At 58.4% G+C, this 115343-nt stretch carries 99 protein-coding genes and 2 pseudogenes (1 of these 101 running past the window's edge); 52 read left to right on the top strand and 49 right to left on the bottom strand.

Features of this window, described 5'->3' with window-relative positions; all coding sequences use genetic code 11:
• Window positions 1–480: the final stretch of an acetyl ornithine aminotransferase family protein gene (locus tag NKF25_RS05415; RefSeq protein ID WP_253225683.1), read on the top strand. The gene continues 858 nt to the left of window position 1, outside the view; 480 of the gene's 1338 nt are visible here — the last part of the coding sequence; its start codon lies beyond the left edge, outside the window; the stop codon is at window positions 478–480.
• Between the two features lie 10 nt (window positions 481–490).
• Entirely contained in the window at window positions 491–1720 is a 1230-nt protein-coding gene (locus NKF25_RS05410; RefSeq protein ID WP_253225682.1) for a M20 family metallopeptidase, read from the top strand.
• Window positions 1721–1769: 49 nt separating this feature from the next.
• Here the strand turns inward: NKF25_RS05410 and NKF25_RS05405 are convergent, their stop codons facing one another.
• Entirely contained in the window at window positions 1770–2927 is a 1158-nt protein-coding gene (locus NKF25_RS05405) for an FAD-dependent oxidoreductase (protein WP_253225681.1), read from the bottom strand.
• A 363-nt stretch (window positions 2928–3290) separates the two neighbouring features.
• Between NKF25_RS05405 and NKF25_RS05400 the strand changes: the two genes are divergently transcribed.
• From NKF25_RS05400 to NKF25_RS05385, 4 genes are read left to right on the top strand one after another with little or no spacing between them, the layout of a single operon-like run.
• A complete protein-coding gene (locus NKF25_RS05400; protein ID WP_253225680.1) occupies window positions 3291–4424 on the top strand; it encodes a PotD/PotF family extracellular solute-binding protein in 1134 nt (377 codons plus the stop codon).
• A 52-nt stretch (window positions 4425–4476) separates the two neighbouring features.
• Window positions 4477–5565: an ABC transporter ATP-binding protein gene (locus NKF25_RS05395; protein WP_253225679.1), complete on the top strand. Its 1089-nt coding sequence runs from the start codon at window positions 4477–4479 to the stop codon at window positions 5563–5565.
• Window positions 5562–6587: an ABC transporter permease gene (locus NKF25_RS05390; RefSeq protein WP_253225678.1), complete on the top strand. Its 1026-nt coding sequence runs from the start codon at window positions 5562–5564 to the stop codon at window positions 6585–6587. Before NKF25_RS05395 ends, NKF25_RS05390 begins: the two co-directional genes overlap by 4 nt.
• A complete protein-coding gene (locus tag NKF25_RS05385; protein ID WP_253225677.1) occupies window positions 6584–7390 on the top strand; it encodes an ABC transporter permease in 807 nt (268 codons plus the stop codon). Before NKF25_RS05390 ends, NKF25_RS05385 begins: the two co-directional genes overlap by 4 nt.
• Before the next feature lie 648 nt (window positions 7391–8038).
• On the opposite strand, the gene NKF25_RS05380 is transcribed toward NKF25_RS05385, so the two are convergent.
• The 3 genes from NKF25_RS05380 to NKF25_RS05370 form a co-directional block, all read right to left on the bottom strand.
• A complete protein-coding gene (locus tag NKF25_RS05380) occupies window positions 8039–8482 on the bottom strand; it encodes a universal stress protein (protein ID WP_253225676.1) in 444 nt (147 codons plus the stop codon).
• A 98-nt stretch (window positions 8483–8580) separates the two neighbouring features.
• A complete protein-coding gene (locus tag NKF25_RS05375; protein ID WP_253225675.1) occupies window positions 8581–9735 on the bottom strand; it encodes a cobalamin-independent methionine synthase II family protein in 1155 nt (384 codons plus the stop codon).
• An 86-nt stretch (window positions 9736–9821) separates the two neighbouring features.
• The gene (locus tag NKF25_RS05370; RefSeq protein WP_253225674.1) at window positions 9822–11240 is read right to left on the bottom strand and encodes an amidohydrolase; all 1419 of its coding nucleotides are present in this window, start codon (window positions 11238–11240) and stop codon (window positions 9822–9824) included.
• 198 nt (window positions 11241–11438) lie between these two features.
• Between NKF25_RS05370 and epsC the strand changes: the two genes are divergently transcribed.
• Window positions 11439–12005, top strand: a complete 567-nt coding sequence (gene epsC, locus NKF25_RS05365; protein WP_253225673.1) for a serine O-acetyltransferase EpsC — start codon at window positions 11439–11441, stop codon at window positions 12003–12005.
• Window positions 12006–12090: 85 nt separating this feature from the next.
• Here epsC and NKF25_RS05360 read toward each other — a convergent pair whose 3' ends face one another.
• The 4 genes and pseudogenes from NKF25_RS05360 to NKF25_RS05350 form a co-directional block, all read right to left on the bottom strand.
• A complete protein-coding gene (locus tag NKF25_RS05360) occupies window positions 12091–13038 on the bottom strand; it encodes an isocitrate lyase/PEP mutase family protein (protein ID WP_253225672.1) in 948 nt (315 codons plus the stop codon).
• Between the two features lie 481 nt (window positions 13039–13519).
• Window positions 13520–13621, bottom strand: a pseudogene (locus NKF25_RS24425) (ArsR family transcriptional regulator); the annotation flags it as partial.
• Between the two features lie 691 nt (window positions 13622–14312).
• On the bottom strand, window positions 14313–15122 hold the full coding sequence (locus NKF25_RS05355; RefSeq protein WP_253225671.1) for an alpha/beta hydrolase: 810 nt from the start codon (window positions 15120–15122) through the stop codon (window positions 14313–14315).
• 138 nt (window positions 15123–15260) lie between these two features.
• On the bottom strand, window positions 15261–15815 hold the full coding sequence (locus NKF25_RS05350) for a MaoC/PaaZ C-terminal domain-containing protein (RefSeq protein WP_253225984.1): 555 nt from the start codon (window positions 15813–15815) through the stop codon (window positions 15261–15263).
• Window positions 15816–16095: 280 nt separating this feature from the next.
• On the opposite strand from NKF25_RS05350, the gene NKF25_RS05345 reads away from it, so the two are divergent.
• The 4 genes from NKF25_RS05345 to phaC are packed head-to-tail and all read left to right on the top strand — an operon-like array spanning window position 16096 to window position 18725.
• Complete coding sequence (locus NKF25_RS05345) at window positions 16096–16416, top strand: AbrB/MazE/SpoVT family DNA-binding domain-containing protein (protein WP_253225670.1); 321 nt, start codon at window positions 16096–16098, stop codon at window positions 16414–16416.
• Entirely contained in the window at window positions 16409–16876 is a 468-nt protein-coding gene (locus NKF25_RS05340) for a hypothetical protein (protein ID WP_253225669.1), read from the top strand. Before NKF25_RS05345 ends, NKF25_RS05340 begins: the two co-directional genes overlap by 8 nt.
• Window positions 16877–16920: 44 nt before the next feature.
• Complete coding sequence (locus NKF25_RS05335; RefSeq protein ID WP_253225668.1) at window positions 16921–17457, top strand: poly(R)-hydroxyalkanoic acid synthase subunit PhaE; 537 nt, start codon at window positions 16921–16923, stop codon at window positions 17455–17457.
• A gap of 23 nt (window positions 17458–17480) precedes the next feature.
• The gene (gene phaC, locus NKF25_RS05330; protein ID WP_253225983.1) at window positions 17481–18725 is read left to right on the top strand and encodes a class III poly(R)-hydroxyalkanoic acid synthase subunit PhaC; all 1245 of its coding nucleotides are present in this window, start codon (window positions 17481–17483) and stop codon (window positions 18723–18725) included.
• A gap of 43 nt (window positions 18726–18768) precedes the next feature.
• On the opposite strand, the gene NKF25_RS05325 is transcribed toward phaC, so the two are convergent.
• Together NKF25_RS05325 and NKF25_RS05320 are read right to left on the bottom strand one after the other, a co-directional pair.
• A complete protein-coding gene (locus NKF25_RS05325; RefSeq protein WP_253225667.1) occupies window positions 18769–19209 on the bottom strand; it encodes a universal stress protein in 441 nt (146 codons plus the stop codon).
• Window positions 19210–19351: 142 nt separating this feature from the next.
• On the bottom strand, window positions 19352–20107 hold the full coding sequence (locus NKF25_RS05320; RefSeq protein WP_253225666.1) for a beta-ketoacyl-ACP reductase: 756 nt from the start codon (window positions 20105–20107) through the stop codon (window positions 19352–19354).
• 753 nt (window positions 20108–20860) lie between these two features.
• Between NKF25_RS05320 and NKF25_RS05315 the strand changes: the two genes are divergently transcribed.
• Window positions 20861–22120 carry an aryl-sulfate sulfotransferase gene (locus tag NKF25_RS05315; protein WP_253225665.1) on the top strand — a complete coding sequence of 420 codons (1260 nt, stop codon included), beginning with the start codon at window positions 20861–20863 and terminating at the stop codon, window positions 22118–22120.
• A gap of 185 nt (window positions 22121–22305) precedes the next feature.
• Window positions 22306–22674, top strand: a complete 369-nt coding sequence (locus tag NKF25_RS05310; protein ID WP_253225664.1) for a VOC family protein — start codon at window positions 22306–22308, stop codon at window positions 22672–22674.
• 943 nt (window positions 22675–23617) lie between these two features.
• Here the strand turns inward: NKF25_RS05310 and NKF25_RS05305 are convergent.
• Together NKF25_RS05305 and NKF25_RS05300 are read right to left on the bottom strand one after the other, a co-directional pair.
• Window positions 23618–24415, bottom strand: coding sequence for an IclR family transcriptional regulator (locus NKF25_RS05305; protein ID WP_253225663.1), 798 nt, complete (start codon window positions 24413–24415; stop codon window positions 23618–23620).
• Window positions 24416–24556: 141 nt separating this feature from the next.
• The gene (locus tag NKF25_RS05300; RefSeq protein ID WP_253225662.1) at window positions 24557–25528 is read right to left on the bottom strand and encodes a D-2-hydroxyacid dehydrogenase; all 972 of its coding nucleotides are present in this window, start codon (window positions 25526–25528) and stop codon (window positions 24557–24559) included.
• 189 nt (window positions 25529–25717) lie between these two features.
• Here NKF25_RS05300 and NKF25_RS05295 point away from each other — a divergent pair, with 189 nt between their 5' ends.
• From NKF25_RS05295 to NKF25_RS05275, 5 genes are all read left to right on the top strand, one after another.
• Window positions 25718–27109 carry an ABC transporter substrate-binding protein gene (locus NKF25_RS05295; protein WP_253225661.1) on the top strand — a complete coding sequence of 464 codons (1392 nt, stop codon included), beginning with the start codon at window positions 25718–25720 and terminating at the stop codon, window positions 27107–27109.
• A gap of 25 nt (window positions 27110–27134) precedes the next feature.
• Window positions 27135–28025, top strand: a complete 891-nt coding sequence (locus NKF25_RS05290) for an ABC transporter permease subunit (RefSeq protein ID WP_253225660.1) — start codon at window positions 27135–27137, stop codon at window positions 28023–28025.
• Complete coding sequence (locus NKF25_RS05285) at window positions 28022–28855, top strand: carbohydrate ABC transporter permease (protein WP_253225659.1); 834 nt, start codon at window positions 28022–28024, stop codon at window positions 28853–28855. Before NKF25_RS05290 ends, NKF25_RS05285 begins: the two co-directional genes overlap by 4 nt.
• Before the next feature lie 26 nt (window positions 28856–28881).
• Window positions 28882–30051 (top strand): ABC transporter ATP-binding protein, encoded by a 1170-nt coding sequence (locus NKF25_RS05280; protein ID WP_253225658.1) that lies wholly within the window; start codon window positions 28882–28884, stop codon window positions 30049–30051.
• Between the two features lie 86 nt (window positions 30052–30137).
• Window positions 30138–30923, top strand: a complete 786-nt coding sequence (locus NKF25_RS05275; RefSeq protein WP_253225657.1) for an inositol monophosphatase — start codon at window positions 30138–30140, stop codon at window positions 30921–30923.
• A gap of 351 nt (window positions 30924–31274) precedes the next feature.
• Here the strand turns inward: NKF25_RS05275 and NKF25_RS05270 are convergent, their stop codons facing one another.
• From NKF25_RS05270 to NKF25_RS05255, 4 genes are all read right to left on the bottom strand, one after another.
• Window positions 31275–32339 carry a linear amide C-N hydrolase gene (locus NKF25_RS05270; protein WP_253225656.1) on the bottom strand — a complete coding sequence of 355 codons (1065 nt, stop codon included), beginning with the start codon at window positions 32337–32339 and terminating at the stop codon, window positions 31275–31277.
• A 208-nt stretch (window positions 32340–32547) separates the two neighbouring features.
• Window positions 32548–33618, bottom strand: coding sequence for a 2,3-butanediol dehydrogenase (locus tag NKF25_RS05265; RefSeq protein WP_253225655.1), 1071 nt, complete (start codon window positions 33616–33618; stop codon window positions 32548–32550).
• 268 nt (window positions 33619–33886) lie between these two features.
• On the bottom strand, window positions 33887–34210 hold the full coding sequence (locus NKF25_RS05260; RefSeq protein WP_253225654.1) for a hypothetical protein: 324 nt from the start codon (window positions 34208–34210) through the stop codon (window positions 33887–33889).
• A 477-nt stretch (window positions 34211–34687) separates the two neighbouring features.
• Entirely contained in the window at window positions 34688–34933 is a 246-nt protein-coding gene (locus NKF25_RS05255) for a PRC-barrel domain-containing protein (RefSeq protein ID WP_253225653.1), read from the bottom strand.
• Window positions 34934–36919: 1986 nt separating this feature from the next.
• On the opposite strand from NKF25_RS05255, the gene NKF25_RS05250 reads away from it, so the two are divergent.
• A complete protein-coding gene (locus NKF25_RS05250) occupies window positions 36920–37720 on the top strand; it encodes a transcriptional regulator FilR1 domain-containing protein (RefSeq protein ID WP_253225652.1) in 801 nt (266 codons plus the stop codon).
• A 119-nt stretch (window positions 37721–37839) separates the two neighbouring features.
• Window positions 37840–39075, top strand: coding sequence for a complex I NDUFA9 subunit family protein (locus tag NKF25_RS05245; protein ID WP_342766308.1), 1236 nt, complete (start codon window positions 37840–37842; stop codon window positions 39073–39075).
• A gap of 896 nt (window positions 39076–39971) precedes the next feature.
• Here NKF25_RS05245 and NKF25_RS05240 read toward each other — a convergent pair.
• Window positions 39972–41036 (bottom strand): thioredoxin domain-containing protein, encoded by a 1065-nt coding sequence (locus tag NKF25_RS05240; RefSeq protein WP_253225651.1) that lies wholly within the window; start codon window positions 41034–41036, stop codon window positions 39972–39974.
• A gap of 442 nt (window positions 41037–41478) precedes the next feature.
• Between NKF25_RS05240 and NKF25_RS05235 the strand changes: the two genes are divergently transcribed.
• Window positions 41479–42810, top strand: a complete 1332-nt coding sequence (locus NKF25_RS05235; protein ID WP_253225650.1) for a glutamine synthetase family protein — start codon at window positions 41479–41481, stop codon at window positions 42808–42810.
• Here NKF25_RS05235 and NKF25_RS05230 read toward each other — a convergent pair.
• Window positions 42807–43511, bottom strand: a complete 705-nt coding sequence (locus NKF25_RS05230; RefSeq protein ID WP_253225649.1) for a helix-turn-helix domain-containing protein — start codon at window positions 43509–43511, stop codon at window positions 42807–42809. The genes NKF25_RS05235 and NKF25_RS05230 overlap by 4 nt on opposite strands.
• 193 nt (window positions 43512–43704) lie before the next feature.
• On the opposite strand from NKF25_RS05230, the gene eat reads away from it, so the two are divergent.
• From eat to NKF25_RS05215, 3 genes are all read left to right on the top strand, one after another.
• On the top strand, window positions 43705–45237 hold the full coding sequence (gene eat / locus NKF25_RS05225) for an ethanolamine permease (protein ID WP_253225648.1): 1533 nt from the start codon (window positions 43705–43707) through the stop codon (window positions 45235–45237).
• Between the two features lie 99 nt (window positions 45238–45336).
• Window positions 45337–46776: an aldehyde dehydrogenase family protein gene (locus tag NKF25_RS05220; RefSeq protein ID WP_253225647.1), complete on the top strand. Its 1440-nt coding sequence runs from the start codon at window positions 45337–45339 to the stop codon at window positions 46774–46776.
• A gap of 229 nt (window positions 46777–47005) precedes the next feature.
• Window positions 47006–48199 carry an iron-containing alcohol dehydrogenase gene (locus NKF25_RS05215; protein ID WP_253225646.1) on the top strand — a complete coding sequence of 398 codons (1194 nt, stop codon included), beginning with the start codon at window positions 47006–47008 and terminating at the stop codon, window positions 48197–48199.
• A 58-nt stretch (window positions 48200–48257) separates the two neighbouring features.
• Here NKF25_RS05215 and NKF25_RS05210 read toward each other — a convergent pair whose 3' ends face one another.
• From NKF25_RS05210 to NKF25_RS05195, 4 genes are all read right to left on the bottom strand, one after another.
• Window positions 48258–48977, bottom strand: a complete 720-nt coding sequence (locus NKF25_RS05210) for a maleate cis-trans isomerase (RefSeq protein WP_253225645.1) — start codon at window positions 48975–48977, stop codon at window positions 48258–48260.
• Window positions 48974–50128 (bottom strand): hypothetical protein, encoded by a 1155-nt coding sequence (locus tag NKF25_RS05205; RefSeq protein WP_253225644.1) that lies wholly within the window; start codon window positions 50126–50128, stop codon window positions 48974–48976. Before NKF25_RS05205 ends, NKF25_RS05210 begins: the two co-directional genes overlap by 4 nt.
• A 501-nt stretch (window positions 50129–50629) precedes the next feature.
• Window positions 50630–50869: a hypothetical protein gene (locus tag NKF25_RS05200; RefSeq protein ID WP_253225643.1), complete on the bottom strand. Its 240-nt coding sequence runs from the start codon at window positions 50867–50869 to the stop codon at window positions 50630–50632.
• Between the two features lie 123 nt (window positions 50870–50992).
• A complete protein-coding gene (locus NKF25_RS05195; protein WP_253225642.1) occupies window positions 50993–51172 on the bottom strand; it encodes a hypothetical protein in 180 nt (59 codons plus the stop codon).
• 272 nt (window positions 51173–51444) lie between these two features.
• On the opposite strand from NKF25_RS05195, the gene NKF25_RS05190 reads away from it, so the two are divergent.
• Window positions 51445–51786, top strand: a complete 342-nt coding sequence (locus tag NKF25_RS05190; RefSeq protein ID WP_253225641.1) for a helix-turn-helix domain-containing protein — start codon at window positions 51445–51447, stop codon at window positions 51784–51786.
• 775 nt (window positions 51787–52561) lie between these two features.
• Window positions 52562–52873 (top strand): hypothetical protein, encoded by a 312-nt coding sequence (locus tag NKF25_RS05185; RefSeq protein ID WP_253225640.1) that lies wholly within the window; start codon window positions 52562–52564, stop codon window positions 52871–52873.
• A gap of 623 nt (window positions 52874–53496) precedes the next feature.
• Here NKF25_RS05185 and NKF25_RS05180 read toward each other — a convergent pair.
• The 3 genes from NKF25_RS05180 to NKF25_RS05170 form a co-directional block, all read right to left on the bottom strand.
• Window positions 53497–55080, bottom strand: coding sequence for an aldehyde dehydrogenase family protein (locus tag NKF25_RS05180; RefSeq protein WP_253225639.1), 1584 nt, complete (start codon window positions 55078–55080; stop codon window positions 53497–53499).
• A 241-nt stretch (window positions 55081–55321) separates the two neighbouring features.
• Window positions 55322–56818, bottom strand: coding sequence for a sodium/proline symporter (locus NKF25_RS05175; protein WP_253225638.1), 1497 nt, complete (start codon window positions 56816–56818; stop codon window positions 55322–55324).
• Between the two features lie 74 nt (window positions 56819–56892).
• Window positions 56893–57645, bottom strand: coding sequence for an IclR family transcriptional regulator (locus tag NKF25_RS05170; protein ID WP_253225637.1), 753 nt, complete (start codon window positions 57643–57645; stop codon window positions 56893–56895).
• A gap of 516 nt (window positions 57646–58161) precedes the next feature.
• Here NKF25_RS05170 and NKF25_RS05165 point away from each other — a divergent pair.
• Window positions 58162–58995: a proline dehydrogenase family protein gene (locus NKF25_RS05165; RefSeq protein ID WP_253225636.1), complete on the top strand. Its 834-nt coding sequence runs from the start codon at window positions 58162–58164 to the stop codon at window positions 58993–58995.
• Window positions 58996–60276: 1281 nt separating this feature from the next.
• Window positions 60277–60486, top strand: coding sequence for a hypothetical protein (locus NKF25_RS05160; protein WP_253225635.1), 210 nt, complete (start codon window positions 60277–60279; stop codon window positions 60484–60486).
• 6 nt (window positions 60487–60492) lie between these two features.
• Here NKF25_RS05160 and NKF25_RS05155 read toward each other — a convergent pair whose 3' ends face one another.
• Window positions 60493–60831, bottom strand: coding sequence for a DsrE family protein (locus NKF25_RS05155; protein ID WP_253225634.1), 339 nt, complete (start codon window positions 60829–60831; stop codon window positions 60493–60495).
• Between the two features lie 243 nt (window positions 60832–61074).
• Here NKF25_RS05155 and NKF25_RS05150 point away from each other — a divergent pair, with 243 nt between their 5' ends.
• The 6 genes from NKF25_RS05150 (at window position 61075) to NKF25_RS05125 (ending at window position 69241) form a co-directional block, all read left to right on the top strand.
• Complete coding sequence (locus tag NKF25_RS05150) at window positions 61075–62358, top strand: TIGR00341 family protein (protein WP_253225633.1); 1284 nt, start codon at window positions 61075–61077, stop codon at window positions 62356–62358.
• A 104-nt stretch (window positions 62359–62462) separates the two neighbouring features.
• Complete coding sequence (locus tag NKF25_RS05145) at window positions 62463–63062, top strand: nitroreductase family protein (RefSeq protein ID WP_253225632.1); 600 nt, start codon at window positions 62463–62465, stop codon at window positions 63060–63062.
• A 490-nt stretch (window positions 63063–63552) separates the two neighbouring features.
• Entirely contained in the window at window positions 63553–64965 is a 1413-nt protein-coding gene (locus tag NKF25_RS05140) for an esterase-like activity of phytase family protein (RefSeq protein ID WP_253225631.1), read from the top strand.
• Between the two features lie 157 nt (window positions 64966–65122).
• Complete coding sequence (locus NKF25_RS05135) at window positions 65123–66652, top strand: 2-isopropylmalate synthase (RefSeq protein ID WP_253225630.1); 1530 nt, start codon at window positions 65123–65125, stop codon at window positions 66650–66652.
• 158 nt (window positions 66653–66810) lie between these two features.
• On the top strand, window positions 66811–67797 hold the full coding sequence (locus NKF25_RS05130) for a bile acid:sodium symporter family protein (protein ID WP_253225629.1): 987 nt from the start codon (window positions 66811–66813) through the stop codon (window positions 67795–67797).
• A gap of 145 nt (window positions 67798–67942) precedes the next feature.
• Window positions 67943–69241, top strand: coding sequence for an SGNH/GDSL hydrolase family protein (locus NKF25_RS05125; protein ID WP_253225628.1), 1299 nt, complete (start codon window positions 67943–67945; stop codon window positions 69239–69241).
• Window positions 69242–69380: 139 nt separating this feature from the next.
• On the opposite strand, the gene NKF25_RS05120 is transcribed toward NKF25_RS05125, so the two are convergent.
• The 5 genes from NKF25_RS05120 to NKF25_RS05100 all read right to left on the bottom strand — a co-directional run bounded on the left by NKF25_RS05120 (window position 69381) and on the right by NKF25_RS05100 (window position 73641).
• The gene (locus NKF25_RS05120; RefSeq protein WP_253225627.1) at window positions 69381–70055 is read right to left on the bottom strand and encodes an ABC transporter permease; all 675 of its coding nucleotides are present in this window, start codon (window positions 70053–70055) and stop codon (window positions 69381–69383) included.
• A gap of 1 nt (window position 70056) precedes the next feature.
• Window positions 70057–71064 (bottom strand): ABC transporter ATP-binding protein, encoded by a 1008-nt coding sequence (locus NKF25_RS05115; protein ID WP_253225626.1) that lies wholly within the window; start codon window positions 71062–71064, stop codon window positions 70057–70059.
• Window positions 71061–71789 carry an ABC transporter permease gene (locus NKF25_RS05110; protein ID WP_253225625.1) on the bottom strand — a complete coding sequence of 243 codons (729 nt, stop codon included), beginning with the start codon at window positions 71787–71789 and terminating at the stop codon, window positions 71061–71063. The genes NKF25_RS05115 and NKF25_RS05110 overlap by 4 nt, the downstream gene beginning before the upstream one ends.
• 46 nt (window positions 71790–71835) lie before the next feature.
• Window positions 71836–72789 carry a glycine betaine ABC transporter substrate-binding protein gene (locus NKF25_RS05105; protein WP_253225624.1) on the bottom strand — a complete coding sequence of 318 codons (954 nt, stop codon included), beginning with the start codon at window positions 72787–72789 and terminating at the stop codon, window positions 71836–71838.
• A 90-nt stretch (window positions 72790–72879) separates the two neighbouring features.
• On the bottom strand, window positions 72880–73641 hold the full coding sequence (locus NKF25_RS05100; protein ID WP_253225623.1) for a carbon-nitrogen hydrolase family protein: 762 nt from the start codon (window positions 73639–73641) through the stop codon (window positions 72880–72882).
• Between the two features lie 176 nt (window positions 73642–73817).
• Here NKF25_RS05100 and NKF25_RS05095 point away from each other — a divergent pair, with 176 nt between their 5' ends.
• The 12 genes from NKF25_RS05095 to NKF25_RS05035 all read left to right on the top strand — a co-directional run bounded on the left by NKF25_RS05095 (window position 73818) and on the right by NKF25_RS05035 (window position 87908).
• The gene (locus NKF25_RS05095; RefSeq protein WP_253225622.1) at window positions 73818–74924 is read left to right on the top strand and encodes an amidohydrolase family protein; all 1107 of its coding nucleotides are present in this window, start codon (window positions 73818–73820) and stop codon (window positions 74922–74924) included.
• A 10-nt stretch (window positions 74925–74934) separates the two neighbouring features.
• Window positions 74935–75405, top strand: coding sequence for a Rieske (2Fe-2S) protein (locus NKF25_RS05090; protein WP_253225621.1), 471 nt, complete (start codon window positions 74935–74937; stop codon window positions 75403–75405).
• Window position 75406: 1 nt separating this feature from the next.
• Complete coding sequence (locus NKF25_RS05085) at window positions 75407–76726, top strand: MmgE/PrpD family protein (RefSeq protein WP_253225620.1); 1320 nt, start codon at window positions 75407–75409, stop codon at window positions 76724–76726.
• A 101-nt stretch (window positions 76727–76827) separates the two neighbouring features.
• The gene (locus NKF25_RS05080; RefSeq protein WP_253225619.1) at window positions 76828–77532 is read left to right on the top strand and encodes a helix-turn-helix domain-containing protein; all 705 of its coding nucleotides are present in this window, start codon (window positions 76828–76830) and stop codon (window positions 77530–77532) included.
• Window positions 77533–77763: 231 nt separating this feature from the next.
• Window positions 77764–78354: an SRPBCC domain-containing protein gene (locus NKF25_RS05075; RefSeq protein WP_253225618.1), complete on the top strand. Its 591-nt coding sequence runs from the start codon at window positions 77764–77766 to the stop codon at window positions 78352–78354.
• Entirely contained in the window at window positions 78351–79217 is an 867-nt protein-coding gene (locus NKF25_RS05070; RefSeq protein ID WP_253225617.1) for a xanthine dehydrogenase family protein subunit M, read from the top strand. Before NKF25_RS05075 ends, NKF25_RS05070 begins: the two co-directional genes overlap by 4 nt.
• Window position 79218: 1 nt before the next feature.
• On the top strand, window positions 79219–79926 hold the full coding sequence (locus NKF25_RS05065) for a (2Fe-2S)-binding protein (RefSeq protein WP_342766307.1): 708 nt from the start codon (window positions 79219–79221) through the stop codon (window positions 79924–79926).
• Window positions 79923–82412 carry an aerobic carbon-monoxide dehydrogenase large subunit gene (locus NKF25_RS05060; protein WP_253225616.1) on the top strand — a complete coding sequence of 830 codons (2490 nt, stop codon included), beginning with the start codon at window positions 79923–79925 and terminating at the stop codon, window positions 82410–82412. Before NKF25_RS05065 ends, NKF25_RS05060 begins: the two co-directional genes overlap by 4 nt.
• Before the next feature lie 66 nt (window positions 82413–82478).
• Window positions 82479–83636 (top strand): XdhC family protein, encoded by a 1158-nt coding sequence (locus NKF25_RS05055; protein ID WP_253225615.1) that lies wholly within the window; start codon window positions 82479–82481, stop codon window positions 83634–83636.
• A complete protein-coding gene (locus NKF25_RS24420; protein WP_342766306.1) occupies window positions 83633–85909 on the top strand; it encodes a VWA domain-containing protein in 2277 nt (758 codons plus the stop codon). Before NKF25_RS05055 ends, NKF25_RS24420 begins: the two co-directional genes overlap by 4 nt.
• Window positions 85906–86769 carry a DUF364 domain-containing protein gene (locus NKF25_RS05040; RefSeq protein WP_253225614.1) on the top strand — a complete coding sequence of 288 codons (864 nt, stop codon included), beginning with the start codon at window positions 85906–85908 and terminating at the stop codon, window positions 86767–86769. The genes NKF25_RS24420 and NKF25_RS05040 overlap by 4 nt, the downstream gene beginning before the upstream one ends.
• Window positions 86766–87908: an XdhC family protein gene (locus NKF25_RS05035; protein WP_253225613.1), complete on the top strand. Its 1143-nt coding sequence runs from the start codon at window positions 86766–86768 to the stop codon at window positions 87906–87908. Before NKF25_RS05040 ends, NKF25_RS05035 begins: the two co-directional genes overlap by 4 nt.
• A 47-nt stretch (window positions 87909–87955) precedes the next feature.
• Here the strand turns inward: NKF25_RS05035 and NKF25_RS05030 are convergent, their stop codons facing one another.
• From NKF25_RS05030 to NKF25_RS05020, 3 genes are all read right to left on the bottom strand, one after another.
• Window positions 87956–89353 (bottom strand): ATP-binding protein, encoded by a 1398-nt coding sequence (locus NKF25_RS05030; RefSeq protein WP_253225612.1) that lies wholly within the window; start codon window positions 89351–89353, stop codon window positions 87956–87958.
• A 351-nt stretch (window positions 89354–89704) separates the two neighbouring features.
• On the bottom strand, window positions 89705–90517 hold the full coding sequence (locus NKF25_RS05025; RefSeq protein WP_253225611.1) for a hypothetical protein: 813 nt from the start codon (window positions 90515–90517) through the stop codon (window positions 89705–89707).
• 101 nt (window positions 90518–90618) lie between these two features.
• The gene (locus tag NKF25_RS05020; RefSeq protein ID WP_253225610.1) at window positions 90619–91701 is read right to left on the bottom strand and encodes a hypothetical protein; all 1083 of its coding nucleotides are present in this window, start codon (window positions 91699–91701) and stop codon (window positions 90619–90621) included.
• 194 nt (window positions 91702–91895) lie between these two features.
• Between NKF25_RS05020 and NKF25_RS05015 the strand changes: the two genes are divergently transcribed.
• Window positions 91896–92201 carry a MoaD/ThiS family protein gene (locus tag NKF25_RS05015; protein ID WP_253225609.1) on the top strand — a complete coding sequence of 102 codons (306 nt, stop codon included), beginning with the start codon at window positions 91896–91898 and terminating at the stop codon, window positions 92199–92201.
• A 15-nt stretch (window positions 92202–92216) separates the two neighbouring features.
• On the opposite strand, the gene NKF25_RS05010 is transcribed toward NKF25_RS05015, so the two are convergent.
• Together NKF25_RS05010 and NKF25_RS05005 are read right to left on the bottom strand one after the other, a co-directional pair.
• Window positions 92217–93524, bottom strand: coding sequence for an acetamidase/formamidase family protein (locus NKF25_RS05010; RefSeq protein ID WP_253225608.1), 1308 nt, complete (start codon window positions 93522–93524; stop codon window positions 92217–92219).
• Window positions 93525–93659: 135 nt separating this feature from the next.
• Window positions 93660–94073, bottom strand: a complete 414-nt coding sequence (locus NKF25_RS05005; RefSeq protein WP_253225607.1) for a cupin domain-containing protein — start codon at window positions 94071–94073, stop codon at window positions 93660–93662.
• Window positions 94074–94210: 137 nt separating this feature from the next.
• Between NKF25_RS05005 and NKF25_RS05000 the strand changes: the two genes are divergently transcribed.
• Window positions 94211–95044 (top strand): phosphoenolpyruvate hydrolase family protein, encoded by an 834-nt coding sequence (locus NKF25_RS05000; RefSeq protein WP_253225606.1) that lies wholly within the window; start codon window positions 94211–94213, stop codon window positions 95042–95044.
• Window position 95045: 1 nt separating this feature from the next.
• Window positions 95046–96266 (top strand): Tm-1-like ATP-binding domain-containing protein, encoded by a 1221-nt coding sequence (locus NKF25_RS04995; RefSeq protein ID WP_253225605.1) that lies wholly within the window; start codon window positions 95046–95048, stop codon window positions 96264–96266.
• A gap of 271 nt (window positions 96267–96537) precedes the next feature.
• Here the strand turns inward: NKF25_RS04995 and gfo6 are convergent, their stop codons facing one another.
• The 5 genes from gfo6 to NKF25_RS04970 all read right to left on the bottom strand — a co-directional run bounded on the left by gfo6 (window position 96538) and on the right by NKF25_RS04970 (window position 102273).
• Window positions 96538–97608, bottom strand: coding sequence for a D-xylose 1-dehydrogenase Gfo6 (gfo6, locus tag NKF25_RS04990; RefSeq protein ID WP_253225604.1), 1071 nt, complete (start codon window positions 97606–97608; stop codon window positions 96538–96540).
• 429 nt (window positions 97609–98037) lie between these two features.
• Window positions 98038–99135 carry an ABC transporter ATP-binding protein gene (locus NKF25_RS04985; protein WP_253225603.1) on the bottom strand — a complete coding sequence of 366 codons (1098 nt, stop codon included), beginning with the start codon at window positions 99133–99135 and terminating at the stop codon, window positions 98038–98040.
• A gap of 33 nt (window positions 99136–99168) precedes the next feature.
• The gene (locus tag NKF25_RS04980; RefSeq protein ID WP_253225602.1) at window positions 99169–99999 is read right to left on the bottom strand and encodes a carbohydrate ABC transporter permease; all 831 of its coding nucleotides are present in this window, start codon (window positions 99997–99999) and stop codon (window positions 99169–99171) included.
• A gap of 1 nt (window position 100000) precedes the next feature.
• Window positions 100001–100921 (bottom strand): sugar ABC transporter permease, encoded by a 921-nt coding sequence (locus tag NKF25_RS04975; protein WP_253225601.1) that lies wholly within the window; start codon window positions 100919–100921, stop codon window positions 100001–100003.
• Window positions 100922–100932: 11 nt separating this feature from the next.
• Window positions 100933–102273: an extracellular solute-binding protein gene (locus tag NKF25_RS04970; protein ID WP_253225600.1), complete on the bottom strand. Its 1341-nt coding sequence runs from the start codon at window positions 102271–102273 to the stop codon at window positions 100933–100935.
• 315 nt (window positions 102274–102588) lie between these two features.
• On the opposite strand from NKF25_RS04970, the gene NKF25_RS04965 reads away from it, so the two are divergent.
• Complete coding sequence (locus NKF25_RS04965; RefSeq protein WP_253225599.1) at window positions 102589–103359, top strand: aldolase/citrate lyase family protein; 771 nt, start codon at window positions 102589–102591, stop codon at window positions 103357–103359.
• Between the two features lie 236 nt (window positions 103360–103595).
• Here NKF25_RS04965 and dgoD read toward each other — a convergent pair whose 3' ends face one another.
• Window positions 103596–104774, bottom strand: a complete 1179-nt coding sequence (dgoD, locus tag NKF25_RS04960; protein WP_253225598.1) for a galactonate dehydratase — start codon at window positions 104772–104774, stop codon at window positions 103596–103598.
• 178 nt (window positions 104775–104952) lie between these two features.
• On the opposite strand from dgoD, the gene NKF25_RS04955 reads away from it, so the two are divergent.
• Window positions 104953–105717 (top strand): IclR family transcriptional regulator, encoded by a 765-nt coding sequence (locus NKF25_RS04955; RefSeq protein WP_253225597.1) that lies wholly within the window; start codon window positions 104953–104955, stop codon window positions 105715–105717.
• A gap of 29 nt (window positions 105718–105746) precedes the next feature.
• Here NKF25_RS04955 and NKF25_RS04950 read toward each other — a convergent pair whose 3' ends face one another.
• The 7 genes from NKF25_RS04950 to NKF25_RS04920 all read right to left on the bottom strand — a co-directional run bounded on the left by NKF25_RS04950 (window position 105747) and on the right by NKF25_RS04920 (window position 114269).
• Entirely contained in the window at window positions 105747–107468 is a 1722-nt protein-coding gene (locus tag NKF25_RS04950; RefSeq protein WP_253225596.1) for a sugar-binding domain-containing protein, read from the bottom strand.
• 25 nt (window positions 107469–107493) lie between these two features.
• Entirely contained in the window at window positions 107494–108192 is a 699-nt protein-coding gene (locus NKF25_RS04945) for a hypothetical protein (RefSeq protein WP_253225595.1), read from the bottom strand.
• Window positions 108189–109049, bottom strand: a complete 861-nt coding sequence (locus tag NKF25_RS04940; RefSeq protein WP_253225594.1) for a carbohydrate ABC transporter permease — start codon at window positions 109047–109049, stop codon at window positions 108189–108191. Before NKF25_RS04940 ends, NKF25_RS04945 begins: the two co-directional genes overlap by 4 nt.
• Window positions 109046–109969: a sugar ABC transporter permease gene (locus NKF25_RS04935; protein WP_253225593.1), complete on the bottom strand. Its 924-nt coding sequence runs from the start codon at window positions 109967–109969 to the stop codon at window positions 109046–109048. The genes NKF25_RS04940 and NKF25_RS04935 overlap by 4 nt, the downstream gene beginning before the upstream one ends.
• Complete coding sequence (locus NKF25_RS04930; RefSeq protein WP_253225592.1) at window positions 109959–111287, bottom strand: extracellular solute-binding protein; 1329 nt, start codon at window positions 111285–111287, stop codon at window positions 109959–109961. The genes NKF25_RS04935 and NKF25_RS04930 overlap by 11 nt, the downstream gene beginning before the upstream one ends.
• Before the next feature lie 180 nt (window positions 111288–111467).
• On the bottom strand, window positions 111468–112607 hold the full coding sequence (ugpC, locus tag NKF25_RS04925; protein ID WP_253225591.1) for a sn-glycerol-3-phosphate ABC transporter ATP-binding protein UgpC: 1140 nt from the start codon (window positions 112605–112607) through the stop codon (window positions 111468–111470).
• A 162-nt stretch (window positions 112608–112769) separates the two neighbouring features.
• Window positions 112770–114269: an alpha-L-arabinofuranosidase C-terminal domain-containing protein gene (locus tag NKF25_RS04920; RefSeq protein ID WP_253225590.1), complete on the bottom strand. Its 1500-nt coding sequence runs from the start codon at window positions 114267–114269 to the stop codon at window positions 112770–112772.
• Between the two features lie 554 nt (window positions 114270–114823).
• Here NKF25_RS04920 and NKF25_RS04915 point away from each other — a divergent pair.
• Window positions 114824–115343, top strand: a pseudogene (locus tag NKF25_RS04915) (fumarylacetoacetate hydrolase); the annotation flags it as partial.

Below are 115343 nucleotides of genomic sequence, written 5' to 3'. Positions count from 1 at the left end.
ACCCTGATGGGGAAGGGCATCGCCAACGGTCTCCCGATGTCCGCGATGGTCGCCAAAGAAACGGTGATGACGTGGGGCGCGGGAACGCACGCGAGCACGTACCACGGGAATCCCGTGGCCGCTGCGGCCGCGAACGCCGTTATCGACGTCATCGACGACGAGAACCTCCTGGACAACGCGACCGAGGTCGGTGCACACCTGATGGGCGAACTCGACGCGCTCGCGGAGGAGTTCCCGCAAATAGCGGAGGTGCGCGGCCTCGGCTTGATGATCGGTGCCGAATTCGTCGACCCCGAGACGGGGAAACCCGACGGCGACCTCTCGGAAGCGGTCATGCACACCGCTTGGCGACACGGTCTGATGATCCTCCCGTGCGGCCAGAGCACGGTCAGATTCGCGCCGCCGCTTACCATCACGAAGGAACAGGCGACGGTCGGTATCGAACTCTTCGGCGAGGCGCTCGCGGAGGCGCTGGAGTAATTCTCCCGCCATGTCCTCTGATACGACATCCGAGACTTCCGCCGGTATCGTTGACGAGATAGATCCCGACGAGACGGTCGAGTTGCTCCGGGACATGGTTCGGATTCCGAGCCCGTTCTTCGAGGAAGAAGAGATCGCTGCGTACATCTACGACTGGTTGGACCAACGCGGCCTCGACCCGGAGTACCACGCCGTCTCGGAGCCAGAAATCACCGACTTCGAGGGGAACAACGTCGTCGCCCGCCTGGAAGGCACCGACCCCGACGCGCCGACGGTCCTCCTGAACGGGCATATGGACACCGTCCAGCACGTCGACGGTTGGACCGAAGATCCATGTTCGGGCCGCATCGAGGACGGTAAACTGTACGGACAGGGCGCGTGCGACATGAAAGGCGGCCTCGCTTCGCTCCTCGTCGCCTTCGAGAACCTCTCGAAGCGCAACCTCCGCGGCGACGTGATTCTCACGACCGTCGTGGACGAAGAGGGGCCGTTCGGCCTCGGAACCGACGCGACGATTCGAGACGGTCTCACCGACGACTGTGACCTCGCCGTCGTCACCGAACCCGCGCCGACCATCACCCAACAGGACATCGAGAACCCGGCCATCGTCCTCGGCGCTCGTGGCCGCTTTCTCTACGAGGTGACTGTCACCGGAACGGCCGCACACGGATCACAACCGGACATGGGGGTGAACGCTGCGCTCGACGCCGCGCGTCTCGCAACGGCCTTCGAAGGGTTGGAACTCGGCCAGCATCCGAAACTCGGTTCCGGTTCCGTCTGCCTGCTCTCCATCGAGGGTGGAGGCGAACCGCTCTCGGTCCCCAACCGCTGTGTGATGGAGATCGACCGTCACGTCGTGCCCGGCGAGACGGCCGAATCCGTCCTCGCGGACGCGGAGCAACTCGTCGCCAGCCTCGACTTGGAGAGCGACGTGGACGTTTCACTTCGGGAGACGCCGGAGCCGGATATGTACTTCCAACCCTACGTGACCGACGAGAACGACCCGCTCGTGCGACCGTTCTTCGAGAGCATCCGCACGCTGTTCGACACCGATCCCGACGTGGGCTACTTCTCCAGTATCGGTGACTTCAACCACCTCGGCGGCCGCGCCGGGATTCCGACCGTCATCGTCGGACCCAGCGGCGCGAACGTCCACGGAACGGGCGAGTACGTCCAACTGGACGGGGTAGTCGAGACCGCACAAGTCGTTTCCGACGCAGTGAGTCGGTTGGTCGAGTGAGCGGCAGGAGAGAGCAATCAGGCCGTTCAGGGTGATCACCCCACGCCACTCACTCGCGAAACACGTCGGTGAAGCCATCGAACCGCGAGAGCCGAACCGCGTCGTAGTATTCCGTCGGATTTCCGCGAAGGAGTTGTTCTGCGACGACGTGTCCGATGACCGGTGCGAGTTGGATACCGGCGGCGTTGAACCCCGTAACGTAGAAGCCGTCTACCTCGGTCCAACCGGCAATCGCGCCGCCGTCGGGTGTCAGCGAGCGCACGCCGACCCACTCGTCCGCAATGCGTGCTCCCTCGGTCCACGGAAAGTACGTCTCGACCACGCGCCGAATCTTCTCGCGGAGGTCCGCGGGAACCGCAGTCGGCGCGTCGGTGGGGTCGATGTCGCGTCCGGCCTCGTCGTAGCCGCCGGGATAGTGGCCCGCGAAGACGGTTCCGTCGGGTTGCTGGCGGAAATAGACGCCGCTCTCGGCGTGTTTGACGCTGAACGTGTCGTAGGGGACGTCTGCGGGCGGATCGAAAACGAGAATCGGGCCGAGGGTGTGTCGAATCGGGAGTTCGAGGTCGACCAATCCCGCGACGTGGGTGTTCCACGGTCCGGCCGCGGCGACGACGGCGTCGAACTCGCGGTAGTCGCCGTCGGCAACCAGACCCGTCACGGAGCCGTCATTCGCCGTCACGTCCTCGACGTTAGTACCCGTCTCGAAGGTCACGCCTCGATCTCGCGCCCGTGCGACGAACTCCGCGGCGAGTTCGGTCGCGTCGAGAAATCCGATGTTCGGACGGAAGAGTGCGCCCTCGACAGTGGATGTATCCAGTCCCGGGTGGAGGAGTTCCGCGTCGAGTTCATCGCCGGGGACAAACTCGACCGGCCCGGAAGCGTACTCGCGGGCCTCGGCTCTCAGCTCTTGGGCCTTCTCCGGTGTTGAAGCGATTCCAAGGCGGGGCGCGAGCGTGTACGACGAGTTCGCCTGCGGAGCTGCGAGGAACTCGTTGTAGAGGCGAACGCCGTACGCCTTGAGGAGACGATATTCCGGCGATTCATCGCCCCAGAGACCGCAGAACGCGCCCGAGGCGGCCGTCGTCTCGTCCGCGAGTTTGCCTTGTTCGAAGACCGTCACGTCCGCGTCGGCCGTCCCGCCAAGGTGATACGCGACGCTCGAACCGACGATTCCGCCACCGATGACTGCGATTCGTGTCGTTTGCATGGAAGTGGTCGTTACGCCGACCCGGAGGGCCGTACGTCCGTCCCATAGTCGTAAATGGGCGGCATTAACAATTATTCCGATTATCCAGAACGAGATGGGAGATTATATAGACGATGTTGTAGATACTGCAATTGAACGGCAATAATCCCCGTCTCGTCCGGGCGGCCTCGCCAGAAAGGCGGCAGGGAACCTCCGGTAAACAGTTGGGTTCTGCAAGCGATTTTTGAGCAACACTCGATTCAACACACTCCATTACTGGATGGCCAATTTTAGAATTTGGACGAAATTATGAACCTAATATTCTACTGCGCCCATCCAGGCCCAAAAATTTTAAGTAGTAGCGATGGGATGGCTCGATATAGTATGATAGAGAAACTCAACCGTCGTTCGTTCCTCAAGGCCACTGGGACGACGGCGGCGATCGGTTCTTCGGCCCTGGCAGGATGTACGGGGAACGATGGAACGACCACGAAATCCGGCAGTAACGAGATGACCGATACGCTGAAGTTCTACTCGTGGGGTGGATCGACCCAGGAGGCGCTCAACAAGCACGTCATCAAACCGTTCGAAAAGGAGTACGACGTCACGGTCAAGCAGTCGAGCTTCGGCGGCCAGGACAAGATGCTGGCCAACGTCCGGTCAAGCTCCGAGGGTGCCTACGACATCATCATGCCTTCGACATCGACCTCCTACGCGGCGGCGAAGCAGGACCTCGTCGAACCGCTTCGTCTCGACAACATCGAGACGTGGTCGAACCTCATGCCGGTGTTCAAGGACTTCATCGTCGACCCCGGAGAGAAAGTCCACACCGCGCCGCTGTACTACGGTACCATCGGAATGGCCTACAACACCGACCAGGTCGACGACTCCAACGGCGTTTCGTGGGACATGACCTTCGACCAGAAATACAAGGGCAAAGTCGCCATGGAAGGCGTTCCGTACGTCCGCGTGTTCACGACTGCACTCAAACTCGGTATGGACCCGAACAAGATGGTCGGTGACGCCGGATCCTACAAGGAGGGCGTGAAGAAGGTTTACGATGCGATGGCCGAACAGCACGACCTCGTCAAGAAGTACTGGACGAGCGGGCAGGAACTGACCTCGCTGTTCTCCAACGAAACGGCCTACGTCGGCGAGGCGTGGGGCGGTCGTATCCTCTCGCTTCAGGGAGAGGGCTACGAGAACCTGAAGTACGCCATCCCCAAGGAAGGTGCCATGGGCTGGACCGACACGTTCGCGATTGCCAAGGGCTCGAAGAACCGGTACACCGCCGAGAAGTTCATCGAGTTCGCCTACCGCGACGACGTCATCAAGAACCTCGCGCCCGAAATCGGCTATCCGCCAGCGACGAAAGTAACTTCGAGTGACATCAAGTCGCTTCCTGATTTCGACTCGTCCGGCGGTGAGGGTCTGAAATTCCAGGATATGGAGTTCAAGAACGAACACCAACAAGACTGGTCCCAGACGTTCGAACAGATCAAACTTGGGAACTACTGAGAGATCTCAGACAGTTGTTTATATTCAAATACACGATTACCCCCGATACAACATGAGCTACGTACAAATTTCCGGTGTCACGAAGTGGTTTGGTGACGTGCATGCAGTCGACGACGTCAGTTTCGAAGCCGAACGCGGTGAGTTCGTCTCTCTCCTCGGTCCGTCAGGGTGCGGCAAGACGACGACGCTCCGAATGATAGCCGGACTCGAAACGCCGACGTCGGGAACCATCGAAATCGGCGGTGAGGTGGTGACCGAACAACCCCCCTACGAGCGCGACATCGGCATGGTGTTCCAGCACTACGCGCTCTTTCCGCACAAGACCGTCGGCGAGAACGTCGGGTTCCCGCTGAAGATGCGCGGCGTCGGCAAGGAAGAACGTCGAACCCGCGTCGAAGAGGCACTCGAAATGGTCAGACTGCCGGGTATGATGGACCGGTCGCCGACCGAACTCTCCGGCGGCCAACAACAGCGCGTCGCCCTCGCGCGGGCGCTCGTGTTCGAGCCGAACGTCCTCTTGATGGACGAGCCACTCTCGGCGCTCGACCGCGTCCTTCGACAGAAGATGCGCATCGAACTGGAACGCATCCAAGAGGAGATCGGCATCACGACCATCTACGTCACCCACGACCAGATGGAGGCGTTCTCGCTGTCCGATCGGGTCATCGTCCTCGACAGCGGCGAACTGTCCCAACAGGGCAGTCCGCTCGACATCTACGAGAACCCGCAGTCCGAGTTCGTCGGCGAGTTCATCGGCCAATCGACCAAACTCGCAGGGACGATCACCGACGGAGACGACAACGTCGCACTCCGGACCGACTCCGGCTTGACGCTCGAATCGACCGAGAAAACCCTCCCGCCGAACGCGCCAGCGCTGGCCTTCCTCCGGGCGGAGAAACTCAGCATCTCGAAGGTCTCGACCGGGGCCACGAACGAACTGTCGGCGACGGTGACGACGATGAGTTATCTGGGCGAGAAGACGCTGTTCTTCTGTACGCTCTCGACCGGCGAGGAGATAACCGTCGCCGAACACGGCTTCACCGGCGTCGAAGAGTACGAGTCCGGTGACGAGGTGTTCATCACGATTCCGGCGGAGGAACTCCTCCTCGTGGACAGCAAATCCGAGGGAGAACCCGCATGAGTAGCGAGCAAGAGTCATTCGGAAACGGCGTTCAATCGGCCTCCGTCGAGACGGACGGCCTCCGCGAGTGGCCGTTCAAGATCAGGACCGCGATACTTCGATCCGGGCCCGTCACCGGCCCGTTCGAACGAATCAAAAACCGCGAGAGCATCCTCGCCAGCGTGCAGGCGGGCCTCGGCCTCGGCTGGATGGTTCTGTTCCTCTTCGCCCCGCTTCTGTATATCGTGACGCTGTCCTTCTGGCAGCGCGGCGCAGGTGGCGTCATCATCCAGCAGTTCTCGCTGAGCAACTACGAGTACATCCTGACCCAGAACGTCGATATCGCCACGCTGACGTTCGACAACCTGTATCTAACCATCCTCCGGCAGTCCCTGAAGTACGGCTTGTTCGTCACGCTGGGCGCGCTCGCCCTCGGATACGTTCCCGCGTACTTCCTCGGCCGGACCGTCTCGAAATGGAAGGCGGCGTTCCTCCTCCTCGTCGTCCTTCCCTTCTGGGTTCCGCTCATCATCCGGTACTACGCATGGATCCTCGTCCTCGGGAACAAGGGACTCCTCGTGTCGATGCTCGGGTGGGTCGGCATCGAGAGCGGTGGGTTCCTCTACTCGGACCTCGCCGTCATCTCGGGACTCACGCAGGCGTTGCTGCCGTTCATGATTCTCCCGATCTATAACAGCGTCAACGAGATAGACGACTCGCTCATCGAGAGCGCGAAGACGATGGGTGCGACGCCTCTACGGACGTTCTACGAGGTGACGCTCCCGCTGACGCTGCCGGGTATCAGCGCGGGCGTGATTCTCGTGTTCATCCTCTCGGTCGGGAGTTATATGGCACCGGCGCTGCTGGGTTCCCCGTCGAACACGATGGTCGCCAACCTCATCGAGACGACGTTTGGCCAGAACTTCGATTGGCCGCTGGCGAGCGCCATGGGCGTCGTCTACCTGCTCGTGTTGTTCACCCTCATCAGTGTGTTCAACCGGTTCGTTGGCCTCGACGACGTGATCGGAGGTGGTGCCGAATGAGGACCCGCGACGAACTCGGATGGAGCGCGATCAAGGGGACGACCGGGTTAGTGTACCTGTTCCTCCTGTTCCCGCTCCTCGCGGTCGTGATCATCTCGTTCCAACCGTCGAAGTTCCCGACGTTCCCGCCGGAGGGGTTCAGCCTCAAATGGTACCAGGCGTTCCTCAACAGTGACCGGATGCTCACGGCACTCAGGAACAGTTTCATCGTCGCGCTCGGCGCGTCGGTGTGTGCGGGCATCGTCGGCACCATAACCGCCCTCGGATTCGTCCGGCGGTCGTTCCCCAAGAAGGACATCCTGTCGAGCGTGCTGTTCCTGCCGATGATAATCAGTCCGGTCGTCATCGGCGTGGCGCTGACGGCCTTCCTCACGAAGATGGGGTTCCAGAAGAACTACCTGTTCCTCATCGCGGGCCACACGACGCTCGTGTTGCCCTATATCTTCGTCACCGTCCGAGCCCAACTCTACGGGTTCGACCAGGAGGTCGAGGAGGCGGCGATGACGCTCGGGGCGAACGAACTGGAGACGTTCTTCGAGGTGACCCTCCCGCTCATCACGCCGGGGCTCGCCGCTGGGATGCTCCTCGCGTTCGTCATCAGCTTCGGCGAGTTCACGGCGACCCAGTTCTGGGTCCAACCGTCGACCTCGACCGCGCCCATCGAGATTTACACGATGGTCCGCACCAGCATCACGCCGATGATCAACGCGATGGCCACGGTGCTGATGCTCATCACCGTGGTCGTCCCACTCACTTTGGATCTCATCCTCGGCAAGAACCTCATCCTCAAATCGGGGCTCTGAGACGTCGCCGAGAATTTCTTCACGGGTGGGGAGGAAAGCCTGCCACGTCCTCGAAGCATGGACTGGTATCAATAGGATCGATTAGAACGTCGTACGCTCGCCACCGCCAGTGACCGACTAGCCGATTATTCCGTCTTTTGCCAGCGCGGTGCAGAATGAAGTTTTGGAACTGCCGCACTCAAGTCCATTTGAGCAGCGCCGTAGAATTGCTCCCTGCCGACGGGAGTAGTAACGCGGATGATCGAGGTCTCACTCGTCGATCGGAAGATGGACAGTTTCCAGTGGTTCTCGTGTCCCCATTCACTGTGGAGTGTCGACTCGGAATCTCCGACGGACCGTGACCCCAACTCCCAACTCAACCGAGTCAGATGGGATAGATCGAACGGCACTATGCCAGGTAACGTTACACAACTGGAGGGGTTTTTCGGAGTGTCGTGGATGGCCATACCATACTACTTCGAGACCATGATTAAAAATGTAGGTATCTGCCGCTTATCTGAAATCTCGTTCCGTCCGTCTCGTTCGGTATCGGACTTCCCACTGGTGTGACGCGACGAATCCCGTGGTCGTGTCGACATCGCCATTTGGCTACCCACTTCGAAATCGGATCCGGTTACGGATACACACGCGCTGAAATCGCCCTGACCATCAGACCACGTGAACGGGGACGTCGGAAAGGCCGAGGACGCGCTTCGTCGTCGAACCGATGAGGGGTTTGTCGGGGTCCGACCGCCCCCGCCGTCCCATCACGACCAGATCGATGTCGTTTTCGTGGACGTATTCGACTACCTCGTCCTCCGGGATTCCGGATTTTACGACGGTAACACAGTCGACGCCGCTTTCTTTGGCTTGCTCTTTTACTTCGTTTACGAATTTGTGTCCCTTCTTCTCCAGTCGCTTTCGGGTCTCCTTGATATCGCTCGGGATCGCGACGAACCCCGCGTCCCCCATGTCCATCACGTAGAGCGCGTGGACGGTTCCACCGCTATCCTTCACGAGTTCCATTGCTTGTTCCGTTGCGCGTTTCGCCGCTCTGCTCCCGTCGGTCGGCACCAAAACACGCTCGTAAACCGCCCCCTCCGTTTCGTCCATACGTACTGTCTCGACCCGACAACTAATGAATAGACGCCCATTTCTTCGCGCGTTACCGCCTTCGTTGAAGGGAATGTGCTTATTAAATCACCGTCGAATCAGTGGATGCGTTCGGTCGCGATCTCGGCACCTTCGACGAGCGCCCCTAGCTTCTCCCACGCGATCTCGGGGGAGACCATTCCGAGTCCGGCCTGCGTGCCGAAACCGCAGTCAGGCGCGGCGATCAGCGGCGTCGAATCGTCGACCGCGTCGACGACCCGTTCGAGGCGGTCCGCGATCGTTTCGGGGTGGTCGATGATGTTCGTCTTCACGTCGACGACACCGGGGATCAGCGTCCAACCGTCGGGTACCGGGTGTTCGGCGAACGCACGGTACTCGTGTTGGTGGCGGGGGTTGGCCTGCTCGATGCTGAGTCCGGTGATGTCGGCCTCGTAGATTTCCGGTAGCATCTCGGCCAGATCCATATCGAGGTGGTGGGGTCCCTCGTAGCTCCCCCAACAGGTGTGGAGTCGGACCTGCTCTTCGGGGACGTTCGACAGCGCGTCGTTGAGCGCCTCGACGTGGAGGCGCGTGGCCCCCTTGATATCTTCGAGGGACTCGCCCGCGTACGCCGACGTCTGACCGACGGTGAGGAGTTCGGGGGCGTCGATTTGGAGGGTCATTCCGGTCTCGGCGACGAGTTCGTACTCCTCGGCCATCGCGTCCGCGGCGGCGAAGAGGAACTCCTCGTAGGAGTCGTAGTAGTCGTTGACGTGCGTGGCGGTGACGATACTGGGCGACGCGGAGGTCACGAACGTCCCCTCGAAATCGGCGTCGGTGGCCGCCAGCGCGTCGCGGAACCCTGCGAGTTCGGCCTCCGCCTCGTCCTGGCCCGTGTACTCGATGGGACCGGTGACGACGGGTTGCATCGAGAGGTCGATGACGTCCGTCTTGAACGTCTCGTCCGCGTACTCGGGGAACTCCTGCAGGTCCGCCCAGAGTTCCTGCTCACGCTTGCCCTCGATACCGCTGAGTCGGTCCGCGACGTACCAGTTGAACGAGACACGGGACTGCTCGCCGTTGTTGGCGATGTCGATACCGACCTCGGCCTGCCGTTCGACGATGTCGCGCGTGGCGTCCGCGACGGTCGCGTCCCACTCGTCAGCGTCGACGTCCTCGCCCTCTTGGCGTTTCTTGAGGAGGTCGAGCAGTTCCGGCGGTCGAGGGAGGCTCCCGATGTGCGTCGTACGAATTCGGTCGTCGTTCGTGGTCATTCGGTAATCATGTGGGTTATAGAATCCAAACAAAATATAACCCACGGTAGTCACAAATTCGTTCTCACGACGCTATTCGAGTTCGATCACGGCGAGGTGATATCGAACGGCGGTTCGGTCCCCGACGGGAGCGGCGTTTCGTAGCCCCGCTCGCCGGTTACCTCGTGGAACTCCTCGGTGGCCTCCGCTACGATGTCCGGGTTTTCGAGGAGTTCGTACGCGGTTCCGCCGAGAACCTTCGCGGCATAGACGGCTCCTTTCTTCCCGAAATCGCCGTTAGCCGCCGTCGCCTGCCACGTATGCCCCGGCGTCCCGACCGCCCACGTTGCGGCGCGGAATTGGCCGGTCGGGGTAATCCAACTCACGTCACCGACGTCGGTCGAACCCCCGCCGACGTTCCCCTCCGCGTGTGGCGGCACCGGGACATCGTAGATGTTCGCATCGCGTATCTCGTCCGCGTACTCCTCGGGGACGTCTTCCAGACTCCCTTCGACTTGCTCGTCGGGAACGGTTCCCTTGAGATCCGCTGCAAACGCTCGGTCTTCGTCGGAGTATCCGACCTCTCCGAGTTCCCGCATCGTTTCCCAGATGACGTCGCTCACCGTGCGATTGGGGAGGTAATCCCAACAACCGGTGACGTACTGGCGATCCACCTCCGTTTGTGTCATCATCGCCGCGCCGTCGGCGATCTCGGTCATCCAGTCGCTGATGCGCTCGACTTCGGCCCTCGTCGGGGCGCGGACGTAGTACCAAACGGTCGCCTCCGCGGGCACGACGTTGGGAGCCTCGCCGCCGTTCGTGATGACGTAGTGAATACGGGCCTTCTCCGAGACGTGTTCCCGCATGTACTCCACGCCGGTGTTGAAGAGTTCGACGGCATCGAGCGCACTCCGGCCGGATTCCGGCGACGCGGCGGCGTGAGCCGAGACCCCTTCGAACGTGAACCGAATCGAGTCCATCGCGAGCGACCGGTCGAGCGTCGGCGTACTGAGAGTCGATGGATGCCAGGTTATCGCGGCGTCGAGGTGATCGAACGCACCATCGCGGGCCATGAAGACTTTGCCCACGAGCGTCTCCTCCGCCGGACAACCGTAGAATTCGATCGTCCCGTCGACGTCACCGCGTTCGATGGCACGCTTCACCCCGATGGCCCCGCCGACACCGGCGACCCCGAAGAGGTTGTGACCACAACCGTGTCCCGGCCCACCGGGTTCGACGGGGTCGTGTTCCGCCTTCACCTTCTGTGAGAGGTCCGGCAGCGCGTCGTACTCACCGAGGATACCGATCGTCGGGTCGCCGCTTCCGTACGAGGCCCGGAACGCCGTCGGCATCTCACCGAGTCCCTCCTCGATGTCGAACCCTTCTTCCTCCAATCGGTCGATGAGAACCTGCGCGGATTTCTCCTCGTGGAGACCGAGTTCCGGCGTCTCCCAAATACGCTGGGCCATCGCTCGCAGTCGCTCCCGTTCGCGTTCTACCGCTTCGAATACGTTCGCTCTCGCCATGCCTTCGGCTCTCGTGCCGCGAGTATCAACGTTCGGCTCCCTATCAGGGTTCTCCGGTTTTCGGAGTTCGTCACCCCAAGTTCGTTCTCACGGGTATGTTCCGTGCGATCGAGTCGTGGACAAATTCCGGAAAGGAGGCATGGGAAAATCCCAGGATGGAGGTCTTTTTGTGATCCGGAGCCAATACCATGTAACGCCATGATCGACAGGCTCAAAGAGGACGTTCAAACCGCGATGCGCAAGGACCCTGCGGCACGGCACCCGCTCGAGGTCGCGCTTGCGTATCCCGGTCTCCATGCGATCTGGCTGCACCGCATCGCACACGCCGTGTGGTCCGCGGACCACTTCATCATCGCGCGGTTGATTTCCCATCTCTCCAGATTTCTCACGGGCATCGAAATTCACCCGGGTGCCTCGATCGGTCGTCGGTTCTTCATCGATCACGGGGCTGGCGTGGTAATCGGTGAAACGGCGGAAATCGGTGACGACGTCATGCTCTATCACGGGGTGACGCTCGGCGGTGATTCGATGGAACGAGAAAAGCGTCATCCGACCGTCGAGGACGGTGTCACGATCGGGACGGGTGCAACCGTGCTCGGCCCCATCACGATCGGGAAGGAAGCGAACATCGGCGCGGGGGCCGTGGTACTGAATTCGATTCCACCACACTGCACCGCGATCGGAAACCCCGCGGAACTCACGGGCGATTGTACACAGACGGTCCGTGAGTGGGAAGCGTCCCTCCGCGATGCGGACGAGTCCTAGCTCATCAGCGATCGTTTCCCGACACATAGATTTCGATTCCCTGCTACCCGATTTTGGACGCCGCTGACCGCTCCGAGGGCCGGATCTAGTCGGATTCGAGATCGTCGCCGAGCGAACCCTCGTACTTGTTCTGCTCCTCGTCGGGAAGATACTGCCGCTCCCACTCGATCACCTCCGGAAATCCGGCGAATTCGTGAAAACTACCGACAGGCTGGGCGTCGAAGTTCTCATCGATGCGTCGCATCGCTGCGACGGGGTCGTCGGCGAAGTCGCTGAAATCGGAGTAGACGTTCGCGATGGTCGATAACGTCGCGGCGATGGGGAACAACACGATGTCGAATCCCCACGATTCGAGCGACGACAGGTCGACGTACGGCGAGGTGCCGGTCTCGCCGACGAAATTGTAGACGAGGGGGCCGTCGACTTCCCGGCCGATGTATTCGAGTTCCGATTCGTCGGTGGGTCCCTCGATGAATGCGACGTCGGCACCGGCTTCGAGGAACTCGTTTGCGCGAACGACTGCTTCGTCGAGCGACCCATCACCGGTTCCTCGGGCGTCAGTTCGGGCGATGAGAACGAAGTCCGGCGCGCGGTCGTCTCGAACGTCGGCCGCGGCCGCTATCTTCCCGACGGCCTCCTCACGCGGGATGACTCGTCTCCCTTTCGTGTGGCCACAACGTTTCGGGAACGTCTGGTCTTCGAGGTGGATCGCACCGACGCCAGCTTTGATGTACTCCCGAACGGTCCGAACGACGTTCGTCGCGTTTCCGTAGCCGTTGTCGGCATCGGCCACGAGTGGAACGTCGATACGCTCCTGAATGTTCGCCGCGTTGCTGATCATCTCCGGCATCGTGATGAAACCAGCGTCGGGATAGCCGGTTTTCGATAACGAGGTTCCATACCCGGTCATGTAGATGGCGTCGAAGCCGACAGCATCCGCGACGGCGGCGGTGAGTGGATCGTGGACTCCAGGGCAGACTAGCAACCCGTCGCGATCGAGGCGCTCCCGGAGCACAGCACCGTAGTCAGTCATGGACGATCACGCGGTCGACGCTGGGGAATCGTCGTTGGGAAGTCGATGTCGTTGCAATTCGGACGTCGCCGATGTCCTCACACAGTGTTGGAGCGGTGTTCGAGTACATCGTCGGTCAGTACGACAGCACCGTACTTTGCGTTGGCGTCGAAGCGGGTGGCAGGGTGTCTGTCTTCGGCGGGAGCGTACGAAAGCCGTGCTGGCGGAATGAGATCTCGTTTCTAATCGTCGAAAAACAACCCGTAACTGATCGCCTGTCACCGACCGTGTTATTCCATTCGTTCGAACAGGTGCTGTCTGATAGCAACGGTTAAATATGATAACACACCACATGAAGTTGCGTCGTATTGGCTTGCAAAAACTACGCTCAGGACGTTCACCTGTCGTCCACGCCAAGCAGATGTCGGTCCTATCGTCTGCTTTCGACGGCTCACAATTTTCACTCCACATACCGGGTTACGGTAGTCGATCGAAACGGAGCGACGGGACGGTGGACCTGGAAAATGATCTCTGCAGCGAGGGGTGAAATGTCCAAACCGAGTGCCAGTAATTGGAGGGTCACCTCACCGCGTTCACGCACAACGGGAAGTAGGAGACGGTGAGTGCGTGTTCCAGTTCGCACCATCAATGACACATTATTGGTAAAAAGACTTTAGACCAAATTCAATGTAGCTTTGCTACCCGCTAACAATGGGAGTGAGTCGCCGATGGGTTCCGATATTACACAAGATATGCATGTAGAACTGTTCGTCCGAGTAAATCCCTCACATGGAGTAGAGCAACAAAAACAAGCAGTTATCGATCGGCTCAGGACGCTCGAACGAAAAGGAAACATCGCGAGCGTGGACGTCCATGTTTGGGGGAGAGAGATTCGGTTGAACGGTCCGCTTGAGGGAACTGACTATCATGAGTCAGTCATTAACCATGTGACCGAGTTCGAACAATGGCTCGCTGAAAACAGCGCGTCCATGGACGGCTTCTTTTCCCATCGGGACATCGATTCGAGCATTTCGGACGAGTGTTATTCAGTCATATCGCTCCCGTTTACGTGCCTTGCAGTTTATCAGGATGACGAACTACGGGATCTCTATCCACATCGTGATAGTAAGACGATCCATACGGTTCATGACTGTCTCAACCGTCTCGAAACGGAGAATTCTCGAAAGGGGACACAATAATTGTTCCTGCTTCGGTTGCCCTTCGGCTTCCCAAAAATTTTGACATGTCTATCTCTCGCTTGCAAGAAGTAGTCGATCTGTAGCTATATTGGTTGATCACAATCCAGAAATAAAATCGTCGACCTCGGAATTGAACTCTCTGGAATTATCCATATTCACTAAATGTCCCGCGTCGGGGATCTCTACATGGGAACTGTTTCGTATATTTTTCGTGATTTGGACGTTTTGCTTGCGGACTGCATAATGCTCGTGATCGCTAGTGATCACGAGCGTCGGGTTCGTTATCTGAACATTGTTTCGCAAATCACAATTGTACATCGCATCAAAAATCTTCACGAATTCGTCGGCGTGTATTCGATCAACGTCTCGTAGCACGTAGTTCCGAGTATCTTGTTCGAGTGATATCCACTGGTGCCCCTCTAAAAGTTGGAAGAATGGAAATGAAAGTTTAAAGTACAATTGTGGTCCCAGTCCATACAACATAAGGTGCCGCTGTATCTTCGGAAACAGCAATTCTTTTTGGGTGTGTGTTAGCGGGAGCGGTGGGAACGATTGAACTGTATTCGCAAGAATAATTCCCGAAACATCGTTCGGATATCGGCTTGCATACCTTTGTGCAATCATACCACCAAGTGAGAGTCCACAAAGAACGGGCATTTCGACGGAAAGATCGGTGAGCAGGCGTCGGAGATCCTCGGTGAAAAGATCGATCGAATAGGCTGATTTGGATGAGCTACCTGTCTGTCCATGCCCACGAATATCGTACGTAATAACGCGATATTCGTCCTCAAATCGTTCGATTTGGTTTCTCCACATCTTTTCGCTCAACCAACCACCATGGATGAATACGAGTGGAGAGCCCGTGCCGCGTTCCGTATAGTTCGTCGTCAAGCTTTTAGTTTCCATTCGTTGAATTCCGTAATTTCTGACCGAGTTCGATTATCTTCCTTTGACAGGAGGACAACGGTATGAGTTACTAGCGGCGGTGACCCATTTATTGATGTTCTCCAACAGCAAGCCGTAGGTTTGCGCTAATGGCCTGTCTCACTTTGATTCCTGTTCGGTGTCCGGAATATCATCGATGAGAACCGTCGATTTCCCCTTGATAATCTCCTGGTCGTCTTCGTTGTAGACGAACGTCGAAAGTGCATATCGGTTGTCGTCGAGAATATCGATCACCTCGACCACTGCTGTTAATGTTTCACCGGGTTCGACTGGCCTGAGGAACTCAAGGTCTTGCGAGAGATAAATCGTTAGACCCGGTAGACGTGCCAATGCCGCGCTGATCAATCCCGAAACAAGGGTTCCATGGACGATTCGTCCACCAAACCGGGTCTGCATCGCAAATTCATCGTCCAAGTGGAGCGGGTTCGTGTCCCCACTAGCTTGTGCAAATGCACCGATATCCGTGTCAGTGAGGGTCTTGGTAAACTCGACGGTATCTCCGATGGAGATGGCGTCCGGCTCTTCGACAGAGCGCTCAAAAGACCAAGTGGGTTGTTCGCTAAGGTTAGGTTCGTCATCAGCACTGTTTTCTCCGGTTGAGAAGCCAAAGGCAGCGAGTGAAGCCCGATTTACCTCGACGAAACTATTTAACACGTGCCCGGAAGCTTCCAGCCATGATTTGGTGATACTTCGAGTGGGGTTGAGCGAGGATTCGTTTTTGCTCATGATAAGTTACTATCCGAACTAAAGAGTACGTGGTGGAGCATATTAATAGTAATTTCGGCGTTTTCAACTCGACTGTTCGATAGAGTGGAGAAATCAGAATGTGAACAGCCACGTAAAACCCACTCGATACCATTCAATGGTTCAACTCACCACTGAGTGTCTTTCAGGGGTAGATTTTTACAGTAGGACCTCGTACTGCCGGTCGAAGATGGCGAATCAGGACGACCGAACCATGTGGCCACCCGCACTGTTCGCAGACCAACTGCAACAGGCGAGTGAGGACGTGGCAGAGCAGCAGGTAGAGATGTGGAAGCAGATGGTATCTGGAAACGCTGGCGCGAGGGATGATGAGCTCTCGAAGATCAGATCGCTCGGGAGCGAAACCGCGATTTTCAAAACTCGCGTTCAGAGTGGCGGGCGAATCAGTATCCCGGATGCCGAAAGAGAAGCGCTCGATATCGCTGAAGGAGACATCGTCCAAACGATCGTCATCCCCATGAAAAATCAATCGGAGGAAACCCATGAATAACAACCCATTCGCCCCGATGTTCGAACTGCAGCGTCAGTCGATAGAACAAGGTCAGAAGATGATCGAACAATCTATCGAAGTCCAGAATGAAGTGAACAAATCCTTCGTCAAGGCGGTTGAGAGTCAAAAATCGGCTCAAGAGAAAGGTGTTGATGCCTGGAAATCGGCCACCGAGACGTCCCTCAACGTAGCCGATTCGACGACACCAACGGACTCGACGGCGTTCACCGATATGCAAGAAACGATCGATGACCAGTTCGATGTGTTGAGCGACATTCACACCGAAATCTGGGAGTCGGTTGAACGTAATATAGAGACCGGTACGGAAGTCTCAGAGGACATGAACGAAACATTCCTTTCGTTCGTTAATGACTCCGTTGAGATGGCTATGAAGACAAGCGAACAGTTCGAAGAACAGTCCGAGACCGTCGTCGATGCGACTGACGTTGAGATCGAATAACCCCGTAACAACGTTTTTGCCACCCCACATCATAATAATAATCCATGGCGAATCCATCTGAGAATTGGAACGAGTATATGGGAGAGATGAACGAAGCGTTCCTCGAATCACTCGAACAGAACGTCGAAGCGCAAACCGCCTTCGTCGATTCTTGGATGAACGCATTCGAGAGCCAGGAATCGGACGAAATAACAAAGGACGGAATGAGAGGGTACGTTGGTGCGTATGAAGCGTGGATGAATGCCGCTCAAAAACAATTCGAGCGAATAAACGACGCACTCGAGGGCGAAGAGGTCCCAATCGATGAGTTTCGTGATATATGGCTGAAGGCGGCCAACGATGCATTCAAGGAAGTGACAACTACATCGGCATTTTCCTCGATGACTGGCGAATCCGTCGAGAACTCGATGGCATACAAACAGACTGTCGACGAAGCCACTGAACAGACACTCAGTACCTTTGGCCTTCCGACGGAAGGCGATATTCAAGAGGTCGGTGAGCGCTTACTCGAAGTGGAACGCCGTCAGCACGAAATAGAACAGAAATTGGATCGAATCCTCGAAGAGATTGAGAGTGAATGAACCCCTTTACACTCATCGCCGACATGCAGCGGCAACAGTGGGAACAAGCAGCCGACATCATGGAACGTGGCACCGCTCTCCCGGAGCAGACCGAACGGATGATGGATGTCGAAGTCGGTCAGACCCCGTGTGAGGAGGTGTACTCCGAGAACAAACTCACCCTTAATCACTACGAACCAACGACGGACGAGCAACACGACGTTCCCATCCTCATCGTTTATGCGTTGATCAACAGACCGTACATTCTAGACCTACAACCGGATCGTAGCGTGGTCAAAACGCTGCTCGACGAGGGATTCGATGTGTATCTGATCGATTGGGGCGAGCCGTCGAAACTTGATGCACACCTCACACTTCACGACTATGTGGACCGATACATCGACAATTGCGTCGATGTCGTTCGCGAACGTTCCGGTGAGGATGCGATCAATGTTCTTGGCTACTGCATGGGTGGGACGATGAGCGCGATGTATGCGTCCTTGCATCCGGAAAAAGTTAGAAATCTTGGATTGATGGCTGCTGGACTGTGCTTCGATGGAGAAGGGGGTGTTCTCGAACAGTGGGGGGACGAAGAGTATTATTCTCCGGAGGCAATCACGGAGACGGTTGGGAACGTCCCTTCGGACTTCCTCGATGTCGGATTTGCGCTCATGGATCCCGTGGATAACTTCGTCACGAAGTACGTTCGTTTGTTCGATAACATCGAAAACGACGAGATGGTCGAGAATTTCGCCCGAATGGAAAAGTGGATCGGCGATGGGATCGATGTCGCTGGGGAAACGTATTGCCAATTCATAGAAGACATCTATCAGGATAACAAATTGGCGAAGAACGAACTGTATCTGGGAGATGAGCATATCGATTTGGGCAACATCGATATGCCTGTTCTTCAGATCGTCGGGGAGTATGATCATCTGATCCCTCCAGAAGCCAGCAAGCCGTTCAATACTGTAATCGCGAGTGAGGATACCTCTATCATCGAATTCCCAACAGGACATATCGGCCTGTCCGTTTCATCTAGCTCGCATACAAAACTGTGGCCCGAAGTCAGTGAGTGGTATGCGGAGCGGTCAGTAACTCGGGCTGATCTCGAGGACGTTCCCGGAATCGGTTCAGCATATGCCGAACGATTGAACAATGCCGGTATCGACAGCCTGACGAAGCTCGCTAACGCCGATGTAAATCGCCTTGCAGAAGAAACCGATGTTTCGGAAGCAACCGTGCGTAAGTGGGTCGATGAGGCGACTCAAATAGAGGCATCCGAGTAACCTCATTTCGGAAAGTCGATTGAAGGTTCATCGGATTGCAGACTCAAACGGTGAAAACAGGAACTCCCGAGGATCTGATCACTCGTTCTGTGGTGCTTCCAACGTGGGGAGATCCGTGTGCTGAAATACCGTGTTTTCCCATCACGATCAAGTCGATATCGTTCCCATTCGCATACTTTACGATTTCCTGATGCGGAACTCCTCTGAGACATTCGGCTGTCGTTTCCAAATCCCTCTTATTGGCGTTCGAAGCGACCTGTTCGAGTAACTCGTTCCCGTTCGTTTCGATTTGTTCGAGAAACAGTTCTTCACTACTCATGGCTGGTGTCTCTCCATAGACACCTTCATCGACGACAAATAGTATGTGAAGCTTCGAATCGTATTTCTCGGACAGATCGATCGCGTGTTCCACTCCCCGTTTTGCTCCTTTGCTTCCATCAGTGGGCACGAGTATGCTTTCGTACATCGCTGTATTCTCTATCATCTCGATTGCACTTCAATTGGTGGGTACACTTGAGGATGAGGGCACTATTATTGCGTATATTTCACTTGTATGAAATAGAAATGCGAAAAAGAAATGGTCATGTCGGTGTCTTATCGCGAAATTGTGATAAGTTGCCGTCCGTCTACCACTCCATGCCGCCGTTGATACCGAGGATTTGGCCGGTCATGTACGATGACTCCTTGCTCGCCAGGAACCGAACAACGCCGGAGACGTCTTCAACTTCTGCAAACCGATTGAGTGGAATTCGGTTGCGGATCTTGTCCTGTATTTCCTCGTCGACATCTGCGAGCATGTCCGTCTTCGTGAAACCTGGTGCTACACAGTTCACAGTCGATCCCGAGTTTGCTAATTCGAGCGCAAGTGTGCGGGTAAATCCAAATATTCCGCTTTTCGTGGTTGCGTAGTTTGCCTGGCCGTAGTTTCCCTGTTGCCCAACGACGCTAGAAATGTTGATGAGCCGCCCTTGTGGCGATTCCTTGATATCATCGTAGAAGGCTTTCGTGCAATTGAAAACGCCGCCGAGATTAACATTGACGACGTGATCCCAATCTTCACGAGTCATATTCTTGAACGTTCGATCCACGGTGACTCCCGCATTATTCACTAGCACATCAGCAGGACCAAACGTATCACGGACGCGTTCTTCCATCTCGTCGACTTCCTCCCTGTTGGTTACGTCTGCCTGTATGGCGATCGCACTGTTTCCTTCGGCTTCGATCTCCTCTGTAACATCAAGCGCTTCACGTTCAGAAGATCGGTAGTTCACAACGACATTTGCACCGTGGTAACCGAGATCTATTGCGATTTCGGCTCCAATTCCGCGTGAAGCACCAGTGATGACGCACGTTTTCCCGCTCAGGTATTCCGTTTCGCTCATGTATTCTGTCATATTATGATGGTCTTGTCGATATCGTTATTTGCAAAATTCAGCGACCCTCCGACTTCCACTTGTCATCTTTGAAATTTTAACGCTTGGTTCGACTACGACTCTGTATATAAAAATTGTCCACAAATTCGTTATCTTTGAGTTTTTATATGTATGTTTCCACGGCTTTACTAAACAAACACCCCAACGCTTATAAAATATTTTGAATATATGGCTGGAGTATCCCTCTCTTAGCGGTGCCCGTCTTTCCACAGCAACGATAGACGAACGAACATCCACTTTTCGTAGAGAAGTCGAATTATCGAGCCACTCGTCACGGAGACAGCAACCGATGGTACTCGACGTCTACTCGTTTAGCGAACGGTACGGTTGGACCGAAGACAAGTATCGCGTGTCGTGGTAAATCGTCCCGTCATCCCCTCCGGAGTTCTGCAGAACGAGACGCTGAAACAGCAGGACGAGTTCCGAGATAAACGCCCCAAATGAAGAAAATCGAGGTATCAACGTTGGCGGGAAAGTATCCAGCTAAACGAAGCGGAATATCGGTTCGAATCTCGATTTTCCACGTCCCATCTCGTCTTGCTAATCCCTGTGACGTCTCCATTTTTGACAAGAGTGGAAAAGAGAAGTGGAGGAGGAATAGTCGTCACTTCCGGGAAATACTGTAAGTTGATTAATATCTAATGAGCCCGTTATCGGCAATAGATGCCAACACAGAAGTTTCGAGTTTCGATGCTTATCATCGTGGTAGTACTTCTTGCACCTGTCGTGTCGAGTGGACTGGTGTACAAGGATTTGGCGGTCACGGAGGATGCAACTCAACGAGCAAACGATATTCCGATAGAGAACGTCACGTTCGTTTCCGCCCAAGGGAAGGAGTTTCCGTCGGGACAAGCGAGATTAGTAGCGTTCGACACGGCGACGAACAAACCGATCTGGATACACAGCAAGTACGACCGATATATGGATGTGGACCCTCTCGGACCGAATCGCGTACTCTTTGTCGCACGTGATGGGAGTATGGAGAAATCCGCGTTTTCTTCCGATGTGACATTTTACGCCATCGAGATGAACTGGCGCACGGGGGCGGTGCTCAAGAAGTTCGAGATCCCTCCCGGAACACACGATATCGACTACCTCGGAAACGATCGATACGCTATCGCCGACTTGAGCGCCAAAAACCGGGTTTTCGTGTACGACCGTTCCGAAGATGAGATCGTGTGGGAGTATCGGTTTCGCAACCACTTCCCCGCGAGTGCGGGAGGCGGCCCCGGTGGATACACCCACTTGAACGACATCGACGCGGTCGACAACGGTTCCGCGTTTCTCGTCAGTCCACGGAACTTCGACCGTGTCATGCTCATCGACCGGAAGTCGAAACGCGTTCGCTGGACCTTGGGAGAGGAGGACAACTACGACATCCTCAACGAACAACACAACCCGGTTCTCCTCTCGCAGGATCCGGTCACAGTTCTCGTCGCGGATAGCGAGAACAACCGCGTCGTCGAGTACGAAAAGACGAAGAGTGGGTGGAATCAGACCTGGTCCTATGGGACGGGGTTGGATTGGCCGCGGGACGCGGATCGACTTCCGAACGGAAACACGCTCATCGTCGACAGCAACAACAACCGTGCCCTCGAAGTGACACCAGGTGGCGACGTCGTCTGGAAAGTCGAAATACCGTTCGAACCGTACGACATCGAACGACCGGTGTACGGCGACGAACCGTCGGGACCACCCATAAACGAACTCAGGAAAAACGGTACCATCGGCACGAAAGCAGTCGGACAGGATAGTCAGAGCCTAGCGAACAGAATCGATGCCACATACACATACGTCTACACTACCGCACAATGGGTTCTCCCAACCTGGATCGGTCCGCTAGAATTCAATCTCCTCATCCTCGCAGCGCTTGTCATCGGAGTCTGGGGCGCAGTCGAGGCGTTTTATTGGAGGGAGTGGACGGTAGCGAAGCGAACGAGGTTCCGACACGACGACAACTGAGGACGATTCGGTTACGAGTGGCCGAATGAAAGCTCTCGATCCAGTCATCGATCAAACTCACCGTCGTTTCCGGTGACCCCTCCGAGAATCCGACGGACCATCGGCCGTCTCCATTGGCCATGCGGTTCTCCGATTTGATTGACTCCGAGAAATACCTTTATTATCCCGGGAAAGTAGCGGAACACATGGGCATAATACACGTCTGTCTCAACGTGACGGATGCCGAGGAGTCAGTCCAGTTTTACACGGAACAGCTCGGATTCAAGGAGTCGTGGTCGTTCGAGAGCGGCGACACCGTAAACCGGTATGTCACCGACGACGATGGTGTCGAAATCCAGCTCTCGGATACGAGTGGGGTGGATGAAGTGGAGACCGGTACCGCTTGGGACCACCTGGCGCTGTCGGTGGAGAGCGTCGACGACGCGTTCGAACGAATCGATCACTTCGGGACCGTCCAAGAACCACAGGATCAACCCGCGGCGGGGGCGCGCACGGCGTTCATCGAAGACCCGGATGGCCACGTCGTGGAACTCGTCGAACCACTCGAGGAGTAACCAACCGTACGAGTGAGGTTTGCAGCGAGCAGCGATTCAGGGAGACCAAATGAAGTGAATCGTACGCGAACTCGTTACCGGTCACGGGACCCACTACTCAAAAAACCGACCTATTTTGGAAAGACTATGAATACCCGTGTGACAGAGGAATCACCGTTGTACCATCATATTATATTGTAGAATATTTGCAATACAATAGGTGATAAAAACTTGTTGTCTTGAACTCCCTTGTCGTATAAGATCGAGAAATGAGAAAACGAAAAGCTCTCTTATAGCGGTAAATATCACATCCAGCCCCAATACGGATTCCATATAATACCACCAGCATATTGATATAACGGAGAATGGTGGTAGCTGGTAGCGAGATTGTATTGTATAAATATAACAATATTAACTCGGTCCCGTGGAGACGGGAGTGTTAGTCTGAATATATTCGAAATCCATTATTTTATTCAAACACTTCATGATCACTCTGTTGAAATATTTCCTTGAGACACTGATCGTGACTAGTGATACTGGAAGGAATGGAAACCCACGATGGACTCTATCGAGAAACTTCACGATCGGTGTATACGACAACACACGCATTTGTGCACGTGAGGATATCACAGAAGCGTCCCTCATCGGAACCGGAGGTTTCTAAAACGCGTTCAAGACTATTGAATATCTAGCTCGAACAGCATACCCGAAGGAGCGGTCGATTGAATCTTTACTACGGGCTAATTTACGCTTCCATCGTTCCTACGCGTCTCAAAGCATTTATCTCATCACCGCTTTCGTGAAGAGTAGTCGGATGCCTATGATGATCTTTTGATCGGGATTACAGGCATATGTTTGTAATTCCAATTTGGTTCATTTCGATCTCGGCCTCCACAAGGCAAAATACGTTCAACACTATTGAATAGACTAACATCAATCCATTTCTCGACATCTCGTGTTGGAACTAGTAGTGAGTGTATCGGAGTTCGATAACGTTTGCCGCCTGTTTAACCGCGCTAACGAGATCTTCGAACATTTCGGATTCGTCCAGACGGCTTTTCGGACCCGAAACCGAAATCGCACTGATGACCTCGTCCGAACTCCTGTCCATGATGGGTGCCCCTATCGTAAGGACACCCTGTCGTCTTTCTTGATCCTCAACCGAGTATCCTCGGTCGCGGATTCGCTCCAACTCGGTAAACAACGTGTCTCTATCCGTTATCGTGTGTTCGTTCGCTTTTGGAAGCCCGTGCGTCTCGATTATGGATTCAACGCGAGATCGGGGAAACTCCGCCAACATCGCCTTTCCGAGCGCGGTCCAGTGCATGTGCGTATACTCCCCGATCGGAGCGTTGTCGTGAATAGCGTCCCTCCCACCTGCCTTGTAAAGTAAGATACGTTGTCCATCCTCCTCGATGCCCAGATTTGCGACTTCCCCCGTGTCCATCGCGAGCTGGTCCACTTCCAATTTCGCGACTTGGTAGAGCTTGGAACGGTTCCTGATCCGCCCACCATACTCCAGGAACCGGTAGCTGAGCGTGTAGTCGTTGTTCTCCTGGACGACGAAACCCAGCTTCCGGAACGTTTGGAGGTAAATGTGAACCGTACTCTTCGGAAGGGATAGTTCCCTTGATAGGTCCGAAACACCGGCCCGTTCGACCGTCTTCAATTGCTCCAGGATGAGAAACGCCTTTTCGACCGACCCCAGTGTGTCCGCCCCGGTATCGTTCGTCGCGTCGTCGTTCATCGGATTCTCGTTCATACCCACCATCACGCAAGAGTTCGGTTTAAACGTAATTCCTCCACGACCGTGGAATAGGGGAATCGGTGCGACCGACACTTCTTCCCGGGAGAATTGATCGTTGGCAACTGAAAGGCCACGCCGAACGGTGCCGACAGCGAGTTAGGATCGAACGACGTTCTCTAACTCCTCCCTCCCGTTCGTTTCGGCGAGTCGATTCACGTTGTTCGCTACGATCTCCGCCAACCGATCCCAGTGCTTCGGACTGTGACCCGCGTTGTGCGGAGTGATCGTGACGTTCTCGAATCGCCAGAGGGGATGGTCCGCCGGTAACGGTTCGGGATCCGTGACATCGAGTGCCGCACCGTTGATCTGGTTGTTCTGAATCGCGGATACCAACGCATCAGTGTCGATTATCTGTCCTCGACCGACGTTGACCACCCTCGCGTTTGGTGGTAACGTCTTGAACTCCTCCTCCGAAACGAGTCCACGGGTCGTGTCACTTAGCGGTGCGGCGATCAGGAGATAATCCGTCCTCGATACGGCGTCGTGGAACGCCTCCCGTTCGAACCCGATGACCTCATCAGTCGGACCACCTTTTTCAGGAGTGTACCGTACCCCGATGGTATGGACATCGAATCCGGCGAACCGATCGACGATCGCCGTTCCGATCGCGCCGAGTCCGACGACGGTGACGGTGCTGTCTTTCAGTTCCTCGGCTTGGAAATGTCGCCACTCGTGTCGCTTTTCGCGCTCCCATCCCTCTCGAAGTCGGCGCGAGAAGGAAAGCACGTAGCCGAGGACCTGTTCCGCGATGTTCGGCGCGTGAATACCTGAGGCGTTCGTCACCGTGACGCCCATCTCGGAGAATGCTTCGAGCGGGAGGTGGTTGTAGCCGGCCGCAACGCCCGCGAACAACCGAAGGTTTTCCGCGTACTCCAGGAGGTTTTCGTCGATATCGACGCCGGAGACGACGTCCGCTCGCTCGATGAGGTCACGCTCGTCGGACGAAGTCCGGGCGAGATGAACCCGGTGATTCGGCAGGCGTTGGGAAAGCAGATCGGCGTAATCTTTCGCTGGCAGTCCGTGTGTGTCACTTCGCAGTACGAGGATGTCTGCTGTCTCGTCATTCATGGGTATTCTCCGCCGTCGGGTATGACACCCGTGGCGGTAATCTAAACAGCCAAAGGTCGGTATATTAGTGTTTTTCTCAATGATTTATGTTACAGAACCCACGACATATCGTTCATCATTGTTCTTCGAGTAGATAATTTCTCATTTCACACCAAAGATTTATACCTGCGTGTTCATTTGTGGCAAACCATGTCGGCTGAGGCATCAAGACGACAGTTTGTCAAAACGATAGGAATCGGTGGAATCGCCGGGCTTTCCGGCTGTATCAGTGCCGTCACCGACGGAAACAGTTCCGGTGGTAGCGGGAAGGACTTCCAGTACTGGGAGTACTTTCACTCCCAGTCGGAGGTCGCAAAGCAGTTGATGGAGTCGTCGGTCGACGACTTCGAGAAGCAACACGACGCGACGATGAAGATGAACTGGGCGAGTTGGGACGACATCAACGGCGGCAAATGGAAGAACAACATGCAGAACGGAAACCGCCCGGTCATCTACGATTCGACGAACTCGCTCAACGGACAGTTCATCGACCCTGGCTGGGTGAAACCGGTCGACGAGTACAAACACCGACTCGACTCTGACGCGCTGAAAAACGCCAAATGGGCCTTCGAGATGGCCCAGAGTTGCTACCGTGGCTTCGACGCGGACCTCTACGAGGTCCCGATCGGACTCGAAGTCGGCGCACCGTTCATCGCCCGGGCCGACCACTTCGAAAAGGCCGGTCTCTCCATCGAGGACGACTTCCCGCCGAAGGATTATCAGGACCTCCTTCGAATCGCTAAGCAACTACAGAACAAGGGTCCGGGAGACTACGGGTTCCAGATTTACGGCGCACAGGGGGACGTCACCGACGAAGCGCTCATAACGTGGACCGCATCCGATGGCGGCTACGACGGTATGTACCTCAACGAGGATTGGTCGGACGTCAACTACGACAACGACGTGTGGAAGAAAGCGACCAGACGGTACGTGGATATCTACCAGAAACACGGGCTCTCGTCGGACAAGGCCCCGACGGCGTCCAACGAATCCGTCGCCCAGAATCTCATCTCCGGTTCCGTGAGCATGTACCAGGGTAGCACGAAGGACTTCGGGCTCTTTCGGAGCCGTGCCGAAGATATGCTCAAGTCGGGAAAAATCGTGTTCGCACCGTCGTGGAAAGGGAACGCCGGAAATAGGGGCGATTTCTTCACACAGTGTGTCGCGCTCATGCGTAAACCGGACGGCGTGAAAAAGAGCGTCTGGAAGAAACACGAGGATACGGCTATCGCCTGGATAAACAAGCTCCTCTCGAAGGATTTCCAGAAACAAGTCCCGAGTTCGTTGGCGACACTCCCCGTCAGAAAGGACGTTTGGGACGGCGTGAAAAGCAACGAAGCGATCGGGAACAGCAAGTTCATCTCCACGCTGGAAACGACGGTGGACGGCATGGAGAACGGGTGGGCCAGCCATCCCAAGATGAACGCCATCCAGTACAACATCGCCGGTCCGCTCTTCCAGGAGGCCGTTCGCGGGAAAATCTCCCCCGAGCAAGCCTGTGACCGCACCGCGAAACAGATCCGCAAACAAATAGAGCTCTGATATGTCGACGCGAAATCTATTCAACGTGAGAAATCGAACCGAACAGTTATCGGAGGACTGGTTCTCCTATCTGCTGATACTTCCGGTTCTCCTCTTCCTCGTCGTGCTCATGTGGATGCCGTTCATGCAGGGAATCTACATGAGTTTCAACAACTGGCCGTTCGGCGGTGAACCAACGTGGACCGGCATCGAGAACTACACGTTCCTGTTCGGATGGAACCCGTTTTACACGTCGCTGAAGGTGACCTTGATGTTCACGCTCACCACCGTGTTGCAATTGGTCGTCGCCGTGATGGCCGCGCTCGCGGTTCGTGAACTTCGGCGTGGGAAAGGGTTCGTAACCGGGACGTTCCTCATCTCGTACACCGTCCCCCCACTGATAACGGGCACCATCTGGGCGTACATGCTCGAACCGGACCTCGGGCCTGTCTTCGGCTTTCTCACGAAATGGCACGTCTTAGATAAGACCGTCTACTGGGGTAGCCACGGGGATATGGCGCTCGGCGTCGTCATGTTCGTGACGACCTGGACGTTCTGGCCGTTCATGTTCCTCATCATCTCCGCAAACCTCGAAAGCATCCCCGAGGAGATGTACGAAACGGCACAGATGTACGGCGCGAACCGATATCAGACGTTCCTTCGCGTGACGCTTCCCCAACTGAAAAGCGCGATTTTGGTCGCGGTGAGCATCAGGCTCATCTGGAACATGACGAAGATTTCGCAGGTGCTCCAACTCACCAACGGAGGACCGGGCTACGATACCTCGATCCTCGCGGTGCTACTGTATCGGTTCGCCTACGGTCAGGGACAGATGGGCGTCGCCTACGCGGTCGGAATCGTCCTGCTCCTCCTGACCATCGGCTTCGTGTTCGTGTTCATCCGCGAGTTCGAGCGAGCGAGCGAGGAGGGAGCATGAGCACCGAAGGCTACGACACCGTCGGTGTCACTGTCAAAGCGACCACGTACGGCGTGGTCGGATTTCTGGTGTTGTCGAACCTGATCCCCCTCTTGTTCATCGTTTCGGTGTCGTTCATGCCGCCGAACGAGTTCTTCGGTGCGCCACACATCATCCCGCACGCACCGACGTTGAAGGCGTGGACGAACGGCTTTACCGAACTCAAGACGAACCTTCTGAACAGTTTCCTCATCGGTGCCGGGACCGCGATACTGGCGTTGATCATCACCATACCGGGGGCATACGCGTTCGCTCGAAAGGAGTTCTACGGGAAGAAAGCGGGGTTTTACGCCATCATCTCGGCGATGATGTTCCCGTACATCCTCCTCGTCATCCCGATCATGGACCTCTGGAACGACCTGGGACTGTACAACACCATTCCCGGGATGATCCTGGCGTATCAGGTGTTCGTCACCCCGTTTGCGATTTGGATCCTTCGGGACTTCTTCGAGAAACTCCCGGACGACATCGAGGAAGCGGCCCAAGTGTACGGCTGTACGCAGTTCACGGCGTTCCTGCGGGTCATCCTTCCGCTGGCCGCGCCCGGCATCGTCGCCGTCGGCTTCCTCGCCTTCCTCACCGGTTGGAACGACTTCCTCTTCGCGAACCTGCTGACGACCGGTACCGGACCGGTTCCGGCCGTCCCGGTGCTGTATGGGACCATCGGCGGTGGCTCGGGTGAACGGGTGTATTGGGGGAAACTGATGGCCGAGACGCTCATCATCGGAATCCCACCGACGATAATCTACCTCGTCGCACGGAACTACCTCGAGAACGCATTCACCGTATGACACAACCAGCGAGAACACATCCAACAATGACGCAAGCAACAGACGAGACCGGTTCGAACGAATCGACAGTGGAATCGAACGTCAACCAACCCTCCGGAGCGAGTGGGACGGCACACATCAAAATCGATGGAGTTCGGAAAACGTTCAACGACGGACAAATCGTCGCGTGCGACGACGTGAACATCGACATCGACGAGGGGGAGTTCGTCGTCTTCGTCGGGCCATCGGGATGTGGAAAAACAACCACGCTTCGTTGCATTGCCGGGCTCGAAGAACCCGATGACGGTCACATCCTCGTGGACGATGAGGACATTACGGGACTGAAATCGAAGGATCGAAACCTCGCGTTCGTCTTCCAGAGCATCGCCCTGTTTCCACACATGAGCGTGCGGAAAAACATGCGGTTCGGTCTCGACATGAACACGGACCTCTCCAAGGACGAAAAGAACGGACGTGTGGAGGAGGTGGCGGAAACGCTCGACATCGCTTCGATGTTGGATCGAAAGCCCTCGGCGTTGTCCGGTGGACAACAACAGCGCGTCTCGCTAGGTCGTGCGATGGTGATGGAACCCGCCGCGTTTCTGCTCGATGAGCCGTTCTCCGCGCTCGACGCCAACCTTCGGGACCACATGCGCGTCGAAGTCAAGAAGATCCAGCGTGAACTGAACACGTCCATGATCTTCGTCACACACGACCAGGAAGAGGCGATGACGCTCGGCGACAAAATCGTCGTGATGAACGACGGTCACGTGCAACAGATCGGAAGTCCGTACGACATTTACAACGACCCCACGAACCGCTTCGTCGCCGACTTTATCGGGTCGCCGTCGCCGAACTTGATCGAGGGGACGGTCGAACGCGATTCGACTGGTCTGTCTTTCGTTACCGACCTCGGCACGATTCCCGCGACGGATGAGCAAACCGCGGTGATGAAAGACCGCGTGGGAGAAACCGTCGTTTACGGTATTCGACCCGAGTACCTGCGTCTCGATAGTGGTCGAGACACGTTCGTTGCAGACGTCGACGTGATCGAACCGCTCGGCGACAGGGATGCGATCCACCTATCCGCAAACGGAATTTCCCTCTCGGCGCTCACGTCACAAGGAGAAATCTCACAGTACACAGACCGCGTTCAGGTGGATTTCGAGACCGAAGAGGCGTGGGTATTCGAAAAATCAGGGGCTCGAATCGTCTGATTTCACCAGTTAGATTGTTTCCCCGGCTGTCCGGCGATAATATGTAATATGATGGGATTCGAACGTACACGACGAAAACGGCAACCATGACACGACAAGATACCACATTCCGTGCGGCAGTAGAGGGTGCAACCGTCGCTCACAGACAGTTCCGAACCGAGTTGGACGTCGAAACCAAGGATTCGAAGATGGACTTCGTCACGCAAGCGGACACCGACACGCAACACCGTGTCATCGAAATCATCAAAGACCGATATCCGGAAGCGACCATCGTCGGCGAGGAAGAGGACGAACGCAAGTCCCTTCCCGATGACGGAAACGCTTGGGTCATCGATCCCATCGACGGGACGACGAACTTCGTCAGAGGGGTTCACCTCTGGACGACGACGGTAGCCGCCGTCCGTGATCACGAAACCGTCGCCGCGACGACCGTCGCTCCGGCCGTGGACGATGTCTACACCGCGGATTCGAACGGCACGATGCTGAACGGCGAGCGAACCGCGGTGAGTACGGAAACCGACCCCGAGCAGTTCATTGTCGCGCCCATTCTCCGGTACGGCTCCGAACGTGATGGGGAGTTCGGGAAACTTCTTCGGGGATTGATACGCCAATTTGGCGATTTGCGGCGTTTCGGCTGCGCACAGGTGACGCTAGGAATGGTCGCTAGCGGTACCATCGACGCTGCCGTCTCGACGCAACCGGAGCCAAATCCGTGGGACACGGTCGCAGGGGTCTATCTGGTCGAACAGGCAGGTGGAACGGTAACCGATATCGATGGCACCCGCTGGACGCCGGACGCCGAGGGTATCGTCGCAACGAACGGCAAACGACACGGCGAAGTAGTCGAATACGTTGCACAGATGATTCGGTAAGCCAAATCCGATCCTTCCCGAGACGCCGTTTCCATACGGATCATGAACTAGTTTGAGAATGCATCTATCGATGATTGATCAACTGAACTCCTCACTCATTAGTTTATGACCAAAGATAAAAGAATAGATTCCCTGTTTGTATAAAAAATATTCTGGTAAAACATGTGGAAATAAGAAAAGACCACAAATTCACCTCGTGAGAGGTGATTCGTTTATACGTCCATAATTTGTTAGATCTCGGAAATGGTACTAGGAAGTTCATGTAAGTGTAGTTGATTAACCACGATACACAGACCCGCGGGAAAGGTAGCCGTGTTCGGTATCAATCCTGAATTTGATCGACCACGATATTTAGCTCCGTGACTCACCAGTGTTGTGTGGGTTATCTCTTCCAAATTCGGCGTTCGAAACCACGATGACGTGATTGCTACTCGGCGGGGCCCCGAGAAACGTAAACGGCTCGCTAGCAATCATTCGATCGGACACTTCTCCCGAGAAGGTGTTGGACTGATTCGATCCCAATTCGAGAACTCGCGCATCCGCTTCGGAAGAGACGTCGATGTCGTCCAATTCGATCCAAAAGACGTTGGGCGTGAGCGCCGACTCGAAGTAGTAGATCAGGTCCTTGTGATCCACGACCGTTCGCCAGCGCGTCGACGAGATGTGGGGTTCATCCGGCGTGCTGATACCGTACGGCACGGATACGTTTCGAATGACGCTAAATACGCTTGCAGTCGCAGTACGCCGATCCTCGACGTGAGGAATCGCGTCCGCGTAGAAACGGGCTCTTACGAACCGATCCGCAGGACGGTTCGTTCCGGGAAGCATGACCGTTCCACCGATCTCTTTCCAGTACTCAGCCAATGCGAGCTGTTTGTCGAAGGTCGGCGAGTTGGTCATGACTTGGTAATCGTGGCTATGATGGACGACCAACTCCCCATCGACGAATTCCATAATCGCACTGTCACCGGTGGCGTCCGATAGCGAGAGGTGGAGTGCAGCCAACCGATCTTCGCCCGGAACTTGGGCGGTTACGACTGCAAAATCCTCCTGTCGAACGTTCTCTACGGCCTCGGCGACGGTTTCGAAATTATCCAGCATATACTGCGCCCACAGAGAAATCGACATTGCGGATGACTCGCCGTCCCAGTCCGGATATTCCGATTCGGGCAACCAAAGCAAGTTGGCTACTAAACCTGCTTCGTTCACGCCGTCCGTCGTGACCTCGTCGAAGGCAGTAGCGACCACGCTTCCATACCGAGCCGTCCAGGTCAACGAGGCCGGTCCGACCTTGCCATCGCGCTCTATGCCACGGGGGAGCGTCCAAATGTTCGTTCCGATATCCACTTTCCAGTCCATCGACCGGGCGGTGAGAGTGCGGTCATCAGGTCCGAGATATGAGAGGCGAGTACACATCTATGGCCGACCTCCTGTGGACCGGTTCGAGATCACAGTGTAATCCATGAGTCAGTAGATCGACATCAGATTTGATAAACATTTGTTTCGGAGTCACGGCACACCGCCATCGGTTTTACACGGACGCCACCAAACTAGTTGTCATAATTTTGAGAAGGTAATGTGCAGTCCGTTGGAATCATGTGACTCAAATGAACCGGAGTGAAAATTACGGTTTGACGAAGATTTTCACTTGATCGCTCCCTTCGTCGAGGAGCGATTCGAACCCCTCGTCGACGATATCATCGAGATCGATGCGGTCGGTAACGAGCGGATCCGGATCGAGCGTCCCGTCCGCGAGCATATCGATAACCATCCCGTATTCCTCGTTCGAGCGAGGTCCTCCCAGATATGCGAGCGTTCCGGTGAGTGTCCGTTCGCCGAGGACGAGTGTATTCGGGGGCATATTCACCGTCTCTTCCCAGATACTCACCACGGTAACGGTCCCACCCGGTCGTGTGCTTTCGAGCGCGGCGTTGAACGTCGGTTCGATGCCAGCGACTTCGAACGCCGCGTCGACTCCACCGTCGGACGATGAGCGTATTTCGTCGACGGCATCGACCTCGGTTGGGTCGATGAGATGGTCGGCCCCGGAGTCCGCCGCTCGGTCACGGCGGGCCGCCCGGGGTTCCGAAACGAAGATCCGTCTGGCACCGGCCGCCCGTGCACATTGAATCACCGACAGGCCGATGGGGCCGCTGCCGAAGACCGCGACGGTGTCGCCTGCACTGATACCCGATCGACGAACGGCATGGAGACCAACGCTCAACGGTTCGACTAGCGCGCCGTGTTCGAGCGGAACGTCCTCCCCGAGTGGAACTGCCTTCTCTGCACTCACAACCACGTTTTCGGCGAACCCACCGCCGCCACCGGACAGACCGACGAAACCACCGGAATCACAGATATGATAATTTCCCTCCCGACATTGGCGACACTCGCCACAATAGAGGATGGGATTGATCGCCACTGCGTCACCCTCGGTAAGGTTTTCCACGTCCTCCCCTACCTCACTGATAACACCGCTGAACTCGTGTCCCATCGTGATCGGTGCCTGTTCACCTGAAATCGCATGTGGATCTCCTTCGGGGATGAATATGGGTCCTGCTGCGTACTCGTGTAAATCGGAGCCACAGATCCCGCACGTATCGACCTCCACACGTACATCCGTCGCTCCAACACTCGATTCCTCCGTCTCTTCGACGCGAATGTCACGTTGTCCGTGCCATCTTGCGGTCTGCATAGCACCACAACTTCACCAAGATTCGTGATAGATGTTGTGGTGATTTCGCTGAGAATCGGCGGAACGGGATCACGGATAAAAATAGTTAACTGAGTTACCTATTGTGCCTATTTCTTAGGATTTTACCGGGTCAAGATATACGACGTGATCGACGCTCGGATGAATACGACACCGGTAGCTTGGCTCTGGAGTACGGCCCTTGGAGCAAGTTGACTGTTTGCGTCTGAGCGTCCAAAGCGACGAAAAGAGGGATGGTCCATTCGGCGGTTTATTCGGGATTCGAACTCTCGTTCAGTTCCGTGTTGTTCCGTATCGATTGACTGTTCGGACTCCGTCGTTCGAGCACTATCGTGACGATCCGAATGGTGACGTAGGGGATAACGACGGAAAGCGTGGCGATTCCAGCAATCGCCGCGACCACTACAGCAAGGACCGGGGCCGTGCTCACCAACAGTCCCACTACCAGGTACAGGGGGAGTCCGAGTAGGGTCACGACGACCGCGTCTATCGAATCCTGCTGCCCTGGTGGCGGACGACCGGTACTCTGATGGCTCTGTTCGTGGGGTAATCGTTTTCGGGGTGGTTGTTTCATAGATATCTACTCGTGCAGTCGGTTGAATCGATTCGCGGGCGATACACCGTCTCTCAGCGCAGCGATACCGCTAACGCGTATCAGGAACGCCTCCCACCAGCAGCCCCGTCACCGTTTTTAGACATGGCGTCCGTCAGGTTCGAAATCGGTTTTCGTGAATCGGTTTTCTATCAAGTCCAGTCTTCATAGCGACTGCTGCTACGTGTACGGACCACAGCGTGACCGATGCGTAAACCGAGAAGCTCCTTACTCCGGGGAAAATCTCATGATTGATGACCTCTCGTATCACTTCCGTCGTTTCAGAATGTTATAAAATCGTATTGAATGTTGGTAGCCAGCCACATACTGCAAAAAGCGATCGGACGACCAGCGACGACGACAGTGGTTGCTCTCATCTGCGTCTCATCGAGCAGTCACCGCCGGAAACTCCGTCTCCTGGTTCATCGTGACGACCGTCTTTTTGATGTAGACGGATAATCACAATTCTACGACGATATAGTCATTGACGGCGTGAATCCGATCGATGGGCAATTCGAAGAAATCGTTCTCATCGACAGCTATATCGATGCTATCCTGATCGGCGGTTTCATCGGGGTCGATAACGAGGTGCAAGAGTTCCCCCACATTCACGTTCGTTGTAATATCAGAGACCTCTCCCAGGGTAGTTCCATGCGTTCCGATGGTTGTCATCCCGATCAAATTAGTAGCGAAGACATCTGCCATACTATCTTGTATTGGTGTATACTATTCAAATATTCCCATACAACCCCGACGAAATGTTCGAACTGCCGAGGGATTCGAAATCCATGTTCGGCCAAATTCGTGATCCAATCGTCTCACTGTTCCCGACGTAGGGAATAACCCAACGAGCGTTGGAAATGGGCCTTCCGGGTGGGGAAATCGCTACTGGGAAAACGAACGGGGGTGGAATCGAACCACCGGGGCCACGAGGTGGCCGCCATCGACGCGGTGTCGATGGTGCTTCTACCAACAAGCAACCCGTTCTCCTCGGATATCTCTCCATCGAAGCGTAGATTGGCTATGCCAGGAGAGTGGGCACAGCCAGGCTAGCGTATGTTTGACGTGCGACATGGCGTTGTTTGCTCAGCGATGCTCGAACGCGTAGGAACCTGGCGATAGAGTCCACGTCCTACGGCGCTCGCATTGCAGTCAATGGCCGCATCCGGTATTGTTATGCGGTTCCTTCTGTTGAGATTTCTACCACGAACGGAATGAAACAGTCTTCACGAAACTGTCTGACTGGATCGACAAATCCTCGAACAGACACGTCGAAACTCGATCGAACACGAAAATATCGCAGTCGAACCCGTTGCTGGACGGGTTCTCACTATCTTCGACGGTAGAATGTGAATGTTTCCCCATCTCGGAGTCGTTCATATCGGTCTACTAATGAAATTATGTGGATAATTACAAAGAGATAGCCAAGGGAATTACGCTCCTTGGAACACATTCTCCCGTCGTACTGTGGACCGAGGTCGCTGACGATCGATTCGGAAAGATTCGAACACTCATGACACGAATACGAAACCTCGTTATCGGTGGTGTACTAGTGATACTCGTTCTCGCCGGAAGTGGATACTTCGCGGTGACGAGCGGGGCAGTACCGAAACCAACCGCTGGCGTTCAGGACTTCGGAGATTGGGGTAGCGTCACTCCTCACCAAACCGAGGTCGTTACCACGTTCTGGACAACCAACCCGTACCCCATCGATTTTACAACTGGCAACACACTGCACGCACGCTACTCGATTTCTCTCAACGGAGTCACCGTTGCGAAGGGAACTCGAAACAGGGTCGACCTTCCCCGCGGGAACACGACACAAACACAGTCTACATACATCCAAAATGACCGGCTGAAGGACTGGTGGGTGAATTTCATCGAGGCGAACGAAACGATCCATGCGACTGCTCAGGGGACCCTTCACATCGCTACGCCCGTCAAAAATTGGTCGTATCACGTCTCAAAGACGCATACCCAGTTTGCAAACCAAGCACCCATTCTCGATTCGCTCTCACACGCCGCCGCAAAAACGGAAGGGAAGTACGTCCGTACTCGGCGGGTCGACGTTGGTCCTGTTCATCGGAACGTGACCGTCGGCGCGGAGGTGCAGGACGTCGAGACGACGCTGGGGCGAGTCAATCGGAATCGGACGACGGTCCTAGTGCGATTTCGAATTCACAATCCGAGCAAGACGGTTCCGATCGTCGTCGATCCAACCGGACTCAGAATGAGAGCAGACGTAAACGGCATACCCATGTTTCACTCGGGAAGCGGTGTCCTTTCAGCGAACGCGACGAAACGGAAGCTTCTATTGCCGGGGGAAACCCGGGACGTCGTCATCCCGGTCACGATGAACAATGACAAAGTCGATGACTGGTTCCGATCGCACGTTCGTAACGATGAGCGTTCCACCATTGCAGTCCATACACAACTCGTCGTTAACCCGCTCGGAGTCGGCAAACCGATTCGTGTGCCCGACGGGGACGGTATCACCTATCGATGTACCATGCAAACTGCCATTTTCGAGGATAATCAAACGGCCAAAACGACGTGTGGATGAATCACTCGGTTGCAGGCAGGGCCATTCCTCCTGCTCGAATCTGCCTCGGTGATTGCAGTTCCGTCGACCCCGTTCTGCTATCGAAGAGCAACTTATTTTTTGGAAGTGGAAGCGTAGTGACCGCTAGGATGTCAAACGATCTCGCTCGATTCCTCGCCGGTTCTCCGGAACGCCGAGAGTTGCTCACTCATCTCAGGAAACAGCCCGGATCGCCAGCGGAACTCGCCGACGTACTGTCCCTCTCCCGGCGGAGCATTCAACGCCATCTCGGTCAATTCGTCGAACGTGGCTGGGCGACCAAAAGCGGTGGCACGTATCGACTCACGACGATCGGTGACTGCATCGTCGACGAACACACGACCTACTTGAAGGCGTTGGACCGAATCGAGACGTTTGGGCCGTTTCTCAGGAATCTCCCCGATATCGAACACTCTCCCGATCCACGGTGGTTAGATGGCGCTTCCCTCGTCACAGTCTCCCCCGAAAATCCGCAAGCACCGATCCATGCATACCTCGAACGCGTCCGGGAGTTCGACTCCGACCATATTCGAATGATTTCGCCGGTTCTCAGCCGGTTGTTCCACGACGTCCACGCCGAACTAGCACTGGATGGCGTCCACACCGAACTGGTGATGGCCGAAGACACGATCGATCGAGCACGCAGTCTGAATCCGACCGAATTTAAAATCGTCGTGAGCGTCGGTGTCCTCGACCTCTACCGGTATCCGAATAGCCTCGGGTTCGGCCTCACCCTCGGTGACGACCAGCTTCTAATGGGGGCATACGACAGTGGAGGCCACCTCGAAGCGTGCGTCCATTCGACCGATACGGAGTTCCTCCAGTGGGGCGAGGAATTGTTCGAACGGTACCGCGGACAGGCCGATTTGATCGAGCCCTCGTTTTCACTCCCGTTTTCGCTCGGACCCTGAGGAGTATCACGCGGGTTTTGCAGGAACGATTCGCCATGGACGGTGACTGGCGGAGACGCCACTGATTGGCACGTACGTCGGCAGATATCGTAAATTGTCCCGCAGATAAAGCTATGCGTATGAACGTCCTGGTCGTCGGCGGTACCGGATTTATCGGTACTAACGTCGTTCGCGAATTGGTGGATCGAGGGCACGCGGTGACCGTTCTTGCGCGTGCGGCAGAGAACGATCTCCCCGCGGACACCGTTCGAGTAGCGAATGGAGACGTGACCGAGTACGGTTCGATCGAAGGAGCGTTCGCCGAGCAAGAAGTCGTCGTCAATCTCGTGGCCCTTTCGCCACTGTTCACGCCGGATGGCGGGGAAGGGATGCACGAGCGCGTCCATGCTGATGGCACCGAAAACGTGGTCGAAGCGGCAGAAGCACACGACGTCCGGAAACTCGTACAGATGAGTGCCCTCGGTGCGGATCCCGATGGCCCGACGGCCTATCTCCGAGCGAAAGGTGCGGCGGAACGAACGGTTCGCGACGCCGCTCTCGATTGGGTACTCATTCGTCCATCTGTAATCTTCGGCGACGGTGGCGAGTTCATCGACTTCACGAAGATGCTCACGACCCCATACGTAACCGGCCTCCCGGGCGGTGGAACGACCCGTTTCCAACCACTGTGGGTCGGCGACCTGGCCCCGATGCTCGTGGATGCGGTCGAAAACGACGAGCACGACGAGGAAGTCTACGAACTCGGCGGTCCGGACGTACTCACGCTCGCCGACGTAACACGGTTGGTCTACCAAGCCGACGGTACGTCGATCAGGGTCGTTCCGATACCGATGGTATTCGTCAAACTCGGGTTACACGTCGGTGACAAACTTCCGGGGTTCCCCATGGGAACCGACCAGTATCGGTCACTCCAGTTCGACAACACGGTCCGAGAGAACGACGTTCGAGCATTCGGTCTGGAAACGGACGACCTTCGTTCGCTGGCCGAGTATCTCTCGAACGGGACAGATGGACAGCAGTCGCCTAACACCCGATCGGCGTGGACGGCAAGATCGACCCTGCTTCTATTCGCCTTCCTAGCGCTGACGTGGCACCTCCCCGATGTGGTCGATATCTACAGCTATGGGGAACTCCCTCGGGTGTTATTCGTCCCAGCGTACCTCCTCATGCTCGTTCTGTATGATAATCTCTGGGGGCTTGAGAACGTCGTCTACGCCATCGATCCGATCGTTCCCGGTTCGGGGAGGTATCTTTGGGACGCCGGTCTCATCGTAACGTACTACCTGTTCGCTGTGGCCGTGACGTGGCTCGGACGGCGTTTCAAACCAAGCCGGCACACGATCACACCATCCTGAATACAGACGTGCCACCCCGATGGTCCTTCCGTCCCCGTGTACCACTTCTATCGCAACACCGTCCGTAAGCACGGTTGCCATCGACAAAGACATCGACGACGGAGCGTTCGATAGTTTCGCTCGGAGAACGACGAAGACGATGGCGAACCGGCAAACCGTGACTGGAACGGACCCGGTAACTATGAGAGGATTATATCGGTTCCCGCCAGTCGAAGACGAGCCAATGATAGGCAGTCTCGAACTGCCGCTGTGTAAGTAGTACAGCCGTGACTGTTACGATCAATAGCGTCGTAAAGATCGCCGTCAGTGGGACCAGTACGACCCTTTCAGCGACACTCCCTTCCGGAATGGTTGTCGAGACGTCCATATACATTGATATAAATCGCGCTGGTAAGTGTTTTGTGTTTTTGTTATCCACCGCTTGTATCACGCTTCGGCAAGAATTGCACGGTTCGTGGAACGGAAAGACATGTTGGATTGGTAACCATCCACAAAGCTTATTACTGATTGACAAGAGGGATTGATATGAGAATCGTACCTCGCATCCACCACCTCTTCGTATCTGATGATCGATCAGATACCGTCGTTGAGTGTCGGAGGTGTGGAAAAACGCTCTGTGGGACTGCCGAAACGTGTCCAAATTGTGGTTCCGATTCTATTTGCCGTCTCGAAATCTCGTAACCACCGGTCGTTTGTCGATTCTCTGGGAAATTCGTCGACGCTGATCACCGGACGACTTCTCAATCAACATCGTATAAATTGTGACAGCCAGTAATGTATTTTCTGAGGAATTGTTCACAACAGTTTGAGATTGCAGTTTACCACTATAGATTGCGCTTCAAATTGGAATAGATTCATTTTGCTTCACAAGACGGGTCGATCACCTCGGAGGATAATCAGACAGGGTTCAAGATGATACGGCAGATCTCTCTGATAGAGATCGTTTCATTTTGAACGTCATCGGTACTTGGCTCGGAGCTATCGATGGGATTATCCTCGTCGTTCGTCGATGCGTCCTTCGATTTAGACGTCGAACTCTGAGTCTCCGCCGCCGAGGACTGACTTCCTGCCTTCGAGGATTCGGATGACTGATCGGAATCCTCCTTCGTCCCTCCTGCCGTGGTATCCTTGGAGCTATCTTCGTCATTACTAGACGACTGAGTGTCTTCGGAATCCGTAGAGTCGGATGCAGCATCCGAATTCGACCCATCCTCCGAGTTCGATGTATCGTTCGAATCCGTGGATTCCGACGAACTTTCGGACGTGGTCGTTTCTTCGGGCGAGAAGTCACTCGCACTCGAAAGCTGACCTCCGATCCAGTTCAGTAAGGTATCGGTATCGTGATGGGGAGCGATCGTTTCCCCATCGAGAACCATCGTTGGAGTGAACGTGACTCCGTAATCACCGGCATCGTAGCGGTTTTCTTCCACAGTATCATCGAATCGGCCGGAGGAGGCGCGGTCGATGATCGTTCCTCGATCGGAGACGTCTGCCGTCTGCATGCGGCCTTTCATCTCGCTGAACGAGACGTTTCCGGAGATGAGACCCGAAAACATGTAGTCGAAAAATTGCCAGTAATCGTCCGGCGAGACGTCCCAGACGCTCAATGCGGATTCAGAGATCAGCGGATCGCTATCGGAGATGTAGTAGGTCGAGGTACCGTGCGAGGATGTCCCCGGCGGTTGGTATGCGAGCGCCCGAAACCGTAGGTTCATTTCACCGGATGTGACGTATTCGTTCAGTACCGCTTCGAGATTGCCCTCTCGGACGAATTTTTGGGTGAACGGGCATTTGAAGTTGCCATATACGGTCGCGGTGGGATTGTTCGGATCCGTTCCCATCGTCGCGTACGTAAGTTCGTCGGTGTCGTTCGGCACCGGCGCTTCGGGAATTGCCGTTTCCGCGCTCGCGGGTATGGCGCCACCGACTCCGATCGCTGCGAGAACGCCCGTCGTCTTCATAAATGTCCGTCGAGATGGATTATTCTTTGACATCGACTGGGTGGAATCACCGGTTGGTTATAGACCCGCTCGGTCGTCCAGATGAATTTCGCTGTTTTGAACTCTTGCGTGACTGTTCGAACTCATTTTCGAACAGTTCATTCGTTATTAACGATATTAAATGCAGTCTAAACCGACACTATTGTGCGGATTTATTATCAATATGGGAAGTGGTCTGAAACGGGGTACAGTTAGTACGGCAGTAGAGAACTCACACGGTCGAATACGTGCTTTCGGTCGGTCTATCCGTCTGGATACGCCGCCCGTAGTCGTCCTCCGTTCCGTTTTCGTCGTGGAAGTAGTATTTCCCGCGTCTGCATTCAGCGCCGAAGTCGATTATTAATAAATCGCAAGTTTGGGGGTAAACACATATGCCCCGATACAACGATGAGAAAGCGTCCCAATGATTTCCCTTTCAGATTACGAAACCATACGCCTGGTCTGGACCGACATCAATGGCGTTGCACGCGGAATCTCCCTCTCCGGTGACGAAGCCGCACACGCGATCGAAGAGGGAGTCGGGTTCGCCAACGGGGTCGCCGAACTGACCCTCGAACCTGGACTCCTCGACGACCCGAAATACGGTGCCGAAGCGGGCGACATGATGGCGGTCCCCGACGCCGACTCCGTGATGCCGATAGAGTGGGCCGACGACACGGCAGCGGTCTTCACGGACCTGACCAACGTCGATAGCTCACGCTTCGACCTCTGCAGCAGGAGTGCGCTCAGGAGCGTCCTCGAAGACCTCGAGTCGGAGGGATACACGGCACTTGTCGGTGTCGAAACCGAGTTCTCGCTCCTGCGTCCGGACGACGATGGTGGATGGGTCCCCTACAACGACCGCTGTTCCTACGACCTCGATGCCCTCGACATGGGATCGGACCTCATCCGCGATTGGACGAACGCGATGGAAGCAGCAGGGGGCCACGTTCTCGGTGTCCATCAGGAATCCCAACCGGGGCAGTACGAGATCAACATCGAGTACGACGAGGCCCTGCGGACGGCGGATACCGTCATGTTTCTCCGCCATATGCTCAAATCCGTCTCGCGGCAGCACGGATGTAAAACGACGCTCATGCCCCGACCGCACTCACACGAGGACGCCAATGGGATGCATCTCCACCTCAGTCTGTGGGACCGTACGGGGTCGGAGAACGAGTTCAAAAGCGACACCGACGATATCCGCTTTCCCGCGGGAAAGCATCCCGCCGGGGAGTCCGGGCTTTCCGAGACGGGACGGCATTTCGTCGGTGGCCTCCTCGAACACATGAAAGCGCTGACAGCGATCTGTGCTCCGACTGTCAACTCGTACAAACGGCTCCTCCCGGGTATCTGGGCCCCGGTCAATATCGCATGGGGACCGGACAACCGTTCGACGGTGGTTCGCCTACCCCCCGAGCTCGATTCGGCGACGCGTATCGAACACAGGGTACCCGACTCGTCGTGTAACCCGTATCTCGGCCTCGCAGCCTCGCTCGCGGCTGGGCTGGACGGTATCCGAAACGAGATCGATCCGGGAGAGCCAACGATCGAGAATGCCTACGACGAAGGCTACGAGAGTCTCCCCCGTACCCTCTGGGCGGCACTCGAACACCTCGAGAACGACGAAGTGATCGAGGATGCCCTCGGTTCGGCGCTCGTCGAGGAGTTCATACAGTTAAAGCGGGACGAGTTCGACCGATCGATGGACCACGTGACCGAATGGGAACGCGAGGAGTATCGGGACGAGTTCTAGTCCTTTGCGGGTTGGTCCAGCATCGGACCGATCGCTTTCAGAATCTTCGCCTCCGAGAGGCGAAGATGTTCTCCGACGGTCGAGACGCCCGTCGGGTCGTGTTCGGCTAAATCTTTGAGTTTACACGAACGGGGGGAGTCGTAGTATCCTTCTTCTATGGCGAGCGAGAGCACTTCGAGTTGCCGAGCGGAGAGGTTCTGTATCGCTTTCTTGACTTCGAGGAGTCCCATGAACATTCCCTCGAACTCGGGGGAGTGCAGCGAGTCGATCTGTACGGTGCCTAGTTGCTGTAACTCCTCGTGAGCGCGACTCACCTGTTCGTGCGTCGGGGCGAGGACGTCCCAATGTTCCCACCCATCGGCGACGGTCGCCGGTATCGTCGGGAAACAACTGTTTCCGAGTAGTACGTTCAGTACCGGTTCGGTCTCGGTGTCGTAATCGCCTTCTAGACAGACGACGCCCCGGTTGGTGGCGCTGGTGAAACTGACGAGTCGACTCGTGTTCATCACCGGATGGTCCTCTAGCCAATCGACGAGGTCGTCGATCTCTCCGTCTTCGACCTGCGTCACCTCGATCATCGTGACGCTCGTTCCGTGAACGAGATAGGAGTAGATGATGGATGCACGCGCGTTCGGGAACGCATCGTTGAAACTGTTGGTCCAGCATCCCTCGTGCTTTATTCTAAACGAGTATTCGATCATGGCGGAAATAGAACCAGCGTATCCCTATATGGTTGTGGATAACTGAAAATTTTGAAATATTTCATCGGCGTTGATAGCCCGGACGACGAATTCTGCGCCAACGTCTCCGCACGGACTCGGCGCGCGCTGATAAGTGCTCCCAAAATGCCGGAGATACAGTTTAGGAGATCATAGATAATTCAGAGTTGGAACAATGTCAGATAAAGAAGGGGGTAGCGTTACGTACAACGATGTGGATGATAGTTATTTCGAAGATCGTGGCTTACGGCGGCATGCGAAGATTTGGTCGCTGTGGGCACTCGGCGTCGGTGCCGTCATCTCGGGCGATTTCTTCGGCTGGAATTTCGGTCTCGCTGCCGGTGGGTTCATGGGCCTCGTCATCGCCACGGTCATCATCGCCGTCATGTATCTGGGCCTCTGTTTTTCCATCGCGGAAATGGCACCAGCGCTGCCTCACACCGGTGGAGCCTATTCGTTCGGACGGACGGCCATGGGTCCCTGGGGTGGCTTTATCACCGGCTTGGGTGAGAACATGGAGTACATCATCACCACCGCTGTCATCGTCGTCGGTATCGGCGGTTACATGAACTCGGTTACGCAGGCCTTGCTCAGTTTTTCGATGCCCGCGCCGGTTTGGTGGGCGATATTCTATGGTATTTTCGTCGGACTCAACATAGTGGGCGTCAAGGAAAGCTTCCGGTTCACCGTCTTCATCACCTTTCTCGCGTTGGGCATATTGGCGGTCTTTTTCATCGGTGCGATTCCGCACTTTTCGTTCGACTGGGCCCTAAATGTGCCTGCTGATTCGGGTCAGAGCAAGCTATTACCGAAAGGCATCAAGGGTATCTTCCTGGCGTTGCCGTTCGCAATCTGGTTTTTCCTCGCGATCGAAGAACTGCCGCTTGCGGCGGAAGAGGCACACGATCCGGAACGTGACCTGCCCAAAGCGACGATACTGGGCATCGTGACGCTGATCATCACGGCGTTCCTGACGTTGTTCCTCAACAGCGGCATCGCACCCGGTGCGGCAAAGGTCGGCCAAGCGGATAATCCGTTGTTCTTGGGCTTCAAAACCATATTCCCCGGCAGCGTCGGTGCGGCGTTGCTCTCGTTGATCGCCGTGGCAGGATTGGTGGCGAGCTTTCACGCGATCATCTTCGCGTTCGGGCGTAACATCTACTCGCTGTCCCGGGCGGGATACTTCCCACAGTGGCTCTCCGTCACCCACGACGAGCGAGATACGCCACACGTCGCTTTGATCGCCGGTTCGTTGATCGGCTACGTCGCGGCGCTGTTGATCTGGCTCACGCCGAGCGACAGTCCTGTGGGAGCGGTCCTGTTGAACATGGCGGTGTTCGGCGCCATGATCTCGTATATCATGCAGTCGTTGGCGTTCATCCTGCTCCGGCGAGAGTATCCGAACCTCAGGCGACCGTATCGGAGTCCGGTCGGCGTGTTCGGTGCGGTGGTCGCAATCGTTATCGCGGCCGTTACCTTCGTGTTCCTCTTCCTGAACCCGTCGTATCGGTTCGGCGTTATCGGAGCGGCGCTGTGGTATGCGGGTGGGATCATCTATTTCGCTGTCAGGGGTCGCCACCGGCTAGTGCGGGCACCGGAGGAGGATTTCGCTCTGAACCAGCAGAACGCGGCGACGAACGACGCCGCCCCCGATATGGCCGAGCGGCGCGATTCGACGGGCGACACCGTTCGAGAACCCTCCGAGTGATCCGACTCCCCGTCTGCTGGCGGCTCTCCCGACGTATTTTATAAACAGTCCCACATCACCCGGGAAATATTTAGGCCGGATCCGAGGGTTGTGACCGGTATGCACAGCTACGAGATGCGAATCGACGGGCAGGTTCGAGATGGGACCGAGCGTTCCGTCGAAAACCCCGCCACGGGAGAGACAGTCGGTACCGTCTCGACCGGAACACGAACCGACGCGAGTGATGCGATCGAGGCTGCGCGGAGTCTACGAAAGGAGTGGGCGGAGAGCGACCCCGCCCGACGAGAACGTGGATTACGTGCCGTCGCCGAGCGGATCGAGGCGGATCGGGACGAACTCAGCGAACTCCTCGTCGCGGAGACCGGGAAATGTCTCGGCACGGCCGAAGGCGAGGTCATGGAAACCGCCCAACAGTTTCGCTTCTTCGCGGGCGTGGTGGACAAGGTTCGAGGTGACACGATCCCAACTTCGACGAATCGACTCAACTACACGAAACGGGTCCCCTACGGCGTTACCGCACACATCATCCCGTGGAACTATCCGCTCCTGTTGGGGTCTCGGGGGATTGCGGCCGCCCTCGCCACGGGAAATACGGTCGTCGCGAAACCACCGAGTCGAGCACCGCTATCGACGATGTGGTACGGGAATATTCTCGTCGAGGAGTTCCCCGACGGCGTCGTAAACCTCGTTCCAGGGTCGGGGCGCGAGGTTGGAGCGGCCCTGAGTGATCATCCCGGTGTCGATCTGATCACGTTTACCGGTTCGACTGCGGTCGGTCAACAGGTGCTGGAGGCTGCGGCAGCGAACATCACGCCGGTCGACCTGGAACTCGGAGGGAAGGCTCCGGCGGTCGTCCTCCCCGACACCGACGTCGAGAACGCGGCACGCGGCGTCGCCCGAGGAATCTTCTCCAATGCCGGGCAGAATTGCGTCGCTACCTCACGCGCCATCGTCCACGAAGACGTGAAGGCGGAATTCACCGAACTCGTGGTCCGGGAAGCGGAACGTATCTCCCTCGGGCCGGGGGGCGATCCGTCGACTGATATGGGGCCGGTCATCTCGGCGGGAGCACAGGACGACATTCTCGGCTACATCGAAGCGGGACGGGAGGAGGGGGCGACCCTCCGAACCGGTGGGAATGTCCCGGACGATCCGGAGTTGCAGGACGGATACTTCGTCGAACCGACCGTGTTCGATGACGTGACGCCGGACATGCAAATTGCGCGCGAGGAGATATTCGGCCCGGTACTCTCGATACTGAGCGTCGAATCGGTCGATGAAGCCGTCGCCGTGGCGAACGACTCGCCGTACGCGCTGGCGGCGTCCGTCTGGACCGACGGGTTGCACGCCACCCGTATCGCTGACCGACTCGACCACGGCCTCGTCGCAGTCAACACGTTCCCCGTGTCGATGCCCCAGAGCCCGTGGGGAGGGAACAAGGAGAGCGGTCTGGGACGGGAAGGCGGTTACGAGGGTGTCGAGGCGTTCACCACCGTAAACAGCGTCGTCGTCGAGCACGGCGAGATGGAACCCTATTAACCACGTCAGCAGGGCGACGGACGTCAGGGAATCGAACAAGGATGAAACCGATTCCCGCTCAGTGTACTCCCCGAACGAAGAAATCCAAGCGAGCCGCCGTGACTATTTAAATACTCATAGGTATGGGGAGTAACGGGTATGAATCGAATACTGGTACTATCTACTCCGTAACCGGAACGCTGCACACAGTGCCGGATTCACGATACTCATAGAACACGGTGCCATAACAATGACACAACAATTAGCGGAATGGAACGTCCCGAATAGGATCCTGTTTGGTCGCGGAGCTTCAGACGAAGTCGGTTCGTACATCGACCGATTCGATGCGGAACGTGCGCTCGTCGTGACCGACGAAGGTGTTCGCGAGGCGGGCGTTCTCGAACCGGTACTCGAATCGATCGAGGAAGCCGGAAAGGAGTATGCCATCTTCGACGGTGTTCAGCCGGATCCGACTGACACAGTCGTTCACGAGGCAGCGGATGCCTACGACGACGCCGACGCGAACCTCATTCTCGGAATCGGTGGTGGGTCGTCGTTGGACACCGCAAAAGCGGCATCGATCATCGCAGCGAACGACGGCCACATTCTCGACTACGAAGGGAGTGGAAACGTCCCGGAATCCCCCCCACCGAGTATCTACATACCAACGACGTCCGGAACCGGGAGCGAGGTCGGTCATTGGTGTATCGTGAAGGACTCCGAGACCAACGTCAAAGAGGAAATCGGGGACGTGAAACTCCTCGCCGACCTCGCGTTGATCGATCCCGATCTGACGGCGAGCGCACCACCGCCGGTAAAAGCGGCGACTGGAATGGACGTGTTGACGCACGCCATCGAAGCGTACGTATCGATCAAGGCACAAAGTCAGACCTCCGCTATCGCGCTCGATTCGGTCGAGAAAGTCGGCGAATTCCTCCCCCGTGCCGTCGAGTACCGTGACGGCGACCCCGCTGCGCTCACGGCGATGGCGAGGGCAAGTATGCAGGCCGGGATGGCGTTCAACGGCGCTGGATTGGGCGCAGTGCACGCGCTCTCTCACCAAGTCGGCGGTCAGTTTGGTGTTCCACACGGATTGGTCAACGCGATCATCCTTCCGTACGTGATGGAGTACAACCTGCCACAAGTTCCCGAGGAGTTCTGTACTATCGCGGAGCGCCTCGGCGAATCGATCGACCGCAACCGCCGAACACAGCTAGAGGCCTGCAAAGCCGTTCGTGCGGTACGCGAACTGGGTGACTCGGTCCGGATCCCCAGGACGCTGAACGAGACGGCGGCCGAACGCGAGGCGATTCCTTCGTTGGCAGCGCAGGCACTCGAAGACGGAAGTCTCACCGGAAATCCTCGTTTGACCGATGTGGACGACATGGAGAACATCCTCGAACGGGCGTTCGACGGCGTATTCGAGTACGAATCGCGCCTGTGAATCCCCGTCGGGGGTAAAACTCACGCGTTCTTTGCCATCTCCGCCGACAACCGAACTTTCAGTGTCGAAAGAGGGATCCCAACTCGATCTCGGAATAATCGACGTCGATTTTCCGAAGTGCATTCCACAACGTCGCCTGATTGCTCGTTATCACTGGTTTATCCAGATCCCGTTCCAATCGGTCGATGATCTCGAACGTTCGATACCCCGTACAACTGATGAATATCGCGTCCGCATCCTCCCGGTTCATTTCCCGGGCTTGTCGATATGCCATCTCCGGGTGGTGGGCACAGATTTCTTCGTCGGTCCGGCATCCCAACCCGTATATGTCGAGCACTTCGTAGCCTGAATCCTCCAAGAAATCGACTTCTAGCTCGTTGAGCTCCGGTATGTACGGAGTCGCAACTGTAAGCGATTCGATATCGAGTGCGTCTAACGCCCGCTTGATCGACGCCGCCGTCGCAACCGCAGGCACACCGGCCACCGTTTCGATCCGTCGTTCGATCTCCGTTTCGAATCCCTCGCCTTCGAGTAGGCTACCGGTCGTACAGGAGTAGGCGATAACGTCGACATCGGTCGTTTTGAGCAATTTTGCACAGCGCTCGACATCGGCCGACATTCGCTCCAAGGTTTCCGCGTCGGCGACTCCATCCTCAAGTAGCATGCGGGCCGCGTGTACGGAGACGCCATCGGGTGTGTGCCGGAAGTACTCTCCCTCGCTCGTTCTGTCGGACGACGTTACGACGAGTCCGATCCGATTTCTCCACCCGTACATCATTCGGCCTCGATGCCGCTACTTTGGGTTTCGGCACCGCGTTCTCGCCAAAACTCGCGCTTCCATGCGGGATTCGATAGCCGATAGAGTCCAACGGTGAGCAAGGGAATCACGAGTACCGCGGTGAACAATACGGCCAGAATCGGATACACCTCACTGACGAGGCTGATGATACCGATTCGGGAGAGCGCGATCGCACCGAGGAGGATCAGTAGTCCTACTGACCCACGTTCCAATGACGAGAGACCGTCCCTGGTGGCAAAGAACCGATGATCTGACTCTTTAATATCCTCATCGATGCGTTCCGTGATGGAGTGAACGAATCCGACACCGGTTTCGGTCAACGTCCATCCGATCGCGATTCCGTAACACACCAACAGAACGGGCGGATCGAGCATCTCCAACCATGGCACGGACGCACCCATCACATCGCCGTTGGGATAGTACGCCAGCAGGGATAGATACGATAGAACGAGGGGAATCCCAAGCATGAATGCGCTCAGTACACCGGATACGACCGCTTCCGAACGGTTTTCCATCCGGTCGATCAGGAACAACGGTGGAATAAATCCGATGAGCGAATATCCGGCGTAGATCAGCGCGGATTTGATCGCGGCAGCGACGCTCGGATCGTTCACGTATGCCGTACTCCCACTTCGAAGGATATCGAGGGCCTGTCCGCCGTTGGTTGCGAGGACGTATCCGAACATGGCGAGATACACCGCGTAAATGAACGTCGTCCCGTAGACGCTAAATCGCTCGATGGCTTCGCGTCCGAAGTAGAGGACGAAGAAGATGAATCCGATGAGAAGAACGTTTGCCAAGAACACCGGAACGCCGAGGATCTGATTCATCAGGTTACCCCCTGCGGAGGCGACGACTGCGATAATGACGACGGCGAGAATCACGTAGATCGCCTCGAAGACGGGCCACCCGTGCCAGATGAGGTTCTTCATGAGCGATTTATAATCATAGAGGTCGAACCTCCTCGAAAACTCGTAAACGAGGGCACCACAGATCGCAAGCACCGTCACGTAGGTGAGAATCGCGACGCTTCCAAGCGCCCCATACTTCGCTACGTACTCCACCACCTCCCGGCCCGTCGAAAATCCTCCTCCAACGCTTACCGATTGGAAGACGATCGCTGGAACCATGATCCGTCGAAATCGTGATTTTGTGAGGTATGCGAACACAATCCATGACTCGTGAGTATTGGATATTAAGGTTTTTACGCCAATTTTATGAAATTCATGTGGTGATTGGCCCATATAGACTCCGATCCTAACGAACATTTATATGGCCGAGTTCCATTTTTACTCCGTGACACCACCGCTAAATCTCACCCCCTTAAATACTGTACGGCAAAATTGGTGCCCTCATCGAGAATTCCCATATAACTGTCCACCGCATCAAAACGCGGCATATCGCTTGTGCTCGGGTAGCAAGGGTTTCGGAGACGGGGATTCCGCTCCAAAAAGAATCTCCATTGGTGCCAACCGAGGTTTAAACCAGTTCGGGTATAGCGAACATATTAGTGGTGTCCAATGTTATCTATGGGCATGGAAAATCAGAATGGAACATCCTCTTCGTCGGTATCGACGACCGAGACTTCCTTAGCGGTCATAGAGACGATCAGGACGCACGATGGTATTCGGTTACGCCAGTTGACCGAGGAACTCGATCTCTCGAAAAGTACCGTTCACGCTCATCTGACTACCCTCCGTGACACCCGATATGTCGTGAAGGAAGGCGAATTCTACCACCTGGGACTGAAATTTTTCGAATTGGGGGAGTACGTCATCTCCCGGAAGGAAATCTACGACATCGCCGAGGAAGAGATCACTGCTCTCAACGATCGAACGAATCGAATAGCGGATTTCAGTGTCGAAGAACATGGACGAGTCGTCTCACTCTTCAGCGAACTTTACGATTCCCGATCGACGTTTCTCAGTGATCGGCGGACGTTTTATATGCACAATACCGCGTCGGGGAAAGCCATCCTGGCCGAATTTGGTGACTCACGCGTAGAGAGAATCGTGGATCAGTGGGGACTTCCCCGTGAAACCGACCACTCGATATCGACCGCCGATGAGCTTTTCGTGGAACTCGAAAACACTCGTGAGCGAGGCTACGCCGTCAACGATGAGGAGGTAGTTACCGGCCTCTATTCCGTCGCCAAACCAATTTATCAGCCTCATGGACGTGTTTGCGGTGCTGTGAGCCTGGATTGTCCCAAATATCGCGTTACCAACGATACTATCGACGATTTCGTATCACACCTCGACCGGACCGTCCAGAACATCGAGCGAACCCTCAGTGAACGCTCTTCTACCGGATAAACGGTATCCGCTGTCGCCCGGAATAGCAACCGAATCGGTATGCCCGATACTCTCCGGAACCGGTACATCGTCCGTCTCTTTTCGCAAGAGACTATACAGTTTGCATCCAACTTTTCGGCGTTGGTGATATAATGGCTCTTCTACCCGAACCATCGCCCGATATCGATACTGCACAGGCGGGGGATATCGAATTGTTGGATATCAATGAACAGAACATGGACTCGGTTTTGAGTACGCTGTCATCCGAAACCGCTCGAACGCTCCTCGTCGCAATTACAGAGGAACCGGGAACGCCGTCCGCGCTCGCTACCCGTCTCGATGTCTCGCTTCAGACGGTCTCATACCATGTCGACGCCCTCGAAGGAGCGGACCTGATCAGGGTCGCGGGGACACGGTACTCCGAGAAAGGACGCGAGATGAAGATCTATGCACCGTGCGAAAATCCCGTCGTTCTCGTCTTCGGTGCCGACTGAGGAGCGATTATTCCTCTCGTCGATCCATCTCCTCCGACGTACTCCCCCAGACTTTTTCCGATTCCACAACGAGTGTACATTACCACCAATGGGTTTCGTGAACAAACTCAAAGAGCTATTCACGACGAAGAGTGATGCGCGATTTGAATGCCAGATGTGCGGTGAAACCTTCGATACCGTAGAAGGGGTATGTCCGGAGTGTGGTGGCCAAGTCACGAAGCAGGGCCAACTGTCGTCCGATAATCGGCCCGGACCCTGATGGCGGGTGCGTGTACTGTTGGCTGACGACCAACGTCGATCCATCGTCTGTCCAAGTACAAACGAATCCACACAACGGATACGGAGCACACGACAGACGGGATTGTCTCACGATGTTCGAGGAGTTCGAACTTCCGACTCCGATAGTGAGAACGGGTCTGCAAGTAGACGTCGAATCCCCATTTATGGTGCTACACATTACTGTCTTATTTTCGAACAGTAGCACAAAGCATATACCGAACCCCCCAAAGGGACAAGTGTGGCGAGGTTGCCTCTGACACCCTGAATGTGTCCCCGTGGGTCTGGCGCCATCACTCCTGATCCATACTACCCCCTGCACCCGCCACGTCCTCCCCACCTGCTCGCACGCGTGCCATGGCGTGCCCCGAGCAGGAATCGATCATTCATAATGCATACACTGCCCACGTCAATACGTTCGGATCCTGATCGACGGACGCGATCACGGAACGGTCTAATGGCTCTTGGGTTATTTCTGTGTTCGGCTGGATTTTTGGCCGTGATTGCACGGTTCGATCCGCCAGTTTTCCGATTTCTTCGGTTGGAGTACTTCGCTGTCGGCCTTCTCGCCGGAAGTGCGATGCTCGCCCGTTACGATCGAAACCTCCGTCGCGTCTGGCTATTCAACTTCGCGTTCGCCGCGGGATTTGGAATCCATCTCGTTGGCATGGGCATTACCGGCGAAATGCCAGGCCTCCCGTTCCGGATTCTATGGGCGATCACCGTCGGACTCGTGATCGCTGCCGTTCTCGGGACACTGGGTGGAGTACTCGGAATGGGCGTTTCTCGATTGGTTGCTAGCATCCGCTGATTCCTGGTCGTTGGGGTTTCCCAGTGCCGGTACGTCGCACACTGAAATTCGATGTAGCCGACCCCGTGAGAAGTTTAGGACCACGGAGTCAGGTACGGATGAACGAATCCTCCACGATGGTATTATCCACCAGTGACACCGATTTGCCATAGTTATACACTACGTACCCAACAAAAGAGCAGCCATCAGACAACAGTATCAAATGGCCTGTTAAATTATGATTTGATGGCAGAAATCTCCGAGCAACATTCTTTGAAATAATCTCTTTAAGGACATAATTTCGTGAATATCCTCTGGTTTAAGACTTTTTTCTGGAAACAGTCGAATTCTATTCGATATATCGACTTCATCGAGACGGAGTACATTCCGATCAGTAAAATTTCCAACTATTATTTGGGATCGACAAAAAGAACCAGGAATCATCCGAATACGGTAATCCGGAACGGAATTCGGTCCAGGAAACATGCGTGTTGGCGGGCGACTGCTGCACGTTCGATGGTTTTAGACAGAGGCAAAGTCATCTAGGTTTCATGGCTGGTGACGAGTCCCACATCGATCAAGCACACGCCCAGTGAAATCCAGTGAAATCGAACGGTTACTGGTGGTTTTCCGCCATCGATCGTTCAGTCGACCCGAGTTCGGCTCTGTTCGCGCATGAACTGCTGGAGGTACCAGTAACCGCCTGCAAATTTACCGGTCGTGCCGGAGTACTTCCAACCGCCGAACGGTTGTGCCTGAACCAACGCGCCCGTCGTCGCACTCTGGGAGCGGTTCACGTAGCACATTCCGGACTCGATTTCATCGAACCACCGATCGATCTCGTCGTCGTCTTGCGAGAAGAGTCCGGCACAGAGCCCGTATTCGGAGTCGTTCGACTTCTCGATTCCCTCGTCCAGATTGGATATCGGGTGAATCGTGACAAATGGGAGGAAGTGTTCTTCACGGGCAAGTTCGTGGCTGTGAGGGATGTCCGTGACGACGGTCGGTTCGACGAACCGACCGTCTGCGAGTTCACCGTCCGTAGCGACGTTTCCACCGGTTCGAACCGTCCCCTCTTCTTCCGCACGTGCACAGATATCCTGGTACGATTCGAGTGCGCTGTCGTTGATGATCGGTGAAACGAAGGTCTCCCGTTCCGTCGGCCGACCGATATTCAGTTTTTCCGTTTCGGCGACCAACCGATCCGTGAATTCATCGATCAGATTCTCCTGGACGTACACGCGTGAGGTCGCGGAACATTTCTGTCCGCTGAAGGAGAAGGCACCCTTCATTACGCCTTCTACCGCGTCTTCAAGCTCTGCGGTGTCACTGACGATCACCGGGTTCTTCCCACCGAGTTCAGCGATTACGGGTCCGTGTTTTCCGTGCTCGGAGAAGGTCTCTTGAATGGACAGTCCGACTTTCCGCGATCCGGTGAAAACGACACCCGAAACGTCTTCGTGCTCGACCAGAGGCTGACCGACATCGCGTCCACCGCCCATAACGAGGTTCAGAACACCGTTCGGCATCCCTGCCTCGGTGAAGATGTCGACGCACTTGTGTGCGATCAGCGATGTCGCTTTCGCGGGCTTCGTGACGACGGTATTGCCGGTGATCAATGCACCGGCGGTCATACCGACGAAGATGGCCATCGGGAAGTTGAACGGTGCCACGACCCCAAACACGCCGTACGGTCGTAGCAAATTCCTGGTGTGCTGGCCGGGGGTTGGCTCGCCAGTGTCGAAAGCGTACCCATCGGACCGCTCGAATTCACGGCTGTAGAATTCGAGGAAGTCGATGGATTCGTCGACGTCGGCCATCGCTTCCGTCCGGTTCTTACCGTTCTCCAGTGAGATGGTCGCGGCGAGTTCGAACTTCCGGTCACGCATGATAGCCGCAGCGTTGCGGAAAATCTCCACGCGGGTATCGACATCGGAAGCCTCCCATTCGGGGGCGACGGCAGCAGCAGCGCTGACGGCAGCGTCCACGTCTTCCGAACTGCCCGCGGCGAACTCGCCGACCTCTCGGTCCAGATTCCCGGGGGATACGACGTCGAAACGGTCCCCCGTATCGACCCTCTCGCCGTCGATCCAAAGCAGGTGGTCTCCCCCGAGTTCCGCTTGGACGGACTCGACGGCTTCCTCGTACGCTTCGTGAAACTCCTCGACGGTACCGTTTTGCTCGTACTCGTGGAACGTCAATTCGTTATCAAAGTCTCTCGCTTGCACACTCGTAGGTGGCACTCGACCGGTATTATAGTTTGGGATTTACTGGCATACCCTACTCGGTACGGTACCGGAGCCACCCCTATCGGAGGCACCAATCCTTCGACTGAAAAACCGGCGACGAACTGACGGAGAACGGAGATGAAAACCACGTTCCGCAGGATCATACTCTCCGTATGATATCCCGATACGCGGCGGCATTCGAAGCGGTGTACCGTGTCGATACACCCGTTCGTTCGTACCGTCAGTCCTGGTTCGCGGCGCTCGCGGACGGGGCAGGGCTGGTCAGTTCTCCGCCCGGCCACAGCAGGGAGGCACCGATCGCAGCGGCGAACCCGATCGGCGGTGCGATGAGACGAACCGTGATGATCGAATTCATTCCGAAAGCGATCCAGAGGATGGTCGCGCCGGGACCGGCGACGAACGCCGCCACGAGGCCCGCCACGGAGAGGTTCCGTCGCCAGAAGAAGAGGAGGGTGAACGCAGGCCCGAAGGCGGAGAAGAGCCCGGTTCCGGAGTAACTGACGAGCGTGTACACCAGGTTCGACGTCAGGAGTGCGATCACGAGCCCGATCACGCCGACCGCAAGCGTGGCGGCGCGGGAGACGCGTAGTTGGGCCTGGTCGCTGAACTCCTGTCCCTTCTTCAGGATATCGGTGTAGACGTCCTGTGCGACCGCGGAACTGGCGACGACGATTTGCGAGGAGGCCGTCGACATCATCGCCGCTAGCGCGCCTGCGAGGAGGATTCCCCCGAGCAGTCCCGGGAGATGTTTCAGGACCATGAACGGAAGGACCATCTCTCGATCCGCCTGTAAGGCCTGCGGCGCACCGTCGATGACGCGTGCGAGGAGGCCGAGGAGCACCGCGCCCGACGAGGTGAGGATACCCCAGACGGTCGCCACGACGATAGCCGAGCGGCGGTCGTCACCGTTGCGGACCGCCATGAACCGAGCGTCGAGGTGCGGGTACCCACCGAGGTAGAGGAAGAACCAGCTCAGGTTAGCGCCGAGGAAGACGAGCGCGGCGGCACCGGTCCGTCCGCCGAACCACGCCGACCGGTTTCCCCCGGAGGCCGCGAGTCCGCCCACGAGTGAGGTGGAGGGATCGAGGAACACACCGACGAGGAGATACCCCGGAAGCACCACGAGCGTGAACACCATCAACAGTGCTTGCATCACGTCGGTCCAGACGACGGACGGGAATCCACCGGCGAGCGAGTACGCCGTCACGATGCCGCCAATGAGGAGGACTCCGATAACGGGATCAATCCCGAAGGCCTTCTTGAAGATGTTGCCGCCAGCGAGGAACTGCGACCCGACGTAACCCATGTAGAACACGAAGGTGACGAGCGCCGGGAGCGCACGGACGACCGGCGAATCACCGGGGATTTTCTCCGCGAGAAGCCCTATCGGCGTGACCGCGCCCGTCTCCTTGCGGCCCTCCATGAACGGCCGCGCGTAAACGATCCACTGGAAGATGGCACCGCCGGTCGTGCCGACGAGCACCCAGACGGCGGAAAGTCCTATCGACCACGCCAATCCCGGAACGCCGAGGAGAAGCCAACCGGACATCCCGGAACTCCGTTCGGAGAGTGCAAGTGCCCAACCGGGGATCTGTTCGCCCCCGAGGAAGAAGTCCTCCTCGGAGGAGACCAACTTCGTTCCCCAGTGACCGATCGCTACTACCAGGATCAGATAGCCAACTAGCCCGATAATGGTTTCCATACCCGCTTGTACCATATTCGTATGGGACTTTGTAGCATAATATATCAATGTACCGGTTCGGTTTCATCCCCTTCGAGTCGAGACCGCGTTCAGTTGATTTCGGCTTCGATCTCGTCGATCGTGTCGAACAGTTGCTGTACCGTGTGTCCCTCGATCTGGTCGTTGGTCAGTCGATAGGTCGCACCGTCGATGGCGAGACCCCCGAGAACGGACCCATCGGGCTTCGTTATCTTCGCACCCACGCTCCGGAGTCCCTCACGCTGTTCCTCGTCGTTGATCGCGTACCCGCGTTCGCGGACCCGGTCTAACTCCTCCTTCAGTGTGTCCCGATCCGTGATCGTGTTCTCCGTGAGTTTCGGAAGTCCCCAGCGATCGATGATCTCGTCGACGCGCTCCTCGGGCATCTCCGCGAGCATCATTTTCCCGCTTGCGGTCACGTGCAAGTACAGGTACTGTCCGATCTTGAAGTCGGTCATTGCGGAGCCGCCGATGTTGTGGTAGACCACGACGAGACGACCGTTCTCCTCGGTAGCGAAGGAGATTTCTTCGGGTATCCTGTCGGCGAGGTCGCGGGCTTTCGAACGGACGACGTCGAACGCTGGCTCCTTGTTCTTGGCGTGCTGGGCGTGCGAGAGGAACCGCAAGCCGAGTTGGTACGTCCCGCGTTCTTTCACCACGTATCCGTATTTTTCGAGGGTGGTCAGATGGTAGTACAGCGTACTCTTGGAGAGGTCGAGTTGCGACCTGAGTTCCGCAAACGTCGCTCCGTTCGCGTCCTCGATCGCGTGGATCACCGCGAACGACGTTTCCGTCGTGGTGAACGTCCGGCTTCCGTCTGTCATAGTATCACATCACACAACCTCGACGCAAAAGCGTTCGCATTATGGGAACCACGTGTCGGCGGACACTCACGCCCGGGAAACCGCAGTCACATCTGGACACACGATCCGTGTAGTTCACAATGTTCGAACCAACCGTTCGCCCCATCAATTACAGACATATGTCTGTAATACCTATCGCGATACTCCCCCATTACCATTACAACCATATGTTTGTAATTATATCTGCGTTGTCCCACTGGAGTGCGTCGTGAGAGGGGACAATAACTGCACCATCCCGGTCATTCCCCGTGTTATTTCATACTATGTGAAAAGCCGTCGTCGAAGGGTGAACTCGACACCCTCGTCGGTGTCGGAACGAACCATCCAATGGTGAGTAGTACCATACCCCATGTGAACAGCTAACTAACTGAGTTCTATTATTGTGAACATCATGGTTTTACGGAGTTTCGTGGCAGTTATCGACCAATATTCGGTGAAATAGAATCATTTTTGCCACCCGAACGTCGAGTGGTGCACGTGATTCCACCGATAGCGAACAACTTCGTTGCTGGCGAGTCGCCCGAAGGAGCGCTGGAGTACGCCGCTGAGCTCAACGATCGAGGCATTAGCGCCATTCTCAACCTTCTCGGAGAACATTACCACGAGCGCTCGCCCGCGTTCGAGGACACCGAAGAGTATTGTCACCTGGCCGCGGAGATCGATGACCGCAACCTCGATGCGTCTATCAGCGTCAAGCCCAGTCAGGTCGGTCTCGACGTCGGCACGGGCGTCTTTGCCGAGAACTTAGAGCTCATCGTCGACCACGCCATCGACCACGACGTCTTCGTCTGGGTCGATATGGAGGACCACACGACGACTGATGCGACACTCGACGCCGTCGTGGAGAACGCCGACCGCGACGGGGGCGACGTGGGTGTCGCCATCCAGGCGAACCTCAAACGGACCGGCGACGACCTGGAGCGGTTGGCTCGGAGTGATGCCACCGTTCGCCTCGTCAAGGGTGCGTACGATGAACCCGCCTCGGTTGCGCACGCGGACAAATCGCGGGTAAACGAGGCGTATGAGGAGCACCTCGATTACCTCTTCAGCGAATTCGAGCACGTTTCCGTCGGTAGCCACGACCCACAAATGATCTCGCTCGCCCGGGACCTCCACGACGAGTACGGCACGCCCTACGAGATACAGATGCTCATGGGAGTCCGCGACGACGCGCAGGTCGACCTCGCGGATGACGGGGTACGCGTCGTTCAGTACGTTCCTTACGGGAGGAAATGGGCCCAGTACTTCTACCGCCGTGTCATGGAGCGTAAGGAAAACCTCCTCTTCGCCGCCCGCGCGATCCTCTCGTGACGATGCGTACCGGCCCAACCGACCTACCGCTTGACCGGCCTTCGAAACCGTGAGCCATAGGATTCGACAGGGGCAAGAGACGAACGGGTATTGTCGCCCACTGCTGATCAGAAAATTCGGCGTGAAGTGCCCCGATGACAGTCGATCAGATTCGACCGAGGCTTTGATGGGACAGACACTGAACTACGAGTCACGTCTGTTTCACGCCAGTCTGTTCATCGTGTCCCTGATCGCGGACAGTCGATAACTTTCCGCGGTGATATTTATATCTGATGTTTTCACGATTCAATTATACAATGTTTGGAGTCTACAAGATATTTCGTTTATTAATAAATGATTTCAGCGAGGATAGTATTGGAAGTCATCCATTTCAGTCGGTTCGGTACCCATCCACCCACATTACGACAACTGTCGACAGATAATTTTATGATTGACGAAACCAAAGTCGGAATCGATGCGTTACAAATGTAATCGTTGTGATTCAAGCGGCATCGTTCGGGACTGCGGAACCTGGTCATGCGAAAATTGTGGATACGTACCACCACATGGATCGGATTAGTACAAAGCAAAACCAATTGGGGTCGTAAACTCTCGAATTCGAGGCGGTTCTGAACACGAATTGCACGTCCTATGACTTTCCTACGCGACAGCAGAAGGACGAGGATCGTATTTAAATAAACTAGAGAATCCCGAATCTCTTTCGCTAATTATTCCGAATGTTTTTACACGTCATTGGCGTCACCATCACCGATAGACACCCGAAGAACCGAGTTCTGACCTCCGGATTGCACCCGATGAGGCTGACGTGATCGACGCAGCAATGCGATTCCTGATCGTGATTGCGTACAAATAGGGAGACGGACGGCTGTAACCGATTGGTACGGTCTCCCTCAAAAACGGATTACCTCTGGAGTCGACGATACGACGAGGAAACTGCCCGAAAGGCGGCCATTACCACGGTTCGTCCCGTCTCCCGTCAATACTCGGTCGTGAAGAAAATGCATCGATAGCTCACCGACGACGTAAGTCACCGGAAAACGTCGGATACGATGCTGAAGAGTGGGTTGGGCCGCGTTTGCAACGGTTCGTCCGTGAGCGGTTCGATGGCACATATTCGCGTACGAGTGCGTTCCGGCTACCCACAAAATATGGGAATTCTATTTTGGAACACACGAGGAGAGATCTTGAGAAGGTCCACCCGTGGGCGCGTTCTTCCTCACCACCTCTTCCATGGATACACCACCCCACAAGGGATTTGGCAACACGACAGATTGTAGTTCTATGAACCACACTGACGGAACCTCCCGACGGAAACAGGTCTGTATCGCCGGAGCGGCGGGTATCGCCGGCAGTATTCAGACCCTTCGTATTGCCCGAGGGGAGGGTGGTGCTATGGCCATCATCTCAGCGCTGTCCTTCTTAGTGGTGCTCGTACTCATCGGCTGGCAACTCTACAGGGAATCGAGTAGTTCGGATACGGATCGACTCTGATTTGGCTTACGGCTTGATGTAGGCGTATCCCTCGTGTTGAAGCCGCGGTAGTTCGCCAACGCCTGAGGGGACGAGTTCGACGCCATCGATCAAGTCCTCGCCGGTGATGTCAGTCCCGTCGATCGTGTTGTGACACTGTTTGAAACTGACCCCCCGATTGAGAAGGGTCTCTACTCGCTCCTGATACGGAGAGTCCTTCAGAAGGAGCGAGAGACCACCGCTGTTGGCGACGAGTACGACGGCGTCGAGGGAAATCGTGTCATCGTCGATCAGGTTGGCTATATTACCGAGGACTCGATCGTGTCGTTCGGGATCATCGTTCGAGTGATGGAATACCGATTTCATGTACGCAAGGATGCGGCAACGAGGAAAAAGAGACGGGATTTCGCCCAGACGGGGGCGTTGTGACGATACCACCTATCGGAGAGAACGGGCCGTGGAAACTACCGACCAATGACCCCCGTCCGAAGATGATGATTTCTGAACCCCTGAATCGGAATTCTCTCTCGAATAAGAAACCCAAACCGGGGACCGATACTGGATATATGTGTAGGAATTCGTATATATTGCACGGCGCGTAACAGATGTATGCGTCTCATCCAAGTTCTCATTCCGGAGGGGGACCGAGCGAACGTCCTTGCGGCGCTCGACGAGGAGGGGATCGATTATGCAGTCTGGGAAGAAACCGGTCGCGGCGACTTCGAAGCGCTCGTTTCGTTTCCGGTCCCCGACTCCGGCGTCGAACCCGTGCTCGATAGTCTGTACGCGGCCGGGATCAAGGAGAAATCGTATACTCTCGTCATGCCGACCGAGACGGTGGTCTCCGAACGAATCGGGGCGCTCAAGGACCGGTATCGGGGGTACCGTATCTCGCGTGACGAACTCGTTGCCCGGGCCGAGGACCTGGCCCCCGAATCCTCCACGTTTTTCATTTTCCTCATCGTGAGCACGCTGATAGCGACGACCGGGTTGCTCCTCAATTCCGCGGCGACTATTATCGGGGCGATGGTCATCGCGCCGCTCATGGGACCGGCGATTTCGGCCAGCGTCGGGGCCGTCCTCGCGGACAATGATATGACGAAACGGGGCGTGAGATTGCAAGTAACCGGTTTACTTGCCGCAATCGTGACTGCCGCAGTTCTTGGCCTGTTGTTGAAAGAGACGGTCTTCCTCCCGCCGACGGATATTCGAACGATTCCGCAGGTCCTCGAACGCACCTCGCCGAATTTCCTCTCGCTGTTTTTGGCACTCGGATCGGGTGTCGCCGGAGCGGTGAGCGTCATCCGGGGAGCGGGGTCGTCACTCGTCGGTGTCGCAATCGCAGTGGCGCTCATCCCTCCTGCCGCCACCGCGGGCCTCGGTCTCGCGTGGGGTGATCCCGGAATCGTCCTCACCGCTGGCGTTCTCGTGCTGGTGAACTTGCTCGCCATAAACCTCTCGGCGCTCATTCTGCTGTGGCTTGCGGGGTATCGCCCCGAAAAAGGAAAACACGAGATTCAGGCCCGACGGGCCGTTCGTACTCGAATCGCAACCGTCGTTGTCGGTCTCGTCCTCCTGTCCGTCGTCCTCGGCACCGTAACGTGGGCGTCGTTCGGAGTCGGAACCGTGAAGACCGACGTCAATACGGAGGTCAAGGCGATGTTCAACAGCGGCCAATTCGGTGACCTGGAGTTCGAGCAAGCGACCGTGAACTACGATATCGACGAGGTCCTCCTCGGCCATCCAGCGGACGTGACGGTCGTCGTGTCGTACGGGCCGAACGGGCAAATACCACCGGACGTCGCACAGCGAATCGATGAGCGGCTAACGAAAACGACCGGACACGAAGTCGTCGTACACGTCGAGTTAGTACAAGGACAGGATTCGACCTGACACGGGTCGAAAATCGGCGACCGTTCGTGTCCAATCCGGTTACACTCGTTGGCCCCGTTCGGTGCGAACAAGTACTATAGCGGCCAGTGTCGTACCCGTCTCACATGGACTACTACGAGGTCATCCGTCGTCGTCGGATGGTGCGGAACTTCCGTGACGACCCCCTGGAAGCGGAGACGGTCGAGCGAATCGTCACCGCCGGACTGCAAGGCCCGTCGGCCGGATTCAGTCAGGGATTCTCCTTCATCGCACTGGAGTCACCCGAAGACCGCAAGCGCTTCTGGGCGACCAACGAACACAACCCCCAACCCGAGCGCGTCCGCCGGGCACCGCTCGTGGTGGTGCCGTTCGCTTGCAAGGACGTCTATCTCGACAGGTACGCCGAACCGGACAAGGGACGAACCGACCGCGACGAGTCGTTCTGGCCGGTGCCGTACTGGTATATCGACACGGGGATGGCCGCCTTGAACGTCCTCCACGCCGCCGTCGCCGAAGGACTCGGAGCACTGTTTTTCGGCATCCCCACCGAGGACTGGTCGGCGCTCCGAGACGCGTTCGACGTCCCCGAGGCGTACGATCCCATCGGCGCTATCGTCGTCGGTCATCCCACGGACGACCGGATCGAGAGTTCCGCCGATACCCGACGACGGAAGGACGTCGAGGAACTCGTCCACGGCGGCAGTTGGAACGATCCGTTCCGCTGAGGAAGTCTGCCGACGAACGTCGCGTTATCGTGTCCGAACGACCTTTCGATGGGTAGCGGAACACCGTGTCGCGCCGAACTGATACCGATTCAACGTTGAAGGGATTCGCCGAAGCATCTCCACGGACGGTAGTTCATCGCATCCGCTCCAACGATCGGACGGTATCCGACATGATCCACGCCGTCTCGCTATCGGGTTCCTCGATACAGATCGCAAAGAACGAATCGCGGCCGTTATCGACGGTTATTCGGTACCCACTACTTACCAAATCTGGTTCACCGTCAAAAGACGGTTTAGGGGCGTTCACACTTGCCCTCAGAGTTAGCAGTAGATAACGGCAGTGGATTGTATCGCCGCCCAGCGAGCGGGAGATTTCGGGCACGGGTGGTGTGAACCGCTCTATAACACCTTCGTTGTCAAAGTTAGCCACTTAATTCCTATATTCGGAAAATATATATTTACATGTGTGTTCTTCGGCTCTCCCGATTTGATGCGCGAAGAAACCACGCGGCGACGGATGCTCGGTGGAATCGGACTGACCGGTGCGTACAGCGTCTTCGGAAATCGACTCCGGAGCTGGGGCCGGGACCACCACGAGCGGAAGAAGAAAGGAAACGACGGCAACACTCACGACGAGAACTGTGGTCGAATAACGAACGCCCGTGTCGAGGTCACATCGCTCGACATGTCCGGTCTGTCGCTCGGACACGTCACGTTCCGAAACGGCTCGACTCGTGGGAAGACGCTCGACCTCTTCGTCAGTCCCGGTAGTGGGGCCGCCGCTCCTGCCGACGGATCGACCGATCGTTTCTACGCGGTCGGCGACCGCGGACCGAACATCCACCACGATGATGCAAAGGAGGTTACCGGCCTCGATCCCTCGTTCTTCGGCGACCAGTCCGGCGGGAAGATATTCACGAACCCCGGTTATACGCCGTCGATCTACGAGATCGAACTCGGTCACGGAACGCCACGCGTCGTGAACACAATCGCGCTCGCGGACACGGACGGACACGACATCACCGCCATCAGCAACCCGTTGACCGTGACCGACACCGAGGTCGCGTACTCGATGAACGGGGCACGCATCCCGTACGATCCGAACGGGATGGACGTCGAAGCGGTCGCCCAACTCACCGATGGTACCTTCTGGATCACCGAGGAGTACGCACCGAGCCTCGCACACGTCGCCGCCGACGGGAGGATACTCGACCGTATCGTCCCGGCGGGCGTGGACGCCGACCTCGCGGATGCCACCTATCCCGTGACGGGCGACCTCCCGGCGATCATTCGCCGCCGAAAGCTCAACCGTGGGATCGAAGGATTCGGCGTCACGCCCGACGAGAGCGCGATCTTCTTCGCGCTCCAGAGCCCGCTTGCAAACCCGGACGTCCACACGTCGAACACGTCTCGGAACGTCCGTATCTTCCGGTTCGATCTCGCTTCGAAATCGGTCACCGACGAGTACCTCTACCGACTCGATCTTCCGGGTACGTTCGAGAAGGACAACGCGGACGGTTCGCCCGACCAGCACGACGTGAAGGTCAGCGAACTCAAGGTTCTCGGCGAGGAGACCCTGCTCGTCCTCGAACGCGTGAGCGAGACGATGAAACTCTACCGAGTCGATCTCGACGGCGTCTCGACGGTGCCCGAGGCGTTCGACGACGTAGATACGACGCCGACGCTCGAATCGCTCGACGCTGCCGGTTTGGCGGACGCGGGCGTCGAAGCGGTCCCGAAGGACCTCGCGTTCGACACTGACGACTACGACGGCCTCCCGTCGAAGATCGAGGGTGTCGCCATCCTCGACGACCGGGAGTTCGTGCTGATGAACGACAGCGACTTCGGACTCGGCGATGCGACCCCGCAAGTCGTCCGCGTCCGTCACCACCGATCTCTGTAGGAGATCAGTCCGGATTTGCGAATTTCTCGAAGAGCGTCGGCATCACTCGTCCTCTCGGCACCGGAGACGGCATGCCCACGCGACTGGTTGCAATATCTGCCCATCTCGAACAGACTATATGCGTCTGAGTACCACACCAAAGTGGATATCATGACCAGTGATCGATTTATTCGGGGGCTCCCCCGAACTAACCCCACTATCTGATTCTGACGTACAGTTCCTCGATACCACGCTCCGCGACGGCGAACAAGCGCCGGGAATCTCGCTTACGCCGACGGACAAGGCAGAAATTGCCCGCAAGCTCGATGCGACTGGCATCAGTGTCATCGAAGCCGGGAGCGCTTGCACCGGAGAAGGTGAGAGAGAGACGATTTCGAGGGTAACCGACCTCGACCTCGACGCAATGGTGACGAGCTTCGCCCGCGGCGTCAAACACGACATCGATCTCGCGCTCGACTGCGGGGTCGACGGTGTGAACCTCGTCGTTCCCGCGAGCGACCGCCACATCGAGGGAAAGGTCGGGACCACGCGCGACGAAGTGATTCAAACGACTGTCGAACTCACCGAATACGCCAAGGATCACGGTCTCTGGCTGGAAGTCCTCGGTGAGGACGGCTCACGGGCCGACCTCGATTTCCTCGAACGATTGATGAGCGCGGGCATCGAGGCCGGTGCTGACCGAATCTGCTACTGTGATACGGTCGGACATGCGACCCCGGAAGGGGCCGCGGCCGCCGTTTCACGGTTGGCTCCGCTCGGTCCGACGAGCACCCATACCCACGACGATCTCGGGTTGGCGCTGGCGAACGCATTCGCGAGCATCGAGGCTGGAGCGGATCTCGTTCACGCGACCGTCAACGGGATCGGCGAGCGGGCGGGTAACGTCGCACTCGAAGAGGTTGCCGTCGCGCTCGATCACGGGTACGATATCGAAACGGTCGAAACCGCACGACTGTACGATCTCGCACAGACGGTCGCAACGGCAACCGACGTTCCGCTCGCACCGAACAAGGCCGTGGTCGGCGAAAACGCCTTCGCACACGAGTCCGGCATCCACACTGACGGGACGCTCAAGGACGAGGCGATGTACGAACCGTACCCGCCGGATACCGTCGGTCGTGAACGCCGACTCGTCCTCGGAAAACACGCCGGAAGGGCGGGTGTCCGTTCGGCACTCGACGAACACGGCGTCAGCGTGTCGGGTGACGAACTCAACACGATCGTGGAGCGAGTGAAGGCCATCGGCGAGCGAGGCCGACGCATCACCGACACCGACCTGCTCGCCATCGCCGACGAGGTACAAGGTCGTGAACGCGACCGACCGATCGAACTGCGGGATCTAACCGCCACTAGCGGAGGAGCGACACCAACCGCGAGCGTTCGACTGGCCGTCGACGGCGAGGAGCACGTTGCCAGTGGCGTCGGAAGCGGTCCCGTCGATGCCGCCATCACCGCCACTCGAAAGGCGCTCGACATCGACGCGACGCTCGAATCGTATCACGTCGACGCGATTACCGGTGGGACGAACGCACTCGTCACCGTGGAAGTCGAGGTGTCACACAACGACCACTCGGTGTCGGTGAACGCGAGCGATGCGGACATCACTCGGGCGAGCGTCACGGCCATGCTCGACGCCTTCAATCGGCTCCTCGAAACCGATCGGCGGGCCATCACGGTCGCCGAGTGACGATTCCAAGGACACCTTTTTCCGAATCGGACGATCAACAAGTCGTTCGTTCGTGTGACTACTGCCGGCAATTTTGAGACGTTTCGGCAGGAATAAACCCACGACAATAAATCGCAGGGTATGAATCGAAAACGACCATCGAATATCCAGGAGATACCATGAGCAGTCTGGACGTCGCAAAACGTGTGAGCGCTGTCGCGAACCGCTACTTCGTCGTCTGGGTGCTCGCGTTTTCCGCTATCGCGTTCGTAGTTCCACCGGCTTTCACGTGGATCGGTCCGTACATCACCCCCCTTCTCGGCATCATCATGCTCGGGATGGGAATCACGCTCCAACCGGCGGACTTCGAGCGCCTCTTCGACCGACCGCGTGACGTCATCATCGGTGCGCTCACCCAGTGGATCATCATGCCGACGGCGGCCTACCTCGTCGTCCTCGCCCTCTCGCTTCCCCCGGAACTCGCCCTCGGTGCCATCCTCGTCGGGGCGGCACCCGGCGGCACCGCCTCGAACGTAATGAGCTATCTCGGGGACGGGGACGTCGCCCTCTCCGTGGCGATCACGACCGTGACGACGCTCGCGGCACCCATCGTGATGCCCGCGTGGGTCGTCTTCCTCGCCGGGGAACAACTGAACGTCACCTTCGCGGATCTGTTCTTCAGCATCGTGCAGGTGGTTCTGATCCCCGTGATCGCCGGTTTCGCGCTACGGTACCTCCTCGACCGACGTGCCCCGTCGGTCGCGGAAGCGAGTATCGAGGTGTTCCCGGCGGTGAGCGTCGTCGCCATCGTCGCCATCGTCGCGGCCGTCGTCGGCCTCAGCCAGGAGACGATTGCGAGCGCCGGAGCAGTCGCGGTGGTTGCCGTCATCGCACACAACACGATCGGTCTCGGGTCCGGATACGGCGTCGGCCGTCTTACCGGTATGAGCGAAGAGCGGGTTCGGACCTGTGCGTTCGAGGTCGGACTGCAAAACAGCGGCCTCGCCGTCGCGCTCGCGACGGCGTTCTTCTCGCCTGCCGTAGCGCTCATCCCGGCGTTATTCAGTATCTGGCACAACGTCAGCGGCCCGGCGTTGGCATCCTACTTCTCACGGGGGAGTAACGCCGGATCGACGTCCCCGGCACCGGTATCCACCGACGACTGAGTGGATCGGTTCGATCGTTCGTGCCAACGAGGGACGTCGTCACCGTGACACCGTCAGCTAACGGCGTATATTACCAATTATGAATTTTAAAAATATAATAATTCATCTAATTGAATTTATTTCGGGATAGAGCTATACTCAGTGCATGTTCGAACGGAGAACATTCCTCAAGGCGGTTGGTGCAGCGACCGGTATCAGTGCGACCGGGGCGGACGTCTCCGGTGCGTGTGACTCACCGAGAAACGGTTCGCCGTCACACGGCCGTGGTGGCGCTCACGAACGGTTCGTGGGGGCGTGGAGCGGGTCGCCAGTCCCCCCGGGGCAGAGTGGCCTCTCACGGACCGGGTTCGAGGATCGAACGTTGCGGGAAATCGTCCATACCAGCGTCGGAGGATCAGCTGTTCGCATTCGACTCACGAACGAGTACGGGACGAAAGGCGTGACGATCGATGCGGCGACGGTCGGAATCCGCGATACCGGAGCAACCGTTCTGTCGAAGACGAACAGAACGGTAACGTTTGGGGGCGAGAAATCCGTCTTCATTCCGGCAGGGGCAGTCGTCTACAGTGATCCCATCGAATTGTCCGTCGAACCCGATCAGGACCTCGCCGTCAGTCTGTACGCATCGGCCGCTACTGGCCCCGCGACGTGGCATCCGCTCGCGCTCCACACGACGTACATCTCCCAACGGGGAAACCACACGGCCGACGCGGACGGTGACCAGTTCACGAACTCGACGCAATCGTGGTTTTTCCTCGGTGGTGTCGATGTGATCGCGCGGAAACCCACGAGCACGATCGTGGCGTTCGGCGATTCGATCACCGACGGATTCAACTCGACGCCGGGTGCGGATCACACCTGGCCCGATTACTTGGCACGACGGCTCACCGATCACCGGTCAGTGCATCGATCGATCGTTAACGCCGGTATCTCGGGTAATCGACTCCTTCACGATGCGAACCCGGGACTTTCGTTCGGCAACAACGCACTGGCGCGACTCGACCACGACGTCATCGCGCAACCGAACGTCTCCGACGTGATTATCCTCGAGGGAATCAACGACATCGGTCAATACCCTCCGGCAGTAACCGCCGAGCAGATGATCGCCGGACTGACGCAGATCGCCAAACGAGTGCACGCCAGCGGGAGCAACATCTTCGCTGGAACCCTCACGCCGACTCGGGGGGCGAAATACGGAAACAGATACGATTCGCCGGAGGGAGAGGCCAAACGGGAGATGGTGAATCGGTTTATCCGGACGACGGACGTATTCGATGGTGTCATCGATTTCGATGCCGCGATCCGCGACCCGGCCCAGCCAGATCGAATCCGTCCGGAATACGATAGCGGCGATCACCTGCATCCGAGCGATGCTGGCTATCGTGCGATGGCCGACGTGGTCGATCTTTCGCTCTTCAAACGGACCCATCGACACACGAGGTGAGCAACCGAACGCGGCTTCCGTCCGCATCGTTCTCGAATTCGGCCCGGAGGAGACCACGAACGATCCGATTCCGAGGATATCGTCGGCGGTTTTATCCATATTCCCCGGCAACTGGACGACTCGGCCGTAGAAGGGATGGTCAACCAGTTGCGACCGTCTGCTCTTGGACCGAATCGGTCCCCAGGTGTCGTTCGATGAGCGCAAAGAACAGATCCAACCCGACCGCGAGAAGGGCACCCGGAATGGCCCCCGCGAGGAGTTGCGGTGTATCGAAGAGGGAGATACCGGTGATCACCCACACTCCGAGTCCACCACCGCCGATGAAGAAGGCGAGATAGGCGGTACCCACGTTCAGTACGGCGCTCGTTCGAATCCCGGCGAAGATGACGGGAAGCGCGAGCGGAAGTTTGATCTTCCGCAAGATTTGGTTCTCCGTCATGCCCATCCCACGAGCGGCCGCGACCGTGCTTTCGTCCACGTTTTCGAGACCGGTGACCGTGTTCGTGAGGATCGGCAACAGCGCGTAGACGAACAGACCGACGAGCGACGGGAGGAATCCGAGGCCGAGAAGCGGAAACACGAGCGCGATGATCGCGAGCGTCGGAATCGTCTGTGCGACGTTCCCGAGACTCATCACGACTCGTTTCACGGATTCGTTCCGCGTTGCGAGGATACCCAGTGGAATCGCGACGACGATCGCGAGCAGAACCGACACGAGGACGAGTTCCAGGTGTTGTTCCAACAAGGTCAGGAACGTATCGAGGTGCGAGAGGAGGTACGTGAGCGCCGAATCGAGTGTTCCGAGGACGCCCATACTACGCACCCACCTCGGTCGTCGTTCGCCAGTTTCTGATGTCCCGTTCGGTGATCAGACCGACGGTGTCACCGTCATCCACCACCTGTAACGCCTTCGTGTCCGTTTCGATCATCCGCGATAACGCGATCTCCGCACTATCGGTCGGTGATACCGTAACGTCCGGGAGAGCCACGGCTTCGGTGTCGGCCGCACCACCGTCGACAGCGGTAGGCTGAGCACCGCGGCCGTCGCTCTCCGGGCGCATTATCTCTTCGACGGGCGTTATCTGGAGTTCCTTGAGCGTCCGGTTGTCCCCGATGAACTCCTCGACGAAGTCGTTCGCGGGATTTTCCAGTATCTCTCGCGGAGTCCCGTACTGGACGAGTTCACCGACATCGAAGACGGCTATCTTGTCGCCCATCTTCAGCGCTTCATCGAGATCGTGTGTGACGAAGAGGATCGTCGTATCGATGCGTTCCTGGATTTCGAGGAATTCGTCCTGCAGTTCCGCCCGGGTGATCGGGTCCAGTGCACCGAACGGTTCGTCCATCAGGATCACGTCCGGGTCCGCGGCGAGCGCACGTGCGACACCGACCCGTTGCTGTTGCCCACCTGAGAGGGCGGTCGGATATTGGTCGCGGTACGTTCCCGGCGGCAGGTCCATCAGTTCGAGGAGTTCGTCGACACGATCGTCGATACGCTCCCGCTCCCACCCGCGAAGTTCCGGAACCGTCGCGATATTGTCCCCGACGGTCATGTGATCGAACAGGCCGATCTCCTGAATGACGTAGCCGATGTTTCGCCGGAGTTCGACCGTTTCCAACTCCTGGACGTCCCGTCCGTCGTAGTAGACCGTTCCCTCGGTCGGTTCTTCGAGTCGATTGACCAGGGTCATCGTCGTGGTTTTTCCACATCCCGAGGGGCCGACGAAAACCGTCGTGGTCCCGCGTTCGACTTCGAAGTTGATGTCCTCGATCGCAACCGTTTCGTCCGAATAGACTTTCGTGACGTTCTCGAATGTAATCATGCTTGTTGTCTCCTTTGTTGATTCGTCGCCGTCGTTCGTGCTACTGACCGCCGAATGAGGCGTGTGACGAGCGCCTGTTCGATGTCCTCACCGTTTCGGAGCCGGAACAGTTGTTCCAGCACGCCGAACCCGTAGTCGAACGCGAGTGCGAGCAACGAAACGGCGACCGTCGAGACGATGATCGCCGCCGGGTAGGCCTCGCTGATCCCGTTGAAAATCGGGTCGCCGAGGTTGTTCGCGCCGATGTATGCGCCGATCGCGGCGATACCGACGAGAATAACGACCGCGTTGCGGACACCGGCCATTATGACGGGAAGCGCCTGTGGGAGTTGGATCCGCAGGAGTCGCTGTCGCCGCGTCATTCCCATCCCTTTCCCCGCTTCGACGGTCGCGGAATCGACCTGCGTAAGCCCGACGTAGGTGTTCCGGACGATGGGGAGTTGTGCATAGAGTACCAGTGCGATAACGACGGGTACCTTTCCGATACCGACGAAGGGAATGAGCAGCCCGAAAAGGGCGATGCTCGGTATCGTCATCAGTATCCCTGCCGTCCAGAGGATGACTTTCCCGAGTCGGTCGTCGAACGTCGCGAGCGTGCCGAGTGGCACACCGATCAACAACGCAAGCCACACCGAGTCGACGACGACGATGATGTGGTTGATCAAAAGCTCCCAAAGGAGCGATCCGTTTTTCGAGAGATAGTCCACGGAGCTTTCGATCAGCATTGGGATGGCAGCGTGTGCGACCGTAGATTGAATACCGAACATGATTTCAGATGACCTCCTTCCGTCGTAAGTACTCCTTGGCGACCGTCTGTGGGTTCTTCTTCGCGATCGCCACCTGCTTGTTGAGACGCCGCATCACATCCGTCGTGAGGCCGTCACTGGCCTCGTTCAGTGGCGATCGAATCTCGGGATGGTTCTCCAACGTCTCGCTGTCCACGAGTGGTGCGGCGTTGTACACCGGGAAGTAGCCCTTGTCGTCTTCGAGCACTTGCAGATCGAACTGGATGATCCGCGGGTCGGTATTGAATCCGACGCCGACGTCGGCGGACCCCTTCCCGATGACTTGATACAGGAGTCCGGAACCGATGTTGTCCACGGTTACGTTTCCGAGGTCGTCCGCGAATCCATAATGTTTGCTCAGGCCCGGCCAGCCATCAGCCCGACTTTGGAATTCGGCGTTCAGGGCGACGGTCAGATTCGATCCGTCGTTCCCCAGAAAATCGGCGAAGTCGGACAGCGTCTCGACGCCCGTCTTCTTCGCCCAGTTCGGATTCGCGAGGATGACGTACGTATTGTTGAGTTGGGCACGCTGCAGAAACGTCAACCCGTGCTTCCGTTTGAACTCCGCTTTCACTTTTCGATACAACTTCCCTGGGTCGGAGATAACCGTATCGTGTTGTGGCGGGAGCGTCTGCCACGCTGTACCGGTGTACTCCCAATACAGTTGTACTTCTCCGGAGTCGAGTGCGCGAAAGTTCGTCGTCGTCCCACCGAGACCGATCTGATCGTTGATGGGGAGGTCGGTGTTCGAGGAGAGCGCCTCGTACGCGATGTATCCGAGAACTTCCTGTTCGGTGAACCGTTTGGAACTCACTTTGATCGACCCTCCCTTGAGTTCGGTCGCGAGGGTGAGACACCCCGAAAGCGCTCCGACACCTGCCGTGCCGGCAAGACCACCACCTGCCTTCAGGTATCTCCTTCGTGTGACTGACCGTGGCATACCCCGTCTTTGTACAAAGAGGGGCCTAATAATTGACCCGTACTAGTTCATCATTTATAAGCAACGACGGATTAGTCTATTCCTGACTCATCAACACTGCCGACTATTCCACACCGGATTCTTTTCGCGTGCCAGAGTGAGGGATTCCGGCGTTACTGGAGCGGAAACGACAGCACTCCCGTCGGTCGTCTTCGACACGATATCCCCCCGCGGCCCCACGATACAGCTTTCGCCTGCGTGTTTTCGACCGGCCTGTGTCCCGACGTGGTTCGACCCGACCACATAACACGTCCCATCGAGCGCTCGTGCCCGGCACAGTAACCGCCAGTCCCGTTCGAACGATTGTCGCCACGCCGCACTCACGGCGAGAACGTCACAGTGATCCCGTGCATACGTGAGGGAAAGTTCCGGGAAGTTCAGATCGTAACAGAGCAACAACCCGACCGTCCCGGCCGGAGTATCGACGGTCACCGGTTCCGTTCCGGCGTCGAAACAGTTCGCTTCGTCGCCCCACAATCGCCGTTTTCGGTAGGTCGCGAGAACGCCGTCTTCGCCGACGTAGACGAGCGAGTTGTACACCGTCCCGGTATCGACTTCGGGGATGCCGACGACGAGATCGACACCCACGTCACGGACGACGTCCGTCAACCGGTCCGTAATCGGCCCCGGAACCGAGGTCCGATGGGTTGGTACCGCCGTAAGATCGTATCCGACCACACAGAGCTCCGGAAAGACGGCGAATTCGACGCTTTCGGGCAGTTTTCGGGCTAATTCCTCGATCGCTTCGATGTTCGTGTCCGGTCGACCGACCGTCGGCTCGAACTGGCACGTCGCGACCCGGGGAACCGTCATGGTTCCATCACCTCACGGGAACTTCGCATTGGTCGTGATAGAGTGGGGATCACAGTAGCCGTTCGCACCTACATCTCAAGGGCTTTTACCCACGTCGTGATTCGGGAGGGCACTTATACCCGTTACAAGTTCGCCCTGACCTATAACGGGACTTCGGAAGTCTGTTTTTTCAATCGATGACTAGACGACGAACGCAACAGTCCACCGATGGCGCACCGACGCTCATCGACTGCGACATCCACCAGCGATGGAAAGACGAATCGGAGATCATCCAATATCTCCCCGAACAGTACCAAGATCGAGGTCTCCAAGCGCCCGAAATCCTCTACGATAACGTCGCGGAATTCTCCCGACGGGATGCGATCCCGGACGACGGGAGCCATCCGGGTTCGGACATCCCGAAGATGAAAGAACAGCACCTCGAAGAGTTCGGAGTCGATTATGCGATCCTGACGGGGAACTCGTATCTCAACCTCACGGCCCTGCCGAACGACGATTACGCCGCCGAACTCGCCGTTGCGAGCAATCGATGGGCGATCGATCGGTGGCTTTCGGAGGGAGGACCCTTCGTCGGGTCGCTCCTGGCGGCACCACAGAAACCGAAACGGATGGCGGAAATGATCCGGAACCTCGGGCAACATCCGCGCGTCGTCCAAGTCGTCATGCCGATGGCGGCACAACTTCCGTACGGGCACGAGTACTACTGGCCGATGTACGAGGCCGCCGAAGAGATGGGGCTTCCGATCGCACTCCACCCGTACACGGAAGGACACGGTGTCACTCGACCACCGACCGGTGCCGGGTATCCACGCACGTATTTCGAGTGGCACACGCTCCTCGGAACGTACGCGATGGGCCAACTCGTCAGTCTCGTCGCGGAAGGCGTACTGCCGTCGTTCCCCGGTCTCGACTTCGTCGTCATCGAGGGCGGTCTCAGTTGGGTGCCACACTTCCTCTGGCGGATGGACAAGGACTGGAAAGCGCTCCGGGCACAGGTTCCGTACCTCGAAAAACCACCGAGCGAGTACGTCAAAGATCAGGTTCGATTCACGACACAACCGATCGAGGAACCCGACGACCCGAACCATCTGCTCCAAATCCTCGAGATGATGGACGCCACGGAGACGGTCATGTTCGCCAGCGATTATCCGCACTGGGATACGGATTCACCCCTCTACGCGCTGCCGCCGATGTCCGAGGAGATGGAGGCCGGGGTAATGGCCGGAAACGCACAGGAACTCTACGGGCTCCCGGACGATCCGGCGAGCATCCCGACCAAATGAGGTGTCATTCATGAAAAAGCGATTCGAAATCTGTCCCGTGTCCGAACTGCCCCCGGGTGAGCGAAAGATAACCGAGTTGAACAGTATCTCGGTTGGTGTGTTCAACGTCGATGGCGACTACTATGCGCTGAAAAACGATTGCCCGCATCAACGTGCGCCGCTCTGTATGGGAAAAGTGACCGGCACGACTTCGGTCGAACACACCGGGAAGGTAAACTGGGAGGACAACGGTCACATCCTCCGCTGTCCGTGGCACGGTTGGGAGTTCGACATCGAGACGGGGCGTTCCGTGTTCAATCCGCACAAGGTCCGTGCTCGTTCGTTCGAAGCGACCGTCGAGTCGACTGACGATGGCTCATCGGATACACCTGAGAGCACATCGGGGGCCAAAGATTGCGCCTGTGGTTCGAACGCTGACGAACCGCCGGTTGCCACCTACGAGGTCACCGTGGAAGACGAAGTCGTCGTCGTTTACCTCTGAGATGACGGACCATTCGGCGGACACGGATAGTGCAGTCACGTTCGTTCGATCGGCGACGTTGGAAGATGCCCCGGCGTCAGTGACGCAAGCAGTCAGGGTTCGAGTCCTCGACACGCTCGCCGCGATCACGGCCGGATATCGGCAAGCGGGAATCGATATCGTCCGTAACTACGCAGTGGATCGGTTCAGTGGGACGTCGACTGCTGCAACGCTCCTCGACGGCAGCGGGACGAAACTCCACCCGGAGGGCGCAACCCTCGCCAACGCGACAGCGGCGAACGCCCTGGATATCGACGACGGCCATCGCGAGGTGAAAGGTCATCCCGCCGCAGTCGTCGTCCCAGCGGCACTCGCCGTCGCGGAAGCCGTGGATGCGACCGTCGATGCGTTGCTCGATGCCGTCTACGTCGGGTACGAACTCGGCGTTCGGGCCGGATTGGCCATCCACGAGATCGACGGAGTGTACACCGGGACCGGATCGTGGGGTGCGATCGGTGCCGGTGCGGCCATTGCCCGTCTCCGAGGGTTCACCCGAGAACAAACGGCGCATGCGCTGGGGATCGCGGAGTACCACGCTCCCAGGACACCCATCATGCGCGGCGTCGAGCAACCGGGGATGACGAAGGACGGTATCGGATGGGGGTCGTACGTCGGAGCGGTATCGGCGCAACTCGCCGAATCGGGATTCACGGGATCCGGAACGGTCTTCGACGAAACGGATATCGACGCCGTTGACTCGCTCGGAGACGTTTTTCACGTCACGGAGGGGTATCTCAAACCGTATCCGTGCTGTCGATGGGTACAACCCGGCGTCGCGGCCGCGCTGTCGCTGTTGGAGACGACGGATATCGACCCGACGACTATCGAGGCGATTCGTGTTTTCACGTTCGAAGAGGCGACACACCTTCGAACGCGAACGCCGGACACACCGGAAGCGGCACAGTACTCGTATCCCTTCCCGATCGCGGCGGCACTCACCCGCGGACGGTTCACGCAGGAAGAGCATCGACCGGAAGCGCTGGCGGATCCTGCCATCGTGGCGCTCTCGAATTCCGTCGATATTCGTGTCGAGGAAGCGTTGAACGAACGGTTCCCGAGCGAGTGTTTGGCACGTATCGAAATCGACACCGAGCGCGAAACGTTTGCTTCCGGGGTTACCCGTCCTCCCGGCGCTCGGGAGCGACCGCTCTCGGACGAGACGAGGCGTGAAAAGGCCCGACGCCTCGTCGCTCCAACGCTCCCACGTTCGGCGATTGACGAAACCGAACGGCACCTTCGATCGGATACGTCCGTGGCGACGCTCCTCGAACCGTGGCGCTGAAACGGGAGAAGCCCTTGCCGACGGGTGGCTGAACCGTGTACCGGGACTGCCATGTGGTAACGAAGAGCACTTATGAGGGGTACCGCATTGTCTTCAGTACGATGTTAACCTCGGAGGTGCGCGTCCGGTACGAGGGTGATTGGACCGCCCAACTTGCAGAATATGATGTTTTCGGGGAATTTATCGCTTCGACGTTCCGCAACCATCGCTATATCGGAATGCTGGCACTGGAGACCAACGATTACGAGGGAACCGTCGAAGTCATTCGATCACACAAAATGGTCGATACCATCGACGTCGTCGAACGGTACCGAACGGGTGAGGGACGGTACGCAGCGACGATACTGCTCCGTGGTCGTCTCACCGAACTGACCCCGCTTCAGGCGCTCATGTACGAGGGATATCTCCCCATCGGCCCGACGAAACTCGAAAACGGCTGTGAATATTTCAATTTGCTTCTCGGGGACCGTGACGAGTTGACGACCGCGATCGAACTACTCTCGGAGTTTGGGAGCGTCTCGGTCGAACGAATCACGCGCGATTTTCGCCGGGAGATCATGCCGAGCCGTGCTGAATGGCAGGAACTCCTCGAATCCATCCCGCCCCGTCAACGTGAGTTTTTGAACACGTCCGTCGAGAACGGATATTTCGAAATCCCGCGGGAGGTGACGCTCGAAGAACTCGCGGAGGAGATGGACATCACGAAAACGACTGCATCGAACCACCTCCGCAAAGCCGAACGAACGCTGATCGCATTCGTCCTCCCATACATCAATCTCGCCGTCGGCGACGGTGATTCGCTGTAGTTGCTGTGATTCCCGACCTGATCTCCGCGAGATAGGAGCTTTCGAGTGGCACGCTTACCGTCGTTGATCGCTTCTTTGAACGATAGCTTCGGATACCTTGGTTCAACGGACAGTGTCGATTCGATGAGAGATGAGAAACGCGTGACGAGAATTATGCCACTAGGTAACACTTAACATTGTACGGGTTGGGTAGGAACACGAGTCTACGGACTCGGACAGGAGCATACAGGCATGGAGTTCGAGGGTGAATTCGAACTGGAGGGGGTAGAGCCGGAGGACGCCTGGGTCGTATTGTCGGATCCCGTCGCCGTTCGGGATGCGCTGAAGGGATGTCGCTACATCGTCCCGATGGAGGACGGCAACTTCGATTTCGACAATTACGAACCTGAGGAGGACGTCCCGACGTTGCCCGACGTCGATCCGGAGGTCGTTGCGGATCGAGCGTTCGTGGAAGGGGGCAAGTACGCGGCGTTGATGCAGATCGGCGTCGGGAGCGTGAAACCGCGATTCGAAACACGGGTCACCATCACCGAACGGGAGTATCCCAAAATGGTGGCAACCGGCGGTGGTGCCGCCTCGGACAGCAGTTTCGAGATGGAATCCGGAATGACCATCAGCGAGACCGACGCCGGGTCGAAGGTCGAGTGGTGGACGGGAGCCGACGTCTCCGGGCGAATTGCACAGTTGGGCGGCCGAGTGCTCAACCCGGTCGCCGACAAGATAGTGAGCCAGTTTTTCACGAACATCCAGCAGCAGATGTCGGACGTCGACGAGAGCGAACAGGGACGGAGTATCACGAACCGACTCAGGAACTTGCTATGAAAGCCGCACAATTCGAACATCACGAACCGACGACCGTCGACGAGGCGGTGGACCTCCTCGGCAGTCTCGACGAACCGACCATCCTCGCCGGGGGACAGAGCCTCGTTCCCCTGATGCGGTTTCGGCTGGCCCGACCGTCGACCGTCGTCGATCTGAACCGCATCGAGGATCTCGACTATCTTCGCGAGGAGGATGGGTACCTGAAGATCGGTGCCCTCACGCGGCACGTCGAGATCGAGGAATCGCCGCTCATCGCCGAGAAGTACGGCAGTTTTGCCGATACCGCACCGCTCGTCGCGGATCCGCAAATCCGCAACCGCGGAACGGTCGTCGGATCGGTCGCCCAATCGGACCCGAAGGGCGACTGGGCGACCGTACTGTTGGCTCACGAGGGAGACGTGGTCGCGCAGGGACCTGACGGCGAACGCGTCATCCCCGCGGACGAGTTCTTCCTCCTCCCCTACGACAACAACCTGGAGGAGGGGGAACTCGCCACCGAACTTCGAGTACCGGTGCCGCCGGACGACGAGGGGAGCGCGTATCACAAACTGAAACGGAAGGTCGGCGACTACGCGATGGTCGGAGTGGGTGCCCGTGTGAGAGTGGACGATGGCGTCATCACCGATGCGACCGTCGCACTGACGGCGGTCGACATCACGAACGTTTCCGTTCCCGACGCCGCCAAGGCGCTCGAAGACGAATCGCCCAGTGCTGACCTGTTCAAGCGGGCGGGTGAACTCGCCGCGGAGGCGTCGAATCCCGAAGCCGACGAACACGGGAGCGTCGAATACAAGGAAAACATGGTCCGAGTCCTCACGCAGCGGGCGCTTGCCGACGCAACGGAACGGGCGGGAGGGGACTGACATGAACCAGACGAAGGACATCACACTCACGATCAACGGAACCGAACACGAACTGAGCGTCGAGCCACGAGAGCTACTCGTACACGCGATTCGGGAGAACCTCGACCTGACCGGCACGCACATCGGCTGTGACACCGGGAACTGCGGGGCGTGTACGATCAACATGGACGGCGAAGCCTACAAGTCGTGTCTCCTCTTCGCCGTGCAAGCCGACGGAAGCGACATCACGACCGTCGAGGGAATGGGGAGCCTGGAGGAAGCGGGAATGGGAGAGAGCGATCTCCACCCGATTCAGGAGGGCTTCCGCCAGATGCACGGCCTCCAGTGTGGCTACTGCACGCCGGGCATGATCATGGCCGGAAAAGCCCTGCTGGACGAGAACCCGGACCCGACGGAGGCGGAGATTCGCGAGAAGATCAGCGGCAACCTCTGTCGATGCACGGGGTATCAAAACATCGTCAAGTCCATCGAGTACGCGGCGGACGTGCTCAACGGCCGCGAACCGCCGGAGTCGCCCGTCGAAAACGAACAGACGGACGCCGAGGCGGAGGCCACAGCGACGGACGGCGGCGAAGCGACCGACGATGGCAAGGTGACTGACGGCGGCAAGACGATGGGATGCGGGGCGGACTCCTGCTGCCGGGATTTGTCGGGGGACAGAACGACAGACGGGACCCGGACCGCGGACGACGGAGGTGACTCCCCATGAGCAGCGAGTTCGATCGCAGCGAAAAACCGGACGAGGGGTATCGACACGACGCCGACGGCGGCCCGCACCCCGAGGCCGACCACGGACACGGTCGCGGTGGCATGGGTCAGGAGGTAAAACGCAAGGAGGACCGACGGTTCATCACCGGCCGGGGCAACTACGTCGACGACATCAAGAAGGACGGGATGCTCCACTGCGAAATCGTCCGCAGTCCGTACGCCCACGCCCGGATAAACGACATCGATACCAGCGGGGCGGAAGCGCTCGATGGGGTCGTCGCGGTCCTCACCGCCGAGGACCTCGCGGCCCACGACCTCGCGACGATGCCGACCCTGATGTCCGACACGCAGGACGTCCTCGTCTCCGATAAAGTGAAATTCCAGTCGCAGGAGGTGGCGGCCGTCATCGCCGAGGATCGCTACATCGCCAAGGACGGGGCCGAGAAGGTGCGCGTCGATTACGAGACGCTCGACCCCGTCGTGGACGCGAAGGCGGCGATGGAGGAGGACGCGCCGCTGGTCCGCGACGACATCGAGGGACAGGAGAGCAATCACATCTTCACGTGGGAGACGGGGGACGAGGACGCGACGAAGGCCGCCTTCGACGATGCGGACGTCGTCGTCGAGCAGGACATGTACTACCAGCGTATCCACCCCGCACCCATCGAAACCTGCGGCTGTGTGGCCGACTGGGATACGGCCAACGAGAAGATGACCGTCCACATGACGTCCCAGGCACCCCACGCCCATCGGACGCTGTTCTCGATGGTTTCCGGAATCCCCGAGAACAAGATTCGAATCGTCAGTCCCGACGTGGGCGGCGGGTTCGGCAACAAGGTGCCCATCTACCCCGGCTACGTCGTCGCCGCCGCGGCGTCGTACGTCATCGGTCAGCCGGTGAAGTGGGTCGAAGAGCGGTCGGAGAACATCCAGACCACCGCCTTCGCCCGCGACTACGACATGACGGGTCGTATCGCGGCGACGGAGGACGGCATCATCGAGGGCGTCGACGTCGACGTGCTGGCGAACCACGGGGCCTACAACGCCGCGGCCCAACCCTCGAAGTTCCCGGCGGGCTTTTTCAAGATATTCACCGGGTCCTACGACATCGACGCCGCCCACGGCAAACTCGAAGGTATCTACACCAACACCGCACCGGGGGGAATCGCGTATCGGTGTTCCTTCCGCGTCACCGAGGCCATCTACCTCATCGAACGGATGGTGGACGTCCTCGCCGACGAACTCGACATGGACCCGGCGGAGGTCCGGCGGAAGAACTTCATCCCGAAGGATTCGTTCCCCTACGATAGCGCCACGGGATGGACCTACGACTCCGGCGACTACACGCGCGCCCTCGACAAGGCCTTGGAGGGAGTCGGCTACGAGGAACTCCTCGAAGAGCAACAGCGGCGCATCGACGAGGACGAGGAGAAGTTGCTCGGCATCGGACTCTCGACGTTCACCGAAATCGTCGGTGCCGGTCCGGGAAAGCAGTGTGACATCGTCGGCGTCGAGATGTTCGACTCCGCCGAGATTCGCGTTCATCCGACCGGGAAGGCGACGGTCGGCATCGGCGTCCAGACGCAGGGACAGGGCCACGAGACCACCTTCGCACAGATCGTCGCCGAGGAACTCGGTCTCGACGTGGACGACGTGACGATCGAACACGGCGACACCGACTCCGAACCGTACGGCCTCGGGACGTACGCCTCGCGGTCGACACCGGTCGGCGGGGCCGCGACTGCGGTCGCGGCGCGGAAAGTGCGTGAAAAGGCAAAGAGCATCGCCGCTAACGAACTCGAAGTCGCCGAGGCGGACGTCGCGTGGGACCGAGATTCGGGGTCGTTCCACGTCGAAGGCGCTCCCGACCGGTCGATGTCGATAACGGAAATCGCCGCCGCCTCCTACATGAACTCTCCCGCGAATCAGGAACCGGGTCTGGAGGCGGTCGATTACTACGACCCGCCGAACATGACCTACCCGTTCGGGGCGTACGTCTGCGTCGTGGAGATCGACCGCGAAACCGGTCACCTCGACATCCAACAGTTCTACGCGCTCGACGACTGTGGGAACCGCATCAACCCGATGGTCATCGAGGGACAGGTCCACGGCGGCGTCGCACAGGGGATGGGAACCGCGCTCCTCGAACACGTCACCTACGACGAAAACGGCAACGTGACCGGGGGAGACTTCATGAACTACCTCCTCCCGACCGCCGCCGAAATTCCGCACATCGACACCGACTACACGGTCACGCCGTCGCCCCACCATCCGATCGGAGCGAAGGGCGTCGGCGAATCCCCGACCGTCGGGTCACCACCCGCTATCGTCAACGCCGCCGTCGATGCGTTGTCTCACGCGGGCGTCCGTCACGTGGATATGCCACTGACGCCCGACCGCGTTTGGGAGAAGTTGGACGAAGCGGGTCTCTCGTGTGAGCCAGCGGATCACGTCGATGTCGACACCGAAGAGGCCGATGCCGACTGATCCGGTCTCGGCGGCGACATCCTCTTTCGCACGCGACCCGTGTGTACTAGTAGCACGCATCAGAAGATGACGACAGACAGACCACCCGACGACGACCCGACCGAACGGGACGCCACCTCGCCCGAGAAGGTGGACCGACTGGCCAGCGAGTGGCGCGAAGCTGGCCGTTCGTTCGCCGTGGTGACCGTCGTCCGGCGAGAACCACCGGTCTCCGTGAACGTGGGTGACAGAGCGCTCGTGACGCCCGACGGGGAACTGGTGGGGTGGGTCGGTGGTGCCGCCTGCGCACAGTCGGTCGCCGTCCGCGAAGCCAAACGCGCCCTACGGACGGGAAAATCGGCGCTGTTAGGATTGGCACCTGACCCGGACACCGTCGCTCGTCCCGGCCTCGACGCGTTCCCGATGACGTGCCACAGCGGCGGCGTCCTCGAACTGTTCGTCGAACCGGTGATGCCGACACCGCGACTCGTGGTCATCGGCGACTCGCCGATGGCACGCTCACTCGCTCGACTCGCGGGCGACATGTCGTACGTGGTGACCGTCGTCGCCGATTCGGAGACCGGCCCTCGGGCGGACGAGACGATCACCCCCGACGACGAGGGTGTCGTCGAACGGATCGAGGGGGCTGAGGCTATCGTCGTCGCGACGATGGGGGCATTCGACGAGAGCGGGATCGAAATCGGGCTTCGAGCGGGGGTTCCGTACGTCGGACTCGTCGCCAGCAGGAGACGGGCGAAGAACCTGTTCGAGGACGTGGCCGAGCGCCTCGGCGTCGACGCCGACGACGTCGCCGACGCGGTGGTCGTCCCCGCCGGTCTCGATCTGCGAGCCGAAACGCCCGAGGAGATCGCACTGAGCATCCTCGCGGAACTCGTGGCGGCCCGACGCGGTGCGACGGACCGTCCGCCCGTCCCGAGCGAGGGAATCGAAACCCGAACCGAAAGGGACGAAGCGGCGAACGACGGTGAGGAAGCGAACGCGGACGCGGATGAGAATGAGGGCGTGGACGAAAATGAGGACGTGGGCGAGGATGAGGGCGCGGATGCGAATGCGAAGAACGGGGAAACGGTGATCGATCCGGTCTGCGGCATGGACGTCGTCACGGACGAGGCCGCCGCGACGGTCGACCTCGACGGCGAGACCTACTACTTCTGTGGACAGGGATGCGCCGACGCGTTCGAAGACGACCCCGAACGCTTCCGCATGGAGGAGCGACTCAGATGAACGAACGAGCGGACGATGATCCGTTCGCCGACCTGACCGAAACCGACCTCGGGGAACGGTTTGCGGAGACGGGGTACGTGGCCGATGACGAACTGCTGACGACCGTCTTTTTGGCCCTCAAACTCGGCAAGCCGCTGCTCGTCGAGGGCGATCCGGGGAGCGGCAAGACCGAACTCGGGAAGGCGCTCGCCGACGGGTTCGACACGGAACTCATCCGCCTCCAGTGTTACGAGGGACTGACCGCCGAGAGCACGCTGTACGAGTGGAACTACACGAAGCAGTTGCTGGCGATTCGATCGGGTGAGCGATCGATCGACGAAACGAACTCCGTCTTCGATTCGGGGTTCCTCCTCGAACGCCCGCTGTTGCAGGCGCTCACACACGATGGCGTCACGCCGCCGGTACTCCTCATCGACGAAATCGACAGATCGGACGAAGAGTTCGAGGCGTTCCTCCTCGAACTGCTCTCCGACTATCAGGTCAGCATTTCGGAGTACGGCACCGTTACCGCCCAACGACCCCCTATCGTCGTCATCACGTCGAATCGGACACGGAGGGTGAGCGATGCACTCAAACGACGGTGTCTCTCCCTCCACGTCGAACCACCGTCGTTCGAAGCGGAGTGCCAAATCGTCCGGCGGAACGTTCCCCACCTCGACGCCACCGTCGCCAGCGAGGTGTGTGGTATCGTCCGGCGTCTCCGTGAGGAGTCGTTCCTCACGGGACCGGGCGTCGCCGAGACGCTCGACTGGGCGCGAGCGGTCGCAACGCTCCGGAGCGATGCGGAGATGGAGAATCTCAGTGCCACGACAGTCGAGCGAACGCTCATCGAACTCCGAGCGGAGGCGGCCGAGCGTGCACTCGTCGATACCGACCACCTTGACCGACTGGTGACCGCCGCCAGCGAAGCGGGCCGACGAAACGGGACGGAAACGGATCGAGTCCCGGCGACGGTCGGTGAACGTCGTCCGGACTTCGTCGGCGCACGCGACCACGTCATCACACAGGTCGTCCGCTTCGCACGGACGCTCCGATTTCACGGCGTCGACGTACCCGTCGACGGGTCGCTTTCGGCGGTCGAAGCACTCGCGGCGACGGGGTTCACCGACCGAGGCCGCGTCCGCGCCGCGACGCACGCAACGCTCGTCTCCGACCCGCACGACAGCGAGGTGTTCGACGAGCGTTTCCCCGTATTCTGGTACCGTCTCAAGACCGGTCTCGAAGCGATTGCCACGGCGGATGACATGAGTCGCCCCATCGAATCCGGTCGGCCATCCGAACATCCACCCGCCGACGCTTCCACGGACTCCGAGTCGAAGGAACTGCTCGAAGATGCTCTCGGCGATGTGGGGAAGGAGACTCCCTCCGAGTCGGCGATCAGAACGCGGAGAATCGCCGACGAGACCGAGAGCCCCCTCGAACGATTCCTCGATGACCACCGTTCGGGGACGTTCAGCGCGAGCGGTGAAGGGCAAGAGGTCGAAGACGAGGGAAACGGCGACCGTGCTTGGACGACAGTAACGCGGTTCGAACGCGCCCTGGCGACGCTCTCGGGACGACGGTGGCACCCGGACCGAACCGGGTACGCCATCGACGCGCGACGACTGCTTCGAGAGAGCCTTTCGACGGGCGGCGTCCCCCCGTCGCTTCCGACGCGGGACCGGCGGGTGAGCGAGGTCCGCGCGTGCGTCCTCGTGGACGTGAGTCGGTCGGTTCTCGATGCGATCGACCGGGGGTTCCTCCTCACGTTTCTGGAGTCACTCGTACGTGACTGTCGGTCAGTCAGAATCTTCTTCTTCGATACGGACATCGGGGAGGTAACTGACGTCTTCGAACGGGCCGACGACGATCCGGCAACCGCGCTCGAACACGCCGAGGTGGTGTGGGGCGGCGGCACGAAAATCGGCGCGTCGCTGTCGACGCTCCTGACACGGTGGCCGACCGCCATCGACTATCGGACGGCGACGCTCGTCGTTAGCGACGGCCTCGACGTGGGTGACATCGACGACCTCGAAGCGGCGATGGCACGGCTTTCCCTTCGCTCGGGGTCGATTCTGTGGCTGAACCCGCTCGCCGCCTCACCGGCGTACGAACCGACCTGTCGGGGAATGGCCGCCGTCCTCCCATACGTCGACGGCCTGTTCGCCTTCGCCGGTCCGCAGGACGTGGCGGAGGTCGCGCGGCAACTCGACCGATACGGACCGCGCGGGCCGATGGGCTTCGAATACGATTTCCGCGAGCGAGTCGCGGGGGGAGGTGTCACTGCTGGATGACCGAACCGCGCGATACCGACCTCGTGGACCGAATCTATGCCAGCGTTCAGGGGACGGCGACGACCGCGACGGCTCCGCGCGTGACCGTCGGCGAGCGCGTTGTTCTCGTCGAACTCACGCACCCCGACCACGGTCACCTCGCGGGGGTCGCCCATCGGCCGCGGGGCGAGCGCCCGGAATCGTGGCCCGAGAACGTTTCCGCGCTCGCATCGCTGGCGACCGACGGGAACATCGACGGAAAGGTACGCCGAGCCGTGGGTATCGCGACGCTGAACGCCCTCTCCGCCCCCGAAGTCGAGTGGCAATCGGGCGACCCGATGGCGTCCCTCGACGACGCCGTCGCCACGATCGCCACGGTCGGCCTGTTCCGTCCAGCGTTCCGGAAGTTCAGCGCCGTCGACGTACGCGTGGTCGAACGCGAGCCACCTGATTCCGTCACGTCGCCGGACGACGTGACCGTCGATCTGTTCCCGCCGGACGAGTGTGAGACGGCGTTTGCGGGTGCGGACGTCTGCTTTATCACCGGGTCGACGCTGGTGTACGGGGGATTGGATCGCTATCTCTCGGCACTGAGATCCGCCGACGTGCCGCTCGTCGTCCTCGTGGGTGCGACGGCATCGTTCGTCCCCGGTCCGGCCTTCGATGCCGGTGTCGACCTCGTGGCAGGGGCGCGAGTGCGAAATCCGACGAGCGTTCGAGCGAGTGTGCGAGCGGGAGACTGCGGGACCGACCTGCACGACAGCGGACTGGAGAAGGTGTACGTCGCCCGAAGCGCGGTGCTGCCGGGGCTCGGACTGGACGGCGAACAACCGGACGAAACGAACGAAAGACCATCCGAAACAGGACAATCAAAACCATGAACAAAACCGACAACGATTGGAGTACACCGGAGAACGAAGTGTTACAACGAGCCCGTGAACTCGTGGAACGCGGCGACCGAGGCGTCCTTGCTACCGTCGTCGACGTCGAAGGGAGCGCGTATCGTCGCCCGGGAGCGAAGATGCTCGTCTCCGAGGACGGGACGGAAGTCGGCCACATCACCGCTGGCTGTCTGGAAGACGAGGTTCAGCGTCTCGCCGCGGACGTGCTCGCATCCGGGGAACCGCGCCTGGAGACGTACGACCTGATGCCCGAAGCGGACGACGACGTCTGGGGACTCGGCGTCGGGTGTAACGGCGTCATCGACATCCTCCTCGAACCGCTCGACGAGGGCTATCGACCCGTCCTCGACGCCGTCGGTGACGGCCGCGACGTCGGCGTCGTCACCGTCACCGACGGTCCGGGCGACCTGGTCGGAACGCGGGCGTACTACGACCCCGAAGCGGACGGTTTCGACGTGGACGACGACGCGGAGTTCAGTTTCGATCCCCTTCAGGAGGTCGTCGCTCCCCTCCTCGCCGATGGTACCTCGGAAACCGTCGTCGTCGATGACGTCTCGATTTTCGTCGACAGCCACCGCTCGCCCGACGACCTCGTGGTCGTCGGCACCGGAAACGATGTTCGACCGATCATCGAACTCGGGACGATGGCGGACTTCCGCGTAACGGTCGTCGGCTTCAGGGGAGCAACGGCGACGTCCGACCGCTTCCCGAACGCCGCCGACGTGCGTTCCACGTCCCCCGCACGGATCCGTGACACGCTCGACTTCGACGCGGACACCTACGTCGTCGTCGCCACCCACAACTTCGTCGACGACCGGATCGTCGTCGACGAACTCCTTCGGACCAAAGTGCCGTACATCGGTCTCATGGGTCCCCACGAGCGGTTCGAAGAGATGCTCGATGACTTCAAAACGGAAGGGAAAACGTTCAGCAGCGACGAGCTAACACGGTTGTTCACTCCAGTGGGACTCGACCTCGGTGGCGGGTCGCCGTATCAAATCGCGCTCAGTATCGTCTCGGAAATCGTCGCCGTGCGTAACGACCGAGACCCGAAGCACCTCAGGGAACGCGAGGGAACGATCCACGACCGGGTGACGCCGTCGATGGATACCGATTGAGCGATGCCCCGTGGAATGCCTCGATTTGACCGACGAAAGGCCTCCGTTCACTCGTTCTGCGCGACGTGGTGAGTCACGTCGTCGAGCGTGAACAACCGTACGTCGTCTCTCTCGGACACCGCCTCACGAACCGATCGTGTCGCGCCATTTCGCGTAAAGAGGGCGTATTTTCTTGTGGGAGTCTCACCCGAATCCGGTGACCAGCGAATTTCTTCCGCGTGGGTTTCGAGTGATGCGAGCGCGCTGTAGTCGAGCGGCGCGGCCGTGAATTTGCACTCTCCGGCGACCATCGTTCCATCCGTGGTGAATCCGACGGCATCGACCTCGTGATTCTTGTACCACCATCGGCCGATGTCGAGAAACGTCTTCTCCGGGTACAGGCGAGGGAGCGCTTCTTGACACAGTACTTCGAACTCGGGGCTGACGAAGTCAGGGAGTTCCGGTTCGATCACGGCCTCGTAAGCGTCTCCACCCAACCGTTCGTACCGATCTTCGTTCCCGTAAACGAACCGGAACCAGAACCGAAACAGTGGATCGAGAATACGGTAGCGGCCACGACGCGATTTCGACTTTTCCTCGGTCAGTGGTACCTCCCGTTCGATGAGGCGGAGCCGTTCTAACTTCTGGGTATACGTCGAAATCTGTTTCCCGTCGATGCCCACCGCCTGTGCGATCTCGTTCGATGCCGTCTTCCCGGCCGCAATTGCGGTGAGGATCGCGAAGTACCGATTCGGGTTCGTGAGTTCGGTTCGCAGGACGTACTCCGGTTCGTTGTGGAGATACCCCCGCTGTGAAAGGACTTCGTCCGTGAGAACCGTTCCGAGGTCGTGATCGAGTTCGATACCGTCGAGATAGTACGGAACGCCGCCGAAGATGCCCCACGTATAGATTCTCTCTTCCGGCGAGTAGCTGGTCGGGACGAACTCCTGCGCGGCAGTGAAGTCGAGGGGTCGAAGATCCAACCGCTCCGTGAATCGGCCATACAGAGGACTGTTACCCAACAGCGTCGCCTCTTCCATCATACTGATCGACGATCCAACCAAGATGAGTGTCCCCGCGGTATCCCGAAACCGCTGATCCCACAGCCGTTGAATGACCGAGGGAAGACTTTCGTCGGCATCGATGAGGTATGGGAATTCATCGAGAACGACGATTCCGTCTCGGTCACCAAGGTAGCCGAGGAGAGCCTCCCAATTTTGCTTGATCTGAGTAATGCCCGGGAACGATTCCGACGCGACATCGACGAACTCGTCGAGTTGTATTTGGGGTGTCGTCTCCGTCGCTTGGTACAGGACCGCGTCGTCTCTCCCCGCGAGCGAGTGCTGCACCAGTTGCGTTTTCCCGAGACGACGACGGCCGAAAACGACGACCATTTCGGCTTCACCGGAGGTGTAGCAGTCCCGTAACCGTGACAGTTCGGCCTCCCGATTCACGAATCGATCCATGAGCTACCTCGTTCCCGTAGCAGGATAATACTTCCGAATAGCCTAAATAGAAATAGCCTAATTGAAAATTGGCTATTTGGAAAGAGGTTATTTCGGTCGTCGAATGACGGTAGAAGCAGTACTAGATTCGTCTTAACGGGTGCACCATCCGGTTTTGCACGCTCATCGATGCAGAAGACACGGAGCATGACAGGTCGGGGGCCTTCCAAAGCCCTCCAGGCAAACACGACGTTCACCCCGACCAGCCGTATTATTAATACTGACCAACAATAACGGTTTTCGACGTTTCTTGACAAACGAGCCCGCATCCTGACCGGGGAATCATCGATACGGACGAAAAATGGCGAGTAACTACTTCGCCGATTCGGATTCCCGCTGGCGATTCGAATACGTACTCACCTCGTGTGAATCGGGGTCGTCGTGCGTCGTTCGGGAGTCGGTTTCCCGGGAACGAGCAGTCCGTCTATCAGTGGTGGTTCCCCGGGAGTCGTCGCGGTCGACGTGGGCACCATCCGATCCCTCGAATTCGAGCGTGATCGGTCGGGCAATCCGTCGGAGCACGCCGGAGATACGACGTTGAAGACGGGTCAGCCCATCCGAGTCCGTGGATGGGGAAATCCGGAACTCGCTCCCGACTCGCGTAACGGCATCCCGATCCAGCAGTCGGTCGATGGCCGCATCGACGACCTCGTCGTTAGCTTCGATCGATTCGCCGAGTTCGCGGCGCGTTTGCGGCCGGTCGTCGAGAATATCGTAGATGCGTTTGGCGACGTACTCGCCGTACACGTCGTGGCCGTCTCGGTTCGTCTCGGGGACGGTCGCCCCCTCGTGACGAACCGTCTGTACGGCGTTGAGGACGAACCAAGCCCCGACGACGAGGAACGCGGCCGGGAACAACACGGTTTCGTCGTCGAACACGGACAACGCGACACCGCTGAGAAGCAACTGCACTCCGAAACCAGCGTGCGTCACGGATTTTCGGAGGTCGTAGGCGTCCGAAAAAAGATCGGTGAGACCGGCGCTGACGGTTGCGAAGGCCGTCGTTGCTAACTGGGGAGCCGTCGATTCGAGGAAGAAGTGAAAGATGGCGAGCGCGGCGAGCCAAGAGAAAACGGCTCGCAGCGTGAGACGTTCGCGGAGGGCATCGCCGAAAGCGGTGGACATCCGTCGAACGATTGGATGGCTGTCAGTTAAATCCTTCCCAACGACTGCTGGCCCGTGGGGACACCGACCGGCGGAGATGGTTCGAAGTTTTGGAGAGGGCGTCAGTTGTACGTGGTGTGGACGCCATCGCTCGGGCCACCGGCCGACAGATGATCGAACTCGTTCGTCGGAGTGGTGCCGTCGGCCCACGCCATCAGACCATCGATTTCGACGTCGAGGCCGTCGTACGAACCGAATCGGCGGGACTGCGATTCGATGTAGTTCGCCAGTTCACCGCTCTTTGCCGTCTCTTCGTCGGGATACGTGTCCGCAAACGTGAGGTGGGTCGTCTCGCTCCCGAATCGCCACGATTTGAGTTCGCCCGTGATGACGTCCTTTCGGAAGCCGCGAGAGGTCGACCCGTCCATCGCCTCCGGATAGCACCAGAGCGCGTGTGGGTCGTCGACGACCCCGAGCATCGACGACACGTACTCGTTACCGTCGGCGTAGTGGCTCGTCTCCGTCGTTGCCGCGTCGATGATCGCTTTGGCGTTATCGACCGAATCACCCTCGATCATCGGGGACATCATTAGCAGGGCGTCTTCCGAGACCGCGTAGACTCGGTTCGTACCGTAGAGGTCGAACCCGCGATACCGTTCCCGGTCCGACCGAGTAGTTCGCGTTGTCGTACTGTTTCGCGTTGTCGTCGCGGCACCCCGTGACGTCGTTGCGGGCGACTCCCCGTCGCTGGCGAGTTTCTCGCCGACCGTCTCCGGATCGAACGATCCGAGGGCCAGTTCCGCGACGAAGTCGAGCGTTATCGAGGTGTCGACGTCAGCCACGTCGACGTAGTCGCTGGGGATGGAACGCAACATCTCCTTTTCGAGTCGGGAGTAAGCGTTCTCGTGCATCGAATTTCGGTGGTCACGGATCGCTGTGACGTCGAAATACAGGACGCCATAGCCATCCCGCAGCGGGGTCTTCGACGGGTCGGGGAGCCACTGCGCGAAATCCGATGACGGAGTTTTCCCCGACTGGTCCGTCGTAGGCTGATTCGATGTGGACTGATCCGCTGTGGATCGTTCGGCCGGACCGCTCCCACCATCGGACGACAGGCCGCCGAGACACCCGGCGATCGACGCGAGCGTTCCGCTACTAACTGCGAGGCCTGCCGACTTGAGGAGGGTTCGTCGTGAACGGGACATCGGCTACAAATGTAGCCCCAATGTCATAATTTTTCTCCACGCCCTCCGGCAATTAGTGTCCATAATTGAGATCGGGAAATAATCCTCAAATCGGTTCGATTCGAGCGAGAGTGACCGTATAAACGCAAGCAAGACCCCTTTCAGATCTTTTTCGGCGCGCATCACTTTTCGTGTCCACCATCGTAGCGTGTTGCATGCGCATCACCGTGTACGGCCCGCTCCGAAGTGCAACGGGTGAGAAAACCGTTCCCCTCGCGTTCGACGGTGGAACCGTCGAAGAGGCACTCGTTGCCTTCGTCGAGGACTACCCCCGAGCCGAGACGCACCTTTACGCGTCCGACGGGCAACTCCGGGCCAGTGCCCGTTTCTCGGTGAACGGGGAGCGCGTCGATTCGGACGACCGTTGTCCGGCCGATGCGGAGCTGACGGTATTTCCCGCCGTGCAGGGGGGTGCCGATAGCGGTGACGGTTTCCGTGCCGGACACGAGACACCGTCGTGAAAAGAAACACCGAACTCAGTAGTCGTACTGTGCCCGAACCAAATCGGCGAGACCGCGGTCTTCGAGGCGGTCCATCGGTGCCAGCATCGTCAATTGGACGACACCGGGCAAACGCCCGATTTCGACACCGCCGGTGAACGTACACCGCGCTCGCACTTCGCCTTCGGTCATATCGAGAAGCGCTCCGGCACGTTCGAAGGCGTTGTCAGTCGCGTCGTTGATCGTCGCACCGCTGCCGACCACCTGTAACGGACCCATGTCGTGGATCGTTTCGACGTCGTAGTCGGCGGCGAGTCGTTCGCCGCGTTCGAGTTCCGTTTCGGTGTACGGCTTGCTGATGTACGGAAGGTCGGCCTCGTTCGGGAGCAAAAGCGGGCCGTCGATATCGAGGCCTTTGATGACTTCGACCCCGATTTCGGCGCGGCCGCTCACGTCGGTGGTGTGGAGAGACAGTTCACCGTCGCCCTGGTTGGCGTGCATATCGCCGACGTAGATGCCGCCCCCGTCGACTTTGACGGGACAAATGAGGACGGCACCCTCGCGGACCGCGTTGATATCCATGTGGCCGTCGGTTCGGTCGGCGAGTTCGTCCTCGTCGGCAAGCCCCCAATCGTGCTCCGCACCGATGAGGAACTGGCCGAAGTCACCCGCATTGTGTGAATCCGGCATCTCGATCGGCGGTGTCGTTCCGATGTTGCCGATGAACGGGCGGAGATGGCCGAGCGTTCCCGCCATCTCCGATGGCTCGTACAGCAGGATAGGGTGTTGCCGGGAGTTCTCGGGTAGCGCCATCGCCTCGTCGGCCCGATTCGCCAGGTCATCAGCGCCGCTCTCCCCGACGGTCAGTCCCACCGTCCGGTCGTCATCGAAAACCACCGTATAGCCGTACTCGAAACCGAACGAGGATGCGTTCGCTCCGCATTCGGCACACTTGATCGACCCCTCACCCGTCCCTTCCACGATGCTCTCCGGCCACTTGGTTCCACACTCCGGACATTTGTGATCGACGAACGGGTCGTCACCGAACGCCCCCTCACGCTCACGCATGCTGCCGGTACTCGTCGCGATGCTCGTCACTTCGATGCGCTCTATCGAGAGGGCAATCGCGTCGCCGACCTCCGCGTTCTCGACGCGAATCGGGCGTGTCACCTCGTGTCCGCCCCGAAACTCCGGGGTGATCATCGGCCCCCAGCAAGCCGGTGGCGTATGTGTTTTGATCGTGCCGCCATCCGCAACGGTTCCCGCCCACTCCTGATCCGGCCCAACGAGACCGAGCGTATACTGGTCGACAGACAGTTCCTGTTGGACTTCTTTCTGTGCCATGGTGCTCGCCTCCTATCTTGGGCCGCTAATAGCATAAACGATCGTGAAAATTTTCGGGCGGCGACGTATCGTACTCAGTACTCGACGGAATGGATCGTAACTCCGACCGAGAAAACGGTGTGGAAAACGGGAGTATCAGTCGTCCCGGCTAGGGATCTCACCGGCGGGCACGATTTTGCACTCCGGGAGGTCGGCCAAGACGTCCTCCGGACCGGGTGGCGAGTACACCGCCAGGAGTTGCAGCGGTTGCCAACCGGTGTTTATCGTTCCGTGTTCGGTTCCGGCGGGGATGAAAATCATTTCACCGGGACCGACCTCACGCGTTTCGTCCTCGACGGTTTGTTCTCCCTCCCCACTGATGATGTAGAGGATCTCGTCGCTGTCCGGGTGCGTGTGTAACTCGTGCCCTTTCCCCGGCGCTAGCTGGACGCTCCCGGCGCTGAATCGCTCGGATCCGTTGACGTCGGGAGTGGCCATCCATTTGAGCGTTCCCCAATCGAACATCTGGGTCGGTACGTCCTCGCTGCTGACGAAGTTCTCGTCTGTCATTGCCCCAGGAAACGATCGACGTTCATCACGATAGTTGTATCGCGGCGACGGTCCGTAGTAGCGGTCGATAGTCCACGCGCGACAACCTTCGGTGGTGAGTATCTTGAATACCGTGCTCGATGTAGATTGGGAGGGCTATGAAATTCACACGCGAGGAGTCGCTCGCGCGACTCGAAGAGACGGTATCCCGAGGCGAACCGATCATCGGAGCGGGTGCGGGAACCGGCATTTCGGCGAAGTTCGCGGAACGAGGCGGCGTCGATATGCTCATCATCTACAACTCGGGGCGGTATCGGATGAACGGCCGAGGCTCCCTCGCGGGACTGCTCCCGTACGGCGATGCCAACGAAATCGTCGTGGAGATGGGTCACGAGGTCCTGCCCGTCGTCGAGGACACGCCGGTCCTCGCGGGGGTCAACGGAACCGACCCGTTCCGCCAGATGGACGTCTTCATCGAGGACCTGAAACGTCGCGGATTCTCGGGCGTCCAGAACTTCCCGACGGTCGGACTCATCGACGAAGGAAGCCAGTTCCGGCAGAACATCGAGGAGACGGGGATGGGTTACGATAAAGAGGTGGACATGATCGAGGAGGCCGCCGAGCAGGACATGTTGACCTGTCCGTACGTGTTCACCGAGGAGCAAGCCCGCGAAATGACCGAGGTGGGTGCCGACGTCATCGTTTCGCACATGGGTCTCACCACCTCCGGCGACATCGGTGCGGAGACGTCGCTGGATCTGGACGACGCCGCGGAACGCGTTCAGGCCCATCACGACGCCGCGAAAGCGGTCAACGAGGACGTCATGGTCATCTGCCACGGCGGTCCGATAGCGTGGCCGGACGACGCCGAGTACGTGCTCAACGAGACGGAGGGCGTCGTCGGGTTCTTCGGCGCATCGAGCCTGGAACGCCTGCCGACCGAGGAGGCGATTCGGAACCAAGCGCGGGAGTTCAAAGGGATAGAGTTCTAGCATGGCGGTCGTACTCATCGGGACGCTGGACACCAAGGGGGAAGAACTGGATTTCGCACGGGAGATCATCGAAGCGCACGACATCGACGTCCACCTGATCGACGTCGGGGTGATGGAAGACCCGGATATCGAACCGGACACGTCGGCTCACGAGGTCGCCGAGGCGGCAGGGACAAGTCTCGAACACCTTCGAGAGGAAGCCGACCGGGGGGAAGCCATCGAGACGATGGGTGACGGCGCTGCTGCCATCGCGTCTCGGCTCCACGACGATGGACTCCTCGAAGGGGTCGTCGGACTCGGCGGATCGGGAAACACCTCCATCGCAACCACGGCGATGCGTGCGCTGCCCGTCGGAATCCCGAAACTGATGGTCTCGACGATGGCCTCGGGCGACACGGAGCCGTACGTCGGCGCGAAGGACGTGATGATGCTGTACTCCGTCGCCGACATCGAAGGCCTCAATCAGCTCTCCCGACGCGTGATATCGAACGCGGCGCTCGCGATGGTCGGCATGGTGGCCAATGAACCCGACATCTCGATCAGTGAAAGGCCGACGGTCGGGATCACCATGTTCGGGGTGACGACGCCGTGCGTGCATACGGCACGCGAATATTTGGAGTCTGAGGGGTACGAAACGATCGTCTTTCACGCGACCGGAACCGGCGGCCGCGCGATGGAGGAGTTGGTTCGCCAGGGCCTCATCGACGGTGTGCTCGACATCACGACCACCGAATGGGCCGACGAACTCGTCGGCGGTGTGCTCAGTGCCGGGGAAACACGCCTCGACGCCGCCGCCGAGACGGGTATCCCGCAGGTCGTCTCGGTGGGTGCGCTCGACATGGTCAACTTCGGTCCACGGGATTCCGTGCCGGACGTCTTCGAGGACCGAAAGTTCCACATCCACAATCCCCAAGTGACGCTGATGCGGACGACGCCCGAGGAAAACGCCGAACTCGGCGAGATCATCGCGGGGAAACTGAACGCGGCCACCGGGCCGACCGCGTTGTTTCTCCCGCTCGATGGGGTCTCGATCATCGACGTCGAAGGGGAGGATTTCTACGATCCGGAGGCGGATTCGAGGCTGTTCGACGCCCTGCGGGAGAACCTCGACGACGACGTGGAACTGATCGAACTCGACGCCGCGATCAACGACGACGAATTCGCGACGGCTACCGCCACGAAACTCGACGAGTATCTGCGGACGGCCGACGGCGGTCAGTGAACGACCGCCCCATACACCCCCTCGGTACGGCGAATCGATGAGCTACCGGATGCCGTGAAACAGTATGCGAGCAGGAGTGGAACGGCCGAACTGAACGACCATCGGAGAATGGTTCTGGGAAACCTTTTTAACTCCCCCATGCTATTTTTGAATAGATAGATTATTCTATACTATCTTGAATCATGGTTACTTCGATCAAACGAGGAGAGACATCCCAGAGAGTACCGTGCTCCCGGACCATCGACGAACTGCGGACGGAAAACGGGCGTGCTTACAGTTGGATCGTTTCGTCTCGGTCGGCAGCGTCGTGGATCGCTGCGATGGTTCGCATATCCAGCAGTCCGTGGCGACCGTCGGCGTAAACGTCCCCTCCGGCGAGAATCTGATTCGCGAAGTAGTCGAACTCCTCTTCCATCTGGTCGGCCGATTCCACCGTGGCTTCGTACGTCCGATCGTCCGTGGTGACGGTGAGCGTGGTCTCCATGTGGAACGCCGGTTTCAACGTGAGTTCACCCTCAGTTCCCACGATATCGAGGCTGGTGGTGTCGAAGGCGTTCTGGCTCGCGCCGAACGCGGCGTGCGTCCCGTCGTCGTACCTGACGCCGAACGTCACCCGCTCGTCGGGAACGTCGGCGAACGCCTCGTGTTCCGAACTCATCATCGACTGGACCGCAACGGGGTCGGCGTCGAGAACGAACCGGGCGGTGTTGAGCGGGTAAATCCCGAGATCCATCACGGAGGTTCCGTACCCTGTAAGCTCCGAGTTCAGCCGCCACTGATCGGGATCGGCGTTCATCTCCAACAGCGGTTGCGCGTTCATCCCCTGCACCAATCGCGGGTCGCCGATACAACCGTCCGCGACGATGCGGCGTGCCAGCCTCACCACGGGTTCGGTGTGCATCCGGTAGGCGACCATGAGCGTCACGCCCGCATCGTCACAGGCGTCGACCATCGCCTCCGCGTCCTCGACGGTCGCCTCCATCGGTTTCTCGCAGAGCACGTCCTTGCCGTGTCGAGCGGCAGCCTCGACGTACTCCCTGTGGTAGGAGTTGGGCGTGGCGATGTAGACGGCGTCGTACGACTCCGTCGCCTCGCCATCAACGAACTCGTCGTAGGTCATCGACGCTTCGACCGTCTCGACGTCCGACGCGACCCGTTCCGCCTTCTCGATGCTTCCGCTGACGACGGCGGTGACGGTGCAGAGATCGGAGTCGGCCACGGCCGGGATGACGAAGTCGTTCGTCCACCACCCGAGGCCGACCAGCGCGAATCGGACGGTTCCGTCGTCCACCGTTTGCCAATCCCTCGATCCGGGGGCATCGAAGTGCTCCTGTAGTTCCATATCGACTACTCCCACGCCGCTCCCATAATAGTTCATGTTGCCCCGTGAACGAACGCGATATGGTATCGTACACGGATCGGATGAGGAGTGGCTTCGATATCGTCGGACCCGTACACTCACCGCCCATGAGAGACGTCGTCACAAAATCGAACGAATCAAAGATCATTACATGAATAAGACTGTAATGTACGTCGCGCCGAATCGGGGGATACGGTACGGTATCCTTGGATAGAGATCGATAGCCGGACGATCCACCGAGATATCCGACAATATCGAAGGAGGGATGGAAACGTCCCTCGGACCGATACCGCGTCGTACCCGAATCGGTCGTGACGAACGGGAATCGAATCCGACGATCCGAAAAAGAGTGGGTATCGCCCGTAAACATCGGCGAGATCGATTTGGACGAACCTTCACCTCGTTCGACGGTCAACGGGTGGACTGGACGTTCCGCTCCGATGTGCGTTCGATGAGATCACCGCGTTCGTCGAAGAAGTTGACGTCGCCGAAGTCGAATTCGAGCGCCAGCGTGTCACCTTCCTCGGCGATCCCGTCGTTCGACTGCGTGAACGTCACCTCGCGGCCGTCGAAATCACAGATGAGGTACGTGGCCGACCCGCGCATCTCGACGAGGTCCACCTCGACGATGAGGTGATCGTCGGACGCGACGTCGGAGGCGGGAACGAGGTCGGCGTCCTCCGGCCGGACCGCCATCGAATCGGCTCCGTCCGGCACGGTGCTCGGTGCCTCGGGGTAGGATACGCCTTCGATACGGAGGGTTCCAGCATCGCTCACCACGTCGAAGAAGTTCATCACCGGGTTGCCGATGAAATCCGCGACGAAGCGGTTGGCTGGCTTCCGATACACCGTCTCGGGCGTATCGACCTGCTGGAGTCGTCCCTCGTTCATGATGGCGATACGGTCGGCCAGCACCATCGCTTCCTCCTGATCGTGGGTGACGAACATCGTCGTCACGCCCGTCTGATCCTGGAGGCGTTTGAGCTCCTTCTGAAGTCCGGTACGGAGCTTCTGGTCGAGCTTCGAGAACGGTTCGTCGAGCAGGAAGGCCCGCGGTTCGCGAACCAACGCGCGACCGATGGCGACACGCTGTTGTTGGCCGCCGGAGAGTTCGCTCGGTTTCCGGTCGAGCAGTTCCTCGATGTCGAGCATGCTCGCGGTGCGTTCGACGCGGTCCTCGATGGTTCCGGAATCGGCTCCGGCGGCACGAAGCGGCGACGAGATGTTCTTTCGGACGGTCATGTGCGGGTAGAGGGCGACTTCCTGAAACACCATGGCGAAGTCGCGCTCGGCCGGTGCTCGGTCGTTCACCCGTTCGCCGTCGACGACGATGTCCCCGCTGGTGGCGGTTTCGAGTCCGGCGGTCATCCGAAGGGTCGTACTCTTGCCGCACCCGGACGGGCCCAACAGCACGAGGAATTCCCCGTCGGCTAGCGTGAGCGAGAAATCGTTGACGGCGACTACGTCTTCGTACTCCTTTCTGAGGTCGTCTAATTCGGTTTGTGTCATGTTTGATGTCGATGTGTAATCGGTTGATGGATGCTATTCGAGGCTGAATCCGGCGACGAGTCGGTCCTGCGCGATGAACGTCAGCACGAGCAGCGGCGTCATCGCCACCACCGTCGCGGCCCCCATCCGCCCCCAGAGGATGCCGCGGGTGGTGACGAATCCTGCCAAATAGATGGGCACCGTCTGTGCCTTGCTCGTGGTGGTGAGCACCAGCGCCAGTACGTACTCGTTCCACATCAGGATGGCCGTGAGGATGGCGGCGCTGGAGATGCCCGGTGCGGCCAGCGGCAGGACGACCCGCCGCCACGTTTGGATGCGCGACCACCCATCGACGCGACTCGCCTCCTCCAACTCCTCGGGGATGTTCTGGAAGAAGATGAGCAGTATCCACGTCGATATCGGGATGCCGACGGTGAGGTACGCCACGATGAGCGACTGCCAGGTGTTGATCCAACCGAAGCCGAGGAACAGGGTGTACATCGGAATCGCCACCGCGATTGGGGGCAAAAAGCGCATGCTGAGCGCGAAGAAACTGACCTGCCCGTCACCCGGGTCGTACCGAGTGAGCGAGTAGGCGGCCAACGCACCGACCACGACCGAGACCGACGTGCTGACGCCGGTTACGATCACGCTGTTCCGGATGTACGTGAGCATGTTTCCGCTGGTGAATATCTTATAGTAATGTTCGAGCGTGAGCTTCGCCGGAATCAAGCGCGGCGGGTCGGTCCGGGGGTTGACCGCGAGGCCGGTGAAGAGGTCCCATAGGATGGGACCCCACACCCAGACCAACCAGAGCGCGACGAGCGTGTAGATGCTGACGCGGACGAACCGGTCAGAGTAATCGTGAAGCGTCGCGAGTCGCATCTCAGTCCTCCTCCGGGCTGATCAGCCCTTCCGCGACCGATTTGAACAGCACGAACGCCGTGAGGAACATCAACAGCCAGTAGAGCACGCCAGATGCGCTGGCGACGCCGAGTTGGAAGAAGCGAAACCCGTAGTTGTAGGTCATCATGGCGATGGTCTCCGTGTACGCCCCCGGTCCGCCCTGCGTGAGCACCTGAACCTTGGGAAACACCTTGAACGCACGCACGATCCTGAGCAGCATGACGACCACGATGGCGGTCCGCATCTGGGGGAGCGTGATCCACTTGAACTGCTGCCACTTGCTCATCCCGTCCACCTCCGCGGCCTCGTAGTAGACGTCGGGGATGGACTGGAGCGCGGCGGTGAACACCAACACGAACAGCGGTGTCCACATCCACACGTCGGCGACGATGAGCGCCACGCGCGACCACGGCCGGGAAGCGATCCAATCGATGTTGAGACCCAGCAGATGGTTCACCATGCCGTAACTCGGGCTGAACAGCATCCGCCACGTCAGCCCGGTGATGATGGGGCTCATGATCATCGGCGGGATGCTGAGCGTCACGAGCAGTTGGCGTCGCTCGATGTACGCGCTGTAAAGCAGGAGCGACACGCCGAGGCCGAGGAGGAATTCGATGGCGACGGAGACGACGACGAAGATGACGGTGAACCCCGTCGCGTTGAGGAAGCGAGGGTCCGAAAGCACCGTTCCGTAGTTGGCGATGCCGACGAACGCCGCGCGCTCCCCGGCCTGCGTGAACCCGAACAGGCTGTCGTAGATCATCTGGGCGAACGGGTAGATGGCGACCATCGCCAACAGAACGATTGCGGGAGCGACGAACAGCCACGCGATGAGCCGTTCGTCGTCCCGGTCACGGCTGAAGCCGTTCCACCAGTTCGAGAGGGTGTTCGATGTGCTCATGGCGACGATACTCACTCACCCATGATGTTCTTCCACTTGTCGTTGATGTTCTTCATCGTCTTCTCGGCTCCCGGCCCGCCCGAGAGCGACTGGCTGATCTGAACCTGCATCGCGTCGCCGAGTCGCTGATACTTGGGATTACGTGGGCGGAGCGATGGCGTCCGGATACCCGGATTCTCCTCCGGGTCGTAGTACTGGGACTGGGGGAATCGCTCCTTTATCTGCTTGGTGTATGACGACGCTCTGGTGGGCGTCACGCCGTGTTGCTTGTAGGCGTATTTGTCCATCTTCTTCGAGGTGGCCCACTGGGCGAACACGAACGCCGCGTTCTTGCGTTTCTGTTCCGAGAAGGAATTGATGAGGATACCCCATCCACCGAGGTTGGGATAGCCGCCGGGGGTAAGGGAGACGCGGACGCCGTCCTCCCAACCGTACTTATCGACGAACTTCTTCGTCGCCGTTCCCCACTGTTCGACGGCCCACGTCTTCCCGGAAAGGAACTGGTCGCGGCTCTGGGTGTAGCCGGTCGAGAGGGGGTTCAACGCCCAATCCTTCTGCTTCAACATCTGTTCGAGTCCCTTGACGGCACCCTTCTCGTCCAGCCGGGGCTTCCCGTCCTCGGTGAGCATACGCTGTTGGCCCGTTTCGGCCGCGAACCGGTTGGGGTAGTAGTAGACGAGGTTCCACCCGCGCTTTCCTTCGAGTCCCATCGGCCACCCCTTGTCGTGCATGAACTTCGCGACGCGGTTGAAGTGGTCGTAGTCCTCGTATCCCTTCGGGAACGGCGGAAGTATCTCCTCGTCGTGTTTCCGTTTGTACTCCTTCGCGTGTTTTTCGAGGACGTCCTTGCGGACGGTCAGATCCATGATGTCGCCGTACCACGGCAACCCGTATTTCTTCCCCTTCCATTGACCGTAGGACTGGGCGAAGATGTCGAGGTGGTCGTCGTACGCGTAATTCGACATCCCGAGGTTCGAGTTGTTCAGATATTTATCGAGCGGTTCGACGAACTCGGGACTCATCAGCGACCCGGTCCAGATAACGTCGGAGATGAACGCGTCGAACGACGCCTGACGGGACCGAAGCTGATTCTGGAGCTTCGACAGCATCTCGCTCTGGGCGTACGACGTGACGTTGATGGTCACGTCGTGATCCTTCTCGAACTTCTTGGCCATATCCTGCCACGCCTCCGTATAGAGCGAACTGGTGGCGAACGTTATCTTCGCCCCCTTGTACTCGTCGGTATCACCACCTCCGCCACCGCTCCCGCCTCCGAGGCATCCGGCTAGCCCGACGGCACCGGCCGTGCCGACCGTTTTCAGATACAGTCGTCTGCTCTCTGCTGTAGACACTGGCTTTCCACCAACCATGCAATGAGATATATTAGCATACACTAATATTTGTTACGGATAGGGTATTTATAACGATAATCGTCGTCACGTCCGACGTTATCGGATTACTACTTCGGGACTGACCCCCGTCGAAACCGGACTATCGACATCGAGACGACGATATGAACGAAACGTCACGCGAGGGGGACGAAAAACGGCTCTTTCGGCGCATCCGAGAATATCGAAACGACGTCATAGCCTTCAACACCCCGGAAAACAGTCAATTCTATTCGATCCTACGCAATATTTATTGCAGTCGGGGGGCGTACTAGTAATATGTCCGCAGATTCGTTTCGCCAGAGACTGCTCAGTGGAGAGTGTGTCGTCGGTACGTTCCAATTGCTCGATTCGACGATGGTCTCGGAGATGATCGGCGTCGCAGGAATGGATTTCGTCGTCTACGACCAGGAACACGGACCGTTGACGGCGGAGACGACGCTCGAACTCTCGACCGCCGCGCAGAACGAGGACGTCGCACCGATCGTCCGCGTCCGCGAAAACACGGAATCGGAGATTCAGCGCGCGCTCGACATCGGCACCGCAGGCGTACAAGTTCCGCAAGTGGAGACGCGCGAAGAGGCCGAAGCGGCCGTCGAGGCGGCCCGATTCGGCCCACTCGGAAGCCGGGGTCTCTCCCAGTACGTCCGCGCGGGGGACTACGTCGGCGGCGAATCGTACACCGAGGACCAGAACGACGAGACGCTTCTGGTCATCCAAGTCGAGGGGGAACGCGGCGTCGAGAACATCGACGAGATACTGCAGGTCGACGGGATCGACGTCGTCTTCCTCGGGCCATACGACCTCTCGCAGTCGCTGGGGATTCCGGGACAGGTGACGGACGACCGTGTCGAGGACCTCATGCGACGGGTGTGTGAGCGCGCCGCCGAAACGGAGACCGTCGTGGGCGCGTTCGCCGACGACGCGGAGACCGCAAACAAGTGGATGGACGCCGGGGTTCAGTACCTCACCCTCGGCGTCGAAGTCGGGCTCTTCACCGAGCATCTCAGCGACGTCGTCGCCGACGTGGACGTTCCTCGAACGGAATAACGAACGCACGGAGTCACGCCCGAGAAGTGGGCGAGTGCTCACGGGCGGATTCGTGGGACGGAGTGACGGTTTTCGAAAAACGGTAGCACCGGAGTCGAACGATCCGATTCGGAACGGGACGATTTCTGAATCGGTATGATTCGATAGCCGATTCGGTACGGTTCGACATCGGATTCGGTACGGTTTACCGTTCGATGTTCGACGTTACTTCGAACGGTTCGCCGGTCGGTAACCCATCAGTCTACCAACGAACGGGTTTCCCAGTTCTTTTCGAAGAGGTTGATGGTGTGTACCTCGTCCTTCGCGCCCGTGTAGGAGTGTTCCTCGACGACGTCCATGTCGAGTTCGACGCCCAGTCCGGGTCGCTGTGGGATCTCGATGTGGCCGTCCTCGACGACGACGGGGTCGACGAGGAGGTCGTTGACCCACTCGACGTCGTACGTCTGGAAGACCTCCTGAATCATGAAGTTCGGAACCGCGGCGTCGACGTGCGCCGAAATCGCCGTCGCGACCGGCCCCTGTGGGTTGTGCGGTGCGAAGCTGACGTGCTCCGCCTCGGCCTGCGCGGCGATCTTCTTCGCCTCCGTGATGCCGCCGGTGTTCATGATGTCCGGCTGGACGATATCGACGTCCGTGTTCGCCAGCAGGTCGCGGAACTCGTACTTCGTCATCAGCCGCTCGCCGGTCGCGATGGGAATCGGCGACTTCGCGGCCACCTTTCCGAGGCTGTTGATGGAGTCCGGGGGGCACGGCTCTTCGAACCACGTGGGATGGAACTCCGAGAGGGCATTTGCGACTTCGACAGCCTGTCCGGCCGTGAACCGACCGTGGCCTTCGATGAGGAGGTCCACGTCCGGACCGACGGCTTCCCGCACCGCGCCGACGACATCGACGGCGTGGTTGAACGTCTCGCGGTCCATCCGTTGCCACGACTTTCCGAACGGGTCGAACTTCATGGCGTCGTAGCCGTCGGCGACGACCTGCTCTGCGGCTTCCCGCCACGTATCGGTGTCGTCAGTCGTCTCGGTGTACCACCCGTTGGCGTACGCCCTGATCCTGTCGCCGTGGACGTTCCCGCCGAGGAGTTCGTACACGGGGCGGTCGAGCACCTTACCCTTGATGTCCCAACACGCCATATCGATAGCCGAACAGACGGTCGTGTTGACGACGTTCTTCGAGAACCACTCGTCGCGGTACATCTCCAGCCAGAGCCGTTCGGTGGAGAACGGGTCCTCGCCGATGAAGAAGTCGCTCATCTCCTCGATGGCGGCAGCGACCGTCTCGGGTTTGTCATGCGTCGTCGCCTCTGCGAGCCCCTGAATCCCTTTGTTGGTGTCCAAATGGACGAACACCCAGGGTTTCCATGGGTTGGCTACGACATACGTTGCCACGTCGGTAATGCGCAGTTCCGACATACCTCTTCCTTTTGCGAAGACCGTAATAATACTTATCCCTCGGTCGTCCGCATGGAGTATGTCCGCGAAACGGATCGTCCATCGGGGACGAACTTCCGGAATGACCGATCATCTTCCTCCCCGGAACTCGTCCGATATTAGCGGAAAATTATTTAAAAGATGGCTATCTTCGTAAAATATGGGCATCGAATCAAGCACGAAAATCAAATCGACCGCGACCGCGTTCGGCATCGTCGAGTACCTCAAGGAGTTGGAAGGCGCGACCCTGAGCGAGGTAGTGGACCACTTCGAGATGCCGACGAGTACCGTTCACGACCACCTTCAGACGCTGACCGAACTCGGATACGTACTGAACGACGACGGCACCTACAGGATCGGAACGAAGTTCCTCGAACTGGGTGGATACGCACGGATCAATTCGCGCATCTTCCAGGTTTCGGAGTCGGAGTTACAGAACTTGGCCGTCGAGACTGGCGAGCACGCCAATCTGATGGTCGAGGAGAACGGGATGGGCGTCTTCCTGATGAAGCAGAAAGGGAGCGAGGCGATCAAAATAGATACGTACGAAGGGATGCGCGTGTACCTCCACACGACCGCGATGGGAAAGGCGATACTGGCGTTCATGGACGACTCCCGGCGTGAAGACATCCTCACCCAGCACGGGCTTCCACGAGTCACCGAACACTCCATCGGGAGTCGGGACGTCCTCGAAGACGAACTCGACGCGATTCGAGAACGGGGATACGCGACGGACGACGAGGAACGACTCAACGGGATTCGATGCATCGCAGCGCCGGTGATGACCGACTCGGGGCGGGTCGCCGGAGCGGTCAGCATCTCGGCACCGAAGAACAGGATGCAGGGAACCGTGTACGAGGAGACGTTTCCGAAGAAAATCCTCGGGACGGCCAACATCATCGAGGTGAACATGAGACACATGTGAGGACGAAACGGGGCGACCCGCCGCAATCGTCACGAGGTGCGTTCGAAGGCCGCGACCTGCTCGTTGATTTCGCGGAGTCGCTTGGCGTCGAACTTGGGTTCGCGGTCGTAGGTGTACAGTCCGTTGGTTTCCTGTTCGACATCGTAGAGTTGCGTGTAACAGAACGCCCACATCGCCTCGTTTTCGAGCAACGTCTCGGTCAGGCCTCGGTAGCGTTCGAAGAACTCCGACTCGTCCTCGGGGCGGTCGCCGTATCCCCACCCGTCCTCGGCCTGCGGGTTCCACCAGATGCCGCCATACTCGCTCACGTAGCTCAAATCGTCGCTCCACTCGGTGTGGCTGTGGCCGGTCGGTTCGACCGGGCCGTCGATCTCGCCGTAAGTTTCGCGAAAGGTTTCCGGGTCCTGTTCGTAGTCGTGGGCATCGACGAGGTCGGTTTCGACGTGATACCACCCGCTGGTGTCGATGACCGGTCTCGTCGGGTCCAACCGCTTCGTGACACGGTACACCGTCCGCAGGAGGTCGTCGTTCTGGTGGGATTGCGTTTCGTTGAACGGCGTCCATCCGACGAGCGCAGGGTGGTTGTAATCGCGTCGAACGACTTCCAGCCACTCCTGGAGGAACGGTCCCAACGTTTCGGAACGGCCGTGGTCCATCCCCCAGTTCGCGTGTTCGTCCCAGACGAGGTATCCCAACCGGTCCGCGTGATAGAGGAACCGCGGTTCGAACACCTTCTCGTGGAGACGAGCGCCGTCGAATCCGAGTTCCTGCGCGCGTTCGATATCGCTCCGGAGCGCCTCGTCGGACGGGGCGGTGTAGATTCCGTCGGGATAGTAACCCTGGTCAAGCACCAGTCGCTGGAACACCGGTTCGCCGTTGAGGTACACGCGGTCGTCCCCGAGCGTCACCGACCGGAGGCCGAAATAACTCTCCACGACGTCGGTGGTCTCACCGTCCACGACGAATTTCATCGTCAGATCGTAGAGGTTCGGATCGTCGGGCGTCCAGACGTGCGTCTCGTCGAGCGGTAGCGAAATCCCGGCGTAGGTACCGTCGGTTCTCACGGTCGTTTCGCCCACGACGCGGTCGTCGAACGTGGCGGTGGCTGTGAGCGTCCCCGCCCGAACTGTCCCCGCCAACTCGACGTCGGCGTGCAACGTGTCGTTCTCGGGGTCGGGTTGGAATCGAAGGCTCTCCACGTACGTCTCCGGAACCGGTTCCAGCCACACCGTTTGCCAGATACCCGTCACTCGCGTGTACTTCACGCCGCTGGAGGCGTACTCCTGACTCTGCTTTCCGGCGGGTTGGAGCGTCGAACGGACGTCGTCCTCCGCACAGACCGTCACGACGTTCGTTCCCGGTTCGACGGCATCGGTGACGTCGAACGCGAAGGGGGTGTAACCGCCGCGATGCGTCCCGACGGACGTCCCGTTGACCCAGACTTCCGTCTCGTAATCGACCGCACCGAACCGCAGGAACAATCGTCCGTCGAGAAACCGTTCCGGAACCTCGATTGCCCGTCGATACCACACGGCGTCCATGAAATCCGTGTGTTCGACGCCGGACAGTTCGCTTTCCGGCGCGAACGGTACCGTAATCGTCTCCGCCAGCGAGTCCGCTTCGGGGAGTCCTCGGGCGCGGCCGCTCGCTCCGCCGTCGATTTCGAACTCCCATTCGCCGTTCAGATTGCGCCACCGCTCGCGTCGCCGCTGGGGGCGCGGATACTCCGGCCGTGGTACGGAATCGTCCATCACGTTCGTTTCACGTGATACCGTATTAATTGTTGTTCCCGGCGGCGAGTGATACGTCGCCGTTGGCCGGACGGTCGGTATCGGCTGAGTGGTCGCCCTCGCCGACGGTCGGCGGCGAACTGCCATCACCATCCACGACTTGCAGGTGGAAGCTGAACAGGAGCGCGGGGACGATGATGACCGTCCCGACGATGGACGCGATGCCGACGAGAACGATACCGGCCATCGTCACCACGCTCATCGCGGAGCGTAGCGGGTCGTGTATCACCCATCCGTAACCGCCGCTCACCGCCTCCACGAACCCGTCGCCGTCGGACAGGCGAGCGATGGTCGTCAGTACCACCAACAGGAGGAAGAAGACCAGATACACCCCGGCAATCGAGAGGAGGAGGGACCGAACCGACCCGGTTTCGACGTACCGGACGATGTACAGCGCCGTACCCGCCACGAGGAGGACGGGGACGAAACTCATCAGCGTCACGTTCACTCCCTGACGGCGCAGCGAGTTCGTGACGACCCCCCACCGCGGCCGGTCGCCGTTCCGTAGCGACCGAATCGCCGAGAATGCACCGAGCGTGGCGACCCCCGACGTGACGACAGGTATCGACGCGACGACCCAGCAGACGCTCACGACCACGAGCCACGTGCTGTTGTGGTAGACGAACGCCGCCGTCCGCCGGAGCGAGCGTCGGTATCGTTCCACGCTCGTGTGGGGAGCGATCATCCGGTCGCCCCCTGAAACTGCACCGCCTCGATGATCCTGTCCTGCAACAACAGGAACAGGATGAACAGCGGGAGCGCGGCGATGACGCCGGAAGCCATGGTGAGTCCCGGTTGGAACGTGAAGGTGTCCCGAAGCACCACCAGTCCGAGCGGGAGCGTGAACGAACTCTGGCTTTGAAGCACCACCACCGGCCAGACGAACTGGTTCCAGTTGAACACGAAGACGAAGATTGCCAGCGCGGACAGTATCGGCTTCGAAATCGGGAGGATGATGTGGGCGTAAATCTGGAAGTTGGAGAAGCCGTCCAATCGGGCGGCCTCGTCGTACTCGTCGGGGATGTCCCGGAAGAACTGATAGAGCAGGAAGACCCCGAGCGGGTTCGCCACCGCGGGAAGGATCACGCCGAGGAGGCTACTGACCAGCCCCAAGTCCGCGACGATGGTGAACAGCGGCACCAGGTTCACGTAGAACGGGACGAGGAAACTGGCGACGATGATGCTCAACAGTATCGACTGTCCCGGCCAGTCCAACCGCGTGAGCGAGAACGCGATCATCGAATCGACGATGAGGACGAGCACCGTCGCCACGGTCGCGACGATGAACGTGTTGATCACCCACGGAACGATCAGCGACCCGTCGAGCAGGGCCGTGTAGTTCGCGAAGGTGATCTTCGGCGGGATGAGGTGCGGCGTCGAACTGATGGCGATGCTCTCGGGTTGGAGGGACAGCGACAGCATGTAGATGTACGGGAGCAGGAAGAGGAACGCGACGCCGTACAATCCGACGTGGACCGCGATAGTACGCACCGTGATGGTGGATCCGATACGACTCGTCCGGCCGACGTTCGAGTTGCTCATGCTGAATCACTCCCGATGTATCGGTAGTTGACGTAGGAGACCCCGACGAGGATGGCGAACAGGAGATATCCGATCGCCGCGGCGTAGCCGAACCGCTGCTGGCTGAACGCCGCGTTGTAGAGGTAGAACACCAGCGTCGTCGTCGATTCGTTCGGTCCGCCGTTGGTCATCACGTACGGTTGTCCGAACACCTGAAACTGCTGGATGAACTGGATGATGATGACGAACGCGATGGCGTTGCGCATCTGTGGAAGGGTGATGTCGCGAAACGCCCGCCACGTCCCCGCACCGTCGAGTTTCGCCGCCTCGTACAGGCGCTCCGGGACGTTCTGCCGTGCGGCCAGCAGGATGACGAAGTTGAACCCGAGGAGCCACCAGTCGGTGACCACGGCGAGTATCGGCATCGCCAGTCTCGGCGAACCGAGCCAATCGGGGGGACTGTCCATCACGAAGCCGAGATAGTAGTTGACGGGGCCGAACCCGGTCGCCAGGAACAGCGACCAGACGATACCGACGATGGAGACGGTGAGGATGTACGGGCTGAAGTAGATCGTCCGCAGGTACCGCCGTCCGAACACCTTCCGGTTCACCCCGAGGGCCAACGCCAGACTCAGGACCACCATCGTCGGGACGGTGAGGACGACGAAGTAGACGGTGTTCGACAGCGCATTCCAGAACGCCGGGTCTCCGAACATCGCGGCGTAGTTTCCGAGGCCGACGAACTGGGACTCCGAGGGGAAGAGGGGGTCCCATTCGAAGAGGCTCATGTACAGGCCCTGTAATAGCGGATAGAGGAGGAACAAGCAGAAGAAGGCGAGATACGGGAGGGAAAACAGGATTCCGTCGATCGTCTCCCGCCGTCCGAGGCTCTCTCTCAACCGATTCCGCCCGCCGCTTCCGAATCTGTCCTTAATCGACATCGTTGATCAACCGTTGAATCGAGTTCGCTCCACGTTGCATTCCCGCCTTCGGTGACACGTTGTGCGCGTAGATGTCCGGGAAGAAGCTCCACGTCGAGGAGTTGTTGACGTTGAACGGCGTCCGTGGGAGGTAGGCCAATCGGTCGTTGTTCGCCATCTGGAAGAACTTGGAGAGCGATTTCGGCCACAACGGCGAATTCCGTAACGCCTTCGAGTGCAACGCGTCCTTTGCGGCCGGTAAATGCCCGGCCCGAGTTCCCCACACGGGATTTTTCTGCGTTATCCACTCGGCCGCCTTCACCGCGACCCGCGTTTTCCGCTCGTCCCGATGTGGATTTCGGGGCAGAATAACCGTGTGGCTTCCGGATTGGGTAACGTTCCGTTTCTTCTCGGGTGCCACGAACGGTTTGAACATGCTCCAATCGAACCCGTCGAGCGACTCCAAAACCGCCGCGTACCACGTCCCGTTCATCGTCATCGCCATCTTGTTATCCTGGAACGCGATGTCAGCCCTGTTTTCCGAGGCGTTCGGGATGTCCCACCCGTACTTCCCGGTTATGTCGCCGAACAACTGGGCGGTTCCCATCCCGGCGTCGTCGTCGAACGTCACCGTGGAGAGGTCATCGGTGAAGAGGTGACCGCCGCGCTGTTCGTCGAAGGCGATGAACGTCCGAAGCATCCCTATCGGGTCCAGGTACGGGGTGGGAGCGAACGCGTGTGCGTCCGTTTTCTTCGTGATCGTATCGCAGGCGTGCTCGAACTCCTCGAAGTTCGTCGGCGGCGAGTCCGGATCGAGACCGGCCTTCTCGAAGAGCGACCGATTGTAGTAGATTCCGATCGGGTGCGCATCGAGCGGGAGCGACAACTGATCGCCGTCGAAACGCATGCGCTCCCACAGCGTCGGAACGTACTTGTCCGCCGTGGAATCGCTCAGATACGGGTTGTAGGGGACGAGCATCCGTTGGAACCGACCCATCAACGCTTGATGCATGATGGCGATGTCCGGTCCCTTGTCCGCGACCAGCGCGGTGTACAACTTCGTGTAGTAGTCGTCCCACGGGATTCGTTGGCGGTCGATCCGGACGTTTCCGATCGGTTGCTCGTCGTTGAACCGGTCCACGATCGACTTCATCGTCGCTCCGTCGCCGCCGCTGAATAGCGTCCAAAACTGGATCGTCGTCCCTGACGTGTCGGCCGAGTTCCCCAGGATTACACTCCGTGAATTACACCCGGACAGTCCGACGGTACCAGCCAAGCCGACGCCTCCGAGGAGTTGTCGTCTTGTTAACGCACTGTTCGCTCCCTCTGTGGATGGCATGGTATTAATTATTGTTAAGAAATGGTTTAAGTATTTTGTATGATTATATATTATATGGATTCATTAGAGGATTTGGACCGTGGAATCCACGAAGCCCACCGTACGATAGCCAGCGTCACACACGCTGCTGTTCGGGTGTTCCAATCGATCTATGCGTCCTGTTCCAGTGCTCCAATCGGTCTACGCGTCCTGTTTCGTGGTTTCCGTGGGGGTAGTGCGGACGGCGTTCCGTCCGACGAAGACGTTCTCGCCGGTCGCCCTATCGAAGACGTGCAGGTCCGACTCGTCGAAGGAAACACGTAGCCTGTCGCCCTCCTCGTAATCGACTTCGCCCAGAACGCGCATCGTGAACTCCGTCTCGCCGCTTCGCAGGTAGAGATAGTTGTCGTCCCCGACCGGTTCCCGCACTTCGAGGACGGCATCGATTCCGTTATCGTCGTCGGTTTGGGCGAACGCCATGTGCTCGGGTCGGATGCCGAGAATCAGGTCGTCGTTCGTACTTCGGTCCACGATTCGTTCGGCGAACGACCGTGAAACCGAGTACTCGATATCGTGCCCGACGAGGGTCGAATCCTGCAACCGAACGTCGAAGAAGTTCATCGACGGACTGCCGATGAATTCGGCGACGAACGTGTTCTTCGGCCGGGTGAACACGTCCCTCGGCGTGCCGACCTGTTGTAACTCCCCGTGATTCAGGATGACGACCCTGTCGCTCATCGTCATCGCTTCCTCCTGGTCGTGGGTGACGTACACCGTGGTCGTCTCCAACTCCTCCTGAATCCGCTGGAGTTCGGTGCGCATGTGCGTCCGGAGTTTCGCGTCGAGGTTCGACAGCGGTTCGTCCATCAGGAACGCCGCCGGGTCGCGGACGATGGCGCGACCGGTCGCAACCCGTTGTTGCTGGCCGCCGGAGAGTTCGCTCGGTTTCTTGTCCAACTGATCCCCGATACCCATCATCTCGGTGGCTTCCTGCACCCGCCGCTGAATCTCCTCGTCGGACTTGTCCGAGTTGAGTTTCAACCCGTAGGAGATGTTCTGTTCGACGGTCATATGCGGGTACAGCGCGTAGTTCTGGAACACCATCGCGATGTCGCGGTCCTGCGGCGGTACGTCGTTGATCCGATGGTCGCCGATGGAGATGGTACCGTCCGTAATGGACTCCAATCCGGCTATCATCCGAAGGATGGTCGACTTTCCGGACCCCGACGGGCCGACGATAGTGATGAACTCGCCGTCCTGAATGGTGAGATCGAATCCGTCTACCGCGACGATATCGCCTCCGTACCGTTTACCCACGTCTTCGAGATGTATCCCGCTCATGAGTAGCTATATCACTGTCTATAATGTATATACTTTTCCTAAGTTATCAACCTCAGTAGTTGTTTATACAATGACGGTGGAAATTAGGCGCAGAGGGCAATAGGGGTCGTCAGGACTGCCCCAGTCACGGTGCGAGCGACACGAGAGACCGACGGCGGTCGATCAACGGACGGAGATTCCAGCGACCGTCGATGCCGCCAATTCCGCGGTCAGCACCCCGTCTTCGACCGAAACGTCGAGGTCCGTCGCTTCGAATTCCGCCGCGTTGTCGACCGTGACTTCCGTGTTCGGCTGTTGATCGGCGAACAAGACTTTCGCGTCGATATGATCCGGATTTCGAGCGACCCCTTCGAGGGCGATTTCGACGGTCCGGGACCCGCGACAGTCGAGGTTCGTCACGGTGACGTAGGTGCCGTCCTCGTCCGTCGATGCGGACGCGTTGATCAACGGGAGGTCAGTACCGCCGTCGAGTTCCCGTGTCGGCGTATCGACCGACGTTCGAACGGCGTCGTTCCCCTTGTGAGGGGCGTAGAGGTCGAAGACGCGGTACGTCGGTCGCTTCCACGCGGCGTCGCCGTCCGTTTCGATGAGACACTGAAGGACGTTGACCGTCTGGGCGATGTTCGCCATCGTCATCACGTCGCTGTTCTCGTTGAACACGTCGAGGACGGCCGCGGCCGAAAGCGCGTCGAGGACGGTACCGGGCTGTTCGAGGCCGCTTTCCGGAACCGATTCGGGGTGCCACGCTCCCCACTCGTCGATGATGACGCCGATGTCACGGGTGGTCGCCACCGCGTCGATGGCCGCGGCGATGCGTTCGATGTGCCCCTCTATTTCGAGCGCTTCCGCGAGGAACCGGTCGTATCGGTCCTCGTCGGCCTCCGCGACGGAGAACGACCGCCCGTAGTAGTGATGGAGCGTGAGGTGGTCGAGGGGGAACTCGACACCCCAGCTACTGCTCCCGATTTCGTCCATGAACCGACGGTTCCACTCGTGGTTCTCGAACCCACAGGCGATGAGTTCGAGGTTGTGGTCGAGCATCAGTTTGTCCATACTCCCGACGTAGGTCGCGTACCGACGATACTCGCGGGCGTACTGTTCGGGGGTCATCTGGCCGCCGCACCCCCAATTCTCGTTTCCGAGTCCCCAGTATCGCACGCCGTACGGTTCTTCGTGCCCGTTCCCGCGGCGGCGGTCCGCGAGTTCAGTGTCGCCGTCGTAGTTGCAGTACTCGACCCAATCCGCGGCCTCCTGCGGGTTACCCGAACCCACGTTGGCGGCCATGTACGGTTCGGTGTCGATGTGTTCACAGAGTTCGAGGAATTCGTCGGTGCCGAACGCGTTGGATTCCTCGGGACGTTCGTCGGTGTCCTGTGACCAGAAGAGGTTCCGACGCCGCGGCCGTTCCTCCCGCGGACCGACGCCGTCCTCCCAGTGATAGTCGTCGGCGAAACAACCGCCGGGCCAGCGAAGCACCGGAATGTCGAGGTCGGAGAGGAGCGAAACGACATCCTCGCGGAAGCCGTCCTCCTCGTCAGCCTCACCGTGCCAGATTCCGTCGTAGATGCATCGTCCGAGGTGTTCCGAGAAGTGGCCGTGTATCTCGGGAGCGATGCGGTCGATAACCGCCGCTGTGTGAACTGTGACGCGAGCGTCTGTCATACACTTCGATGATATTTATTCGGTGCGTCATAAATGAATCGGTTATCGAGCAAAAATATGTCCATTTCTCCAAACAAAATGGTCGGAGGAGTCCGTGAGACGGCCATTCCGGTCACCGATTCGGGATGGCGGATCGGGAGCGATACTGCGGGGAGCGTACGATTTTCTCGGATATCGTTGTACGTGATTGCCGCGTGCGTGGTCCGGAACGAACCCCTGTCGAACCCTTCGGGAACACCGAAACACGACTCGAACGGTTGACATCCGCAAGTCACCGTCGCGTTGTATCACTGAACAACATCAGTTTTCGGTACTCACACACAGCTAATTCCGATACTATCGGATCGTAGGCGTCCACCATGGAAATCGTATTCGGAACCGTGTTCGTGACCGAAAACGCGGTACCATTACAGTACTATTTTCGTAATACCGAGGTACGTAGACGCACCGTATTCTTCCGATATTGTCGGAACACGATCGATGAATCCATATTTTCATCACCTGTATATATTTTGGGAGAAAGTTATTTCAACACCATCCGCTCATCTCTCTGTATGCGCTATTACCGACTCCCCAGCGGAGAGCGTGCAGCGACAGATATCCTCGTCGCGATGGACGACGAAGGAACCGCCTACGACCTCACGTCGGCCTCGCCAGACCTCGGTTCGTTCCGGGCGCTGGCCCGTGCCGCGAACGCGAGCGGCGAAACCATCGACACCATCGCCCGTAATCGTCTCGACGATGCCGACCGAATCGAGGACGATGCCCTCGCGGATGCGCTTCAACCGGTCGTCGCCGAGGAGGTTTGGGCGGCGGGCGTCACGTACCAAATCAGCGAGGAGGCGCGCAAAGCCGAGAGCGGCAAGCCCGAGGTGTACATCGACGTCTACGACAGCGACCGCCCGGAGCTATTCATGAAGGCCACTCCGTCACGTACCGTCGGCCCCTCGGAAGCCATCGGGGTGCGCGGCGATTCGGGATGGGACGTCCCGGAACCCGAACTCGGGGTCGTGCTCCACCGCGGGGAAATCGTCGGCTACACCATCGGCAACGACGTCTCCAGCCGCGACATCG

The organism is Haladaptatus sp. AB643 (genome assembly GCF_024136975.1).
Classification (GTDB): domain Archaea; phylum Halobacteriota; class Halobacteria; order Halobacteriales; family Haladaptataceae; genus Haladaptatus.
The sequence above is the reverse complement of the archived record's forward strand: the minus strand, read 5'-3'. Positions and strand labels throughout refer to the sequence as shown.

What these genes read in the sequence shown, in the direction of transcription:
- NKF25_RS05375 (WP_253225675.1), bottom strand. Translation starts at nt 9,735, where the DNA reads ATGACCACGAACGACGACCGAATTCGTACGACGCACATCGGGAGCCTC.
- NKF25_RS04995 (WP_253225605.1), top strand. Translation starts at nt 95,046, where the DNA reads ATGGCGGTCGTACTCATCGGGACGCTGGACACCAAGGGGGAAGAACTG.
- eat (WP_253225648.1), top strand. Translation starts at nt 43,705, where the DNA reads ATGTCAGATAAAGAAGGGGGTAGCGTTACGTACAACGATGTGGATGAT.
- NKF25_RS05000 (WP_253225606.1), top strand. Translation starts at nt 94,211, where the DNA reads ATGAAATTCACACGCGAGGAGTCGCTCGCGCGACTCGAAGAGACGGTA.
- NKF25_RS05260 (WP_253225654.1), bottom strand. Translation starts at nt 34,210, where the DNA reads ATGAAACAACCACCCCGAAAACGATTACCCCACGAACAGAGCCATCAG.
- NKF25_RS04930 (WP_253225592.1), bottom strand. Translation starts at nt 111,287, where the DNA reads ATGCCATCCACAGAGGGAGCGAACAGTGCGTTAACAAGACGACAACTC.
- NKF25_RS05205 (WP_253225644.1), bottom strand. Translation starts at nt 50,128, where the DNA reads ATGGTTCCAGCGATCGTCTTCCAATCGGTAAGCGTTGGAGGAGGATTT.
- ugpC (WP_253225591.1), bottom strand. Translation starts at nt 112,607, where the DNA reads ATGAGCGGGATACATCTCGAAGACGTGGGTAAACGGTACGGAGGCGAT.
- NKF25_RS05080 (WP_253225619.1), top strand. Translation starts at nt 76,828, where the DNA reads ATGTTAACCTCGGAGGTGCGCGTCCGGTACGAGGGTGATTGGACCGCC.
- NKF25_RS05250 (WP_253225652.1), top strand. Translation starts at nt 36,920, where the DNA reads ATGTCAAACGATCTCGCTCGATTCCTCGCCGGTTCTCCGGAACGCCGA.
- NKF25_RS05070 (WP_253225617.1), top strand. Translation starts at nt 78,351, where the DNA reads ATGAAAGCCGCACAATTCGAACATCACGAACCGACGACCGTCGACGAG.
- NKF25_RS05130 (WP_253225629.1), top strand. Translation starts at nt 66,811, where the DNA reads ATGAGCAGTCTGGACGTCGCAAAACGTGTGAGCGCTGTCGCGAACCGC.
- NKF25_RS04940 (WP_253225594.1), bottom strand. Translation starts at nt 109,049, where the DNA reads ATGAGCAACTCGAACGTCGGCCGGACGAGTCGTATCGGATCCACCATC.
- NKF25_RS04975 (WP_253225601.1), bottom strand. Translation starts at nt 100,921, where the DNA reads ATGAGCACATCGAACACCCTCTCGAACTGGTGGAACGGCTTCAGCCGT.
- NKF25_RS04985 (WP_253225603.1), bottom strand. Translation starts at nt 99,135, where the DNA reads ATGACACAAACCGAATTAGACGACCTCAGAAAGGAGTACGAAGACGTA.
- NKF25_RS05075 (WP_253225618.1), top strand. Translation starts at nt 77,764, where the DNA reads ATGGAGTTCGAGGGTGAATTCGAACTGGAGGGGGTAGAGCCGGAGGAC.
- NKF25_RS05210 (WP_253225645.1), bottom strand. Translation starts at nt 48,977, where the DNA reads ATGATGTACGGGTGGAGAAATCGGATCGGACTCGTCGTAACGTCGTCC.
- NKF25_RS05335 (WP_253225668.1), top strand. Translation starts at nt 16,921, where the DNA reads ATGGCGAATCCATCTGAGAATTGGAACGAGTATATGGGAGAGATGAAC.
- NKF25_RS05300 (WP_253225662.1), bottom strand. Translation starts at nt 25,528, where the DNA reads ATGAATGACGAGACAGCAGACATCCTCGTACTGCGAAGTGACACACAC.
- NKF25_RS05085 (WP_253225620.1), top strand. Translation starts at nt 75,407, where the DNA reads ATGACGGACCATTCGGCGGACACGGATAGTGCAGTCACGTTCGTTCGA.
- NKF25_RS05220 (WP_253225647.1), top strand. Translation starts at nt 45,337, where the DNA reads ATGCACAGCTACGAGATGCGAATCGACGGGCAGGTTCGAGATGGGACC.
- NKF25_RS05120 (WP_253225627.1), bottom strand. Translation starts at nt 70,055, where the DNA reads ATGGGCGTCCTCGGAACACTCGATTCGGCGCTCACGTACCTCCTCTCG.
- NKF25_RS05145 (WP_253225632.1), top strand. Translation starts at nt 62,463, where the DNA reads ATGGACTACTACGAGGTCATCCGTCGTCGTCGGATGGTGCGGAACTTC.
- epsC (WP_253225673.1), top strand. Translation starts at nt 11,439, where the DNA reads ATGATCGACAGGCTCAAAGAGGACGTTCAAACCGCGATGCGCAAGGAC.
- NKF25_RS05095 (WP_253225622.1), top strand. Translation starts at nt 73,818, where the DNA reads ATGACTAGACGACGAACGCAACAGTCCACCGATGGCGCACCGACGCTC.
- NKF25_RS05200 (WP_253225643.1), bottom strand. Translation starts at nt 50,869, where the DNA reads ATGTTCTTCGACACTGAAATCCGCTATTCGATTCGTTCGATCGTTGAG.
- NKF25_RS05345 (WP_253225670.1), top strand. Translation starts at nt 16,096, where the DNA reads ATGGCGAATCAGGACGACCGAACCATGTGGCCACCCGCACTGTTCGCA.
- NKF25_RS05240 (WP_253225651.1), bottom strand. Translation starts at nt 41,036, where the DNA reads ATGAAGACGACGGGCGTTCTCGCAGCGATCGGAGTCGGTGGCGCCATA.
- NKF25_RS05270 (WP_253225656.1), bottom strand. Translation starts at nt 32,339, where the DNA reads ATGTGTACTCGCCTCTCATATCTCGGACCTGATGACCGCACTCTCACC.
- NKF25_RS04955 (WP_253225597.1), top strand. Translation starts at nt 104,953, where the DNA reads ATGGGCATCGAATCAAGCACGAAAATCAAATCGACCGCGACCGCGTTC.
- NKF25_RS05005 (WP_253225607.1), bottom strand. Translation starts at nt 94,073, where the DNA reads ATGACAGACGAGAACTTCGTCAGCAGCGAGGACGTACCGACCCAGATG.
- NKF25_RS04980 (WP_253225602.1), bottom strand. Translation starts at nt 99,999, where the DNA reads ATGCGACTCGCGACGCTTCACGATTACTCTGACCGGTTCGTCCGCGTC.
- NKF25_RS05380 (WP_253225676.1), bottom strand. Translation starts at nt 8,482, where the DNA reads ATGGACGAAACGGAGGGGGCGGTTTACGAGCGTGTTTTGGTGCCGACC.
- NKF25_RS05305 (WP_253225663.1), bottom strand. Translation starts at nt 24,415, where the DNA reads ATGAACGAGAATCCGATGAACGACGACGCGACGAACGATACCGGGGCG.
- NKF25_RS05015 (WP_253225609.1), top strand. Translation starts at nt 91,896, where the DNA reads ATGCGCATCACCGTGTACGGCCCGCTCCGAAGTGCAACGGGTGAGAAA.
- NKF25_RS05390 (WP_253225678.1), top strand. Translation starts at nt 5,562, where the DNA reads ATGAGTAGCGAGCAAGAGTCATTCGGAAACGGCGTTCAATCGGCCTCC.
- NKF25_RS05265 (WP_253225655.1), bottom strand. Translation starts at nt 33,618, where the DNA reads ATGCAGACCGCAAGATGGCACGGACAACGTGACATTCGCGTCGAAGAG.
- NKF25_RS05245 (WP_342766308.1), top strand. Translation starts at nt 37,840, where the DNA reads ATGAACGTCCTGGTCGTCGGCGGTACCGGATTTATCGGTACTAACGTC.
- NKF25_RS05155 (WP_253225634.1), bottom strand. Translation starts at nt 60,831, where the DNA reads ATGAAATCGGTATTCCATCACTCGAACGATGATCCCGAACGACACGAT.
- NKF25_RS05060 (WP_253225616.1), top strand. Translation starts at nt 79,923, where the DNA reads ATGAGCAGCGAGTTCGATCGCAGCGAAAAACCGGACGAGGGGTATCGA.
- NKF25_RS05410 (WP_253225682.1), top strand. Translation starts at nt 491, where the DNA reads ATGTCCTCTGATACGACATCCGAGACTTCCGCCGGTATCGTTGACGAG.
- NKF25_RS05020 (WP_253225610.1), bottom strand. Translation starts at nt 91,701, where the DNA reads ATGTCCCGTTCACGACGAACCCTCCTCAAGTCGGCAGGCCTCGCAGTT.
- NKF25_RS05065 (WP_342766307.1), top strand. Translation starts at nt 79,219, where the DNA reads ATGAACCAGACGAAGGACATCACACTCACGATCAACGGAACCGAACAC.
- NKF25_RS05025 (WP_253225611.1), bottom strand. Translation starts at nt 90,517, where the DNA reads ATGTCCACCGCTTTCGGCGATGCCCTCCGCGAACGTCTCACGCTGCGA.
- dgoD (WP_253225598.1), bottom strand. Translation starts at nt 104,774, where the DNA reads ATGTCGGAACTGCGCATTACCGACGTGGCAACGTATGTCGTAGCCAAC.
- NKF25_RS05125 (WP_253225628.1), top strand. Translation starts at nt 67,943, where the DNA reads ATGTTCGAACGGAGAACATTCCTCAAGGCGGTTGGTGCAGCGACCGGT.
- NKF25_RS05115 (WP_253225626.1), bottom strand. Translation starts at nt 71,064, where the DNA reads ATGATTACATTCGAGAACGTCACGAAAGTCTATTCGGACGAAACGGTT.
- NKF25_RS05010 (WP_253225608.1), bottom strand. Translation starts at nt 93,524, where the DNA reads ATGGCACAGAAAGAAGTCCAACAGGAACTGTCTGTCGACCAGTATACG.
- NKF25_RS05395 (WP_253225679.1), top strand. Translation starts at nt 4,477, where the DNA reads ATGAGCTACGTACAAATTTCCGGTGTCACGAAGTGGTTTGGTGACGTG.
- NKF25_RS05310 (WP_253225664.1), top strand. Translation starts at nt 22,306, where the DNA reads ATGGGCATAATACACGTCTGTCTCAACGTGACGGATGCCGAGGAGTCA.
- NKF25_RS05360 (WP_253225672.1), bottom strand. Translation starts at nt 13,038, where the DNA reads ATGACTGACTACGGTGCTGTGCTCCGGGAGCGCCTCGATCGCGACGGG.
- NKF25_RS24420 (WP_342766306.1), top strand. Translation starts at nt 83,633, where the DNA reads ATGAACGAACGAGCGGACGATGATCCGTTCGCCGACCTGACCGAAACC.
- NKF25_RS05235 (WP_253225650.1), top strand. Translation starts at nt 41,479, where the DNA reads ATGATTTCCCTTTCAGATTACGAAACCATACGCCTGGTCTGGACCGAC.
- NKF25_RS04950 (WP_253225596.1), bottom strand. Translation starts at nt 107,468, where the DNA reads ATGGACGATTCCGTACCACGGCCGGAGTATCCGCGCCCCCAGCGGCGA.
- phaC (WP_253225983.1), top strand. Translation starts at nt 17,481, where the DNA reads ATGCAGCGGCAACAGTGGGAACAAGCAGCCGACATCATGGAACGTGGC.
- NKF25_RS05355 (WP_253225671.1), bottom strand. Translation starts at nt 15,122, where the DNA reads ATGGAAACTAAAAGCTTGACGACGAACTATACGGAACGCGGCACGGGC.
- NKF25_RS05090 (WP_253225621.1), top strand. Translation starts at nt 74,935, where the DNA reads ATGAAAAAGCGATTCGAAATCTGTCCCGTGTCCGAACTGCCCCCGGGT.
- NKF25_RS05230 (WP_253225649.1), bottom strand. Translation starts at nt 43,511, where the DNA reads ATGATCGAATACTCGTTTAGAATAAAGCACGAGGGATGCTGGACCAAC.
- NKF25_RS05195 (WP_253225642.1), bottom strand. Translation starts at nt 51,172, where the DNA reads ATGAGGCTGATAAATTGGTTTGGCGACGGAATAGAGGCCGGTAACTAC.
- NKF25_RS04935 (WP_253225593.1), bottom strand. Translation starts at nt 109,969, where the DNA reads ATGTCGATTAAGGACAGATTCGGAAGCGGCGGGCGGAATCGGTTGAGA.
- NKF25_RS05040 (WP_253225614.1), top strand. Translation starts at nt 85,906, where the DNA reads ATGACCGAACCGCGCGATACCGACCTCGTGGACCGAATCTATGCCAGC.
- NKF25_RS05110 (WP_253225625.1), bottom strand. Translation starts at nt 71,789, where the DNA reads ATGCTGATCGAAAGCTCCGTGGACTATCTCTCGAAAAACGGATCGCTC.
- NKF25_RS05150 (WP_253225633.1), top strand. Translation starts at nt 61,075, where the DNA reads ATGCGTCTCATCCAAGTTCTCATTCCGGAGGGGGACCGAGCGAACGTC.
- NKF25_RS05280 (WP_253225658.1), top strand. Translation starts at nt 28,882, where the DNA reads ATGACGCAAGCAACAGACGAGACCGGTTCGAACGAATCGACAGTGGAA.
- NKF25_RS05030 (WP_253225612.1), bottom strand. Translation starts at nt 89,353, where the DNA reads ATGGATCGATTCGTGAATCGGGAGGCCGAACTGTCACGGTTACGGGAC.
- NKF25_RS05140 (WP_253225631.1), top strand. Translation starts at nt 63,553, where the DNA reads ATGCGCGAAGAAACCACGCGGCGACGGATGCTCGGTGGAATCGGACTG.
- NKF25_RS05105 (WP_253225624.1), bottom strand. Translation starts at nt 72,789, where the DNA reads ATGCCACGGTCAGTCACACGAAGGAGATACCTGAAGGCAGGTGGTGGT.
- NKF25_RS05255 (WP_253225653.1), bottom strand. Translation starts at nt 34,933, where the DNA reads ATGGCAGATGTCTTCGCTACTAATTTGATCGGGATGACAACCATCGGA.
- NKF25_RS04945 (WP_253225595.1), bottom strand. Translation starts at nt 108,192, where the DNA reads ATGATCGCTCCCCACACGAGCGTGGAACGATACCGACGCTCGCTCCGG.
- NKF25_RS05190 (WP_253225641.1), top strand. Translation starts at nt 51,445, where the DNA reads ATGGCTCTTCTACCCGAACCATCGCCCGATATCGATACTGCACAGGCG.
- NKF25_RS05295 (WP_253225661.1), top strand. Translation starts at nt 25,718, where the DNA reads ATGTCGGCTGAGGCATCAAGACGACAGTTTGTCAAAACGATAGGAATC.
- NKF25_RS05170 (WP_253225637.1), bottom strand. Translation starts at nt 57,645, where the DNA reads ATGACAGACGGAAGCCGGACGTTCACCACGACGGAAACGTCGTTCGCG.
- NKF25_RS05215 (WP_253225646.1), top strand. Translation starts at nt 47,006, where the DNA reads ATGACACAACAATTAGCGGAATGGAACGTCCCGAATAGGATCCTGTTT.
- NKF25_RS05275 (WP_253225657.1), top strand. Translation starts at nt 30,138, where the DNA reads ATGACACGACAAGATACCACATTCCGTGCGGCAGTAGAGGGTGCAACC.
- NKF25_RS05035 (WP_253225613.1), top strand. Translation starts at nt 86,766, where the DNA reads ATGAACAAAACCGACAACGATTGGAGTACACCGGAGAACGAAGTGTTA.
- NKF25_RS05055 (WP_253225615.1), top strand. Translation starts at nt 82,479, where the DNA reads ATGACGACAGACAGACCACCCGACGACGACCCGACCGAACGGGACGCC.
- NKF25_RS05385 (WP_253225677.1), top strand. Translation starts at nt 6,584, where the DNA reads ATGAGGACCCGCGACGAACTCGGATGGAGCGCGATCAAGGGGACGACC.
- NKF25_RS04920 (WP_253225590.1), bottom strand. Translation starts at nt 114,269, where the DNA reads ATGACAGACGCTCGCGTCACAGTTCACACAGCGGCGGTTATCGACCGC.
- NKF25_RS05370 (WP_253225674.1), bottom strand. Translation starts at nt 11,240, where the DNA reads ATGGCGAGAGCGAACGTATTCGAAGCGGTAGAACGCGAACGGGAGCGA.
- gfo6 (WP_253225604.1), bottom strand. Translation starts at nt 97,608, where the DNA reads ATGGAACTACAGGAGCACTTCGATGCCCCCGGATCGAGGGATTGGCAA.
- NKF25_RS05340 (WP_253225669.1), top strand. Translation starts at nt 16,409, where the DNA reads ATGAATAACAACCCATTCGCCCCGATGTTCGAACTGCAGCGTCAGTCG.
- NKF25_RS05325 (WP_253225667.1), bottom strand. Translation starts at nt 19,209, where the DNA reads ATGATAGAGAATACAGCGATGTACGAAAGCATACTCGTGCCCACTGAT.
- NKF25_RS05405 (WP_253225681.1), bottom strand. Translation starts at nt 2,927, where the DNA reads ATGCAAACGACACGAATCGCAGTCATCGGTGGCGGAATCGTCGGTTCG.
- NKF25_RS05100 (WP_253225623.1), bottom strand. Translation starts at nt 73,641, where the DNA reads ATGACGGTTCCCCGGGTCGCGACGTGCCAGTTCGAGCCGACGGTCGGT.
- NKF25_RS05160 (WP_253225635.1), top strand. Translation starts at nt 60,277, where the DNA reads ATGAACCACACTGACGGAACCTCCCGACGGAAACAGGTCTGTATCGCC.
- NKF25_RS05175 (WP_253225638.1), bottom strand. Translation starts at nt 56,818, where the DNA reads ATGGTACAAGCGGGTATGGAAACCATTATCGGGCTAGTTGGCTATCTG.
- NKF25_RS05285 (WP_253225659.1), top strand. Translation starts at nt 28,022, where the DNA reads ATGAGCACCGAAGGCTACGACACCGTCGGTGTCACTGTCAAAGCGACC.
- NKF25_RS05320 (WP_253225666.1), bottom strand. Translation starts at nt 20,107, where the DNA reads ATGAGCGAAACGGAATACCTGAGCGGGAAAACGTGCGTCATCACTGGT.
- NKF25_RS05400 (WP_253225680.1), top strand. Translation starts at nt 3,291, where the DNA reads ATGATAGAGAAACTCAACCGTCGTTCGTTCCTCAAGGCCACTGGGACG.
- NKF25_RS04965 (WP_253225599.1), top strand. Translation starts at nt 102,589, where the DNA reads ATGTCCGCAGATTCGTTTCGCCAGAGACTGCTCAGTGGAGAGTGTGTC.